The sequence below is a fragment of the Enterobacter cloacae complex sp. P14RS genome (assembly GCF_014895895.1).
GTDB classification, from domain to species: domain Bacteria; phylum Pseudomonadota; class Gammaproteobacteria; order Enterobacterales; family Enterobacteriaceae; genus Enterobacter; species Enterobacter bugandensis.
This window is the reverse complement of the sequence record NZ_JADBQM010000024.1, coordinates 1-115343: the sequence shown is the minus strand read 5'-3', so window position 1 is coordinate 115343 and position 115343 is coordinate 1. Positions and strand designations below refer to the sequence as shown.

Below are 115343 nucleotides of genomic sequence, written 5' to 3'. Positions count from 1 at the left end.
GTGAAGACCAACCAGCCTGCCGTGCTCGTCCCACGCCGTCAGCAGCGCGTTGCCGTATTCGTCGCTGAGGGAGGCCAGACGCAGGATAGAAGGATTCGCGCGGGTCGGTTTGTACAGACGCCACACCGCGCCGTCGTCGTCGGCAATCGCCACGTCGCCGTTCTCATTGCGGCGGATAATGATGCCTTCGCTGATGCTGTAAAACGCGCGGTCGACCGGCGGCAGTTCAAAGCTCAGCTCGCGACCGGTTTCATCGAACCAGGTCGCATTGTTATCTTCCAGCGAGAGATAGCTGTCAAAGGTCGTTGCCCAGCCCAGGCCGAACAGCCCTTCGCGGGTGGTCAGGCTGTTATAGCTGCGCTGCCAGCGCAGCGGGAAGCGCCCCGGCAGCGAGAAATCGAGCTCGTCGTCGTCATTCAGCACCTTCACGCCGGTGGCGGCGTGAACCGGGTGCGAGGAGCCGAACACGGCGTTGACCGCCATATCCGCCAGCATCCCGCCGCCAGCCGCCGCCAGCGCGCAGGGCATGTTTTTCAGGATCTTGCCCGGACGCCCGCGCAGCAGGGAGAGCGCAATCATCCCCAGCGCCAGGCCCGGCGTTTTACCGCTTTTGATATCGCGGACCGTAAGCGTGTCCCCGCCGATGATCACGTTAGGAGAGACATCGTCGGAAACGGTGCCTTCGCAGGTGGTGCGATCTTTCGCGCGCACCGCAGGCTGGCCGTTGATGAAGACGCTTTTGGAGCCTTCCGCCAGATACTGCGGCCCGGAGTGTTTTTCACACGCCACCTTGTCTTCTTCCAGCGGCGAGGTTCCCGCAGCGGCGGAGGCCACACTCGGCTGCCACATTTCGCTGCCAAACTGTCCGGCGGCGGAAAGCAGCATGCCCGCGTAATCGGCAAAGCTGCCCGGCGACTGCGGCTCAGGGGGCGGGGTATCGGCGGGCGTGAGCGTGCCTGCCGCGCGCGCGGCAGGGATTGCGTTGGTCAGAACGTTGTTCGAACCGGTGGTGATTTTGCCCGCAGGCGACGGCGGGAAAAGCGCATTACCTAACCCTTCCGCGGCGTTACTGATATCGTCTGTGATACCCGCCACGTTCGCCAGCACGCCGCCAATGATGCCGCTTAACAGACAACTGGATCCAATTGCTGCCACGCCTGCAGCTGCTGCCCCCGCACCCAGCAATGGCGCCGCTACGGTTGCTGCTGCGCCTACCGCCGCACCGATCACCGCATAGGCGGCACCTTCCGCCACAATGCTGGTGATGTCAGCAAAAATGCTGGAGTGAATAATCTCGTCGCCCTTACGGGCCGCGTTGTTATCGCTCATGCCTTACACATTCCGGTTGTCGTTTAGCGTCAGACTCTGCTTAAGCGCGCTCCAGCGCACCTCGTCCTCTTCAGTGAATGCTCTGAGTGCCGAGAGGGTAAAAATCATCATTACGGGTTTGCCCGGCGTCTTCACGGCCAGCTGTTTTTGCCACAGACGCTGCCCGTTGCGGTCAAAGGTGGTCTCAACTTCCAGCCCGTTAATTTTTCCATCAGGCCCGGCTTTTACGCTCCGGAATTCGCTCTGGGCGATCTCACCCATCTGAGGACGCAGCACATCCCACTGGCGGTGAAACTCTTGTTCGTAGTCGCTGCCATCGGGAATCACGCCGCGGCTGACCACCACGGACAGCCCGCTTTCGTCATCGCGAATGATGTTAATGCTGTTATCCTGCCAGGCAGCAGGAAAAAGGGAAAATGAACCTTCCTGGAGGGTGTATTTCATAAGTGAACTCGGGATGATTAATATTGAGAGAAACAAAAGAGGCCAATCCATGCTGACCTTTTGGCTGGCTGTTTTATTTAAGCCACTGACCTGACTGTTCGACTAAAACATGACTGCCTTTGCTGACAACCAATTTCACAGGTGCATACGTCACGGTATAAGCGATCTCGCCATTCTTGTACGTTGAGCCGATTATTTTACCTGCGGAGTCGTGTAACGTTTTACCCCTTAAGGAGATCGTACTGTTATCGCTTTTGCGCACGCCGAGATAAACCATCTCGTCACATTTGCTCTCAAAATGGCCGCATTTGTTTATCAGCGAAATAGCAAATTTATCGGTGTCCAGTTTTCTGGTTTCCGCGTTTTGAACCGAAGCGGCTTTACGTAACGTATATCGCAGCGGAGCATAGTAATTTCCTTTTTGAGGAGGAGTAACTAAACGCCATTCCATTTCACGCCCCTTTATTTCCAGAACAGCCCGTCCACCTACGCCGCCAAACGATGAGTTGAACTCAACGTTGGCACGATTGCCAGCGATCGTACCGCTAAGATTTTGCTCATCATCTTCCGGGCAATCTATGCGGTTTCCTCTCTGGGAGATATAGCAATAAGAGCCGATGATCCGGTTGTCTGATTCAGCTAATCGCAGGGTTAACGTCGAGTCGTTCTTGAATTCGCCAGCCCACTCCCCTTCAAATACGAGTTTTGATTGGCCGAACGTTGCAAAATGCATCGCATTAAATCTGGCGGCCCACTGCTGAATATCGGCATGAATAACCGGGCTATTGTCAGATGACTGGTAATGAATAACGTCCGACGTCGGAACCCCCCAGGCTGCAAAGATTTTGCCGTCAGGATTGATGACCAGCGCGGATGCATTCTCCTGATAGAGATCTTTTAACCAGCCTTCAACAAACAACCCACCACCTGTGGTGGTATGCGGTTCACCGAAGACATCAAAGTTATCAATAAAGGTCTGGTAATGATTTCCCAGCGTTTTCCTGAGATTGTCAGTCACTTCGCTGTCGTTAACGATGTGACTGACCGTATCGAGCTTGTTGTATTGAGATAATTCAAGCGCCGTTGTGGTTTCAACGACGCCTGTCAATAACGCCGTGAACAAAACGACTGCCAGATACTTTTTGGTCATAAATCACTCTGAAGTACCATTTTCGTAATTCATTGTTATTTTTACAACCTTACTATCTTTAAGCTCAAAAGAGAGCAATTTCTTACCCAATTCATAGGAAACCCACTGCTCCCCGGAATCATTTTCGACCTGACCACTGCCGTAAGCTTTATTAAGTTCATTTATTGTTGAACCAATATGGATCCCGCGAACTGTTTTGCCATCCGGAGCAGTTAACGTAATCTGCGCCACAATATAATCGTCAACACTTCGCTCGGTTTTATCCCACCAGAGATTGGAACTGAATATTTTTAACCCAGTCTTCTGATGCTGGTAGAATTTATAGTTCGTTCCGTCAAAAGGAACTTCACCGAAAAAACTACCTTCCACAGAAACTGCAATTTTACGCGCAACCTCAGGAGTCCATGTCTCACCCAGTGCCACAATCTGGTCGTTTAACTGCAGAGAAAAATCATCTTTAGCCAGAATGAGCGGCATAGTCTGAGCCATTACTTCATAACTGCTCAGAAAGGTAGACATGAGGGTAAAAAAAAGAGAGACAGAAAGGCGTTTTTTCACGTTAATCGTCATTTGCTGGATAAATATTATGCTACTCACTACTTTAAAAAGCAGTGAGTAATGAAATAAACATTTTTAGTCAGCGCTAATAGCGACCCCACCCAAGCAGTCAGGTTTTTTTACCATGAAACTGAAGCTTATTTTTTGCCCATTCATATCCTTTAGCGCTGTATAACTGGTCACTTCGTTCTCCGAACGGCCTCGTGGATAATCAGTTAACGTCAGTTGCGGATAATGTTTTTTAACAGTGTCGAGAGTGATGCACTGGCCGGACGGTGAAAAATTCAGTAACGGTGCCATCCCGTCACTTTCTTTACTTAAACGTAAATCAATTGCAGTAATGTTCGTTCCATCCGCCAGTTTGATATCGTCGGCATTGTAGAAATTGATATATTCATTTTGTTTCGTTAGCTTGAATGACAACGGAGCGTTATCCAGACTGTTAACGGACAATGTTTTGAGTGATGCGCTCATTTCTTCAATGAACTGCCAAAGATCCTGTTTCTGCATGTTACCTCCTGCCATTCCCGTCGTTAATAAAGCCGCAAGCACCGCACCCGTTTTTAGACTATGGATAATTTTTATCATACCAACCGCCATAATAATCTTCGTAATATTGCCCTGTGGTAGACGTTTGTTCGCCTTTGCCAAAGATACGGCCTATCTGCGTACGCGCTTCACTTTCCTTTATAGCCCCACGTTCGAGAGAATCATAGATACGATTATATTGTGTCTGATTTGCCGGATTGCCTGCAATACCTATATCCCCACCCTTGTTGGCTATGATTTCGCGTTGGACCCGGATATTGTTCAAGGTTGCAGCGCCTTCATCACTGAGTGTGCTGTTGAGATAGGCGTCGCGCGAAGAAAAATCAATGTTGGGTTCATATAAAGCGTGACCACTTTCATGTGACAGAGACTGAACGACTGCATTCGGGTTACCGAGCTCATTTTTATCAACGGTAATAACGCGCTTTTGACGATTGGCAAACGTCCCCTTGCCTGCTTCACCTTCTTCAAATGTCCAGCCTCGTTTCTTTAACGTCGCTATGTCATTTTTCATCGTCGGTGATTTATCGACAAGACTATCTACATCCTTTCCATATCCGCTTGAAGGAACATTGGATGCTGGAGGCGTAGCGTTTTTAGAGGTTTCGGCTGGTGCGCTGGCAGCCACACCAGCCTTACTCTCCTTTCCCGGCGTAAATTTCGCCTGCACCGCCGCATCAATATCCCCTTTATGCCCAGAACCCGGCGCCGTTGTGCCCGGCTTGGTGCCAGAAGTATTCAGATGCAGCTTACCGCCCGTGGTGATATAACCATCCCCTTCCACGAAGAAGTTAAACTCTTTGCCGATCAGGTTAATCTTGCCGTTAGCGTTCAGCTCAATAGCGCTCTCACCTGAGACCAGCCGCAGCTTCGTCCCGGATGCAATAACATACTGCTCGACCGCCGCATCCAGCTTGCCTTTCCCCGTCAGGATCTCGGTTCCACCTTTCACCGCTTGAGTCTGGTTTGCTTCCACACGATGCAGCTCATTTTTCTTCACGTAATGGCTGCGCGCCCCGCCGACGCTGTGCGTTTCATCATTTTTAACGCTGGTATCCATATTGCGCTCGGCCTGGATCCATACCTGTTCTGCGCCCGCTTTATCCTCAAAGCGCAGGGCGTTGGCGTTGTCCACGGAGCCCCCTTTCGTGCGGCTCATAAAGCCCATCTGCGTCGCTGCGGCCGGAAGCGCCCACGGCGGCATGCTCGCGTCGTTATACACGCGGCCGGTAATAATCGGACGGTCCGGGTCGCCGTTGATAAAGTCCACCACCACCTCGTCGCCGACGCGCGGGATCTGCACCCCGCCGTAGCCCTGGCCTGCCCACGCGCTCGACACGCGAACCCAGCAGGAGCTGGTGTCATCGCCCTTCGCCAGCCGGTCCCAGTGGAACTTCACCTTCACCCGGCCATATTTATCCGTCCAGATACTCTCCCCCTTCGGCCCCACCACCTTCGCCGTCTGCGGGCCGTAGGTGCGCGGCCAAGCCGTGCTCTGCGCCGGACGGTAAACCACCGCCGACGGAATGACCGTGAAATCGGTACGGTGTATGGTCTCCCCCTCGCCGCTGGCGTAGCGGTTCTCCTCGAAGTGGTAGCCCGCTGCCGTCACCAGATACTCCCCGTTGTCGCTGAAGAACGGCGCGTTGGTTAACGTGAAGGTGTGCCCTGGCGCTATCCCCGCCGCCGTGGCGGTGGCCTGAATCTGCTGGTGCTCCACCTGCCAGCGCTCCTGACGGATACGGGCATAGAACTCCCCGTGACCTTTGTCCACAAAGCGCCCCGGCCAGTCGTACACGTCGATGCTGCCCGGCTTCGGCGACGCCGGGTTCTGCTGGGCCTGGAACAGCCACGCGTTCGGCTTGCGGAAGTCATAGTCGTCGAGGCTGTAAATCCCCGGCGTCACGCTGTCCTCCAGCGCCCACTGGCTGATGCCCTCTTCGTCCGTACTGCCGCCGGACGGCGTCTGGTGGTAAGGAATGACATCATAGCCACTGAACGGCTGATGCTGCGTGGCGGCGTCAGTCAGCACCAGGGTGTGCTTGTCCGCCTCATGGCGGAAGTGATACGCAATTCCCTCCAGCTCCATCAGGCGGCTGATGAAATCCAGGCTCGACTCCTGATACTGCACGCAGTAGTCCCATACCCGGTAGCTGCCGGTGAGCTTATCCTCAACGTTGACCTGATGCTCGCCCAGAAGGGTTTTCACAATCTGCGGCACCGTCTGGCCCTGGAAGATACGCAGGTTACGGTCGCGCTTCATCGGCCACAGGTCCGGCTCCACCGTCAGCTGGTACACCGCATAGCGGGTGCCCGTCAGCTCAACGGCGCTGACCGCCACGCGGGTAATTTTTCCGTTAATATAGCGGGACGTCAGCAGATTCTGCGTCGGGATGGTCACCGTGACCGGCTGGCCCAGCAGCTTACTGCGGTCAATGCGCGCGTCCGTGCCGAGTACGGTCAGCGTCAGCGCGAACGACTCGGACATCGCCTCGCGGCCTGAGAGTTTCCAGAAAAGCAACCCCTCCACCGGGAGCTGAACGGTAATTCGGTTGAGCATAATCATTATTCCACTATGGACTAATCTCAGTGCCAGAAGTTAACTCATTTCAATACGCAAAGCGTAAACGCTGCTGGTTTGATAATGAGTAGCTGTAAGATTGACTTCTCATGCCACAAAAAAACCACTTTTCCTGAATTTTCATCGAGATAAACAGTTACAAGAAAGTGTCTTCAGGGGCTCTATCGAACAATTCACCAGCCATTTTGGCGATACGTTCATGTTGTACGAGTTTGTTTTTCCAAGCCTGCGGAATACCGGAATAACCATATAATGCTCCCGCTAATTGTCCTGCCGTCGCCGCAACGCTGTCAGCGTCATCGGCAAGATTGGCGGCCAGCAGAATTGCATCCCGGAAGTTGTCAGTATTCCATACGGACCACATCGCGGCCTCAAGCGTATCGATAACATAACCACTTGAACGAATCTGATCGCGAGTTTTTTGCTTATACTCACCCGCATTTATGATCATTACGCGCGCGCACAGTGGGAAAACATGAGGGGAAAAAGCTTCTTCTTTTTGATAACCGTTAATTAAATAGTGCAATACCAATCCGAGAAATTGGCATGCGTTAATTGACTCTACCGCGCCATGCGTTGCTCGACTCTGAGCCTGGGATTCGAAGTAAATCGCACGCAGCGATTTTCGACGAAAGATAGACACCGGTGCTTGACGAATAACCCCAGCATTACCAGCAGTGTGTTTCTCTGTATTACCATACCAGGAAGGTCCGACACGCTTATACTGTTCAAGTGCGAATCGCGTCGTATTCCCGATATCGAAGCACCGACCATTACTACTATTCTCTCCGTCAAGATACCATTTCAGGAGTTATTTCCTAAGCACATCGGTGTGCATTCTGTTTTCTGAAAGATAAGTCTCTGCCAGACATAATGCCATGGACGTATCATCTGTCCATTCACCAGGTTTTAATTGAAAAGGTCCCTCACCAATCATATCCGCTACATGTTCACTGTCTCTGCGTTTAAATTCAAGAGTAGTGCCAACTGCATCTCCAACAGCCAAACCCACTAACGCCCCAAGTGCTTTATCGCGTGAAACATCTTCATTTGTGATTAAAGGTTATATTTCATCCCATACATGAGAGGAATTTGAATCATCAATGCTGCTTCTTATTACCTTACGAACATTAACTGGCATGTAGTTACGATAACGATCGGCATAATGATTAATTACTGAGTCTTCGCTGTAAAGATTTATCATCCCGCACCCTTTAATTAAACGTTCTTTACCACTTGCGATATCGTTTTTGCCTTTTCAAATACTCAACGTCTTGCTCATGAGGGAGAATAAACTTCAATCCTTTTCCCATTTGCGAAGCTATATAATTAACATTGGACAAATGCTGAGCAAGTTCTGCATCGGTTGTATCAAACTCTTTTGATGCAAGCACTCCAAGATTTAATTTGTGCAATTTACTTTTATCTTTCTCAGACCCCGTTAGAATAGACTTAATATAGTCCAACTGATTCTTCGCCATAACATATAAAGAAAATGTAGGATTTTCTTCTAATCGATGATTAATTGCATCAATAGCATCATTGATATAATCCAGCGCGGTGTAATTTTCTTTACTCATGAGTCACCTCAAATACTGCCCTGGCGGTGGCCTGAACCTGTGGATGCTCCACTTCTACCTGTTACACAGCATAGTGCGTGCCCGTTCTCTCAACGGCACCGTTCGCCACGTGGATAATCTTGCCGTTAACATAGCGGGATGCCAGTTTTCAGAACAGAATATCCACTCCCGCGAGCTGAACGATAATTCAGCTGAGCATGATTTTTTATTCCACGATGATCTGATCTCAATGCCTGAAGTTAACTAATCCTCAGAACGAGGGCGGTTATGATATTATTTCTGTGAAACAAAAAATAAAACCACATTTCTATGGTTTTATTTAGATGGCCATGAATTAACTTTGTCAGCTCATCGTTTTTCTATGCGAAACGTAGAAAGAATGATTTCCATGCATCGTTTATTGGCTTCGTAATAATAATCCTGATGATTACGATGAGGCCCAACCACCTCAACGTAACACCACAAATCATTCATTTTAAAGATACGCATATCGTAATAAGCCCTGATATTCTCCGCAGCGCTGACTACCTCTCCCGTACAGCTATAAAGATCGCCTGTAAACGAGGGATTGATATCATTTGGGATGCTGGCAATGTCCGATGTCGTAAGAGAGACCGCACTATCGTGGCGGTTAAAGCGCGCAGTTGCTTCATCGAAAATAGCCTGCGCAGCGGGATAATCAGCCTGACGGAAAAGACAGAAATTAATCACTCCATGGTTGACGTTACCTATTGTGTGTTCAATTACCAGACGATTATCATCCAGCGTATTCACCAGCCATGAATCCGGAATTTTAAATCCACTGTCATTTTTGTTGCTAAGGCTGACTGTTTTCAACAGTTCTGAAAGCATCAAATTGCTGCGATGCAGTAAATCCCAGTTGATAGCAATCAGGAAAATAGTATCGGCAATCGTGTTGTAATCTTTCGACGCACAAGCCGTTTTCAAAAGGAAGTAATTTCCCCCACCATTTACAGGATTATAATCCTTCTGCACCGTATATCGTGAAACGACCTCATCACCCGATGGCATCGTTTTAATGGACAGGATATCCGCAAACTTCCCGCTTCCTGAAGGATGCGTAATTATTCTTTGGCTCAGTACTTTCTCACCCATTAAATCGAGCTTATTTATAAGCCAGTCTGACGCATTCATCTCCCACTGACAGTGTTCATATGCAGCCCAGACTTCAATATAGGGGCCGGTGTCATCGGCGATGTATCGTCCGATATTCGTCAGCCCAACCTCCTGAAATGTGATCGGCTTTAACTCTGCTGGCTTAACATTCTGGGGTAACAATAGCCAGTAATGAAGCATCTCTTTTTCTGCAGAGGTATAGAGACATTTCCAGAAGTTTTCCCGAATCTCTTTTTCCTGATCCTTCATCTCAAGAGGGAAAAAATATTGTTTTTCAGCAACCATAATGCAACCTCACTCGTCGCGCTTACTTAAGCCATAAACCCGAAAACATAAGGAAGCTTCCGAGGGTAATTAAGCTTTTAGCAAAGATAAGTAAGCCAGGCGCCACGGCACGTGTCATAGACGATAATTTTTCATAATTTTCCGCGTTGTATCTTTTGTGCCCCCCCATAATCCCGGAAAATAACGTGCAGAGCAGCACTACTGTGATCTTTAATCCCCAAACACACAAGAAAGACATGGATAAGATGATCGAATAATGCTTGGCCGTTGCGACGGAAAATAATGACATTGACTGAGCAAGCCATTTCAACGTAAAGCCAATGACGACCGTAGCCACTAACACTAGAACGAACATTAACCCCGCAAGGAGCCACTGCTTTTTGTTAAATAAATCTTTTCCATTCCAGATAAGCGCTAGCGTCCAAATCATAAAGACTATAAAGAAAAACCAATGCATCACAACGTTCCCCATTTACACATTTTAATCTCCTATCAGGACTGTAACACAGCCAGTCTTAATCACACCATCGCCACTGCCCGCCGCTGGGGACGGCTTACTTTCATCATCGTCATAAATCCAGTCAAGGATCGGTTTGAGAGCAAATTTGATACTGGCATCCCCTCCCAGACCGAGCGCCGCTGCAAGCTCACCGGACACCTTAAGGTTAAATGAATAATCAGTGCTATCAATCCAGGTTCCCACGCCTGCAGAAGCGCCAGCGCTCCCTGCACTCCCTGAAAGTTTGCCATCGGCAACGACTACGCCATAAAAATCGGCTTTAGCCGTCGCCTCTCCTTTGACCGCCGCGGCTTCTGCGCCAAGTTCAACATTAAAACCATAACGCCCTTTATTTCCGTCATATAGTTCACTGACGGCCTTCGCTTCAGCGGTTGCCATGTATACATCCCCACCGACGCCGCCGTACTGTTGCCCTTCTTTTCCAATGCTTCCCGAGGCGCCATATTGTATTGCGGTGGCGTTTGCATTGAGATTAATCGCCCCGTAATCAGCTCGATCGGTCACTAACGTGCCGCTGGCAGTCGCCACCCCTACTTTAGTACGTACCTCGCCTTTATATTTATCCTGACTTTTTGTATTCCCGACCGTGATATCGGCAAGTGCGAATCCGGCTGAAGCCGTATCGGGTTTTCCAAAGCCGGATTTATCTTCAAGGCTTGCATAGGCGCCAAGCACACGGGCGTCGTAAACATCACCATGTATAGCACCATCTTTACCCGCATCCTTCGCCGCCGTTCCGCCCCAGTATTGCGGAGGTGCGGGTTGAGTGGATGCGACCGCAGGGGTCGCTGAGGTATTGCAACCCGTCTTGTCACCTTCCCTGGCGAGAGGCAAACCATTCACAAATACCGTTGTTGAACCACTGAGAATACTTCCCTGACCATGTTGGGAGCATGAAAGCGGGTCGCCTTTTCGTGCTGCCGGAAATCCGCCAATAATTACGTTGGGACTTCCGCTTTGAATTGGGCCAGTATGTGCGCTGGAATCGATGCGCGCTCTGGCGGCTGGTTTTCCCATAATAGCGTTCTCTGTACGCAGATTAACTGTTAACTTTTACAATCGCGCCCTTAATATCGGTAAGGTTAGTTCCCGTTATACTCACCGTATCATTTGCTTTGAGCTCGGTATTGATCCCATCACCTAGTCTTGTAAGCTCATCACCTTTGAAGATGGCTTGTTCCACAGCCTCTGCTTTGAGGTTGCCTTGGCCTACGTGAATCTCAATGGTATCCGGGGCGATCAGAATATAGTTGTCTTTAACTTTGAGTTTAATCGTGGTCACAGATTCCAGCAGCGCGTTACCTTCTTTATCCATGGTCAAGACGGTTTGATCTTTCCCAACGTTTATAACGTGCTTGTTACCAATATTATGCGTTTCATTATTACCTACATCTGATTTCAGGTTCCGCTTAATCGTAATATTCTCATCCTGTCCGATGGTTTTTCTACGATCGACACCGACATCATGAGTTTCAGAATTTTCAATATCCGTATCCATATTTTTTTCTGCATGGATCCAGATCTGCTCGTGCCCGGCTTTATCTTCAAAACGGAGAATATTGGCATTGTCTTTATGGCCATCTTTGCTGCGGCTATAAAAGCCCATCTGCGTCGCCGCAGCCGGCAGCGCCCACGGTGGCATGCTCGCGTCGTTATACACGCGGCCGGTAATAATCGGACGGTCCGGGTCGCCGTTGATAAAGTCCACCACCACCTCGTCGCCGACGCGCGGGATCTGCACCCCGCCGTAGCCCTGGCCCGCCCACGCGCTCGACACGCGCACCCAGCAGGAGCTGGTGTCATCGCCCTTCGCCAGCCGGTCCCAGTGGAACTTCACCTTCACCCGGCCATATTTATCCGTCCAGATACTCTCCCCCTTCGGCCCCACCACCTTCGCGGTCTGCGGGCCGTAGGTGCGTGGCCACGTCGTGCTCTGCGCCGGACGGTAAACCACCGCCGACGGAATGACCGTGAAATCGGTACGGTGTATGGTCTCCCCCTCGCCGCTGGCGTAGCGGTTCTCCTCGAAGTGGTAGCCCGCCGCCGTCACCAGATACTCCCCGTTGTCGCTGAAGAACGGCGCGTTGGTTAACGTGAAGGTGTGCCCTGGCGCTATCCCCGCCGCCGTGGCGGTGGCCTGAATCTGCTGATGCTCCACCTGCCAGCGCTCCTGACGGATACGGGCATAGAACTCCCCGTGACCTTTGTCCACAAAGCGCCCCGGCCAGTCGTACACGTCAATGCTGCCCGGCTTCGGCGACGCCGGGTTCTGCTGGGCCTGGAACAGCCACGCGTTCGGCTTGCGGAAGTCATAGTCGTCGAGGCTGTAAATCCCCGGCGTCACGCTGTCCTCCAGCGCCCACTGGCTGATACCCTCTTCATCCGTGCTGCCGCCGGACGGCGTCTGGTGGTAAGGAATGACCTCATAGCCGCTGAACGGCTGATGCTGCGTGGCGGCGTCAGTCAGCACCAGGGTGTGCTTGTCCGCCTCATGGCTGAAGTGATACGCAATCCCCTCCAGCTCCATCAGGCGGCTGATAAAGTCCAGGCTCGACTCCTGATACTGCACGCAGTAGTCCCAGACCCGGTAGCTGCCGGTGAGTTTATCCTCAACGTTGACCTGATGCTCGCCCAGCAGGGTTTTGACAATCTGCGGCACCGTCTGGCCCTGGAAAATACGCAGGTTACGATCGCGCTTCATCGGCCACAGGTCCGGCTCCACCGTCAGCTGGTACACCGCATAGCGCGTGCCCGTCAGCTCAACGGCGCTCACCGCCACGCGGGTAATCTTGCCGTTAATATAGCGGGAGGTCAGCAGGCTCTGCGTCGGGATGGTCACCGTGACCGGCTGGCCCAGCAGCTTACTGCGGTCAATGCGCGCGTCCGTGCCGAGTACGGTCAGCGTCAGCGCAAACGACTCGGACATCGCCTCGCGGCCTGAGAGTTTCCAGAACAGAAGCCCCTCCACCGGGAGCTGAACGGTAATTCGGTTGAGCATAATCTTTATTCCATTTAGCTTATGCGATGCAAAAAAGCGGGTCGCATCTCTGATAAAGCATCATTCAAGAAAGGGGCTTTTCCCGCTCGTTCATCCAAAAAACAAGAGAGTAGATTTTCAGTGACTCTGATGTGACAAATAACCCTACATTCAACCAGACGTTTGAAATTCCAAACACGCTTACTAAAAGAGGGAAAAATGAGACTGAACATCTGAATGAAATCAAACGAAATAATTCCTGAGCAAGAGCAAATTTGACTGCACCGTTCTTTCGTTTGAAGAATAACCAGGCCGAAGCAAACAAAGAGAGTAGTAAAAGTAAGTCAAGCACAAAAAAAAGCATGACCAAAATGCTGAAACCATCACCTGCAAAATAATTCAACGAAGCACTAAATGCTTTTGCGTCAGAAAGAAATGGGATTCTGTTGTGGCGTACTGAATTCGCGCAATAAATTAAAATTGCGAGAAGATCCATACTTCCCCAGAAATACCCTGATTTACTCTTTAAATGAGCGACATTTTGTTTATACACGTAATTAACACTGACAAAAATGGAATTCCGCATCTTCGCTTCAGCTAACTCTCCGGGGTCGGAGACAAAAGGGCCTGTCGTTTTTCACTGACGGTGGTCAATTAAGACCACCGCTACTAAGCCAACTGAGCTTTCAATCCTAAAGCGATTTTGTACATAAAGAGGAGAGACGATCTTCGAACACCTTTGGAATAAGTCTCTGGTCTTGAAGATCGTGCATTACTAAGGATTCACCAGCCAGGTGCCCGGCTTGCTGATATCCAGCGTCTGGCTGCGCGTTCTCCCGTTGCCCTGCAGCTCAATCTTCGTCTCACCGGCTGGCAGCTTGAGCGAGGCATAGCCGTTGGTCGCCGGACGCAGCGCTTTTGGTTCGCCGTTCACTTTCAGCGTTTCACCGTCCTGGATACGGATATAAACCAGCGCGACCGGGCTGGCGTCGGCAGGTGGTGGCGTCTGTTGCGCCGTCGCTGGCTCGCTCACCGTCGCCGTTTCTGGCTTCACCTCTGGCGCGTTCGCGGCAGTTTCTGTCGGACGCGTCTCTGACGGAGCCTGGGCAGCCTGCTCAGGCGCATCATTCCCACCGCTGAACAGCATCGCCCCGGCGACAACGCCCACCAGCACGCCCGCGGCAACCATGCCCGGGATCTTATAGCGACGCCAGTCGAGCACCGAAGCTGGCTTCTCTTCCTCAACCGGAACCAGCATGGTGCCGGTCTTTTTGGCGGTGAGCACGTCGTTGATCCCGGCGACCGGCATCTCAATCAGCGCCGCGAATTCGTCGATAGACTGCGGACGGTCCTCCATGTGCAGCGCCAGCGCGCGGTCGATGGCCTGCAGCAGCGGGATGGAGTAGCCCTGCGGCATGATTTCCACCAGCGGCTTACAGGTATCCTGGATGGAGCGCACCACGCTGACCGGCGGCGGAGAACCCACAATCAGGGTACGCAGCACCGCGCCGAGGGCGTAAATATCCGTCCACGGCCCCTGCTCGCTCTCGTTATCGTCGGTGTACTGCTCAATCGGCGCAAAGCCGGGGCGCAGCATGGTTTCCGTTTCGTCGGAAAGGTTACCGATGGTGCGGCGCGCGGAGCCGAAATCGAGCAGCACCGGCAGGCCGTTATCCTGGATCTGAATGTTATCCAGAGAGATATCACGGTGCAGATAGCCTTCGTCGTGGATGGTCTTGATCGCGCCGAACAGCATCGGCAGCGTGCGGCGGATCCAGGCCTCGTTGATCAGCTCCGGTTTTTCTTCGCGCAGGCGTGAAAGCGTGGTGCCGCTATAAAACAGCGTCCCCATGTAGGCCGTGTCGTTTTGCACCCAGAAACGCAGGACGTGCAGCAGGTTCGGGTGGTTAAACCGCGCCAGCAGACGCGCTTCCTGAATAAAGCTGTTCAGGCCCGCGGAAAATGCTTTGCCAAAGCGCTCGCTGCGCAGCACCAGGGTCATGTCGTCGCCGCGCACGGCGAGCGAGGAAGGCATAAATTCTTTGATAGCGATAGTGCGTTCGAGCTGGTGATCCCACGCGCGATAGACAATGCCAAAACCGCCGCCGCCGATCACCTCTTTGATTTCAAACTCGTTGAAGCGGTACCCGACCGGGAGCGCGTTTGGGACAGTCCGATTGTTATCATTATCCGTCATCTTTTACAGTTCTCTTGATGATTATTACGCGGCAAACTGACAGTGAAACTCGCCCTGCTCGCAGGTGACATGCAGGCGTCGGAACTGCTCGTCGCTGCGGCTGGCGGTAAGTAAGATCTGGCTCATCTGAGGCAGCAGGGTGTTAGTCAGAATAGCATCCACCATGCGGCCCCCGGACTCCACCTCGGTGCAGCGCTGAACAATCTGTTCCACCACGCTGTCGTCAAACTCAGAAATAATGCTGTGATTCTCTTCCAGACGACGCTGTATGCGCTTGAGCTGCAGGCGCACAATCTGCCCGAGCATCTCGTCGCTGAGCGGGTAGTACGGCACCACCAGCAGGCGGCCCAGCAGCGCCGGCGGGAATACCTCCAGCAGCGGCTGGCGCAGCGCGCCACTTAACGCGTCAGGCTCCGGCATCAGCTCCGGATCGGCGCACATGGCGCTTATCAGCTCGGTGCCCACGTTGGACGTCAGAATGATAATGGTGTTACGGAAATCAATGTGGCGCCCCTCGCCGTCCTCCATCCAGCCTTTGTCGAAGACCTGGAAGAAGATCTCATGGACGTCCGGGTGCGCTTTTTCAATTTCGTCCAGCAGCACCACGCTGTAGGGGCGACGGCGCACGGCCTCGGTTAACACGCCGCCTTCACCATACCCTACGTATCCCGGAGGCGCACCTTTTAAGGTGGAAACGGTGTGCGCTTCCTGGAACTCGCTCATGTTGATGGTGATGACGTTCTGCTCGCCGCCGTACAGGGATTCCGCCAGCGCCAGCGCGGTTTCGGTTTTCCCGACGCCGGACGGGCCGCACAGCATAAAGACGCCCACCGGTTTGTTCGGATCGTCGAGCTTCGCCCGCGAGGTTTTCACGCGGCGGGCAATGAGATCCAGCCCGTGACGCTGGCCGATAACGCGCTGGTTCAGCGTATCGGCAAGGTTCAGCACCGCGTCGATCTCGTTTTTCACCATCCGGCCCAGCGGGATCCCGGTCCAGTCAGAGACGACTGCGGCGACCACGTTTTCATCTACCGCCGCAAACAGCAGCGGCTCGTCACCCTGTAAGGCGTTCAGCGCCTGCTGCTGCTCCGCCAGCCGGCTGCGCAGCTCGGCGGTCTCTTCCTCGCCCGCCGCAAACAGCGCGGCGCGCAGGCGGATGATCTCCTGCACCAGACCGCGCTCGTCTTCCCAGCGCCGGGCCAGGGCTTCGCGTTTTGTTTCATACGCGTCGCGCTCTGTGATTAACGTCGCTACGCGCTCTGCGTCACCGGCGCCGACGCGCGCTTCGCGTTCAGCAATTTCAATTTCCACGTCCAGCGCGGCAAGATGGCGCAGGCAGTCTTCCAGCTGCGCCGGCGGCGCGCTCTGGCTGACGGCCACGCGGGCGCAGGCGGTGTCGAGCAGCGCAACGGCTTTGTCCGGCAGCTGACGCGCCGGGATATAGCGATGGGACAGCTTCACCGCCGCGCTGACCGCTTCGTCGAGCAGCAGGACCTGGTGGTGCGTCTCCAGCGGCGACACGGTGCAGCGCAGCATCAGAATGGCTTTCGCTTCGTCCGGCTCGTGAACCTGTACGGTCTGGAAACGACGGGTCAGCGCCGGGTCTTTCTCAATGTACTTTTTGTATTCCGCCCAGGTGGTGGCGCCGATGGTGCGCAGCTGACCACGCGCCAGGGCCGGCTTTAGCAGGTTCGCCGCATCGCCGGTCCCCTGCTGGCCGCCTGCACCAATCAGGGTGTGGATCTCATCGATAAACAGAATAATCGGCGTGGCGCTGGACTGGACTTCATTAATGAGCGCCTGCAGACGGGCTTCAAACTCGCCTTTCATGCCCGCGCCTGCCTGCAGCATGCCGATATCCAGCAGCCACAGCTGAATATTTTGCAGCGGCTCCGGCACGTCGCCGTCGGCGATACGCAGCGCCAGCCCTTCAACGACTGCGGTTTTGCCGACCCCGGCCTCCCCGGTCAGCAGCGGGTTGTTCTGGCGGCGACGCATCAGGATATCGACCATCTGGCGGATCTCCTCGTCGCGCCCGACAACCGGGTCAATCTTCCCGTCGCGGGCGCGGGCGGTCAGGTCCTGGCCATACTGGGCCAGCGTCCCCTGCGCAGCCGGTACCATACCCGCCGGTGCATCGACGGCGGCAGCGGCCTGCTGCGTCTCTTTGCTGTTGGCGCAAATAGCGTCGAACTGCTCGATCAGCACTTCGACGTTAAGGCGGGTGAACTGCGACGAGATGCTTTTCAGCACGTTGGCCAGATTCCAGGTCTTGAGGATGCCGATCAGCAAATGGCCGCCGCGAATGCGGCTGACGCCAAACTTCAGCGAGCCGAAGACCCAGGCGCGCTCCACGGCGCTGTCGATATGTTCGGAGAGATCGGAAACGGAACTTGCGCCGCGCGGCAGAGCGTCCAGCGCCGCCACGATATCGCGCGTTAGCTGCTGTTCGTCGAGGGCAAAGTGGCGGATGACCTGCTGCAGATCGCCATCCTGCTGCTGCATCAGCTGATGCAGCCAGTGCACCAGCTCAACGTAGGGGTTGCCGCGCAGCTTGCAGAAGGCAGTCGCGCTTTCCAGAGAGGTAAATAACAGCGTATCCAGTTTGCCGAAAAGCACGGCACGGCTAATTTCTGACATGTTCGGTTCCGTTGATAACAATGCGTTAGAAAAATTTATCGCTCTGCGCGATACACCAGATCGCCACGCGGGACAGGCTGCGGCTGATGCCCCAGCCAGGTGTTGTAGCCTAATCGCCCATCGCTGCCGAGCGTGGTGCCCTGCACCGCGTCTTCACGCAGGATCACCCGTGTTTCCCATTCAAACTCAATTCCCGCATACTGGCGCACCCAGTCGCGCAGCTCGGTGACCCACGCTTCTCCCGGCAGAAAGCGGTTGTACTCCTCCGCGCTCAGCGGGCCAATCTCGATACGAAACTTATGCTGCACGTCGCGGACGGCGACGCCGAGAAAAGCGGATTCCCCCATGCGCGGCATGCGGCGTCCTGCTCCCAGCTGCGCCTGCTCGCGGGTGGAGAGCGGCATCCACTGCGGCACGTTGCTCACCAGCTTAACCGGCGCTTTAAAATAGCTGCGCAGGATCTTCTCCAGCCCTTCCGGATCCCGCCCGTGGCGGGTCAGGTGCCCGGCGTGGGCAAAGCGGGCATGGGCGCTCAGGCTGCCCTTGTTCATCTGACCCGGCTGTCCCATGCCGATCAGCGACGCCAGGTAGCCCTCAAAGCGCTTATTGTCGGCGCGATCGAGGGAAACGGCAGGCTGCGCATCCGCCCAGGCGCGGTAAAACAGCAGCGCCAGACGATGATGGAACAGATCGGCAAACGCGCTGAGGCTGGTGTCCTGGTGATGATGAATCCGCTCGCGGGCGTACTCGGTCATATGCACCGGCAGCGGGCCGTTCGGGCCAAACAGGCCAAAGCTGAGGATCGACACCTCATGCAGCCCGCTTTCTTCACGCTGTCGCACCTGGGCCAGCGTCGACGGCGCAAAGCTCATTGAGGGCTGCTGGCTAATGCGCAGCGGCTCAAATTTCGGCAGCGGCGCGCGTCCCAGCGGGTAGCGCTCGCCGCCCTGGGCATCAATGCGCCTTAACAGCTGAAACAGATCGTAGCGCCAGGGCGTCTCGCGGACCCCGAGCCAGAACGTATCCGGCAGCTTCGTCAGGCGATGCACGCGCAGCGGTGCGGTGGCAGCGTCACTCATACCAGCGCCCTTTTACCCATGCGCGGCGCCCAGTAGCCTATCTCGCCGCGCTGCTGACTCTTCAGGGTGAACTCGGTGAAGCTGTTGATGGAGACCAGACGGGCAAAAAGGCGCTCCATCACGCTGCCGAAAAGCCACGGGCTGGCGCCGGAAAACGCCCGCTCGTCCACCGTCAGGGTGATGCCAATTCCGCGGGCGAAAACGACCGGGCCGGGTTCAGGCACGCGGCGGTGTACCGGCTCCAGCACGCAGTGGCGAACCCCCTCCACCTGACGTGCAACCGGCGTTTCGGCCAGGTTGGCGTACAGACCTAACAGCTGGCGCAGCGCCGCTGCCCCCTCTTCATTTTCGCTGTCCATCAGGCTGAGGTAGTTCATCTGCAGCTGGCTGATGAGCCGCCAGGTGCTGAACCCTTCCGCCAGCGCCGGACGCGGCGGCGTCGGGCCTTTGCGCAGGGTTAACCCCTTCACCGGCATGGAGTCGGCCATAATGAACTGCCCGAGCTCCTGCTGGAGCATCAGCGGCAGGTCGCGGCTGGTACAGAGCACCTCGGCAGAGATGTAGCGCAGGTTTTCCTGCCACGGGGCATGCTGTTCATCCACCAGCGAGACAAAGACCTCCGAGCCGATATAGCCGGTACGGGTGCCGTAACGCAGGGCGTGTTCGGAGAGCACGCGCTGTTCCCGGCGCAGGGAAAAATAGGCCCCGTAGTTGCCCGCGTCGCCGCTCCAGGTACTCCAGAATGGACGAAACGTCTGGTCGTCGCGCTGGCCGTCGGCGCTGCCAAAAATTTTATTTACCGCATAAATTTCGTAGTCCAGCGGGCGGATGTTATCGACCACCAGATGGTATTCATGCTGGCCTTCATTCAGCTTCTGCCGGGCCGCCACTTTCGGGAACAGGTTGATGACCGGCGTGCAGTGCAGCGCCAGATGGCTGGCGTCGACCACGCGCTCCAGCTGTTCATCCGACTTATCCAGCAGAATGAAGATATCGAAGGCTTTTTCGTTTTCGCAGCGCTGGATAAGCGTGCTCAGACCGCTCAGGCTGATAAAGCGGAAGCGGGCCGGAAACGCAAAATACTCCTGCAGCAGACGGTAGCCGTCAAAGTTGCGCAGATCGTCCGGGAGGAGCGCCTGGTCCGGCGCAAAGCCCTCCTGACGCAGCGCATCCGTTGCCAGCAGCTGTCGCTGCGGCTGAGGGCTGACCGTCTGGCAGACGATCCCGGCGTGGTGCTCCATCACCAGCTCCAGCAGCTTCAGCGCCTCAATGTCCGGGCCGCTAAGGAAAAACTCCAGCCGGTCAAAATTCAGGTGCCCAAGGTTTTGCGGGCCGTCGCAGGCAATGCGGATCCGCAAGGCGCTGTTGATCCCCCGCTGGCTTAAGCCGAGCTGCGCCAGCGGCAGGTCAGCGGGCACGCCGCCGAGCTCCACTTTGTCGATTTTCAGCGGCAGCAGATTGACCTCGTGCGCGGTGGTATAGCTGCAGGTTACGCCGGTCTTTTTCAGCGCCAGGCTGTCCATCATGGTGCCGCGCGGCACAATAAAGCCGTTGCTCAGATCGCCGCGGCTGCTGTCGGGCTCAATTTGCGCAATCGCCATGGAAGGGGTGGGCGCGAGGTAGTTCGGCGCGATCATCTCCAGCAGACGCTGGGAGAAACGCGGAAACTCCGCGTCCATTTTCATCTGCACGCGGGAGGTCAGAAACGCGAAACCTTCCATCAGGCGTTCGGTGTACGGGTCCGCCACTTCGATGCCGCGCATGCCCAGCCGCCCGGCGACCTTCGGATATCGTTCGGCAAACTCGGCCCCCATTTCGCGCAGGTAGGCCAGCTCACGGTTGTAATATTCGAGCAGTTTACTTTCCATGATTACCCCGCATCTTTCAGTTCAAAATGGCCGTTTTCCAGATCGACATCGGTGCGAAACAGAAACTCCAGCGGGTACGGCACACACCATAAGCGCCCTTTAATCTCAATGGAGAGCACGTTGTGCAGATCCAGCGAGGAGGTATCCGACACGCAGCGGACCTGCAGCCCCTGCGGCAAAATGCGCGGTTCAAAATTGATGATGGCCTCGGTGAGCTTGCGCTGAATGTCGTGCCATTCGATGTCCGACATTCTCTTCCCGGCCAGCGGCGCGACGCCGAAGTTAACCACCGAGCGGCTCACGTGCGGCAAGGCGCTCAAATCCCCGGAGGCATCGTGGTTGATGGTGTTAAACAGCCACTGCAGATCCCGCAGCACGTTACGACGCAGCGCGGCGTGGGTGATCAGGTTGCTGTTAGCCGGCTCGCGTTTTTTTTCCGGATCGTTATCGGTGAGGCGATCGAGCAGCGAAGGCTGCATTTTGTCGCGCGCCCCCACCTTCTCCTGCCTGCTGCGGGCTTGCCAGCCGCTGCGCAGCAGATCGCCTTCGCCAGCGGGATTACTCATCGGCTCCATCCGTCGCAAACGACACGAGGCTTAACGACAGCAACGGGCTTTCGCTTTGCTCGCTGAGCCAGGCTTTCTGGCCCATCCCTTCGTACAGGGTGCCGTCCTCATCGAGCGGCTGCCACTCGGTAGTGCGGCCCAGTTTGATCGCATCCGACGCATCGGCAGCAAACGGGTAACGCGCCGGGATCTGACATACCTGCTCCGTACCGTCGGTCAGGCGCACCAGCGCGTGACGCCAGACCAGATCGGTCACGCTGGCAGGCGCCTGGAAACGGATCTCGGCGATTGCGTTAAACGGCAGCCAGAAATAGCGGCCGTTCACGATGGTTTCGCACACCGGGCCGAGACGGGCATCGCCGTCCATCAGCCAGTCAAACGGCTGAGCCTCATCGTTTTCGAGGGTGATGTGGCCGGGAGTGGCCTGCGCCTGGTCAAGCGCTTCAAGGCGCAGCGACCGGGCACGCTCGCCCTCCTCGCGGAGCGCCGCGGCCAGGGTGGTCAGCCACGGCCACTGAGTTTCAGGCATGGCCGGACGCGCCTGCCCCGCCATCACCTGTGCGCGCTGCAGCTCGCCCTGAATGGACTGCTCCAGCAGCGTGACGGTGGGTTTCGCCTGCGGCTTCAGCGCCAGCCAGCTTTTCAGCTGGGTCAGCGCGCGCGTCCCGTTGCCGCTGAGGATTAAAAACTGCACGAACGCGGCGCGGAGGTCTGCATCTGCCGGACGGGCTTTGATCTCCGCTTCAAGACGCGCCAGCGCGTCGTTGAGCGTTTCACCCGCCAGGTGTTGATAGAGCGTATTCATAGCCATTCCTTAATTCGCCGCGCGCCAGGCGCCCACTGCCGGATCGCGCAGCTGAGGACGCAGGGTATCAATCAGAACGATATTCAGCGGGGTGCCTGGGGCAACCCAGGCGCTCCAGGTTTTCTTCACCGCCGCAATACGCGCCTGCAGTTTTGCATCGTCGCTGGCGGTCTCGCGGGAAATTTCTACCGCTACCGTGCCGTTGCTCTTCCAGCTGTTCAGGGTGCTGTCGTAAGGCAGGATCATCCAGCTCTGATCGCTGTCTGGCGTGCTGAATACCATGCGCTCTTTATTGACGGAGGTGATCAGCGCGTTTTCCGGATCGGCGCTCTGATTCAGCCCCATCACCGGGAAGCCGTGAATGTACGTCACCGCCATCTCTTTCTGCCCGCCGTTGCGGGACTGAGAGATAACGGTGTGACCGCTCAGCCAGCTGCCGTTACCGCAGCGGGTAGTATCAGAATCCGGAATAAAGAGCGCCGGAGCGGACGCGCCGCCCTCCCAGAAGGTGCGCAGGTGGCAGCCATCCTGCAGGGTAAACTCCTGCCACGGCGTGCGGTCGGCGGCAACGGTGCGGGAAGCCACGTTCTGATCGGGTGGCAGTAACGCGCCGCTGGCTGGGGTTGCGGTGACGGTCTCGGCAGGCGCGGCCTGCTGCTGTTTCACCACCAGCGCCCAGTCCTGCGCTTTAGCTGCCGTGCCCTGCGCCAGCGTCGTTCCCTCGGGATCGTTGAGCGTCCAGCTGAGTTTATTCACTTTGCTGCACTGGTGTTCCAGCAGCGAGCCAAGACGCGGCACAAAGTTTTCCAGCACGGAGACGTCTTTCTTGCCGTTCGCCACAATGCGCAGCGCCAATTCTGGCTTACACCAGCTCTGCGGGGTGTTGTCTTTGATGTTGTCGATCCAGATATCCAGCTTCTGCGCAGGAGACTGCACGATGCGGAAATTTTCAGCCTGCGCGGTGGAGGTCGCCGCCAGAAGTGCCAAACCCGATAGCCAAAGTTTCATATCGTTCCTTGTGTGTCTAATCAGTTCCGCAGGGAAGAAATTGTGCTGCGTCAGAGAGGGTGTGCAGCAAAGTGGTGTCCTGAGGGTTGCCCATCCATACCGCCAGGGCGGTATAGTTATCCTGCGCATTCCCCTCCTGCTCGCCATTCTTTTGAATGATTTGGTTCATTAAGGTCAGCCACTCCTGTGGCGTATTGACCATGTGCAGCGACTGCTTCATTTGCTCTTCGCTGACGCCGTGCCAGAACCCGTCGGTGCAGAGTAAAAAGGCATCGCCGTCTTCAACCTGCACCACGTCGCTGTAGCTCGCTTCCGGTCCGCCGTTTTCAATTCCCAGCGCCAGATAAAGCAGGTTGCTGTTGAGATCGTCCGTCTGATGCCCGGCATCCTTCATCTGCTGCACCAGACTGTGGTCCGTGGTGACGTGCCACAGCCACCCCCGGCGAAACAGGTACAGGCGGCTGTCGCCGGCATGCGCCCAGTACGCCAGCCCGTAGTCCCGGTCAATGAACAGGCTAACCAGCGTCGTGCCCATCCGGCGATAGTCCTGAACGGCCTGCTGTTCGCTCAGAATGGTGCGATTCGCCGTCTGCACGTAGTCGCGGATATGCTGCGCGTTGAGGTGCTTGTCGCCATCGAAGCGGGAGATAATGCTGTTACGGGCCAGTTCCGCGGCGACTTCACCACCGGGCAGACCCGCGATGCCGTCGCAGACGACAAAGCAGGCCGAGCGTTCCCCTATGGTTTCTCCCGTCTGATCCTGGTTGCTGGCGCGCGTCCCCTGGCGGGAGAGAGAAGCGGTTGCGATATTCATTTGTCTTCCGATCCGCTCTGTGAGTCTTTGTACTGATTCACCTCCATGTCATATGCATGAAGGAAGGCTTCGCCGAACAGGGTGTGGAAGTCATCCTCAATCTCGCCCGCCGTCTCGCCATAGCTACGAACAAAATAGTCCCACAGGGCGGCTTTGCGGCTGCCCGGCAGCGCCAGACGCGAGGTCATGCCGTTCTGCTTCGCCTGCTCCTCCAGCTGTTCCGGGTTAAAGGACTGCAGCATCGCGGCGATGATGGCGCGGATACCGGAGATCATCCCCAGCTGGTGCGCCTGCAGGTCGATCAGCGCGTCGCGCACCGATTTGGTCGGCGGCATAAAGCCCGGCATCGGGGTGCCGAACATCTGAATTAAGACGGTTTTCCCGGTCGGCAACAGCTTGAACGGGTTGTTGGCATCGTCCAGCACCATGGTCATATCGGCTTTTACGCCGCGTTTCAGGATGGAGCGCGACGAGAGCAGCGCCACGGTGCCCTGCGAGAACATGCCGAGAATCTGCCCCAACTGACGCATATTTTCCCGGTCAAACTGCGGAACAGGCTGCATTTCGCTCAGGCCCATACCTTCAAGCAACGCCTGCAGCAGCTCGCCCTGCAGCACTTCACCCTTCTCGCCATTATTCGGGCTGGCGGTTGGGGATGCCGCGTTATTGACCGGGTCGATGCGCAGGCGCCCCTTCGGTGCCTGAGCGCTGCTGCGCGCAACGGCCTGCGGCGTAGGCATGGTGAAACCTGCGTAATCCGGCCGCGCCGGCTCTTCTTCACGCGGCGTTTCCTGCGGTTCTGGGGCGAACAGCGGAGAATCGGCAAGCACGTCCTCTTCCTGCTCCGGTTCAGGCGTTGGTGCTGGCTTTTCGTCTGCAATATCATCCGGGTGGGTTAACGGTGCTCCGCCCATCAGCCCGAGCGGGTCATCATTGCGCGCGGCTGGCGCGCTGGCCTTTCCACCGAACAGCGCCAGCGGGTCAAGCTCGTCCGCCGCGTCTTCTTTAGGGGCGGGTTGCCCCTCAACCGGCGGCACCAGCGTAGAAGGCGTCACGTCGTCAAAAATGCTCTCTTTTTTGAACAGCGCTTCGTCGCTGAACAGCGTGTCCGGGTCGACGTTCTTGCGCTCAAGCGTTGGATCGCTGTCGTTGAACATCGCCAACGGATCTTCGGCATTACGCTCCGGCGCGGCGGGCTGGGAGAAGGGATCCTGTGAGGCCGCAGGCTGCGATTTTGCGCGGTTGCTGGAGATGCTGTCGGAGATGGAGAACTCCTGCATCAGGCTGTCCCAGATTTCGGAAGGCACGGCGGTCGGTTCCGCCTTCCCGCGTGGCGCGGGGTTAGCAGGCTTCGCTTGCGCTGCAGGCGCAGCGGGTGCGGCTGTCGGACGTGACTGCTGCTGCATGCTGGCCGCCATGCGGCTCACCGGCTGCGTGTCGTGGATCAGTTCAGTCACTTCAATACGGTAGTCATCAATACCGAGAATGTCGCCATCCTGCAGTTCAACCTGACGTCCGCGCTCCAACGGAATATCGTTTAATACCACGCGGGTGACGCTGCCACGGTTGGTGACACGGCACTCGCCCTGAGCGTCAACGTGGACAATGGCCTGCAGACGCGAGATGGTGCGGTCATTGTCCGGCAATACCAGATTGTTATCCGTACCGCGCCCAATGGTGCCGCCCGGGGCGTAAAAATCACAGCTGCTTTGCGGCGGCTGATGACCGGGTTTCGTAGAAATAATCGTGAATCGCATGGCGTATTCCTGCTGGTATGATTAGCGCTCAAACGCTGCCGCTCTCGGGACGAGAACGGCGGCGTTTGGGGCCGCTTCCACTGCTTCTATTTTGCGGTTTTGAGCGGACGAATCGCGTCGCTGTTGGCGATTAAGCTGCACTTTAAAACCTGATATTGACCCGGTTCAGTACCGCCTATCTTCTCTTTCAGAGAAGAAACAATGATCTGGTCAGCTTTTTCAAAATTTTCAGCAGGGAGATTGCTTGCTTCCAGCCAGGCGGCCGCGCTGGCCTCTGCATCATCTTTCAGACTTTTACTGTCCGCGATCTTACTGATGCAACGGTTTTGCACCCAATTTTCAAAGATTTGTTGCTGAGTAAAAGCGCTGACGGCAGGCAGATTTTGGGCATAAACAGCAGAGGCATTGATAGCCAATACCAGCAGTAATAAACGTTTCATTTCAGGCTCCAGAAGGTGGCGTTGGTCGGAATAAACGAACCATTACCCGGTGAGCCGAGGAAATGGCAATCATCAGAGCAAATATTTCCATTCCAGAGTGTGACATGACCGGTTGCGTCGCTCCAGCCGTGCCCGGTAAAGATGATAATGCCTTGCTTGCCTGCAAATTGCGCAGGCGTTGGGGAAGAGACCGACATATCTGCATTGCCCAGTACCGTGGGTAGAAATGCAATCATATCTTTAACGCGGAACATATAGCGCTTTTTGTCGTTCCCGGTCACTGTCGCATATTTACTGTTAGAGGGGATCGGAATGCCACAGTAATTTAAAACGTAACTCATACGAATTGGGCAGGCATTTTTAAAAATACCGGCGTCGATATTATGCTGAACTTTTCCACCCAATAATTTGCCAACCTGTTCTACGTTTACGTTCACTTCTCTGAATCTGTTCCAGGCGGCACCAAAAGCAGGACGCATATGAGACATCTCGTTTCTCCTTGATAAGAAGCTCAGGGTAAAGTGAGCCCTTTCGGGCCCACTATTATTATGCTTCTTTGTTTTCTTTGATATTCCAGCCAGCGCTGCTTTCAGCACCTTTACCACCCGACGTGGTCTGCTCCCAGTACTGCTGTTTCACTTTCGCAGCCTGGAATGCATAGGTCACACCCACGGTGTCGCCGTTGTCTGCACCGGTGTACTGAACGGAAGTCACCAGCACATCCTCCAGCGTAATGCGGGAGTATTCCACCTGCTGACCGCCCGCTTTACAGACGGACAGCTCAACCTTAGTCAGGTGTTTACCGCTGGCGCAGTGTTTCAGGATAGCGGTGGTGGATTTGTCGATCAGCGCGTTAACGTGCAGGTCGTTAAAGTTAACTTTACCGGCACCGCCGCCACCGCCAACGCTCATATTACCTGGCTGGGAAGCGCCCCAGGAGAAGGAGGTAATATCAGTCCAGCCGGTGTGGTTAGAATCTTTAGATTCGCCCGTAACACCCTCGACCTTCAGAAACATATCAATAGCCATAATATCTACTCTTCGTGGATGAACAATATTGCTTTCGAAAAAGCACTTATATGGCAAACAGGAAAGCATGGGGCTGAATAAAACCGTCCATATTTTACCTCTGCCTCATATCAAATGACCCGTGTCATTTGACAGTCTTACATTCCTCCGAAATAACGGAATGAATGTGAAGTCATTATTACCGTTCCAGCCGTCTTTCTTGCCGGGTGGCGCTGTGCTTACCCGGCCTACATCGAGCGACAATATCAATAGATTGCACGTTTCATTGCAGACCCGTGCATGCGTAGCGCCGCCGGGCAAAACTCACAAAACGCACGTTGCTCTTACGCGTCTTTCGTCTTCAGCGACGGCAGCTTAGATACCAGACGCAGGGAAACGGTCAGACCTTCCAGCTGGTAGTGCGGGCGCAGGAAGAACTTCGCGGCGTAGTAGCCCGGGTTGTCTTCGATTTCCTGCACCTGCACTTCCGCAGCCGCCAGCGGTTTGCGGGACTTGGTTTCCTGGGAGGAGTTAGCCGGGTCACCGTCGACGTAGTTCATCACCCAGTCGTTCAGCCAGCGCTCCATCTCTTCGCGCTCGCGGAAGGAGCCGATTTTGTCGCGCACGATGCACTTCAGGTAGTGGGCAAAGCGGCAGCAGGCGAACAGGTACGGCAGACGAGACGCCAGGCGCGCGTTGGCGGTGGCATCCGGATCGTGATACTCCGCCGGTTTTTGCAGAGACTGCGCGCCGATGAAGGCGGCAAAGTCGGAGTTTTTACGGTGTACCAGCGGCATAAAGCCGTTTTTTGCCAGCTCGGCTTCGCGACGATCGCTGATGGCGATCTCGGTCGGGCACTTCATGTCCACGCCGCCGTCATCGCTCGGGAAGGTGTGGCACGGCAGGTTTTCCACCGCCCCGCCGGACTCCACGCCGCGAATCGAGGTGCACCAGCCGTACTCTTTGAAGGAACGGTTGATGTTGGCGGCCATCGCATAGGCCGCGTTCGCCCACGAGTAGCTGTTGTGGTTTGCGCCGTCGGTCTGCTCTTCAAAGTCAAAGCTGTCCACCGGGTTAGTGCGAATGCCGTACGGCAGGCGCGACAGGAAGCGCGGCATCACCAGCCCCAGATAGCGGGCGTCTTCGGATTCACGCAGTGAACGCCAGGCGGCGTATTCGGTGTTCTGGAAGATCTTGGTCAGATCGCGCGGGTTAGCCAGCTCCTGCCAGGACTCCATCTGCATCACGCCCGGCGCGGTACCGGTAATGAACGGACAGTGCGCCGCAGAGCCGATGCGCGCCATTTCCCCCAGCAGCTCAACGTCCTGCGGGCTGTGGTCGAAGTAATAGTCGCCGACGATGCAGCCAAACGGCTCGCCGCCGAACTGACCGTACTCCTGCTCGTAGATTTTCTTGAAGATCGGGCTCTGGTCCCAGCCCACGCCCTTGTAGCGCTTCAGGGTGCGGCCCAGCTCCTGCTTGGAGATGCTCATAAAGCGGATCTTCAGCATCTCGTCAGTTTCGGTATTGTTGACCAGGTAGCTCAGACCGCGCCAGGCGCTCTCCAGCTTCTGAAACTCTTCGTGGTGAATGATCTGGTTCACCTGCTGCGAGAGCTGCTCGTCGATACCGGCAATCAGGTTCTGAATGGTGCGGTAGGTGTCGTTCGAGAAGGTAACGGTATTTTCCAGCGCCTGCTGCGCCAGAGTCTTGACCGCACTCTCCACGGCGGAGCGGGCCTGATCGGTTTTCGGGCGGAACTCTTTGTTCAGCAGCGCGCTGAACTCATCCTGGCTGAACGCCTGACCCGCCTGCTGATCGTGTTGTTGAGTCTGGTTGCTCATCGATTATTCCTCGCTACCTTTCGCGCTTTCGTCATTTTTCGGCAACTGGCTCAGGGATTTGAGCAGCGTCGGATCCTGGAGAATTTTTGCGATCAGCTCTTCCGCACCGTTTTTGCCGTCCATGTAGGTCAGCAGGTTAGAGAGCTGCGTGCGCGCCTCCAGCAGCTTGTTCAGCGGCTCAACCTTGCGGGCCACCGCGTCCGGCAGGAAGTCGTCCATGCTGTCGAAGGTCAGATCGACATTGAGCTTACCTTCGCCGGTCAGGGTGTTATCTACCTGGAACGCCACGCGCGGCTTCAGCGCCTTCATGCGTTCATCGAAGTTATCGATGTCGATTTCCAGGAATTTACGCTCGTCGACGGCTGGCAGGTTTTCCACCGGCTTGCCAACCAGATCGGCCATAACGCCCATCACAAACGGCAGCTGAATTTTGCGTTCTGCACCGTAGATCTCTACGTCGTATTCGATCTGCACGCGGGGAGCACGGTTGCGTGCGATGAATTTCTGTCCACTGTTACTCATTGCCATGATGTTCTCCATCAAAGATGCGCGGTGAAGGTGAAACGGCAGACTCCATGCCTGTCGTCATAATGCCAGGACGCGTCATTCGCGGCGTCCAAAGATGTTTTCCAGTTGGTTAACGCCGTCTGGCGCCAGGTCGCGAATAATGTCCATAAAGTTAAGTTCTGACAGCCGCTGCACCCGTTCAATCATCAGCGGCGCGGGGTGGCTCGGTTCGTACTGCGCGAAATACTGCTTCGCTTTTTCCAGCATTAGCTGCGCGTCGGCGCGGCTGGTAACCTGCACGCTGCGCCAGTCGGTGACCGGCTGAACGGGCTGCGCTGCCGCAGGCTGCGGCTCAGCGTGCTGTTCAGCCTGCGCTTCACGGTTCGGCAGCAGCTTGCTGATGTCGGTCACCTGACACGCGCTGGCGACCAGCCCCACGGTTTTCAACAGCTGTTCCATTTCCGGTACGCCGCTTTCACCGAGATGCCCGGTGAGCAGCTCGCGGATGGCCAGCAGTCGTTCGTTAATCACAATGACCGCTGCGGTCCCCGGCTGGTCGCCGCGGGCCAGTTCGTCAATCAGTCTTGGACGGCCGCCGGGATAGTCCGGACATTCGGTTTTACTGCCGTCCAGCAGCGCCTGGGCGTCACGCAGCGAAATTTCATCGCCGTTTGAACGCAGCAGCGAGGCGTTACGTACCGCGACGGTGAGCTCGGATTTATCGCTCAGCCCTGCCAGAGCGTTAATGCGATAGAACGGGTCGGTTTCGCCATACTCTTCCAGCAGCGGATAGAGCGGCTCCCAGTAGCGCGCGATAGCCTCCTGCACCAGCAACAGCCCGTCCGCGTAGCCCACAAGACCGCGACGGCGGGTCCAGGCGTGGGTTAACGCTAGCATCACGCGAAGATCTTTGGTGCGGCTCAGCAGGCTGGTAGCGAATTTTTCTACCGTGTTCCAGTCCGCAGGCTCTGCCGGGATGATGGTGTCGCCAAACTGCTGTTCCGCTTTGCCCTGACTGGCCTGGTTCATCGCCTGGAAGTCAGCGTCATATTCCAGATTGTCGCCACAGGGCTTATCGGGACTTATTGGCGCGAGAAATTCTTCGATATTCATGAGATCCCTGCTTATTCAAACATAGGCGGATAGAGACCGTGACGCCCCGGGCGGGCGCCCCCTGCCGGGTCGAACAGCAGGGTAAAAAGCTGGCCGGTGAAGTTGCCGCTGTGAACGTGGGTGTATAGCGGGTAACCGTCGCAGCGGTTGGTCCACCAGTAGCTGGTCTGACGCAGCGGGTCAAAGCACTCTGCCGCCTGCGGCCAGCCCAGCGTGCTTTGGCCGTCCTCGTCGTAACCAATGACGTCGAGGATGTCAGAGCGCTTCTGCGGCTCGACGGGCTGCGGCGCCGGAATGGACATCAGCATCTCATCCAGCTGCGAGGCGGAAAAGCTGTTACGCACCGCGTGCAGCCCCAGACGACCAATTTGCTGATACCAGCTCTCCGCCTGGCTGAGCAGGCTGGTCGACCACTCTGACGGGGCGAAGCTCAACTGAATGCAGACCGGGTACTGTCGGCCAACGCTGTCGCGGCCGGGCAGCAGGCAGCCCATCTGGATCATCTGGCTGCCCAGCATCGGCGGGACGACGAAATTCCAGACCGGAGCTTTGGTGAACTGGCGCTCGCCGCTGCGCTGCTCTTCCTGCTGCCAGGCCAGCAGGCCAACCTGAAACCAGTGCGACCACTGGCGCTGTAAGGTGTCAGGAAAGCGACGCTGCAGGAAATCTCCGGCGCTGGGTAATTTGCCATACCAGCTGTAGCGGTTCATCGCAGGGGTATTCGTCATACGGCTGTCCTTGCGGTTATGGGCATGAAAAACGGGGAAGCTGGAACGGGTTGCGGATGCTGTTCGGCGCAAACTCCAGCGTGACCTGATGTCCGTCGACGTTGAAGGTGGCCTGACGGCTCAGGCTACCCGCGCCCGGACTGGTGCTCGCTTTGTCAAAAAAGCGGTTGAGCGCCCAGGAGCCGTTGGTCACAAGCGTCGCGGTGCTGCCGTTAGCCAGACCCAGCTGCATACGGACCTGGTTGGTGCCGCCCGGCCCCGGCCAGTTCATGATCTGCACCGCCTGCGGACCGTGGCTGTAACGCAGCAGCTGGCCGTCGACATCCAGCGTCAGGTTCAGAATGGTGTTATCCATTCGCACGGTGCGAACCGTCACCTTGAAAGACGGCGTGGTTGCGCCGTTAGCAAAGAAGGCGTCGCGAATCGACTGGGCCTGCTGGAACGGTCTCAGCAGCCCTTCGCTGCCCGGCAGGGTTTTACCGTCGATACCCGGCATAAAGCGCCAGTTTGCCTGCGTCGTATCCACTTTGCTGGTCAGGTTGTCGCGAAAGAAGGTATCCATCAGCCCGGTGCCCGGCGCGAACATGCGGGCGAGATCGTCCGGAGTGACCTCAGTGCTGGCGCTGCGCACCAGCGGGTAGCGACCGGCGATCGCCTGACGGCAGAAACCGCCGACTTCAACGTTGATCCGCTTACGCACGTTTTCCAGATCGCGGCGCTGGGTATCGCTACTGGCCCCCACCGCCATGTTGCTGAACATGGTTTGCAATCCGCCCGGCAGTCGACCGGCGCTGGCCTGCAGACGGCTGATCGCCTCGCCGCCCGGTGCCGGCATACCGCTGTTGGCGGCGTCCTGCACGGCGGTCAGGTAACGATAAAGCTCATCCACCTGCTTAAGAAAATCATCAAAGACGATGGTCTTGCCACCCTTTTCCAGCGGCTGGGCCAGCTCAATCATCGGCGCGTAGTGGTCCGTCACCAGTTGCTCCGGCGCCTGAGTAATCGCGGCGGCCTGCGTCGGGGCATTGTCATTATTGCTGAACAGCGCTTCCAGCGTGCGGGTGGCGCGGTTGCTCTGCGCCTGCGCTTTATCGGCATCTTCCGGTGCCGGGGTATCTCGGGAGAGCGTCAGCACCTGGCTCAGGTTCTGCACCAGACGGCGCAGGGGCGAGTTTGCGCCAGAGAGCAGGCGCGCAGTGTTGATGCGCTGGGAGAGATCGGCGCTGTTGTTAAGCTGAATGTCGGCGAGAAAGCGATCCCAGTTCGCGATAAAGTCGCGCATGTAGAGCTGGCGTACGGCGTTATCGATCTGCTGTTTATCTTCCTGCGCGGTCGCGGCGCCCAGCACCCAGGCGTCGTCTTCATGCAGGGCGGTCGTTACGCTGTCAATCTGGCTGTTAAAGCTTTTCCAGTAACCGTCCGGCGTATAAAGACCCGGCACCCCTTCGCTCACCGGCTTACCGCTTTTGCGGGAAAACACCAGCTCGCTCTGTGGCCCGCCCAGGTCGGAAAGGGAGACCGGTTTGAGGTTGTCGTCATGTTCCAGCAGGCGCTTCAGGCGACCGTAGACGCGGGTTGAAAGCGGCTGCTGGCCGATCAGCGCTCTTTCACGCGCCACCAGGGATTCGTCCTGCGCGTACGGCGAGGCCTGAATTTTCGGCTCCAGCAGCTGGGTGAGATGCCATTCGAGCTGCTGCAGCTGCGCCTTCGTGACGTTTTGCGGCAGGTTGCGCTGCAGGTTGAGCATCACCCAGGAGTGCAGGAATTTGCCGTCGTAGTGCTTCGGCTGATAGAGCATCTGATAGGCTTTCAGCGCCTCGTAGCTGTACTCCACGTCGCTGCCGTTATCGTTGCGCAGCCAGGTGGTGATGTGCATAGCAACGGCGGGCAACAGCAGCTGATCCAGCGCCTTCTGGTACAGGGACTGCGAAGCATCGCTGACGTCATCCCCACGGTAAAGCCCCATGCGGCGGGAGACTGGCGGATCGTTGACATCAAACGCGTCGCTTTTCGGCAGGTCCACCAGGCCATTCAGCAATGGCAGCAGATCGAACAGGTCACGCTGCGGCTGGTTCTGCAACGCTTTGCTCTGCTGGTCCAGCAGCGGCACCTTCGCATCCACCTCTTCCAGATAGGCCTTGTTTTTAGCATAGCTGGTCAGCCACAGCCCGCCGAGGATCGCCAGCAGGGCCAGCAGCGCCACGTAGCCGGACCAGATCACCGCCCGGTTGCGCAGCTCCCACCAGCGGTTTTCCCCGGCGATCCCGGCTTCCTGGAAAATAACGTTTTGCAGCAGGTTCTTGATGAAGAAACTCTGGCCCTTCGCGCCCGGGATTGGGGCTTCTTTACTGACCGAATCCCAGTTATCGCGCTCTGCCCCTTCCGGCAGGGAGAGCGCGCGGTTCAGTTCGCCCATTACGCGGTCAAACGGCATGCCTTCCTGCGTCCCGCTGGCGAAGTAGATCCCGCGCGGGGAGAACTCAGTTTCGAAGTTGGAGCGCGCAAAGACCGTGCTCAGGTAGTCCGCCAGCAGCGGACGCAGCGCGGCGAACTCCTGCGGGAAGAGATACGCTTCGGCGCGGGTTTTCGCGTCATGCTCTTTGAGCATGGTTTCCGGCAGCCCGGCATCAAGACGCTGCTGTAACAGAGAAAATTCCTGCTGGAAGTTGCCCATCAGGTCGTAATCGGCGTGTTTGGTCTGCTCCCACGGCAGCGTGAAGCCCCAGATCTGGTCGCGCTGCGCTTTATCGTAGTCGGCAAACCAGGCGCGGAAGCCTTTGAGAAGGTCGGCCTTAGTCACCATCACGTACACCGGGAAGCGGATACCCAGCTGTTCATGCAGCTCAGACAGGCGCTGGCGCAGGTTCACCGCCTGCTGGCGGGACGCCTCGGCAGACTGGGTCAGCAGGTCCGAAATGCTGATCGTGACGATGACGCCGTTGATCGGCTGGCGGCGACGGTACTTGCGCAGTAGCCCCATGAACTGCAGCCACTCACCGGCATCCTGCGCCTGCTCGCTCTCCTGGGTGGTATAGCGACCCGCGGTGTCCAGCAGCACGGCCTCGTTGGTGAACCACCAGTCGCAGTTGCGCGTGCCGCCAATACCGCGCAGCGCGGTCTTACCAAAACGGTCGGCCAGTGGGAACTGCAGCCCGGAGTTCACCAGCGCCGTGGTTTTACCGGAGCCCGGCGCGCCGATAATGACGTACCACGGCAGTTGATAGAGATATTGCGTGCTGAAGCGCTGGGTCCACTGAGCGCCCTGGCCCGCTTTGCTGAAGTGCGCTTTTTTAAGCATCTGCGCGGCTTCATCAAAACGGCTGGCGAGGATCTGCTCCTCACTGTTCAGGCGCTGCTGCGGATCCGCCGCCTCCGGGCTGGTGGTGTTCTCGTTGAGCTTGTCCATCAGCTTGCGGTTCAGCCAGGCGTTATAAAGGCGCGGCAGAATATGGCCCTGCGCCCACAGCAGGTAGACCACGGCGATACTGATGATGCGGTTCTGTTCGGATTCAAGCGGTCGGGTGTCCACGATGGACAACAGCGGGCCAATCATCCAGATCACCGCCGCCAGCGCCGTTACGCCGAGGAAGCTCCACAGAATGCGGTTGGTCAGAATGGAAAGAAGTGTAGTCAGCATCCTTAGTTTCCTTGCGGCAATCCGTTCAGCTCGGCCTGGGTGTTTTCAGGCGACACCAGCAGAGTAATTTCCACACGGCGGTTACGGGCGCGGTTTTCCGGCGTCGTGTTCGGCGCCACCGGGTTAATCTCGCCCCGCCCTTCCGCCTTCACGCGGCCAGGCTGAGAGAGGCTTCCCTGCAGCATTTTCTGTACGGAGCGCGCGCGTTCCAGTGAGAGCTCGTAGTTAGAGGCAAAGCGCGCACTGCGGATCGGCACGTTATCGCTGTAGCCCACCACCAGAATTTTGCCGCTGACGTTGTTCATCGCCTGCGCAATGCGGTTGATGACCGGTTCATAGCGGTCACGCACGACGGTCGAGGCGGAGGCAAACAGCCCGTCGCCCTTCAGGATCACGACGCTGCGATCTGCCTGGTCTTTTACCGCCACCAGGCCCGCCTCAATTTCAGGCTTCAGGAAGCCGCGCAGGTTAAGCACCGCGGGCAGCTGACGCGCCGGCTGCTGGATGGTGGTTTCCGGCAGTTGGGACTGATAAATCTTCGCCAGCACCGGGTTGGTGTTGTCGCCAAGGCGCCAGTTAAGCACGATATAAAACAGGCAGGCGATAAACCCGGCCAGCGCCACGCAGGCCCACAGGGGAACCATCGGCCGCCAGAGCTTGCGCAGCACCGGACGATCTTCCGGATGGGGAGAAAGCGGCGGCGGATAGCTGCCGCGCACGCCGCGGATCATCTGCCACAGCCGCTGCTTGATGGTTTCAAGCTGGGTGCGGCCATTGTCCAGCACCCGATAGCGCCCCTCGAAGCCGAGCAGCAGGCAGTAGTTGATCATCTCCAGCAGCAGGATATGCTCGCGCGGGTTCTGCGACAGGCGCGCCAGCAGCTGGAAGAACTTTTCGCCGCCCCAGGTTTCGTTATGGAACGTCACCAGCAGGCCATTGCTGGACCAAACGCCGCTGCTGCCCCAGGGAGTCAGCGCGGCGGCCTCGTCCAGCGCCGTGCACAGGCAGTAGCGCGCCCCGACGATCACTTCGTAGGGCAGCCCCGCCTGCTGACAGCGGACTTCAAAACGGCGAATCTCATCGATCAGGCGCTGGCGTAACGCCACCTGATCGTCATGTGATACCGAATGACGGATCTGCGGAATCGCGTTGAGCAGCGGATTGGCGGCCGCCACCAGCTGATTGTTGCTACTGGCTCCGGTAAACGCGGCATCACTGCCGCTATCCTGTCGTTCCTGCATATTAAGCGCTCGCTTTATTATTCTGTCGGGCTACGGATGGCCCAAAACTCCATATCCAGCCCCGGGAACTCCCCTGCAAGGTGCAGGGCGAATGCGCCGGACTTATCCATCTCGTGCCACAGCTCGCTGCCCTTCTCCAGCTCGAAGTAGCTGTAGCCGGCATGCCACGGGATCTGCGGCGGCGCGACCGGCATGGCGCGCAGCATAATGCCCGGCAGCTGCAGCTGAACCAGATCGCGAATTTTCGAGACCGGGGCAATTTTCATCTGCGCCGGGAAATGGGTTTGCAGGTGTTCGCCCGGCACGTTGGCTTTCACCGCCAGCACGAAGCCAAATTCGCGCACCATGCTGGTTTCAGGAACGGTGGCGATGTTCAGGCCATGCGAGCGCTCGTTAAGCGGCAGCTGAATGGCGTGGTCTTCCATCACCAGCGACAGCCCCTGGCGCAGCATCAGCATCAGCTTGCTGAAGCAGTTCGCCAGATCGTCGTGATCGTAGATCGGCAGCACGCTCTCGGTGGTGCGCTGCGACGTCCAGGTCGTGAGCTCGGTGGCAAACGGCAGCCAGCTGCGCCAGAGCGTTTCCGGGTGCAGCAGCGGCAGCGTTTTTAAATGTGAAACCTCACCCAGATGACGGTTCACGAGCGAAAGCAGCGTAAATTCAATCAGTTCAGAGGTGTTAAAGCGGCCAGGCTGACGCAGGCGGCCGCCAATCTGCTGGCTACGCTGCACCAGCAAACCGTGCAGATCGTTGATCATGCTGTAGATCTGCGGGCTGTTATTGGCGTTCAGCATCGGCGGGATGTAGCTGTTATCCAGCCGCACGTGGTTGTCGTTGCGTTTTTCAGTCACAAACGCCACGCCGATGGATGTCCATTCTGCCGTGAGGTCTTTTTCCAGCATCAGCGTCAGGCGCAGGCGGCCAAACTGGACGGTGGCATCCCCTACCGACATGGCGTTATCGTCCTCCACCTCCTGCTCAAACGCGACGAAGCGGGCCAGTGAGGCAGGCTCTTCGCTGAAAATCACCTCTTCCCGCTCGCCACGACGAACCGGCAGCGCGAGCACCACCTTTTCGTTGGTGAGATTGTCAGGAATTTTTAGCGGCGCGGGACCATTGCGTCCGTTGCGGACCTGGAAAAAGGTGCCGTCCGGCAGTAACCCGCTGCAGTAGCTCAGGGCAATGCAGCCCTGGCGAAGCATCGCTTCGTCCAGTTCTACGTCGAGAAAGCCCCAGAGATAGGAACGCTGCAGCGCACCCCACTCACGAACATGGTTGAGCAGATAACTTTCAGTCCGCTGAAAATGGTGTGGACGCAGGAACATGCCTTCGGTCCAGACGACCTTTTCTGCTTTGGTCATGATGATGTGTTTCCTGTTGTGAAGCGCGTTACTGGCTGATGACCCGAATGCCGTTTACGTCGAGAAAAACGTTGGCCTGGAGTTCATCCGCGGACCATTTCCAGAACTGGTAGATATGATTTTCGCCTGGCACAGGCAGCGGGAGTGAAACGCGCCATTTTTTACCGTCCAGCTTCTGATATTCCGCCATCACGCCGATATAACGCGCCTCAGGATCGCTCTGACCGCTGAGGGTTTTGGACAGCTGTCCCGGCATCAGGAAGAAAACGTCGCTGTTCAGCAGATTCGCGCCAAGCGTTGCTGACGCGTTGTTCTGCAGGGAATAGAAGTCGCTGGACATGAAATCCGCATCGGATTTCAACAACAGCACCCGGACTTTAAGTGGCGCAGAATCATTGATTTGTGGATGAGCCTGAAACTGCAGATTGTAGCGGGAAGGGTCGCTGTGTGAAGACGACGTACAACCACTGACAAGGGCGAAAATCGCCGCGTAAAAGACTAACCACAGCCGATGAAACTTTTTATTATTCATAAAAATACGCCCACGAAAGCCGTTTAGTTCAGGATCCAGGTACCGTTAGCGCTGTCTTTGCAGGCTTTGCTGTTGCCATCCACATCGACGCAGGTCGCTTTTTTACGCACCTTAGGACGAATGGCCTGTTTGCGGACGGTGGCTTCGTACTGGTCGGCTTTGATAACGGCACGCATCGGGACGTAGCCAATCAGCTGGTCGTTCCCCTCATCGGCGAGCGCCATCCAGTAGTGTTCAACCTGCCCCAGCACTACATAGGTTTTTCCGGTTTCCAGCGTACGGATAACCTTTCCGCCAAAATCAGGACGGCTCATCAGGGAGGCCGGGTACATGGCACGATAAGGCTCGTTGAGCTGGGCGAATTCCGTTGGCGGCACCACGGCGTGACGGTGGGTCAGGGTGACACCGTTGACCTGGCTGGTCACGATCGTGTCGTCAGTGATTGCCGGTTTCTGTGGCGCTTTACAGCCCGCCACCGCCATTACAAACAGAAGTGAAAACAGTACGCGCATTTTCATATGCTTTTCCGTAGCGATATTTTGATGATGGAGATAAGGGGATGAAATTTGACTTAGGTGCTATTGTTAAAATAGTCAGGATAATTTCGGGGTGTTACTAATTTAAAGGCATAGCTACCGCACGAGCCCTTCAGAATAAGGCCCAGCGTCTTCCTGACATATTTTGACAAACGGTAAACAAGTTTACATGAGCTTTGCTTCAATTCAATATTTACCGCAGCGTAAGTGGTGGTAATTGAAGCAGCCAAAACATTATAGGATTAATCTGATAAAAAAACCCGACATAGCCTGGATCTACTTATTTCAACACCTTCTAATGATATAACACACTGTTATTAAAGCCTAAAATTCAAAAGAGAACGGATTTCATTAACGCAATAATGCTATTATCGCCACTACCATAATTAGTAGAAATGTCGTTTTGGTGATATCAGAAGAAGATATCGACGATGAATTATTTGTTGCACTAACTGGGTATGTTTAATATTGCAGCATCACCTGACGACACCATCGCTATTTAACTTATTGACTGCGCCTTTAATTTCACGACTCAAAATAACTTATATTTCATGTTGTAATAATAACCCTGTAAGTGATTATACATTTCCATTAATCATTAAGCCTGAGTAAACCTTCTCGTCACTATTTCGAATACCGACGTTGCTACAGCGCCTGTCAGCCGCCACGTTTCCACTTTAGAGCGACCGTCTCTTTCATTCGAAATTTTACCTGCGCTACATGCTTTCTCTCTCGACGCTATCTATCCTGCCTACCGGATGATAGATACAATTTATTATTAAAATGATAAAATTTCGTTATAATTTCTTTAAATAGTTGCATGCCAACATTCTTAACTCATTGTTATAAAGATAATTACAGGCAAGAGCCGTAACTCGACCGCGTGGATTTCCATCTCCGCCAGTCATTGCTTTTGCTTATTACCCAGCCGTTGCGCGACCAAACACGTCAGGAGTCAGTATGAACACGAAAAGACGCTCAGTTCCCGGTATCAGACACTACGATGGTCCTGCCGGCGGCTGGGGCGCGTTGAAGGCGACGGCCATTGCAGTACGTACCCAAATGGATACCCTGGACGCTCCCGCGACGCTGCTGCGTACCAACCAGCCGGACGGTTTTGACTGCCCCGGCTGCGCGTGGCCCGATAAAGAGCACAAGTCGACATTCCAGTTCTGCGAGAACGGCGCGAAAGCGGTAACCTGGGAAGCGACCAGTAAGCGCGTGACGCCCGATTTTCTGGCGGAAAACAGCGTCTCCTCGCTGCTGGCTAAATCGGACTTTGAGCTGGAAGGTTACGGTCGTCTGACGCATCCCCTGCGCTATGACCGGGCCAGCGATACCTTCCGGCCCGTCGACTGGGACGAGGCGTTTCAACGCATCGGGGAAATATTGCGCGGGCTCGAACCGGACCAGGTCGAGTTCTATACTTCCGGGCGCGCCTCCAACGAAGCGGCGTATCTGTTCCAGCTGTTCGCCCGCGAGTACGGCACCAATAATTTCCCGGACTGCTCGAATATGTGTCACGAGGCCACCAGCGTCGGCTTGCCGCGCTCCATCGGAATTGGGAAAGGCACCGTCTCGCTGGACGATTTCGACAAGACTGAGCTGGTGATCTCCATCGGTCACAACCCCGGCACCAACCATCCGCGAATGATGGGTACCCTGCACGAGCTGGCGCGTCGCAATGTGCCGATTATCGTTTTCAACCCGCTGCGCGAGCGCGCCCTCGAACGTTTTGCCGACCCGCAAAGCGTGATTGAAATGGCCACCTATGGCTCTACGGACATCGCCTCGACCTACTTCCAGGTGAAGGCCGGGGGCGATGCCGCCGCGCTGAAAGGCATTGCTAAACACCTTCTGGAGATGGAGGCCGAACGCGGTGACGTTCTCGACCGCGCGTTTATTGCAGAACACACCCGGGGTATTGAAGATTTTGCCGCCGATATCGCGCAGACCCGCTGGGACGACATTGAGCGCGAGTCGGGGCTCAGCCAGGCGGCGCTCAAAAAGGTGGCCGAGGCCTATGCCAAATCAAACGCCACCATCATTACTTACGGTATGGGGATTACCCAGCACAATAAAGGCACGGCGAACGTCCGCCTGATTGCTGACCTGCTGCTTCTGCGCGGGAATATCGGCAAGCCCGGCGCGGGGATCTGCCCCCTGCGCGGCCACTCTAACGTTCAGGGGAACCGGACCGTCGGGATTAGCGAGAAGCCTGCCCCGGCCTTCCTGAACCGCCTGAAAGAGGTGTTTGGCTTTGAGCCCCCTTCCCGTCACGGACACGATGCGGTGCAGGCGACGCGGGCCATGATCGACGGTCGCGCAAAAGCGCTCATTTGCCTTGGCGGTAACTTTGCCGTCGCGATGCCCGACCACGAGAACGGTTTCCCGGCGATGGGTAACCTGGATCTGAGCGTGCACGTCGGGACCAAGCTGAACCGTACCCATCTGCTGGTGGGTAAAGAGACCTTTATTTTCCCGTGCCTCGGCCGCACGGAGCTGGATATGCAGGCCACCGGCCGTCAGTCCATCACCGTCGAAGACTCTATGTCGATGGTGCATGCTTCCTCCGGCAAGCTGAAACCCGCCTCGCCGTTGCTCCGTTCGGAGCCTGCCATAGTCGCTGGCCTCGCAAAGGCTACCCTGCCGGAAACACGCGTGGACTGGCTGACGCTGGTCGAGGATTACGACCGCATCCGCGATTTGATCGAGCAGACCATTCCGGGCTTTGAGAACTACAATGCGCGGATCCGTGTTCCCGGCGGCTTCCGCATGCCGCTGCCTCCGAGACAGCGTATCTGGCCGACCGCAACGGGCAAAGCGATGTTCTCGGTATTCGACGGCGTACAGGAAAACGCCAGCGGTGAAGGCGAGCATGTGCTGCGCCTGATCACGCTGCGCAGCCACGATCAGTACAACACCACCATTTACGCCCTGGACGATCGCTACCGTGGCGTATTTGGCCGCCGCGACGTGCTGTTTATGAACGAAGAAGATATGGCGCAGTCAGGGCTGGAACACGGCGATCGCGTGGATATCGAAACCGCCCTCCCCGGCAGCGCGCAGCGTCTGGAAGATATTACAGTGGTGGCGTACAACATCGCCCTGGGCTCCGTCGGCGCGTATTACCCGGAGGCCAACGTGCTGGTGCCGCTCGATTATCTCGACAAGGACAGCGGTACGCCGTCGTATAAATCGGTTCCGGTTCGCATTACCCTGCGCTCGAAAGAGATCCGCATGCTGTAAGGCTTTACGCGCAGAGAAGAGTGATGGACATAAAACAGTTAAAATATTTACTCGCGCTCGACGAGACCCGCCACTTTGGTAAAGCGGCATTGCGGTGCAACATCACCCAGCCGACCCTCTCCATGCGCATCCGCAGCCTGGAAGAGGAGCTGGGGCTGGTGCTGATCGTGCGCGGGCAGCGCTTTGAAGGGTTTACGCCGGAGGGAGAGCGCATCCTCGCATGGGCGCGCGCGCTTCTTGCCGCGCACGACGGATTGCAGGCGGAAGCCGCGCTGTGTAAAGGCCAGGTGGTGGGAGAATTACGTCTGGGGATGGTGCCGCTGGCGAGCGTGGATCCGATGATCTTTATCCGCCTGCTGACGCAAAAGTACCCGGAGCTGACCTACAGCCTCTATTCTATGTCTTCGGCGCAGATTGCCGACGGCGTCAGCCGCAATCAGCTTGAGCTGGGGATTTGCTACCTGAACAGCATCGACACCAGCCTGTTTGACATTATCCGTTTGCCAGAAACGAAAATGGGCCTGCTGCACGACACCCGTCATTTCCAGCTTACCCCGGAGACGCTGACCTGGCACGACCTGACTGATTTTCCGCTGGGGTTCCTGACCAAAGGGATGCACTACCGGGCGCATATGGAGGCCAGCTTTAAAGCTGCTGGCATCGAACCAACGGCCGTTTTTGAGAGCGACTCCACGTTCCAGATCATTCAGGCGGTTCAGAGCGGCGTATGCTGCGCCGTGATGCCGCTGAATAACGGGCTGGAAGCCCTGAACGGCAATTTCAGGATTGTCCCCATCGCCGATGCGAACATTGAGGCTCCCATCGGCCTGATTATGCGCAGGCAGAAACCCGTCTCTTCGCTGGCGCTGCGCTGTTTTACCGACGCGCAGGCGATTTATCACGCGGGCAAGGAGGCGTAAGCCTGGCGCGTCACCACGCTGAAACCGCCGATCAGCACTGCGGCGCAGACCTCCCGGTAGTCCGGCGCACTCACCAGCTCGCGCAGCGCATCGCGAATGGCGCTGAGCGTTTCGGGGGACGCGCGTCGCGACGTGATTAATGGCAGCCCTGGCGTCAGCGGCGTTCGATCGAACGCCGCCAGCCCCGCAAGCCGTTCCGGCTCATGACGCTCCAGCAGCGCCCAGGTCACGCAGTCGATGGCGGCGATATCGCTCTTCCCGCGCTGCACGTCAATCAGCGACTGACGGTGGCTGCCGCTGAAGGACGTTTGTGAGAAAAATGGCCCGTCGACAATCAGGGGTGCCACCTTTTTTCGCAGCGCGTTATAGCCGGACTGCGAGTCTTCCGAATTACAAACCGCCCGACGTCCGCGAAAATCCGCCAGCGTGAGATGCCTTTCCTCCGCGCGCACTACCAGAAAACTGCGGTACTGGCTCCCTTCGCAGCCCGCGGCGGTGTAGTGAAAACAGCCCACCACCTGTACCTCCGGGAGCTGCGTCACCAGCGGGTAGCCGCATGTCTGGCTGAGGATAAGCTCAGGCTGCTGCCAGTGGGCCAGCAGGTCAGACTCCGGCCAGCCGGGAGCACCACCGACGGGCACGCCACGCGCGGCCAGCAGATGCTGCACCGCCAGCCAGAGCGCGCGGGTATCGCCGCGATCCACGGCGTACATGGGAAACGCCAGCAGGTTACTCATACCTCTCCTCCTGTTGTTTTCCGGGATGGACGGTGACCTCCACTGGCCGGGTCCAGAACTGGCGTAGCCATTCACCGTAGCCCTGGACCACAAAGCCGTGGTTACGCTGCCGGTACGCCTCCCGGTTTTGCCGGTAGATCGTCGGCAACCCGTACCAGGGAACGCCCGGTAAATCGTGGTGAATAGAATGGTAGTTGAGATTCAAAAACAGCACCCGCCAGACTAGCCCGGCCTCGTTAATGACCGAGCGCGCGAGCGGATCGTCCGCCGCCCGATGTTCGTAGAACGAGCGGACCTTGGTCAGCGCCAGCGCCGGATAGCTCACCGCCAGCACAAACCAGACGGGTGAAAAGCCGTGATGCACCATCCACGCGAAAAGTGCCGCCAGCAGCAGAGCATGAACCAGCCACATCGCCATCGCCCGCAGGTGAAAATCACGAAACGCCGCCGCGGCGCTGCCCAGCGCCTGAAGGATATCCAGCAGCGGCGCCAGCACCAGCCGCCCGACGAAAGTATTCCGGGCCCGGATCGCGCGCTTCTGCCACGGGGAAAAGCGCGCCCAGCTCGCCTCGGTGAAATAATACGACTCCGGGTCATCCACCGGATCGGTCAGGCTATCGTGACGGTGATGGGCCAGATGGGAATCCCGGTACAGGCCATACGGATACCAGACCGCCAGAGGGAGCGTGCCGAACAGCTGGTTAAGCCAGGCAAAACGGGTGGGATGCCCGTGGATCAGCTCGTGCTGCAGGGACATGTACCAGGCGGTAAACCAGATAAGCAGCAGCGTGGCGGGAAGCAGGCCGAGCGTTTGCCAGAATGTTAGGGTGGAAAACCAGCCGGTATAGATAATGACGATCAGCAGCCACGTAGGGAGTTCACTTCGCCACAGAATCCCAGATGCAAGTCGGTGGATGTGATTGCGCTGCTGCGGATGTAAATAGAGGGTGCTTCGTTTACTCATTCCTTCAGACGCCGTTTCGCCAGAGACAATGCTCTGACGATCGGGGATAACGCCTGAAATGACAAAGAACTTAAATCGCTTTGCTTTGCCGGAAACGCAGGGTCACGCCCGGCTTGACTTATTCTGTGGTAAAGGTACTTTTCAGGACATGAAGAAAATATTAATTATCGTACCTGACGGCGGCATGCTGTTTGAGGCCGCCGGTATCGCCGACATTCTGATGCAGGCCAACCGGCTGCATCCGGAAGGGCTTACCCAGCCCCGCTACCGTATCATCATTGCCACCACGCAGCCCCACCAGGTGATCCACGGCCAGTCTGGCCTGAACCTGCTGGCGGACTATCGCCTGCCGGAGCTGGATCCGCGCGAACCGCTGGACACCATTATCATCACCGGACGCGGGATCAACGAGCAGGAGAGCACGGCGGTGGTGGACTGGCTGCATCTCGCTGCGCCGCACGCCCGGCGGGTCGCCTCCATTTGCGGGGGCGCGATGCTGCTTGCCCAGACCGGCTTGCTGGACGGCCGCCGCGCAACCACCCACTGGCGGCTGCTGGAGACGATGCAAGCCCAGTACCCGGCTATCCACGTCGAAGGCGGCCCGCTGTATATTCAGGATGGCCCCATCTGGACCTCCGGCGGCGTGAGTTCCGGGTTCGATCTGACCCTGGCGCTGGTGGAAGACGACTATGGATTTACCCTCGCCCGCGACGTGGCGCAGGATATGGTGATGTATCTGCGTCGCCCCGGCGGACAGCTGCAGTTCAGCCGCTATAGCCTGCAGCAGCCTGGCGCATCGGGGCCTATCAGCGAACTGCAAACCTGGATCCTGCAGAACCTCACCGCCGACCTTTGCGTGGAAAATTTGGCCGAAAAGGTGGCGATGAGCCCGCGCAATTTCACCCGGGTTTTTACCCGCGACGCGGGCGTCTCGCCTGCCCGTTACGTGATGGAAGCGCGCCTGGCCGCCGCCCGACAGTTGCTTGAGCAGACCCATGATCCCCTTGAGCGGGTTGCCGAGCAAAGCGGGTTTGGCACCAGCATTAACCTGCGCCGCGTGTTTGAGAAACAGCTCCACCTCACGCCAGGCGAGTACCGCCAGCGCTTCCACTGCCGCAAGATGGCGTAATCTGATCCTTTTTTGTCGTTTACGCCAACCGGCCCCGCGCCTACAGTGACTCCAGACAACAGAGATAAGGAGTGCACCATGGTTAAGGTCGGTATTAACGGTTTCGGCCGTATCGGACGTAATTTCCTGCGCGCGGCGCTGGGTAACCCGGATCTTCAGATTGTGGCCATTAACGATCTGACGGACAGCAAAACCCTCGCCCACCTGCTGAAACATGATTCCCTTCTGGGCAAACTGCCCGCGCCCGTTGAAGCGGCTGACGGCGCACTGCAGGTGGACGGTCAGCGGATTGTGGTATTTAGCGAACGCGACCCGGCAAATATTCCGTGGCGCGATGTTGGTGTTGACGTGGTAATTGAGGCCACCGGCTTCTTTACCGATCGGGAAAAAGCGGCGGTGCACGTCACGCAGGGTGGCGCAAAGCGCGTCATCATCTCCGCGCCCGGCAAGAATGACGATCTGACGGTTGTGATGGGAGTGAACCACGATCGCTACGACCCGGCTCAGCACGTGGTCGTCAGTAACGGGAGCTGTACCACGAACGGTCTGGCGCCGGCGGCTCAGGTGCTGCATCAGCAGTTCGGGATCGAGCATGGTCTGATGAACACGACGCACGCCTACACCAACAGCCAGGCGCTGCACGACCAGCCGGAAAAAGATCTGCGCGGCGCGCGCGCGGCGGCGCTGTCGATTGTGCCTTACTCCAGCGGCGCGGCGAAAGCGCTGGGCAAAGTGATCCCCTCCCTGGACGGCAAGCTGACCGGGTACTCCCTGCGCGTGCCGGTGCCGGTGGTGTCGATTGTAGATTTAACGGTAACACTCAGCCGTAGCGTAACCGCCGAAGAGGTGAATGAGGCGTTCCGCAACGCGGCCGCCAGCGGGCGTCTGAAAGGGATCCTGGGCTATAGCGATGAACCGCTGGTCTCCAGCGACTACCAGGGCGACCCGCGCTCCTCTATTATCGACGGGCTTTCCACGCTGGTAATTGGCGGGAACATGGTGAAGATCCTGGCGTGGTATGACAACGAGTGGGGCTTCTCTAACCGCCTGGTGGATCTGGCGGTGCTCATGGATAAGAAAGGGCTGTAAGCCTGGAGCCGGGTGGCGCGAACGCTCACCCGGCAAAAAATCATTCCGCTTTCACTTTCACGCCCATCAACACAATCACCATCGCCGTCACCAGCAGGAACCCGCTTCCGGCGAATACGCCGCTGGCACCGTTAAGGTCAAATACCGCCCCGCCCCCGGCCGCACCGGCGCTTATCGCCAGCTGGATTGAGGCCACCAGCAGCCCCCCTGCACTTTCGGCTTCATCCGGAACGGTGGTGGCAAGCCAGGTTGACCAGCCCACCGGAACCAGACCAAACGCAAAGCCCCACAGCGCCACCAGGAACCCGTCCAGCATTGCCAGATGGCCAAACGCCACCATCGTCAGCGCCAGTATGCCCATGGCGAACGGCACCAGCGCCAGCGTCAGGTGTAGATTACGTGCCAGCAGATGTCCGGCAACGGAAGTACCGACAAAGTTCGCCAGCCCAAAGCCCAGCAGGATCAGTGAAATGGTCTCAACGTTCGCCTGCCCCACCGTTTCCAGGAACGGGCGCAGGTAGGTAAAGAAGGCGAAATGGCCGCTGAAGATCAGAATAGTGGCCAGCATGCCGCCGATCATGCCCGGTCGACGCAGCACGCGGAACAGCGTGCTGAGGCTACCGCTGCTCTCGGGTTTCATGGACGGCAGCACCCAGATCTGCCACAGCAACGCCAGTACGCTCGGCAGAATGCAGAGCACAAAGACGTTGCGCCAGCCGATCAGGCTACCCAGATAACTCCCCAGCGGGGCAGCAACCACGGTGGCAATCGACACGCTGGAGAAGATCACCGCCAGCGCCTTCGGTACTTTATCCGTTGGAACCAGGCGCATCGTGGTGGCCGTCGACATCGCCCAGAAGCCACCGATGGCGACCCCTAACAGCAGGCGCCCCATCAGCAGGACGTGCAGCGTAGGCGCAAAGGCCACCAGCAGGCTGGAGATGATTTGCAGCACGGAGAAAAACATCAGTACCCAGCGACGGTCGATACTTTTGGTCGCCGGCGTAATCAGAAGCCCGGTGACCAGCGCCACCAGCGCGGTGGCGGTGACGGCCTGCCCGGCCATGCCCTCGCTGACGCCCAGGCTCGCGGCCATCGGCGTCAGCAAACTGGCTGGCAGGAACTCAGCCGTTATCAACCCAAACACGCCCAGCCCCAGTGAATAGACGGCCCGCCAGGCGGGTCTGGCTGGCGCCACGGCCTCTCTCGCCACGACACATGAATTCATCTGTTGTTCTCCCGTTATAAAAATGTGACAACTGTCGCAAAAGCATAGAGGGTTCACCGTGGACGATCTATGACATATAATCTCCACTTATTGATTATTCGTCCGGAGTTGCGCCATGACCGTTCAGTCCCCCGATTTGATCAGCGAACTCTTACGCGGCATGCGCCTGTCGGGTGTGAAATACCGACGGATTGAAGCCAGCGCGCCGTTTGGCGTGGCGTTCCACCAGGCGCCCGGTAAGGCGCAGTTCCATTTTGTGAGCCACGGTAGCGCCCTGCTGCGTATGGAGAGCGGTGCGACCTTCGAACTGAGCGGCGGCGACGCGCTGTTTATTCCTGGCGGGAATGCCCACGCCCTGCTCTCTGACGCGCAGGCAGCCATTACTCCGGTGAACGCTTTTCCGAGCGAACCTATCTGCGGCTCGGTGTGCGCCATTACTTGCGAGCCCTGTCCGGAGAGCGAGAACACCATCATCTTTAGCGGGTGTATGGATTTTGAACTCGGCGGGATGCAGCCGCTGATCAAAGCAATGCCGGAAGTGATGATGGTCAGCCGGCTGATGTCCACCTGGCCGGAAATTCATCCGCTACTGGCGGCGATGGAGCGAGAATCCATGACCCGTCAGGCCGGGTTCGCCGGGATCCTTGCCCGGCTGGCTGACGTGGTGGCGGCGTTAATTGTGCGCGGCTGGGTTGAGGGCGGCTGCGGTAAAGCCACCGGCTGGGTGCAGGTTTTACGCGACCCGCGCCTGAGCCGGGCCATTTACGCCATGCACCAGCAGCCTGGCCTGAACTGGAGCGTGGCGGACCTGGCGAAAGAAGCGGGCACCTCACGCTCCGTGTTTGCCGAACGGTTTCTGGCCGCGACGGGGACGACCCCGGCAAAGTATCTCAGCGAACTGAGAATGCGGCTGGCGATTCAGTACATTCGTCACGAAAATCAGCCGATTGAAACGGTCGCCCTGCGGCTGGGTTACGGATCGCTGGCGGCGTTTAGCCGGGCCTTTAAGCGCATCATTGGCCATGCGCCGGGCACGCTGCGGGAAGCCGGCCAGGCCCCGGAAGAGGTCTGACCGGCAGGCTGGCATCAGAAAGAGTATTTAAAGCGCACGCGGCCACCGTAGCGATCGTCGTTTTTCTTATCGCCCGCTTTCGGGGAAGCGTTGACCCAGGACGCATACGCGCCCAGATAGATGTTGAAGTTTTTCATCTTCATGACGTTCGGGATCAGGTACGTCGTATGGATGGTATGAATATCATACTCGCCCGTCGCGTCCAGGTAAGCGGTGTTGAGGTTCATGACCACGCCGTTCTCCGGATCGGTTTTAAGCCCGTCCCAGGTCATAGTAAACCCGTAGCCGTCGCTGTAGAGATCTTCCGACTTTAATTTCCCCGTCGTTCACAGAACCGAAGAAGAATACCGCATCATCGAGATACATTTTCCCGCCGAGAGGCTGAACGGAAAATCCGGCAAAATTGCCGTTATCCATTTTCCGATAACCATCAAAACCTCATAAATTATGCCCGTTAATATCCCAGCGTTCTTTATATCCCGGCGCCCGGTCGCTATTAGTGCTTTGCTTAATGGAGGTCAGACTGCCTGTTTTACTGGCGGCATCTATATTAAACTCCACGTCACCATAAAATTTAATATCACCAAACCCTGAAAGCGTCAGCTTTGGCGGTTCGGCTTTGCTCACCGGCTCTTCGGACTGCACAACAACGGCGGGTGCTGCCTGCGCGGCGGCCGCCTGCTGCTGTCTAAGCGCCGGAATAAAATGCACTTATCAGTTTTACCGTTTTTTTTTAATTTCATAAAATCCATCCTGATTATAAAAGTGAATACGCAAATAGAGAGCATCGCCATTTCGACTACATAGCCTTTTGGGTTCTATTATTTTTTTTGTTGCACAACAAATCCTTCCGGACAGGGCGTGCGAAGCGGTAAATTGTCTGGTTCTGCGCAAAATGGGATATTCAACACGCGAAGCGGGCAATATTCGTCTAAGGTTTTCAGGTGATTGATAACAGCGGTCACGCTGTTCAGGAATACAGGAGACGAACCGATGATAAGACCTCGTACTTTACGCCCTGCTCTTTTGCACCTCGCGCTGGGAGGCGCGCTGCTCGGTGTGGCAACGATGGGTTATGCTGAAGAACAGCCAGCCTACCAGAAAAATTCACCCGATATTTTGCTTGGCCCTCTGTTTAACGACGTGCAGAGTGCCAAACTGTTTCCCGATCAGAAAACCTTTGCCGATGCCGTTCCCAAAAGCGACCCGCTGATGATACTGGCGGATTACCGGATGCAGCACACCCAGACAAGCTTTGACCTGCGCCACTTTGTGGAGATGAACTTCATACTGCCTGCGGAAGGTGAAAAATATGTGCCGCCTGCGGGACAAAGCTTACGTGAGCACATTGACGACCTCTGGCCTGTGCTGACGCGCACCACGGATAAAGCCAGTAACAAATGGGATTCCCTGCTGCCGTTACCGAAACCTTACGTTGTGCCCGGCGGGCGCTTCCGCGAGGTCTACTACTGGGATAGCTATTTCACCATGCTGGGCCTGGCGGAGAGCGGCCACTGGGACAAAATCAGCGATATGGTGGATAACTTTGCGTATGAGATTGATACCTTCGGCCATATCCCCAACGGCAACCGCAGCTACTACCTGAGCCGCTCCCAGCCGCCGTTCTTCTCACTGATGGTTGAGCTGCTGGCGACGCATGACAAAGACGCGCTGAAAAAATACCGTCCACAAATGGAAAAAGAGTACACCTACTGGATGGAGGGTGTAGAAAGCCTTCAGCCTGGGCAGGCTAACCAGCGCGTGGTGAAGCTCGATGACGGTTCCGTACTCAACCGCTACTGGGACGATCGCGATACCCCGCGCCCGGAGTCCTGGCTTGACGATATCACCACGGCGAAGAGCAACCCTAACCGGCCTGCGACGGAAATCTACCGCGATTTGCGCTCCGCAGCGGCCTCGGGCTGGGACTTTAGCTCCCGCTGGATGGACGACCCGCAAAAGCTCGGCACCATCCGCACCACCAGCATTGTGCCCGTCGATCTGAACGCCCTGATGTTTAAAATGGAAAAACTGCTCGCGCGAGCAGGCCAGGAGGCGGGCGACAGCGCGGCGGCGAGTAAATACGAGGCATTAGCAACCGCGCGTCAAAAAGCCATTGAGCGCCACCTGTGGAACGATAAAGAGGGCTGGTACGCCGATTACGATCTCAAGAGTAAGAAGGTGCGCAACCAGCTCACGGCGGCGGCCCTCTTCCCGCTCTACGTGAAGGCGGCGGCACAGGATCGCGCCGATAAAGTGGCCGCGGCCACCTCCGCGCGCCTGTTGAAGCCGGGCGGTATTACCACCACCACCATCAACAGCGGCCAGCAGTGGGATGCGCCAAACGGCTGGGCACCGCTGCAGTGGGTGGCAACGGAAGGGTTGCAGAACTATGGGCAGGATAAGGTTGCATTGGACGTGACCTGGCGCTTCCTGAAGAACGTTCAGCACACTTATGACCGCGAGAAGAAGCTGGTGGAGAAATATGATGTCTCTTCTACCGGTACCGGCGGTGGCGGCGGTGAATATCCGCTCCAGGATGGGTTCGGCTGGAGTAACGGCGTGACGCTGAAAATGCTGGATCTGGTTTGTCCGAAAGAGAAACCGTGCGACAGCGTGCCGGAAAATCAGCCTGCGGCGAACGATGAGGCTGCGCCGGTGAAAGCTTCGGCGCAGTAAGGGAGTATTGCCGGGTGATGGCTACGCCTTACCCGGCCTACATTTTGAACTCACAGGGATTTAGAAGCTGTAACTCGCCCCTAGCTGATACGTCCTGTCACGCCCAATCCAGCAGTTAGTCGCATCGTAGCAGGTCAGCGTCTCTTTATTGGTGATGTTCTGCATACTTGCCTTAAGCGTCAGCCCCGCCAGCGAAGGCAGAATTTCGCCCATCCGGTACGACGCCGCCAGATCGTACTGCGTAGTGCCCCCCAGCTTACCCGCATCGTTAGACGGTGAAATCTCCATCGGCCCGGTATAGCGCGCCCCGGCGCCCAGCATCAGCCCCTTCAGCGGCGTGCTCTCGAAGGTGTAGTCCCCCCACAGGTTGAACGCATTTTCCGGCACCTGAGTGGGACGCTTGCCCTGGTATTTATCATCTTCGGTATTAATTACGTGGGTGTATGCATAGTTGGCAATCAGCGTCAGGTTGTCCGTCGGGCGGCTGATGGCGGAGAACTCCGCGCCTTTGGATTCCACTTCACCAGTCTGACGGTAGTTCAGGAAGCCCGGGTCGGAGGTGACGACGTTTTTCTGCCGGATGTTAAACACCGAGGCGGTAAACGTCGTGGCGTACTCGGCCAGCAGATATTTAACCCCTCCTTCCACTTGCTTGCTGGTGGTTGGCTTGACGTCTTTCGCCGTGAGCGTCCCCTGCGGCGAGACCGGTGCAAAACCTTCTGAATAGCTGATAAACGGCGAAATACCGTTATCGAAGGCGTAAAGCGCCCCCAGGCGTTTGGTAACGCGATCCTGCGATGCCCAGGCCTTATCGCCGTTTTGCAGGTAATCGGTGGTGACGGAGCGGTAATCGTCGTAGCGCAGGCTGCCCAACAGACTTAAGCCGCCAAATTCCACCTGATCCTGCAGGTAGTACCCGTTCTGCTGGTAGCTGAGGCGGTTTTTCTGGGCGGTGTAGAGCCCCAGCGCGCTTTCGTGGATTTGCGAATAGTCCGGATTACGCATATCCATGCCCGGCGTAGTCGACGCGTAGCGGTAGTGGAAATGGGAGTTCAGCCTCTGATAGTCAAACCCGGCCAGCAGATGGTGTTTCCAGTCGCCCAGCGCAACGGTTTTAGTCACCTGGTTGTCGATGTTGAAGCTCTTAAGATCTTCATCGGTGGTATAGGCAAAGCGGTTAAGCTGATAGACCTCACTTCCCGTTCCCGTCGCATAGACGCTGTTCTGGTGGGTATCGACGTCGAAATAGCGCGCTTTCTGATTAAAGCCCCAGCCGCTGTCAAACTCGTGTTCGAAGCTGTAGCCCAGCATCCACTGCCGCTGCTTAAACCCGCTCCACTCATCTCCGGCGTAATCCCGGCGATCGGCATATTTGGACCGCAGATAAGCGAGCGGCAGCGGGTTAGACGGCGTCAGGCTCGGGGAGTTTTGCGCCAGCGCATCCAGGGTGAGGCGGGTTTTACCGTCGGGTTGCCATGTAACGGATGGGGCGACCAGATAATTTTCATAGCGGCTGGTGTGCGGCTGATCGTCATTCTCCGTCGCTTTACCCAGCAGGCGGTAATTCCAGTCGCTGTCGGCAATTTGTCCGGTCGAATCGAGATAGCCTTCTTTCAGATTACGGTTCCCGGTATTAAAACCGACCTCGGTACGGGCTTCCCGCTGCGGCTTTTTACTTTGAATATTTACCAGCCCGCCCGGCGAACCGCCGCCGTAAAGCACCGATGAAGGCCCTTTCAGGATATCGACGCTCTCTATTAACAGCGGATCGATGCGCGCCTTGGTGTTGCCGGTGACGTTATAGGGTAGCTGCAGTCCGTTGTAAAACTCCTGATCAACGGTAAAGCCACGAATTTTGTATTCGCTCATATAGGAGGTATTCCCCCGCACCTCGGTTGAGACGCCTGGGGCATAGCGCAGGATTTCATTCACGGAGTTCGCGTGACGCTTTTCGATCTCCGGCGCAGAGAGCGTGTTGATAACCTGCGGCGTTTTACTTTCGGCAACGGCCGATTTGGTGGCGCTGTTGGTCCAGGCCGGCAGCGCGCTGCCCTGCTCTGAGCCCGTGACGACAATGGTTGATTCTTCGGCGATAGCCTGGACCTGCAATGCCAGCGTGACGGCACCCGCCAGGGTGCATAACGTAAAACGTGAGGAGTTCATAATGTCGTCTTGTTATTACATGCAATACGGAACGACAATTATTATCATTTAGATTAGCAAATCAATATGGCGGCAAAAAAAACGGCCCTCCGCAGAGAGCCGTTCTGTCATTTTATGCTCGTCGCAGTAATCTGAATATGCCCAGCACGACAATGGCTCCCACGACAGCGACCAGGAAACTGTGCATGTCGAAACCACTGATGTCACCACCAAAACCAAACATCGTCGCCAGCCAGCCGCCTACAACCGCACCAACGACCCCGAGTACGCAGGTCAAAATAAAGCCGCCGCCATCGTTTCCCGGCATGATCAGTTTTGCGATAGCGCCGGCAATAAGGCCAAAGATAATCCAGGCGATGATACCCATAGCAATGCCCTCTTGCAGATTAAACGCATGTGCAGAAAATCTTCTGCACAGCTAACTTAAGTATAGGTCATCACCGGAAAACCAGTTTCGTCTCACCGACTTATCCTGCGGACAACGGTAAAAAAATCTCACCGGTTTGTATTAAGTTTGAGGGTGGATTGCCGATAACACTAAGACAGTCTGTCATCAATCAAGGAGCCATCCGGCGTGAGTCATTACAGTGAGCAGTTCCTCAAGCAAAATCCGCTGGCTGTATTAGGGGTATTACGCGACCTGCAAAAAGGCGAAGTGCCGCTGCGCATCAGCTGGTCGAATAATCAGTTTATCAGCAAGATCCTTGACGTCTCGCAGGAGAGGCTGGTTATTGACCTGGGCAGCCTTGAGTATGAAAACCGCGCGGCGCTGAAAGCAGAGAATATCGTGGTCATGGCCGAAACCCATGGGGCCAAAGTGGAATTTGTCCTGCCGCGACTGGAACTGAGCGAATACCAGGGACTTCCGGCTTTTGTTACCCTCCTTCCTGGCAATCTCTGGTTTGTCCAGCGCCGTGAATATTTCCGCATCAGCGCCCCCCTTCATCCTGCCTATTTTTGTAAGGCCAAAATGCCGGACAAAAAAGAGATCCGCTTCCGTCTCTTTGACCTGTCGCTGGGCGGAATGGGCGCGCTGATGGATACCCCGAAGCCGGAGGGTCTGGTAGAAGGCATGCGGTTTACGCAAATAGAACTGGATATGGCGGGCTGGGGCCGTTTTTATTTCGATGCACAGCTGATTGCCATCAGCGAGCGCACGGTGGTGGACAGCAAAAATGAAACGATTACCACGCCGCGTCTGAGCTTCCGTTTTCTGAACGTCGGGCCCGGCGCGGAGCGCGAGCTGCAGCGCATTATCTATTCGCTGGAACGGGAAGCACGGGAACGTGCGAATAAGGTTCTGTAGGAAAAGTCGGGCAGCGAGCGCCGCCCGTTTGCGGCATTACATGGCATCCATCGCTTTCTGTACTTTCCAGATATAGCGAGGCGCCTGCGGTGCCGGATGATTTTTCGCCACATGCTCGACGAACTCATCTTTGTCCATGTCGTTGATCTCCTCAATCGCCTCTTTGCGGTCAGAGGAGAAAGTTCTGAGCAGCGCCCCGGCGCCGTTCACGTACGAGACCACCAGCGCGTATTGCATCACTTCCGGATCCTCAATGCCCTTCAGCACGCCGTGTTCCAGAATGCTCAGGTAAGCGGTCCCCATAGAAATATTGCGTTCCGGGTTCTTCAGCTCGCTGGTCGACGGCTGGCCGCTCCAGCCCATATAGCGGTAGACCTCTCTCCCCGCCGTAGAGGCTTTCAGCTGCATCAGCCCCACCGCGTTGGATTTGCTGACAAGCGTAGGATTGCCGCCGGACTCCACCGCAATAATGGCGGTGATCAGCCGCGGGCTGACGCCCCATGCCTTCCCGGCTTTTTCACTGATCGGCATCCACTGCATGGCCCGTTTCACCGGTACTTCCGGATTCCAGGGCGGGTTTTGATAATCATGTTTTGAACTACAGCCAGCCAGCAAAACAATCAAAAAAGCAAACCATCTCAATTTCACGTCATCTATCCTTATAGCCGGTCATCGCGGTGCGCCGCCCTTGAAGCAGGCGGCGTATACGCGGCATGATATAGACAATTAGTTTCTCATTCAGCAAGGAATTGCCATGTCTCAGTTTCATCTCATCGCGCCATCGGGCTACTGTATTAACCAGGACGCGGCGCAGCGGGGCGTTCAGCGCTTACTGGAATCCGGCCATCAGGTAGAAAATCAGACAATTATCCCCCGCCGCCAGCAGCGTTTTGCCGGAACAGAAGCGCAGAGGCTAAATGATATCAATAGCCTGGTGAACCTGAAGGGCGAAAACCGAATAGTCCTTGCGGTGCGCGGCGGCTATGGTGCGAGCAGGCTGCTTGAGAGCATTGACTGGCAGGGCCTGGCACAACGCCAGCAGCAGGATCCGCTGTTGATATGCGGCCACAGCGATTTCACCGCCATCCAGCTTGGTCTTCTGGCGCTGCATAACGTCATCACGTTTAGCGGCCCGATGCTGGCCGGTAACTTCGGCGCGCCGGAACTGGACGCGTTCACCGTGGAGCATTTCTGGCGCGCGCTGCGCAATCCCACCTACAGCGTGGAATGGCAAGGCAATGGACCGCACTGGGAATGTGAGGGCCAGCTCTGGGGCGGTAACCTGGCGATGCTGGTCTCGCTCATCGGCACGCCGTGGATGCCGCAAATCAAGGACGGCATTCTGGTGCTGGAGGATATTAACGAACATCCGTTCCGCGTCGAGCGCATGTTATTGCAGCTTTATCATGCCGGTATTCTCGATCGCCAGTCCGCGATCGTGCTGGGCAGCTTCAGCGGCTCTGCCCCGAATGACTATGATGCGGGCTACTCCCTGGAAACCATGGTCGATTTCATCCGCTCGCGGCTGGATATTCCGGTTATCACCGGTCTGGATTTCGGTCATGAGCAGCAGACCGTTACCCTTGCGCTGGGCGCGCAGGCGACGCTTACACATGATGTTTCGGGCAGTCGGTTAACGATCGGTGGTCATCCGGTCATAAAAGCATAAAAAACCCCCTTAATAAAACGCTGTTGCCGTTGTTAATATGTTAGGGTTTTAGTAACAGCGTTAACATTGAGGTGGGAGAAAGAGAACATTGGATGCCGCAGCGATAATCAGCCTTTTCATTCTGGGTTCTGTACTTGTAACCAGCAGTATTTTATTAAGTTCATTTTCATCGCGTCTTGGCATACCCATTCTTGTTATTTTCCTGGCCATCGGCATGCTGGCCGGTGTTGACGGCATCGGCGGTATCCCCTTCGATAACTATCCCTTCGCCTACATGGTGAGTAACCTCGCGCTGGCGGTGATCCTGCTCGACGGCGGGATGCGCACTCAGGCGAGCTCCTTCCGCGTGGCCTTAGGGCCTGCGCTGTCGCTGGCGACCGTCGGCGTGTTGATCACCTCCGGCCTCACCGGGATGATGGCCGCCTGGCTTTTCAATCTCAATCTCATGGAAGGCTTGCTGATTGGCGCAATCGTTGGCTCTACCGATGCGGCGGCGGTCTTTTCCCTGCTTGGGGGTAAAGGGCTTAACGAACGCGTTGGCTCAACGCTTGAGATTGAATCCGGCAGTAACGATCCGATGGCGGTGTTCCTGACCATCACGCTGATAGAGATGATCCAGCAGCACGAGACGGGCCTGAGCTGGATGTTTGCCCTGCATATTCTGCAGCAGTTCGGGCTGGGGATTGTCATCGGCCTGGCGGGGGGATACCTGTTACAGCAGACGATCAACCGCATTTCTCTGCCCTCGGGGCTTTACCCTCTGCTGGCGCTGAGCGGCGGCATTCTCATTTTTGCCGTTACCACCGCGCTGGACGGCAGCGGTATTCTCGCCGTCTACCTCTGCGGGTTCCTGATGGGCAACCGCCCTATTCGCAACCGTCATGCTATTTTGCAGAACTTTGACGGCCTGGCGTGGCTGGCGCAAATCGGCATGTTCCTGGTGCTGGGCCTGCTGGTGACCCCGTCGGACCTGCTGCCAATCGCCGTTCCGGCGCTGCTGCTGTCGGCGTGGATGATCTTCTTCGCCCGTCCGCTCTCCGTATTTGCAGGCCTGCTGCCGTTTCGGGGTTTTAACCTGCGCGAGCGCGTCTTTATCAGCTGGGTCGGCCTGCGCGGCGCGGTGCCGATTATCCTTGCGGTGTTCCCGATGATGGCTGGTCTCGACAACGCGCGGCTGTTCTTCAACGTGGCGTTCTTCGTAGTGCTGATTTCCCTGCTGTTCCAGGGCACGTCGCTCGGGTGGGCGGCGAAAAAGGCCAAAGTGGTGGTGCCGCCCGTAGGCTGGCCGGTCTCCCGCGTTGGGCTGGATATTCACCCGGAAAACCCGTGGGAGCAGTTCGTCTATCAGCTGAGCGCCGATAAATGGTGCGTGGGGGCCTCGCTGCGCGATTTGCACATGCCGACTGAAACGCGCATTGCCGCCCTGTTCCGCGATAATGTCCTCCTGCACCCGACCGGCAGCACCCGCCTGCGCGAAGGGGATATTCTGTGCGTCATTGGCCGCGAGCGCGACCTGCCCGCGCTGGGCAAGCTGTTCAGCCAGTCGCCTCCCGTGGCGCTGGACCAGCGTTTCTTCGGCGATTTTATTCTGGAAGCCAGCGCCAAGTTTGCGGATGTGGCGCTCATTTATGGCCTGGATGAAGGTGCAGAAGACGGTGATAACCCGCAAACGCTGGGCGAAATTATTCAGCAGCGGCTTGGCGCTGCGCCGGTTGTGGGTGACCAGGTGGAGTTTGCCGGGATGATCTGGACGGTGGCAGAAAAAGAAGATAACGCGGTGCGGAAGGTCGGTTTGAGGCCGATGGAAGAGGACGAGGAGTAGTTTTTTTACCGAGTGGCGGCTTCGCGTCACCCGGTAAAGATATAAGTTACACCGTCACAACCGGCACTCTTGGTGCCAGGGCACACATCAGTTCATACCCTACCGTTCCCGCCGCGGCCGCCACGTCATCAATTTTGATTTCATTGCCCCACAGCTCGACCGGTGAACCGATGCCCGCCTGCGGGCATGGCGTCAGGTCAACGGCCAGCATATCCATTGAGACGGTCCCCACCGTGCCCGTGCGCACCCCATCCACCCAAACCGGCGTGCCGGTCGGCGCGATACGCGGATAGCCGTCGGCATAACCGCCCGCGACGATGCCAATCCGCTGCTCGCCCTTCGCCCGGAAGCGGCTGCCGTAGCCTACCGTGTCGCCCGCCTTCAGCGTCTGCACGCCGATGATCTCGCTGCGCAGGGTCATGACCGGCCTCAGGCCGCTGTTGGCGATATCCTGCCACTGGCCTGAGGGTGATGCACCGTACAGAACGATCCCCGGACGCACCCAGTTATAGTGGGCTTCAGGATGCCAAAGCGTCGCCGCCGAGTTCGACAGGGAGCGCGGACAATCGAGCCCTTCAGCCGCCTGCTCAATGCGGACCATAGCATCAGCAATGCCGTCCGGTTTTTCCGCATCGGCAAAGTGCGCCATCAGCGTCATTTCGCCGACGTTTTTCAGGCCACGCAGCTGCTGCCAGACCGTATGCACCCGCTCGGGCTGGAAGCCCAGGCGGTTCATGCCGCTGTTCACCTTGAGATAAATATCCAGCGGAGCGTGGAGCTTCGCATCCTGAATGGCTTTAATCTGCCAGTTGCTGTGAACGCTGGTGGTCAGGCGATACTTATCCAGCAGCGGCAGATCGTCCGCGTGGAAGAACCCCTCCAGCAGCAGAATAGGCCCTTTCCAGCCGCGCTCGCGCAGCAGGATGGCCTCTTCCAGATTGAGTAACGCAAAACCGTCGGTCGCGCCGAGCGCGCTCCATATACGGTCAATACCGTGGCCGTAGGCGTTTGCCTTGACGACTGACCAGACGCGCGAACCAGGTGCTGCCCGGCGAACAATTTGCAGGTTTTCCTTCAGGGCCTGCAGATCCAGCTGAGCCAGAACAGGACGGGACATGACAACTCCTTAATTATGCGCGCCGTGCAGGTGCTGAGGACGCGATGGCGTAAATCCTGATTGATAGCGCGCAGCACTTAAATCGTCAAACGGAATTGCCGGCGTGCGCCCGGAAATCAGGTCGCTCAGCAGCTGGCCCGAGCCGCAGGCCATCGTCCAGCCGAGCGTGCCGTGTCCGGTATTGGTCCACAGATTTTTGTATGGCGTGCGGCCCACAATCGGCGTGCCGTCCGGGGTCATCGGACGCAGGCCGGTCCAGAACGTCGCCTGTTCCACAAACCCGCCGCGCGGGAAGAGATCGCCCACCACCATCTCCAGCGTTTCACGACGCGGCTGCAGCAGCTCGGTGTTGAAGCCGACAATCTCCGCCATGCCGCCGACGCGAATACGGTTATCGAAGCGGGTAATGGCGATTTTGTAGGTTTCATCCAGGATGGTTGACACGGGCGCCCCGCTCTCCTCTTTCACCGGGATAGTCAATGAGTAGCCCTTGAGCGGGTAGACCGGAATATCGAGGATGCCTTTCAGCATGGCGGTGGAGTAGGAACCAAACGCCATCACGTAGGCATCCGCCTTTATCACCTCGTCGCCGCACTTCACGCCGTAAATTTTTTCGCCTTCCGACAGCAGCTTGTCGACGGAGGTATTAAAGCGGAATTTCACCCCAGCCTGCTCGCACATCTGTGCCAGACGCTGGGTAAAGAGCTGACAGTCGCCGGTTTCGTCATTCGGCAGACGCAGACCGCCGGTCAGCTTGTGGGCCACTTCGGCCAGCGCGGGTTCCACCTGCCCCAGTTGGCTGGCTTCCAGCAGCTGATACGGTACACCGGCATCTTCCAGCACGGCGATATCGCGGGTGGCGTTTTCATACTGTTGCTCGGTGCGGAACAGCTGCAGCGTGCCGCCCTGACGGCCTTCGTACTCAATCCCCGTCGACGCGCGCAGGGCTTTGAGGCAGTCACGGCTGTATTCCGCCAGACGCACCATGCGGCCTTTGTTTTCCATATAGTGCCGGGTGTCACAGTTGCGCAGCATCTGCCACATCCACTTCAGCTGGAACTGCGTGCCGTCAAGGCTGATGGCCAGCGGCGCGTGGCGCTGGAACATCCATTTGATTGCCTTCAGCGGCACGCCGGGCGCCGCCCACGGGGCCGCATAGCCAGGAGAGATTTGACCGGCATTTGCCGCACTGGTTTCAAGCGCCGGGCCGGATTCACGATCGATAACGGTAACCTCATGTCCCGCCTGACTTAAATACCAGGCGCTGGTTACGCCAACGACACCACTTCCCAGTATGACAACACGCATAGCCACTCCATTATGAGCAAAAGAACAATCATCTAATTACAGATTGATAACCTAGTTGAAAATATTATTCAACATACGACTTTTTTATGGTGACTTACCTCACACATCCCCCAGCATCAGGGGACAGGGGTAATTTGGGATCTCCTGCTGAGCTTTATTTTTAACCAGCATAAAATTCTGATGAGTGCGCTTTTTTTGCCGTATCAAAAACGGGAAATCGCAAAGAAAAAATTTCTGCGCCAGCACGCTTTTTAACACGTTGATCTATGCTTGAAAGGAGGCTCTCCAGACAGAGAGAGCACCCACAACGAGGGCGCGCTAATGGCTACTATTGATTCCCTGAACAAGGACAACACACGTCTGAGCGATGGACCCGACTGGACCTTCGAGCTGCTGGATGTCTACCTCGCCGAAATCGACCGGGTGGCAAAACTGTATCGCCTGGATACCTATCCCCATCAGATTGAGGTGATTACCTCCGAACAGATGATGGATGCATACTCCAGCGTCGGGATGCCGATCAACTATCCGCACTGGTCGTTTGGTAAAAAATTCATTGAAACGGAGCGGCTGTACAAGCACGGCCAGCAGGGGCTGGCGTATGAGATCGTCATTAACTCCAACCCGTGTATCGCCTATCTGATGGAAGAGAACACCATTACCATGCAGGCGCTGGTGATGGCGCACGCCTGCTACGGCCATAACTCTTTCTTTAAAAATAACTATCTGTTCCGCAGCTGGACGGACGCCAGCTCCATCGTCGATTACCTGATCTTCGCGCGTAAATACATTACCGACTGTGAAGAGCGCTACGGCGTGGACGAGGTAGAGAAGCTGCTCGACTCCTGCCACACGCTGATGAACTACGGCGTGGACCGCTATAAACGCCCGCAGAAAATCTCACTGCAGGAGGAGAAAGCCCGGCAGAAAAGCCGCGAGGAGTATCTGCAGAGCCAGGTAAACATGCTGTGGCGCACCCTGCCGAAGCGTGAGGAGGAAAAAACGATTGCCGAAGCGCGTCGTTACCCGTCCGAGCCGCAGGAAAACTTGCTCTATTTTATGGAGAAGAACGCCCCGCTGCTGGAGCCGTGGCAGCGCGAGATTTTGCGTATCGTGCGTAAGGTGAGCCAGTATTTCTATCCGCAGAAACAGACCCAGGTGATGAACGAAGGCTGGGCAACATTCTGGCACTACACCATTCTCAACCATCTGTATGACGAGGGGAAAGTCACCGAGCGGTTCATGATGGAATTCCTCCACAGCCATACTAACGTGGTGTTCCAGCCGCCCTACAACAGCCCGTGGTACAGCGGGATTAACCCGTATGCGCTGGGCTTTGCGATGTTCCAGGATATTAAGCGCATCTGCCAGTCGCCAACGGAAGAGGACAAGTACTGGTTCCCGGATATCGCCGGTTCTGACTGGCTGGAAACGCTGCATTTTGCGATGCGCGACTTTAAGGATGAGAGCTTTATCAGCCAGTTCATGTCGCCGAAGATCATGCGCGATTTCCGCTTCTTCACCGTGCTGGACGATGACCGCAACAACTATCTGGAGATCTCCGCGATCCACAACGAGGAAGGGTACCGGGAGATCCGCTCGCGCCTCTCCTCCCAGTACAACCTGAGCAACCTTGAACCCAATATTCAGGTGTGGAACGTGGACCTGCGCGGCGACCGCTCCCTGACGCTGCGCTATATTCCGCACAACCGCGCGCCGCTGGATAAAGGACGTAAAGAGGTGCTGAAGCACGTGCACCGCCTGTGGGGCTTTGACGTGCAGCTGGAGCAGCAAAATGAGGACGGCAGCGTGGAGCTGCTGGATCGGTGCCCGGCGCGGTTGAATACGCTGTAGCGCCACCGGGCGAAAAAAAACCTCTCGATTGAGAGGTTTTTTATTTTAGCGACTCTGAATCGCCAAATCGCCCGGCAGCGTTTTCTGCATACGGTGCCAGATTTCACCGGAGTCGTGGCCGTAGCGGCGTACGGTTTCATAAACCTGATCGTGCAGGCCTTCGGTGCAGAGCTTGCTCAGCTTATGGTAGAAGCCCAGCGCCAGACTGCGGGCTTCAGGGTTAGCGAAGTAGTGACGACCAATGCGGGTATAGAGCCCTTTCATACCGTTGAGGATCAGGCCGTAAACCGGGTTGCCGGAGGCAAACGCCAGGCCGCGAAACACGTTGTAATCGAGGGTGGCAAAGGCGTCGGCGTGATCTTCAACTTCATTCGCGCTGGCCAGCACCGCAAGCGCATCTTCAGGATGCTGACGGAAAGCGGTACGAATAAAAATAGTCGCGATGTTGGTGCGCACGGAGAGCAGATTATCAATCAGCTGCGGCACGCTTTCGTGGTCGAGGCGCGCCAGCGTTTCAAGAATGTTCAGCCCCGAGGTTTCCCAGAAGTTGTTTACCTTTGTTGGCTTGCCGTGCTGGATCGTCAACCATCCATCACGCGCCAGTCGCTGAAGCACTTCACGCAGCGTGGTGCGAGTGACGCCAATCAGTTCAGAGAGTTCGCGTTCAGCCGGAAGAATGGACCCCGCAGGGAAACGATTATTCCAGATGCTTTCAATGATGTACTCTTCCGCGAAACCCGCCGGGCTCTGCGCCTTAATGACCATAGTGAGATTTCCATTACACAGCTTTTTGCAAATTGGACTCATCATACCAGAGGCGTGCAACGGCAGGTAGCGCGGCAAAGTGAGAAAAGAGGGATCGCCGTTTCATTTTTGTGAAATTTACAATGCGGTCTTATCCGCCTCCGGGCCGCGATTTTTGCGTATACTGATGTTTTGTATTACTTAACGGGAAGGACGTCTGTTGTGGAAATTTCTTTTGGGCGCGCGCTGTGGCGCAATTTTTTAGGTCATTCTCCTGACTGGTACAAACTGATACTGCTGGTTTTCCTGGTCGTTAATCCCATCATTTTTAGCGTGGATCCGTTTATCGCAGGGTGGCTGCTGGTGGCGGAATTTATCTTCACCCTGGCCATGGCGCTGAAGTGTTATCCCCTGCTGCCCGGCGGTTTGCTGGCGTTTGAAGCCGTTGTCATCGGCATGACGTCCGCAGAGCATGTAAAAGCAGAGCTGGCCTCCAATCTGGAAGTGCTCCTGCTACTCATTTTTATGGTGGCCGGTATCTACTTTATGAAACAGCTGCTGCTGTTTATCTTTACCCGCCTGCTGCTGAGCATTACGTCAAAAACGATCCTCTCGCTGGCGTTTTGCCTTGCCGCCGCCTTTCTGTCGGCCTTCCTGGATGCGCTCACCGTTGTCGCGGTGGTGATCAGCGTCGCCGTCGGATTTTACGGCATTTATCACCGCGTGGCCTCCTCTCGCCCAAGTGAGGATTTACAGGACGATAGCCACGTCGAGGCGCATAACCGCGACGTGCTGGAACAGTTCCGCGCGTTTCTGCGCAGCCTGATGATGCACGCAGGGGTCGGTACGGCGTTGGGCGGCGTGATGACCATGGTGGGCGAGCCGCAAAACCTGATCATCGCGAAAGCGGCTGAATGGCATTTTGGCGAGTTTTTCCTGCGCATGGCCCCCGTCAGCGTGCCTGTGCTGGTCTGCGGGTTAGCGACCTGCATTCTGGTCGAAAAATTCAGGCTGTTCGGCTACGGCGCACAGCTGCCTGAACCGGTCCGCAAAGAACTGCATAAATTTGACGAGCAGAGCCGCAAACAGCGTACGCGCCAGGAGACGCTGCGTCTGATTGCGCAGGGGATCATTGGCATCTGGCTTATCGCCGCGCTGGCGTTGCATCTTGCCGAAGTCGGGTTGATTGGCCTCTCCGTCATTATTCTTGCCACCACCTTTAGCGGGGTAACGGACGAACATGCTATTGGTAAAGCCTTTACCGAAGCCCTGCCGTTTACCGCGCTGCTGGCGGTCTTTTTTGCGGTCGTGGCGGTGATTATTGACCAACACCTTTTCGCACCGATTATCGCGTTTGTGCTTCAGGCCTCGCCGGACTCGCAGCTTACGCTGTTCTATCTCTTTAACGGTCTGTTGTCCTCTATTTCCGATAACGTCTTTGTCGGGACGGTGTATATCAATGAGGCCAAAGCGGCGATGGAGCAAGGGATCGTCAGCACCGGGCAGTTCGACCTGCTGGCGGTAGCCATCAACACCGGAACAAACCTGCCCTCCGTTGCAACACCTAACGGCCAGGCGGCATTTCTCTTCCTGCTGACCTCAGCGCTGGCACCGCTCATACGACTTTCTTATGGAAGAATGGTCTGGATGGCGCTGCCGTACACGCTGGTGCTCACCGTTGTTGGTTTGCTGTGCATCAAAATTACTCTCGTTCCCTGTACGCAATGGCTGCTTCAAGCGGGTATACTTGCGGCGCATTAAAATTCGTTTACACTGCGCTTTCTAAGCATGTTCCAGGGAAATGATTATGTTGAGATTTTTAAACCAGTGCTCCCGCGGTCGCGGAGCGTGGTTGTTGATGGCCCTGACCGCCTTTGCGCTGGAAATGGTTGCGCTGTGGTTCCAGCACGTGATGGGACTCAAGCCCTGCGTGCTGTGCATCTACGAGCGCTGCGCGCTGTTCGGCATTATGGGTGCAGGCCTGGTGGGCGCAATTGCCCCAAAAACGCCGTTGCGCTACGTCGGTATTGCCATCTGGCTGTACAGCGCCTGGAAAGGGATTGAGCTTTCCTGGCAGCACACCATGATGCAGCTGCATCCGTCACCGTTTATGACCTGTGATTTCGCCGCCCGCTTCCCGAGCTGGCTGCCGCTGGATAAGTGGCTTCCGCAGGTGTTTGTCGCATCCGGTGACTGCTCCGTACGTCAGTGGGAATTCCTGACGCTGGAGATGCCGCAGTGGCTGGTGGGCATTTTTGTGGCCTACTTCGTCGTGGCGCTGCTGGTGCTGATCGCTCAGCCGTTCAAACCGAAGAAACGCGATTTGTTTGGAAGGTAAAAGCAAAAACCCGCCACGGCGGGTTTTTTATTATCACCGATTAGGGTGATTCATGATGTGATCTTCCCAGTCCCGTACCTCGGACTCCTTCACCGCAATGTGGCGTACCGAGATACGCTCGCCGTGCATCGCCGCTTTTGAACCGGTCAGCAGAGGATGCCAGGCCGGTAGATCTTTCCCTTCCGCCAGCAGGCGATACGCGCAGGTGTGCGGCAGCCACTCAAAAGTCGGCAGATTTTCACGGGTGAGCTTGATGCAGTCCGGCTCGAACTCAAAGCGGCGTTCGTAGTTGCGGCACTGGCAGGTTTTAATGTTCAGCTGCCTGCAGGCGACGTTGGTGAAATAGATCTCATCGGAGTCTTCATCCATCAGCTTGTGCAGGCAGCACTGCCCGCAGCCGTCGCACAACGATTCCCACTCCGCGTCGGTCATTTGGTCAAGAGTTTTGCTTTGCCAGAAAGGAATGTCGTTCATCAGGATGTCCACACGTCAAAAGAAAGCGCACCTTATAACGAGTCTGGCACGTGGTTGCAAGTTTTGCCGCCCTTTGCAGGCGGCAAGATGCGGTTACAGCACGCGGGTTTTTAGCGACAGACCGTTAAAACCGACCTCAAGCTCATCGCCGCTGGCGAGCGGGCCCACGCCTTCCGGCGTGCCGGTGAGGATCACATCGCCCGGCTTCAGGGTGAAGAAACGGCTCATGTAGGCGATCAGCGGCACGATCTTGTGGATCATATCTGCCGTGGTGCCCTGCTGGCGGATCTCGCCGTTAACCTTCAGGCTGAGCGGAGTGTCCTGCGGATCGTTGGTAAATTCATTCACCGGAACAAACCCTGAAATCGGACATGCGTTATCAAAGCCTTTGGCTTTTTCCCACGGCTGCCCTGCCTTCTTCATTTTGCCCTGCACGTCGCGCAGGGTCAGATCCAGCGCCACGCCGTAGCCGGCAATCGCTTTCTCGACATGCTCTTCGGAAGCCTGGCGCAGCGTGGCGCCGATCAGCACGGCAAGCTCTACTTCGTGATGTACCGACCCCAGCCCCTGCGGCAGCGCCAGCGGCTGGCGGATGTCGCAGAGCGCCGTCTCGGGCTTAATAAACAGGACCGGCTCTTCTGGGGTTGCGCTGCCCATCTCCTGAATATGCTTCGCATAGTTGCTGCCCACGCAGACCACTTTGCTGACGGGATAATCCAGTAATGCACCTTGCCAGTTATGATGTTGATACATGCTCGACCCCTAATCGGTTGATGTGTTATGCCCGAAAACAGCTGAGGCTATTTTTTCCCGGACGCCTCGAGGTGCTGTTTTAATAAATTCTCAGGCGGCGGTGGAAGCTGTAAATAATAGCCCTGCTCGGCTAATGCCGTTTTCACTTTTTCCAGATCGGCATTCACCAGTTTCTTACGGCCGTCCAGCGGCAGCAGCATCGCCAGCTGTGGTCGGCCAAAGTTCTTCATTAATTCTTCCGGCACGCGTGAAAAATCGTCTTTCTTTTCGACATAAAGATAGGTCTGGTCACGGCTTGTACTTCTGTAGATCACACAAAACATGTTTTTACTCTGAATTAATCGGTGGTTGCTTGCCTCAATATACTCCTGACTATAACATGCCTGATACTCTTCGGAATATCGCAGCGAATGGTTGCGGTTAATAGCAAATTGAGTAAGGCCAGGATGTCAAACACGCCCATCGAGCTTAAAGGCAGTAGCTTCACCTTATCAGTGGTTCATTTGCATGATGCAAAACCCGAGGTTATTCGTCAGGCGTTAGAAGACAAAATCGCCCAGGCTCCCGCCTTTCTGAAGCACGCCCCCGTCGTCATCAACGTCAGCGGTCTTGAGGCGCCGGTTAACTGGACACGTCTCCAGCAGGCGGTCTCCTCTACCGGGCTGCGTATTGTCGGCATCAGCGGCTGCAAAGATCCCGAGCTGAAAGCGGAAATCGACCGTGCGGGGCTGCCTCTTCTTAATGAAGGCAAAGAAAAAACCCCGCGTGCAGCACCCGCTGCCGTACAAACGCCCCCTCCTGCGGCGCAAAACGTTACCGCTCTCACAAAAACGCGAATGATTGATGTGCCGGTTCGTTCCGGTCAGCGCATTTATGCGCCAAACTGTGATCTAATTGTTACAAGCCACGTCAGCGCTGGCGCAGAGCTTATTGCAGATGGCAATATTCACGTTTACGGTATGATGCGTGGACGTGCGCTCGCGGGCGCAAGTGGCGATCGGGACGCGCAAATATTTTGTACTCACCTGACGGCGGAACTGGTGTCCATCGCAGGTGAATATTGGCTGAGCGACAAGATCCCAGCCGAATTTTATGGCAAAGCGGCTCGCCTGCTTCTGGCAGACGACGCGTTGACCGTTCAACCGTTGAATTAATCCCTTTTTAACAAGGAATTTCTATGGCACGCATTATTGTTGTTACTTCGGGTAAAGGAGGCGTTGGCAAGACCACCTCCAGCGCGGCCATCGCTACTGGTTTGGCCCAGAAGGGAAAGAAAACCGTCGTTATCGACTTCGATATCGGTCTGCGTAACCTCGACCTCATCATGGGATGTGAGCGTCGCGTCGTATATGACTTCGTGAACGTCATTCAGGGCGATGCCACGCTGAACCAGGCGCTGATTAAAGACAAGCGCACCGAGAACCTCTTCATTCTTCCGGCTTCTCAGACGCGTGATAAAGATGCCCTGACCCGTGAAGGCGTGGAAAAGGTGCTCGACGAGCTGAAAAAAATGGAGTTCGACTTCATCGTCTGTGACTCCCCTGCCGGCATTGAAACCGGTGCCCTGATGGCGCTCTACTTTGCTGATGAAGCGATCATCACCACCAACCCGGAAGTCTCCTCCGTGCGTGACTCCGACCGTATTCTCGGTATTCTGGCCTCCAAATCCCGCCGTGCGGAAAATGGCCAGGATCCGATCAAAGAGCACCTGCTGCTGACCCGCTATAACCCGGGTCGCGTAAACAAAGGTGACATGCTGAGCATGGAAGACGTGCTGGAGATCCTGCGCATTAAACTGGTTGGCGTTATCCCGGAAGACCAGTCCGTGTTACGCGCCTCTAACCAGGGCGAGCCCGTGATCCTTGATACAACGGCAGATGCAGGTAAAGCTTACGCCGATACCGTTGACCGTCTGCTGGGAGAAGAACGTCCTTTCCGCTTCATTGAAGAAGAGAAGAAAGGTTTCCTCAAACGCCTGTTCGGAGGATAAGTTATGGCATTACTGGACTTTTTTCTCTCGCGGAAAAAAAGCACCGCCAACATCGCAAAAGAACGCCTGCAAATTATCGTTGCGGAGCGTCGTCGTAGCGACGCCGAGCCTCACTACCTGCCGCAGCTGCGCAAGGACATCCTGGAAGTGATCTGTAAGTATGTGCAGATTGACCCGGAGATGGTCACCGTACAGCTGGAGCAAAAAGACGGGGATATTTCGATTCTGGAGCTGAACGTAACGCTTCCGGAAGCGGAAGAGTCGCGTCCGTAGGTTCCTGGTGTCGTAGCCCCGGTAAGCGCAGCGCCACCGGGGAGAATATGCCGGGTATATCGCCCGGCATATTTTTATCGCGGATAACCTTCCAGCAAGGTATTCAGGCGATCGGCCATCAATACCCCGCGCCAGCCAGCCATCAGTTCCGGCACGCCATTCTGCGGTTTCAGCTTCCAGTGCCAGTTCAGCAGCTGGTTAATTTGTCTGCGTGACGCCAGCAGTTCAGCGCTCAGCTTGCTTTCCGTTGCGACATCCTGCACCAGCGCTTTGATATCCTTAAATGCTTTACGATAGCCCGGCATATCCATGAGATTCAGCAGCGTCTCAGGCAGTGCATCCTCCGGCAGCGCCTGCGCTTTGGCGACCAGCGCCAGCAGGGTTTTACCATGGAAACGGATCTCGCTGCCGGAAAGGCCAATGCTGTCCAGCTCGCCCAGGCTGCCCGGCATATAGCGCGCGACCGCCCAGAGATGCTCTTCACGCACCACAAAATTCACGGCCAGATCGCGCTCGCGCGCTTTACGCAAACGCCAGTCCGCTAACAGCTGCAGGCAGGCCAGCTGACGCGTGCGAAGCTGCCAGGCGTTGGTGATATCACGCCAGGCCTCTTTCGGGTCAACCACTTCCTGGCGACGCTGCTGCGTCATACGGCACTCGTCCAGCGCGGCAGAGAGCCAGCCGGAGGCTTCCGCCTCTTTCATCAGCTGTCCGGCAATCGGCAGCAGGTAAAACACGTCTGCCGCCGCATATTCCAGCTGACGCTCGGTAAGCGGACGCGCCAGCCAGTCGGTACGGGATTCACTTTTATCCAGCGTCAGGCCCGTGTACTCCTCCACCATGGAGGCAAAGCCCCACGATAGCGGACGACCGCTGAACGCCGCGAGGATCTGCGTATCAATCAGCGGCTGAGGCATGATGCCAAAGGTGTTAAGAAAGACTTCCAGATCTTCACTGCCCGCGTGCAGATATTTCGTTACCGCAGTATCCAGCAGCAGGTCACGCATCGGCGCCCAGTCGGTAATGCCGAGCGGGTCGATCAGCGAGACGTGCTTACCGTCGTACATCTGTATCAAACCCAGCTGTGGATAATAGGTGCGAGTACGGACAAACTCGGTATCCAGAGCGATGGCAGGAAAGTCGCGCGTCACTTCGCACAGCGAAGCCAGCTCGTCGTTGGTCGTGATCATCTGGTAATTCAAATCGGATTCTCTTTTGTTTGCGCCCATAAAAAACGCCGGCTTAACCGGCGTCTGGGCGATTAACGTGAAGCTCAGGCCTTATTGTCTACTTTGGCACGGGCTTCGTCACGTAATTCTCGTCGTAATATCTTCCCGACGTTGGATTTCGGCAGCTCATCGCGGAATTCCACCAGCTTCGGCACCTTATAGCCCGTCAGCTGACGGCGACAAAACGTTATCAGCGCTTCCTCGGTAAGAGAAGGATCTTTCTTGACCACAAATATCTTCACCGCTTCACCGCTGCTGCCGGAAGGAACGCCCACCGCCGCCACTTCCAGCACGCCGCTGTGCTGCATCACCACGTCTTCGATTTCGTTCGGATAGACGTTGAAGCCGGAGACCAGGATCATATCTTTTTTGCGATCGACGATGCGCAGGAAGCCTTCGTCATCCATCACCGCAATATCGCCGGTGTGAAGCCAGCCGTCTTTAATGATTTCGTCGGTCGCATCAGGACGCTGCCAGTAACCCAGCATCACCTGCGGCCCTCTGACGCACAGCTCGCCCGGCTCGCCGTGAGGCACTTCGTTATCCTCATCATCCACCAGCTTTGCTTCCGTCGACGGGACCGGCAGGCCGATACTGCCGCTGTGGTAGTCGATATCGTGCGGGTTGACGCTCACCAGCGGGGCACACTCCGTCAGGCCGTAGCCTTCCAGCAGATATTGCCCGGTTAGCTTTACCCAGCGCTCGGCCACCGCCTGCTGAACCGGCATGCCGCCGCCCGCGGAGAGATGCAGCGTGGAGAAATCAAGCTGCTGGAACTCTTTGTTGTTGAGCAGCGCGTTAAACAGGGTGTTCACCCCGGTCATGGCGGTAAACGGGTATTTTGCCAGCTCTTTCACCAGACCCGGGATATCGCGCGGGTTGGTGATCAATACGTTTTGCCCGCCCAGCTCGATAAACAACAGGCAGTTCATGGTCAGCGCGAAGATGTGATACAGCGGCAGCGCGGTAATTACCAGCTCTTTACCCGGATGCAGCAGCGGCCCGTAGGTGGCATTAACCTGCTCAAGGTTCGCCAGCATGTTGCGGTGGGTCAGCATCGCCCCTTTGGCCACGCCGGTGGTGCCGCCTGTGTATTGCAGGAAGGCCAGGTCTTCGGAGACGACTTCAGGCTTGACGTACTGCATGCGATAGCCCGCATGCAGCGCGCGGCGGAAAGAGATAGCATCCGGCAGATGGTATTTTGGTACCAGACGTTTGACGTATTTAACGACAAAGTTGACCAGCGTCCCTTTGGCGGTGGAAAGCTGATCGCCCATGCGCGTCAGGATGACGTGCTTCACCTGGGTTTTGTCGACCACTTTTTCCAGGGTATGGGCAAAGTTAGAAACAATGACAATCGCCACCGCCCCGCTGTCGTTCAGCTGATGTTCAAGCTCGCGCGGCGTGTAAAGCGGGTTAACGTTGACCACAATCATCCCGGCACGCAGGATGCCAAACAGCGCCACCGGGTATTGCAGCAGGTTCGGCATCATCAGCGCGACGCGATCCCCTTTTTGCAGCCCAAGTCCTTCCTGCAGATAAGCCGCAAACGCCCGGCTACGCTCCTCAAGCTTACGGAACGTCATCACCTCGCCCATATTCACAAACGCGGGCTGGTCTGCGTAACGTCTTACCGAGTGCTCAAATAATTCCACCAGGGATTGATAACGGTCAGGATTGATCTCCGCAGGCACATCTGCGGGATAACGGTTAAGCCAAACCTTTTGCAATGCATCACCTCTGAAATGAGTGTTCGTCGTCATCACAGCCCCGATAATAAACAGTTTGTTAACATTATATTAACTCAGCGTACCAGTTTATTAATTGTTCAGATTGCAGGTTGCGAAGCGCGTCACTCTTTTTTTTCGTTTTATCCGTAAAAAAACAGAGACAGCGGCTGAGCCGCTGTCTCTTTCTTAACAATAACAGTAAGTTACTCAGTTACGATCGTTTGCACCTGTGCAGGGCCTGGGTTATACCAGCCCCATCCCGGATAACCGTAACGGTAAGGATGTGGGCCCCACATCCACGGGTCGATTGGCTGAGGCGGCATCACCACCTGCTGGGCGATACGCCAGCGCTTATAGCCGTTCACCTGCATGGTCATAAATTTGTACGGCGTGTTGCCGATTTTGCCCTGCACCGAACCGGTAATCGGCCCGACAACGGTTACCAGCTGTCCGCGAAAATCGACCGGGTCGAGGAAACCACTAACGTCGGCATAGATACGCCCGCGAGAGGCTTCACCGAGTACGGGACGCGCGCCGCTGTCGAGCGGTACCGTGGCAATTTCCAGACGGGTTTTCCCCTGCTGGTTCTGCACGTCGATCACTTTCCCACCGAAGCGGGCTTCCTGGCCGACGTAAAGCTCGGGCGCATTCATTACCCGAACCAGATCCTGCTGTGGCGTCGGGCTGCTGCCCTTGATCGCATCAGGTACGGTTACGCAACCGCTCAGTGCTATGGCAACCGCGCCTGCCATAAAAAGGCGTACTACTTTAGTCTGAACCGCCATGATGCGACTCCTTTTTCTCAGTTCCTGTTACTGAGATTCATTCGCGGCCCGGAAGTTTCTTCCACGCGACGGTGTTTCGCAAATAAACCGGCTCCGCATGTTCAACGGCAACGGTTTTTCCTGCTGCAAGCAGTTGACGGGCAATCGGGAGCATATCTTCCGCCGCAGGCAGGAGCATGTTGCCGTCCACCAGCGTCACGCCGGTGCCGCTCGCCATCTCTGGCCACGCCGGCCAGCCCGTGCCGACCGTCGCCCACTCGCCGGACAGCTGCTTCAGGCGTTCAGTAACGGCTTCAGGCTTAAGCACTGCTTCCGTCTCTTCGCCGTGCCACACGCCGTTTTCATCGCGGGTATATTCCGCCCAGTAAACTTCACCCATGCGAGCGTCAATAGCGGCGAGCACGCGGGTCGCGCCCGTCATGCGCCAGGCTCCCTCCGCCATCGTCGCAAGCGTAGAGACGCCGATCATCGGCAGGTCAGCGCCCAGCGCCAGCCCCTGCGCGATGCCAATCCCAATGCGCACGCCCGTAAAGCTGCCGGGGCCGCGGCCAAAGGCCAGCGCGTCGAGGTCGGTTAAGGTGGTGTTGCCCTGGGTTAAAATGGCTTTTACCAGGGGCAGAATACGCTGGGTGTGTTCCCGTGGGCACTCTTCGAAATGAGCAGAAACAGCACCGTCGTTTAACAGAGCAACAGAGCAAGCCTCTGTCGCGGTATCAATAGCCAGAATTCGCATCAGTCGTCGCGCTCTCGCAAGGGTCAGTCACAAAATGGCGCGCATCTTAGCACACTCCGGAGCGAATTACTCCGCCGTTGGGTTTGCCAGGAAACGCACCGCGCGTTTAATGTCCCGCGTACGCGGGGCGGGCGGCAGGCTGGCGAGGAACGTTGCGCCGTAAGGACGCATCACCAGGCGGTTATCGCAGATCACCAGCACGCCGCGGTCGGTGACGTCACGGATCAGTCGCCCTACCCCCTGCTTAAGCGTGATGACCGCGTCCGGTAGTTGAACGTCGTCGAACGGATCGCCGCCGCGCAGGCGGCAGTCTTCCATCCGCGCCTTGAGCAGCGGATCGTCCGGCGACGTGAACGGCAGCTTATCGATGATCACCAGCGAGAGCGTGTCGCCGCGCACGTCCACCCCTTCCCAGAAGCTGCTGGTTGCCACCAGCAGGGCATTACCGGCGCTGACGAACTGCTGGAGCAGCTGGCCTTTACTGGTTTCCCCCTGCAGCAGCACCGGGAGGGTCATGGTGGCGCGAAACTGCTCGGCGAGATCGCGCATCATGGCGTGTGAGGTGCAGAGCATAAAGCAGCGCCCGTTGTTGGCCTCAATCATCGGCTTGAGCATCGCTGCGAGATGCCGCGCCGCCCCCGGCTGGTTCGGCAGCGGGAGATTGCGTGGCACGCAGAGCAGCGCCTGCTTTTCGTAATCAAACGGGCTGGGCAGCAGCAGTGATTCCGCCTGCTCAATACCGAGGCGCTCGGTGAAGTGGTGCAGATCGTCATTTACAGACAGGGTTGCGGAAGTGAAGATCCAGCTTCCCGGCTTCTGCGCCATCACCTCTTTGAATTTATCGGCCACCGTCAGCGGCGTGAGCGCGAGGGTAAAGTGGCGCGAGGTGCATTCATACCAGTAGCTGTATCCCGGCTGGTTGATCTCTTTTAGCCGTTTGAGCCGCCCGCGATAGAGCGTGGCGCGCTCGAAGGCGGCGTCAAGCAGCGCGGAGCGTCCGAGGGACAGCTTCGCCACGTCGTAGCAGAGCTCAAGTGCATCATCGAGCAGCAGCAGCGCGCGCTGGATATTTTTGTCCGCCAGCAGTTCGCGCAGGTTGCCGCGATAGCCCGGCTCGCCAAGCTGTAAGCGGAAATCCTGCGCGCTTTGCGCCAGACGGTCGGCACACTTCTGCAGCTGCTGGGTATCTTTGAGTTCGGTCCGGTAGGCAATGGTAAAATCTTTCGCCAGATCCTGTAGCTGGCGGCTGGAGAGCGACTGGCCGAAATACTGGCTGGCGATATCCGGCAACTGATGGGCTTCATCGAAGATCATCACGTCCGCCTCCGGGATCAGCTCGCCGAAACCGCTGTCCTTAACCACCATGTCCGCGAGGAACAGGTGGTGGTTCACCACCACCACGTCTGCGTCCATCGCGGTTTTGCGCGCTTTCACCACAAAACAGTCTTTATACAGCGGGCAGTCGCTACCGAGGCAGTTGTCGTTGGTGCTGGTCACCAGCGGCCAGGCCGGGGAGTCTTCCGGCACGCTTGCGCAGGTGCTGATATCGCCCTCTTCGGTCTGGTTCGCCCAGGCGCGCAGGATAATGACGTCGCTCAGGGTTTGTACCGGCAGATCGCCGCCCGCCAGCGCCTGCTGTTCAAGACGTTCCAGGCAGAGATAGTTGGAGCGCCCCTTCAGCAGGGCCAGACGGCCTTTATATTTCAGCGCCTTTGCCACCGTGGGCAAGTCGCGGCTGTAGAGCTGATCCTGCAGCGCTTTCGATCCGGTGGAAATTATCACCTTCTTTTTCGCCCGCAGCGCCGGCGCAAGGTAAGCATAGGTCTTACCCGTGCCGGTTCCGGCTTCAACCACCAGCGGCTGGGCCTTATCAATGGCGCGGGCAACGGCGTGCGCCATCTGTCGCTGAGGCTCACGGGGCTTGAAGCCGGGGATCGCCTGCGCTAATTGACCTTCAGGGGAAAAATCGTCTGCCACGTTGCTCTCTCACTGTATTTTTGCACAGGGATTATGTCAGCCCATCTTCTCCTGTGCCACCCCAAATAGTGACGACGGCAGAACAATATGGCAGTCTTGCCGCCTGACGACGAAAAATAACGAGGAAACGTTTATGACAATTGTGCGCATTGATGCCGAAGCCCGCTGGTCTGATGTGGTGATCCATAACCAGACGCTGTATTACACCGGTGTACCGTCAAATCTGGACGCGGATGCGTTCGAACAGACGGCGAATACCCTGGCGCAGATTGATGCCGTGCTGGAAAAACAGGGCAGCGATAAATCCCGCATTCTGGATGCGACCATTTTCCTGGCAAATAAAGACGATTTCGCGGCGATGAATAAAGCCTGGGATGCGTGGGTGGTGGCGGGTCACGCGCCTGTACGCTGCACCGTACAGGCCACGCTGATGAAACCGGAATACAAGGTTGAGATCAAGATTATCGCGGCGGTTTAAGCCCGATTACTCTTCATCTTCATCCTCAAAACGCGCCACGATTCGCTCGCCGGTATGGGTGGCGCGCAGCTCCTCCGCCACCTGGGAAATCGCCTGTCCGCTGCTCATCCCCTGGGACATCAGTTCCTGAATTCGCTCAACCGCTTTCTGCTGCTGTTCATGGCTCAGAGAAGGTAAACCTGCAAACATCGTCAACTCCTGCTAAATTATTCGCGCTAATTATTTCACGCTGCCCGGTAGTATGCCATACATGAACATGCGCTTCCCCACTGTTGTTACCTTACCCTGGCGCGCTGACGCCGCTGAGTTCTGGTTTGCCCGTCTGAGCCATCTTCCTTTTGCTATGCTGCTGCACTCCGGCCATGCGGATCACCCGTACAGCCGCTTCGATATTCTGGTGGCCGATCCCCTGAAAACGCTGACGACCGACGATCTGTCGACGACGGACGATCCGCTGATGCAGCTTCAGCAGGAAATCAACGCGCTGGGCTTATCCGCTACCCCTAACCTGGACCTGCCCTTCCAGGGCGGCGCGCTGGGCCTGTTTGGCTACGATTTGGGTCGCCGCTTCGAAATGCTGCCCGAGCATGCGCAGGCGGATATTGCCCTGCCGGACATGGCCGTGGGGCTGTATGACTGGGCGTTGATTGTGGACCACCAGAAAAAAAGGGTCTCCCTGCTGAGCCATGATGACGTGCAGGCGCGTCTGGCCTGGCTTGAGGCACAGAAGCCTGCTCCAGCTGAAGCGTTCACCCTGACCTCCGGCTGGCGCTCGAACATGACCGCGCCGGAATACGCGGAAAAATTCTCCCGCGTGCAGGCCTATCTGCAAAGCGGCGACTGCTATCAGGTTAACCTTGCCCAGCGTTTCCAGGCAGCATACCAGGGGGACGAGTGGCAGGCGTTTACCCGTCTCAATGCCAGCAACAGGGCTCCGTTCAGCGCGTTTGTACGTCTGGAACAGGGGGCCATCCTCAGCCTGTCGCCGGAGCGTTTTATCCATCTGGCGGAAGGGACGATTCAAACCCGCCCGATTAAAGGCACGCTGCCGCGCCTTGCCGATCCGGACGCCGATCGCCAGCAGGCGGAGAAACTCGCCGGGTCACCGAAGGATCGCGCCGAAAACCTGATGATTGTCGACCTGATGCGTAACGATATTGGCCGGGTCGCCGAACCAGGCAGCGTGCGCGTGCCGGAGCTGTTCGTCGTCGAGCCTTTCCCGGCAGTGCATCATCTGGTCAGTACCATCACCGCGCGTCTGCCCGCCTCCCGCACCGCCTGCGATCTGCTCCGGGCCGCGTTCCCGGGCGGCTCCATCACCGGTGCGCCAAAAATTCGCGCCATGGAAATCATCGACGAACTGGAACCGCACCGCCGCAACGCCTGGTGCGGCAGCATCGGCTATATCAGCCTGTGCGGCACCATGGATACCAGCATTACCATTCGCACGCTGACGGCCTGCGACGGCAATCTGTACTGTTCTGCGGGCGGCGGCATTGTGGCGGACAGCCAGGTCGAGGCGGAATATCAGGAAACCTTTGATAAGGTGAACCGCATCCTGAAGCAACTGGAGAACTAACGGTGGAGAAAGAGAACCTGACGCTGGATGATTTTCTGTCGCGCTTTCAGCTGCTACGGCCGCAGGTCAACCGCGCCACGCTGAATCAGCGTCAGGCGGCGGTGCTGATCCCGGTGGTGCGCCGGGAACAGCCGGGCCTGCTGCTTACGCAGCGTTCGCCGCATATGCGCAAACACGCCGGTCAGGTGGCCTTCCCGGGAGGCGCAGTGGACAGCACCGATGCGTCGCTGATTGCCGCCGCGCTGCGGGAAGCGCAGGAGGAGGTGGCGATCCCGCCTGACGCGGTGGAAGTCATCGGCGTGCTGCCGCCCGTCGACAGCGTGACCGGCTTTCAGGTCACGCCGGTCGTCGGCATTATCCCCCCCAATCTTCAGTATCACGCCAGCGTCGACGAAGTCTCTGCGGTGTTTGAGATGCCGCTTGAAGAGGCGCTCCGGCTAAGCCGCTATCATCCGCTGGATATCCATCGCCGGGGGCATGACCATCGGGTCTGGTTGTCCTGGTATCAGCATTATTTTGTCTGGGGCATGACGGCGGGCATCATTCGTGAACTGGCGCTACAAATCGGCCTGAAGCCTTGACTATACTTTACATTCCAGCCTTTTTTGCAGGTTTGCGATCCGCGTCGCGCTATTAGCAAAACCCATCGCTAACCATTAGTTTAATTCATGTGAATAGTTAAGCCGAGGTTGGTGTTCCCTCTTACACTATGCGCAGTTATAACATCGTTACTGGAACCCCGGTAACCCTGTCAGGAGTGTGAAAGTGATTAGTATATTCGACATGTTCAAAGTGGGGATTGGTCCTTCTTCTTCCCACACTGTAGGGCCGATGAAGGCCGGTAAACAGTTCGTCGATGATCTGGTCGAAAAAGGATTACTGGAAAGCGTTACCCGTGTCGCCGTAGACGTTTACGGTTCACTGTCATTAACGGGTAAAGGCCACCACACCGATATCGCCATTATTATGGGTCTGGCGGGCAATATGCCGGACACTGTTGATATTGATGCCATCCCGGCATTCATCCGCGACGTGGAAGCGCGCGGTCGCCTGCTGCTGGCTAACGGTCAGCACGAAGTGGATTTTCCGCAGGATGACGGCATGCGTTTTCGCAGCGACAACCTGCCGCTGCATGAAAACGGCATGACTATCCACGCCTGGAGCGGCGAAAAAGAGATCTACAGCAAAACCTACTACTCCATCGGCGGTGGCTTCATCGTTGACGAAGAGCATTTCGGTAAAGAGAGCGCGGGCGACGTGAACGTGCCCTATCCGTTCAAATCGGCCACCGAGATGCTGGGCTACTGCAAAGAGACCGGTTTGTCGCTGTCCGGCATGGTGATGCAGAACGAGCTGGCGCTGCACAGCAAAAAAGAGATCGAAGACTATTTTGCCAACGTGTGGCAAACCATGCGCGCCTGTATCGATCGCGGGATGAACACCGAAGGCGTACTGCCAGGGCCACTGCGCGTGCCGCGTCGTGCCTCTGCCCTGCGCCGTATGCTGGTGACCACGGACAAATTCTCTAACGACCCGATGAACGTGGTTGACTGGGTGAACATGTTTGCTCTGGCGGTGAACGAAGAGAACGCCGCAGGGGGGCGCGTCGTGACTGCGCCAACCAACGGTGCGTGCGGGATCGTTCCGGCTGTGCTGGCCTACTACGATCACTTTATCGAGCCTGTGACGCCGGATATTTATATCCGTTATTTCCTCGCGGCAGGCGCTATCGGCGCGCTGTACAAGATGAACGCGTCCATTTCAGGCGCTGAAGTGGGCTGTCAGGGTGAAGTAGGCGTGGCCTGCTCCATGGCGGCGGCCGGTCTGGCAGAGCTGCTGGGCGCAAGCCCTGAACAGGTTTGCGTGGCTGCGGAAATTGGCATGGAGCATAACCTCGGTCTGACCTGTGATCCGGTCGCAGGCCAGGTGCAGGTGCCGTGCATTGAGCGTAACGCGATTGCCTCCGTCAAAGCGATTAACGCCTCACGCATGGCGATGCGCCGTACCAGCGAACCACGCGTGTCGCTGGATAAGGTTATCGAAACCATGTACGAAACCGGCAAAGACATGAACGCGAAGTACCGTGAAACGTCGCGCGGCGGTCTGGCCATTAAGGTGCAGTGCGACTAATCCTCTCTTTCGCCCATCCGCAACGGATGGGCGAATTTCTCCCTTCATTCTCGTCTCCTTCTTCTTTCCCCACTACACTTTTACGGTCGCGGCTGCTCGCGCTCGGCCTGACATCAGGCAGCGGCTAAATAGCGAACGGGTTGAGAGAGAAGCAGGCGCGGTAGTAGCCACAATGGCTGGCGGGAAAATCTTCCCCGCCAGAAGATCGTAACGGGCACATCGTACCCGTTAAGCAGACTTATTCGTCTTCGTCGTGTGCAGACTGTTCTTTAACAATGCGGACCAGATCGACGCGGTAGTCGTTAGCTTCAACGATAGTGATGTGCAATGGAGGAAGCTCGATCACATCCCCGACGCGGGGGATCTGACCGTTTACGGCGATAACCAGCCCCGCCACGGTTGCGATGTCTTCTTCATCGTTAACCACGTTTTCCAGCCCCAGCGTATGCGAGAGCGCGTGCAGGTCGGTCGCACCTTTGACCAGCCAGCCTTCGCCGTCGGCCACAATCTCAGGCGTTTCGTCTTCATCCGGGAATTCACCGGCAATCGCTTCAAGCACGTCCAGCGGCGTCACCAGCCCCTGTACCACACCAAACTCGTTGGTGACGATAACAAAGCTACCGCGCGCGCGACGCAATACGCCCAGCAGGTTGATCGGATCCAGCGTTTCCGGTACGACAATCGCCGGCGACGAAGCTGCAATGGCCTCCACGTTGACGCCCTCTTCCAGCGCCACCAGCATCTCTTTCGCCCGAACCACGCCGATGATTTCATCCAGCTCACCGCGGCATACCGGGAACAGGCTGTGCGGAGATGAGAGCAATTGCTGACGAATTTCATCCACGCTCAGGTTTGCATCGACCCAGCTAATTTCCCCGCGCGGCGTCATGATGCCGCGCAGCGAGCGGGAAGCCAGGGAGAGCACGCCGTTAATCATGTAGCGTTCTTCTTCCACAAACGCCCCTTCCGGAACCGGCACCGGGTTACGGTTTTCAGGGTCAGACTGGACGTTCACCTGACGGCGTCCGCCCATCAGGCGCAGAATGGCGTCCGCCGTACGGGCGCGCAGCGGCTGATTTGACTGCTGCTTAATAAAGTTACGGCGCGCAATCTGGTTGAACAGTTCGATCAGGATCGAGAAGCCAATCGCGGCGTACAGGTAGCCTTTCGGAATATGGAAGCCGAAACCTTCCGCCACCAGGCTCAAACCAATCATCAGCAGGAAGCTCAGACAGAGCACGACCACCGTCGGATGCTGGTTGACGAAGCGCGTCAGCGGTTTCGAGGCCAGCAGCATCACCGCCATCGCAATCACGACAGCCGCCATCATCACCGGCAGGTGGTTCACCATACCGACCGCGGTAATCACCGCATCCAGCGAGAAGACTGCATCCAGCACCACAATTTGCAGCACCACGACCCAGAAGCTGGCGTAGCCCTTACCGTGACCATCATCATGCTGCCGGTTCTCCAGCCGTTCATGCAGCTCTGTTGTCGCTTTGAAGAGCAGGAATATCCCCCCGATTAGCATGATCAAATCACGGCCGGAGAAGGTGTAATCCATGACGGAGAACAGCGGTTTGGTCAGCGTGACCATCCACGAGATCACGGAGAGCAGCCCCAGTCGCATGACCAGCGCCAGCGAGAGTCCAATCAGACGCGCTTTATCACGCTGTTTTGGCGGCAGCTTGTCCGCAAGGATGGCGATAAACACCAGGTTATCGATGCCGAGAACGATCTCCAGTACGACCAGCGTGAGCAGTCCCACCCAGATTGACGGGTCCATTAAGAATTCCATGACAAGCTCCTGCTAAAGGAATGACAAAACGGTGCCCCACTCAACGTGGGCAAATAAGAGGCAGACAGAGTTGATACGTGGCGTGGTTCGCCGGTGAAAAAGGCGCGGAATGGCCTGGTAGATGACTGACGTCGGTGACGGTCCATATAGTGGGCTGTAGCCCTATACTCCTGAACAAGTAAACGGAGGCTAAACATATCAGAGAGACTGTGTTTTTAGCAAAGATTTACGTTCCTTTGCAAAGTTCTGTAACACAGCGGCTATACGCTACAGATAATTCTGTAACGCGTGGCTAAATTACGGATCTTCATCACATAAATTATTTTTTCACTATCTAAAATAATTCGCGGAAGTCTTAGTTTTTTGAACTCTAACCCTTATCTGAATCGATTCGGTTCGCCAATACGATTCTCAGTACGTCTGCCCGGCAGGCGTATTAATGATAATAAAAGGAGGTAGCAAGTGACCATTGCTATTGTCATAGGCACACATGGTTGGGCTGCTGAGCAGCTACTCAAAACGGCAGAGATGCTGTTGGGCGAGCAGGAAAACGTCGGCTGGATCGATTTCGTTCCCGGTGAAAATGCCGAGACGCTGATTGAGAAGTACAACGCTCAACTCGCGAAGCTGGATACCAGCAAAGGCGTGCTGTTTCTCGTCGATACATGGGGCGGCAGTCCGTTTAATGCTGCCAGCCGCATTGTCGTCGATAAAGAGCATTATGAAGTCGTCGCCGGGGTAAACATTCCCATGCTGGTGGAAACCTTTATGGCGCGCGACGACAACCCAGGCTTCGATGAGCTGGTCGCGCTGGCCGTTGAAACCGGCCGCGAAGGGGTGAAAGCCCTGAAGGCTCAGCCGGTTGAAAAACCCGCCCCTGCCCCGGCTGCGGCGGCACCGAAAGCAGCGGCACCGGCAAAACCGATGGGACCGAACGATTACATGGTTATCGGCCTGGCGCGTATTGATGACCGTCTGATTCACGGACAGGTTGCGACTCGCTGGACCAAAGAGACCAACGTACAGCGTATCATCGTGGTCAGTGACGAAGTGGCCGCCGACACTGTCCGTAAAACCCTTCTGACTCAGGTTGCACCACCGGGCGTTACCGCGCACGTGGTGGATGTCGCCAAGATGATCCGCGTTTACAACAACCCGAAATATGCGGGTGAACGCGTGATGCTCCTGTTTACTAACCCGACAGACGTCGAGCGCATTGTTGAAGGCGGCGTGAAAATCACCTCCGTGAACATCGGCGGTATGGCTTTCCGTCAGGGCAAAACGCAGGTCAACAACGCGATTTCAGTTGATGCGAAAGATATCGAGGCGTTCAACAAGCTGAATGCCCGCGGTATTGAGCTGGAAGCCCGTAAGGTTTCCACTGACCAGAAACTGAAAATGATGGATTTGATCGGTAAAGTCGGGAAATAAGCCCGCGCCGGTTTTTCACATAAAGCTTATGTTATAGGAGAAGTACAATGGAGATTACCACTCTTCAGATTGTGCTGGTGTTCATCGTCGCGTGTATTGCGGGTATGGAATCCGTACTTGATGAATTTCAGTTCCACCGCCCTCTGGTGGCCTGTACGCTGATCGGTGCCGTTCTGGGTGATATGAAAACCGGTATCATCATCGGTGGTACGCTGGAAATGATCGCCCTGGGCTGGATGAACATCGGTGCCGCCGTTGCGCCTGATGCCGCACTGGCCTCTATCATCTCAACCGTTCTGGTTATTGCCGGTCATCAGAGTATTGGTGCAGGTATTGCCCTTGCCATTCCTCTGGCCGCAGCAGGCCAGGTGCTGACCATCATCGTTCGTACCATCACCGTGGCCTTCCAGCACGCGGCGGATAAGGCGGCCGAGAACGGCAACCTCACGGCACTCTCCTGGATCCACGTGTCGTCCCTGTTCCTGCAGGCGATGCGTATCGCAATCCCGGCGGTTATCGTTGCGATCTCTGTCGGCACCAGTGAAGTTCAGGGCATGCTGAACGCGATTCCTGAAGTGGTCACCAGCGGTCTGAACATCGCGGGCGGTATGATCGTCGTGGTAGGTTACGCGATGGTCATCAACATGATGCGCGCGGGCTACCTGATGCCGTTCTTCTACCTCGGCTTCGTCACCGCAGCATTCACCAACTTCAACCTGGTTGCGCTGGGCGTGATTGGTGCCGTGATGGCGATTCTCTACATCCAGCTCAGCCCGAAATACAACCGTGTTGCGGGTGCCCCAGCGCAGGCTGCTGGTAACAACGATCTCGATAACGAACTGGACTAACAGGTGAGCGAAATGGTTGATATGACAAAAACTACCACCGAGAAAAAACTCACTCCGGGTGATATTCGTGGCGTGTTCATCCGTTCTAACCTGTTTCAGGGTTCATGGAACTTCGAACGTATGCAGGCGCTGGGCTTCTGCTTCTCAATGGTGCCGGCGATAAAACGCCTCTACCCTGAGAACAACGAAGCACGCCGTCAGGCGATTAAGCGTCATCTGGAATTCTTCAACACCCATCCTTACGTCGCGGCTCCGGTTCTGGGCGTGACGCTGGCGATGGAAGAGCAGCGTGCGAACGGCGCGGAGATTGACGATGGTGCCATCAACGGTATCAAAGTCGGTCTGATGGGTCCGCTGGCCGGCGTGGGCGACCCTATCTTCTGGGGTACTGTTCGTCCGGTCTTCGCGGCGCTGGGTGCCGGGATCGCGATGAGCGGCAGCCTGCTCGGTCCTCTGCTGTTCTTTATCCTGTTCAACGCGGTACGTCTGCTGACCCGTTACTACGGCGTGGCCTACGGCTACCGTAAGGGCGTGGACATCGTTAAGGATATGGGCGGCGGCTTCCTGCAGAAACTGACCGAGGGGGCGTCTATTCTCGGCCTATTTGTGATGGGGGCGCTGGTTAACAAGTGGACGCACGTGAACATCCCGCTGGTGGTTTCGACCATCACCGGTCAGGATGGTCAAACCCGCGTCACCACCGTGCAGACGATTCTGGACCAGCTGATGCCTGGCCTGGTGCCGCTGCTGTTGACCTTCGCCTGTATGTGGCTGCTGCGTAAGAAAGTGAACCCGCTGTGGATCATCGTTGGCTTCTTCGTCATCGGTATCGCGGGCTACGCTGTCGGCCTGCTGGGCCTGTAAAACATTGCGTTATCGACCGGGGGCTTGCCCCCGGTCTTTTTATCTGGAGGATGAATGACTGTTACGGACATCGTACTGGTGTTGTTTATTGTTGCCCTTCTGGCTTACGCGATCTATGACGAGTTCATTATGCCTCGCCGTAACGGCGAGACGCTGCTAACCCTTCCCCTCTTACGCCGTGGACGCATTGATGCATTTATCTTCGCCGGCCTGGTGGTCATTCTGATTTACAATAACGTGACCAGCCACGGTGCAATATTAACCACATGGTTATTATGTGCGCTGGCATTAATGGCGATTTACCTGTTCTGGATCCGCTCGCCGAAACTCATTTTTAAAAAACAGGGATTCTTCTTCGCCAACGTATGGATAGAATATAACCGCATTAAAGAGATGAATATATCCGAAGACGGCGTGTTAGTGATGCAATTAGAACAGCGCCGCCTGCTCATTCGGGTCAAAAATATTGATGACCTTGAGAAAATCTACACATTACTTGTTAAAACTCAATAAGTTAACATTATAACCTCGGCTATATATTGTGATATTCTTTCGCAAAGAATATAGCCGTTGCTATATCTTCTCTCCTCTTTGACTTATATTTATTAACGATATTTTCACGCATAAACCTAAATGAAAATCGTTATCAAAGACGCAGATAAATTAAGCCTTGCTCGTTGTTGTTTTATATTCTCAAAATATGTTAAGGTTGCGCCCGTCGTTGGGGAGTAGCCGATTTCCTGCACGCAGGAAATGTACGCGTCAACATACTCGTTGAAAAACGTGGCGCGTACGGATCGCTTTCAGCACGATTACCGTGCAAAAGAGATCAGGCGAGACCATAGATACATCAACTGCTGTTTACTGGGGGCAGTGATGTGTCATATGGATATCCCCGGTCTGGACGCTCTTATGAACATCTCCGCTACGATCCTTCTCGCTTTTGGCATGTCCATGGATGCATTTGCCGCCTCCATCGGCAAAGGCGCCACGCTCCACAAACCTAAATTCACAGAAGCTCTGCGCACCGGTCTGATCTTTGGTGCCATCGAAACGCTGACGCCGCTCATCGGCTGGGGTTTGGGCATGCTCGCCAGCCAGTTCGTGCTGGAGTGGAACCACTGGATTGCGTTCGTCCTGCTGGTGTTTCTCGGAAGCCGAATGATGATTGAAGGTTTTCGCGGGAATGATGATGAAGATGAAGCACCGCTGCACCGCCACGGTTTCTGGCTGCTGGTCACCACGGCAATTGCCACCAGCCTGGACGCCATGGCCGTCGGGGTGGGTCTGGCATTCCTGCAGGTCAATATTATCGCCACCGCGCTGGCCATTGGCTGTGCAACGCTGATTATGTCCACGCTGGGCATGATGGTCGGGCGGTTTATCGGCCCGCTGCTGGGTAAACGCGCCGAGATCTTAGGCGGAATTGTGCTGATCGGCATTGGTGCCCAGATCCTCTGGGCACACTTCGCGCCTTAAGCGTCGCGCTGCCAGACGTGGATACTGAAATCCGTCTGGCAGCCAAACGTCGTCCGAGCCGCTAACGCATCCCATACTTCCGGCTTTGCCCGCCACGCGAACGGCGTCATCTGCAGCAGGGCTACCGCTTCTTCCCCGTTCAAATTCATTTCATACGCCACTGAATGCTCCTGCTTCAGCGTAAAGCCTGTCAGCTGTTCAGAGTGTGGGGCATGCAGACGCACCTCGTCGTAAATGAGTCCCTTCAGCTCCATCAGGTGACGCGGACCCGGCGTGACGGTTATCACCCAGCCTCCGGGCTTCACGACGCGCGCCAGCTCGTCTGCCTTACACGGCGCGTAGATGCGGATAATGGCATCCATACTGGCATTATCAAACGGCAGCCGGTGGCTGGATGCCACGCAAAACGTCACGCCAGCGTAACGTTTAGCCGCCGCGCGGATCGCCACTTTCGACACGTCGAGACCGAATGTCACGGCCCCCTTCTCCCGCACCACATCCGCAAATCGTGCGGTGTAGTACCCTTCCCCGCAGCCGATATCAAGCATGGCGGACGCCGAATCAGGCAGTAAGTCACCCAGCATCTGCGCCACCGTCTCCCGCAGCGGCAGATAGTGCCCGGCATCGAGAAACGCCCTGCGCGCCTGCATCATCTCTGCGCTATCGCCCGGATCGCGGGAGCGCTTGTGCTGCACCGGAAGAAGATTCACATACCCTTCTTTCGCCATATCAAACTGATGTCCCTGCGGACAGGCATAACTTTTATCTGAGCGCGTCAGTGACGCGTGGCAAAGGGGACAGCTGAAGGACATGGAAACTCCGGGAGATAAACCAAAGGGCGAAGTGTACCGCTATTCGCCCTGCTATAAAACGGCTGGATTACCGCATGACGATAAGGTGGTCTGAACCGGCCGGCAGGCCATCGGGTTTGATATTCTCCAGGCGCAGCACGTTGCCCATGATTTCACTGAAGACCGGCGCGGAAACCGCCCCGCCATAGTAGGCCCCGTTTTGTGGATCGTTAATCACCACCACCAGGGCGAAACGCGGGTCGCTGGCAGGCGCAACGCCTGCGGTATAGGCGACGTATTTATCGACATATTTGCCGCTATCATCAATTTTCTTCGCCGTCCCGGTCTTAACCGCCACGCGATAATCGCGAACGGCGGCCTTAACGCCCCCGCCGCCGGGCAGCGCGACGCTTTCCATCATGTGCTCCACTTCATGCGCGATCTCCTCCGGCATGACGCGGTGGCCGATAACCGGGGGATCGATGCGGGTGATGGAGAGTGGACGCTCAAGCCCGAAGCCGCCAATCGTCGCGTAGACGTGGGCAAGCTGGAGCGGTGTGACCATCAGGCCGTAGCCAAAGGCAAAAGTCGCACGGTCTAGCTGACTCCAGTATTTACGCTGTGGCAACAGCCCGGCGCTTTCGCCCGTTAAGCCCAGCCCCGTGTTGGTGCCAAACCCAAAGTTTCGATAGGTATCAATAAGATGCTTGACAGGCATCGCCAGCGAGAGCCGGGATACGCCGGTGTCGCTCGATTTTTGCAGGATCCCGGTCATGGTCAGCTCAGGATAATAACCCACGTCGCGGATACGATGCCCGTCAAGGGTATACGGGTGGGTATCAATGACGCTGTCCGGCTGGACCAGCCCCTGCTGCAGAGCCGTCATCAACACCAGCGGCTTGACGGTCGAACCGGGCTCGAACGTATCGCTGATTGCCCGGTTGCGAAAATCGTTTATCGTCGCGCCTTCCCGGTTATTGGGATTGAAATCCGGATAGCTCGCCATGGCGAGTATTTCCCCGGTGGGGATATTAATGAGCACCGATGCCCCTGACTCGGCCTTATTCCAGGCGACGGCATTGTCCAGCGCGTCTTCGGTAATGGTTTGCAGCCGCTCGTCAATACTCAACTGGATGTTATGTGCCGGCGTGGGCGCCACTTCCGTCAGGTTTTCAACCACGCGCCCGTAGCGATCCTCCCGGACCTGTCGGACACCCGCTTTACCGGTCAGCTGAGTATTGAAGCTTTTCTCCACCCCTTCAATGCCCTGCCCGTCAATATTGGTGAAGCCAATCAGGTTTGCCGCCACGTGGCCTGCCGGGTAAAAGCGGCGGGATTCATCGCGCAAATTAATGCCGGGTAAATTGAGCTTATCAATCCACTTCGCCTGAGCAGGATCGACCTGACGCGCCAGGTAGATGAAGCGTCCCTGGGGGTTGGCGTTAATTCGTGATGAAAGGGTGCTCAACGAGAGGTGCAGCGCGCTCGCCAGCGCCTGCCAGCGTTCATCAAACCCAACGCCCCCTTTTGCCAGCACCGTTTTAGGATCGGCCCATACGGCCCGGACGGGCACGCTGACCGCCAGCGGTCGCCCTTCACGATCCATAATCATCCCACGCGGCGCATCAATCGCCAGCTGACGGAGGGATCGCATATCTTCTTGCTTCACCAGATTGTCAGGTTTGATGATTTGTAGCCAGGCAACGCGGCCAAGTAAAAAGGCCAGACTGCAGAAAATAGCGAAACAGAGCAGCGCAAAACGCGCCGGCGTGAAATTGCCAGCGGTTAATATCATTTTTTTCTTCACCTGAACCCCAGAGCTGTTAAACAACGCTCTGATTTAACGAGAAAAGATGCGCTTAGGGAGGCGAAACTGTGATACTAACCTCGCAGCTTTGCAACAAGTTGCTAACAAGACCGTAGATAGTAATATTTTGAAAGATAGGGAATAAAAAAGCCCCGCATGATGCGAGGCTTTATGTCTGAGAGTGAAGCGCTATGCGCCCCAGTCAGCAGCGGTTCGATCAGATAGCAGTTACGTTAACTGCAGCTGGGCCTTTCTGGCCGTCCTGAATTTCGAACTCAACGTTCTGGCCTTCGGCCAGAGTTTTGAAGCCGTTACCCTGGATTGCAGAGAAGTGTACGAACACGTCTTTGCTGCCATCAGCAGGAGTAATGAAACCAAAACCTTTAGACTCGTTGAACCACTTAACTTGACCTTTAATCTTTGCCATTTTGCAAAATTCCTTAGAGTGTTTTCTTAGCCCGCAGGCATTAACTGAGATAAAACTGAGACATTACTGCATGAGGCACTAATATAAGGTTCGGCAGAGAAGCGGTATTCAACGACAACGTGTTTACTCAGGACTTCTTTACTGAAAATGCCACACATAAACAGAACTGTACCTCGTTTGACCCAAAACGTGTTATCACACACTATGTTTAATATGGCAAGCCATTTTTAAACATGTCTCGATCCGCCGCACAAATTCGAACACTGTCTGTAAGGAATTGCACAATTATGCGCTTCTCAAACAGACGGCTATACTCCCTTACACAGACTCAACGCTGCTTGCACAACCGCTGTAATCTAAGACTTTTTTAACATAGCTCAATCATTACAATGCGTCCAGCAGTCGGGAAAAGAAATCTTTGGCGTTGATTGAGTTAGAACAAATTGTGAAAACTTATGCTTAAATCATTGTAACGTGACCGTATTGTTTCAGCCAAAAACGATGTTAATAATCCGCACCCTTCTGTATTAAAATCCATCAGGTAATTAGCAGTGTTATGCACCAAAATAATGAAATTTTTATGACTCTGCATCAAAACAAGGCAAGCAAAACGTTTCGATAAAATTAAAATTTTCCTGACGACGAATACATACACAATATACGCAACAATTTATCGCTTCGTTTATAAGGGTAAATACTCGCCAACTTTCAGTATCCTGAAAGTATTATTAACTGGTGCTACATTATCCAGCGCATCAGTTAATTCTTTTTTGGGGTCATCCAGCGCTTCATCCGCCAGCTCAAACACGCCCCAGTGAACAGGGAACGCCAGCGGGCAACCTAACTGTTGCCACAGCGCAACGGCAGACTGGGGATCCATATGGTGTACGGCCATAAACCATCGCGGAGCATAGGCGCCAACGGGCAATGCTGCAGCATCAATTTTCCCCAAACGTTCCGGTATCAACAGCAGCTCAGGCGAATAGCCGGTATCGCCACTAAACCAGAACCGGTGATGCCGCCCTTCAAAGACCCAGCCGCACCACAATGAGCGATTGCGGTTCCAGAGCGTGCGCATACTCCAGTGCTGCGCCGGTACGGCGGATAATGTTATCCCCTGCCAGGTAAAACTCTGCCACCAGTCGAGCTCAACCAACTGTTTTGCGCCCCGGCGGCGAAACCAGCCGCCCAGGCCTAAAGGAACAAACACACTGACGTCGGGAAAGCGTTTGAGAATGTGGCGAACAGTGAGTTCATCAAGATGATCGTAATGGTTATGCGAGATAACGACCGCGTCAAGCTGGTGCAGTTGAGCGACAGAGAGTGCCGGAGGCGTTCTACGCTGCGGCCCTAAGAAAGGAAGTGGAGAAGCGCGCCTTGAAAAAACGGGATCGGTAAGAAGGATATTGCCGTCCAGCTGCAGCAGTATGCTCGCATGTCCGAGCCACCACGCCCCATCCTGCTGCGGCTGCTGAAGATCGGCCGGTTGCCACCACCGCCGGATAAAGTCATCGTAGCCGAGCGCGGGCGGCTTCGGTAAGCCAGCGGCTTTGCGTTCTTTGCGCCAGCGGTCAAGGTCGCCAGGCTGGTGTCCTGCAGAAGTGGTATTACGAAAACCGTTTGGGGTGTGATGTTTCAGGGAGGGGTCATACCAGGGATTTTTCCAGACCACTGCCACCTCCCGGAATAATACGATTAACGCTCAGCCACCAGGCGGATAAAATCGTCTTGATCGTTGTTCTCGTCAGCGACCGCTTCTTTTTGTGCTTCTTTCTCTTCCGGCTCGTTAGCCTCGCACAGACGACGCAACAGTGCATTCTGCCGTTTTTGCTGCTCAAGCAGCGCTTCCAGCAGTTCGATCTGCTCATTGGTACGTGAACTGGCACGGTTTACGAAAAACCAAATGACCAGCCCCACCAGCAGAACAACCAAAGAGATCGTCAGGGATGCCATATTTAGCAGCCCTGAATTCAGTAACTCACCCATTTCACCACCTCAATAAAAACGTCTATTTTACCACTGGCGCGAAGGAAGGAAATCACCTGAAGAAAAAATGCGTGCTACCACGGAATAAACTTATTGATTGCGCAAACGCCGCTAAAAAACTGTACATCCTGATCGCACATCACGTTGATAGTCTGCGTCCACAACACCACGCACGCTATCAGCACGATAATCAGAATCACCCAGCGTATTTTTTTCACTCCACACTCCGTTTACAGACCTGATATGACCAGGTTATCACGGTTATCTTAAACAAGGACTAACTGTAGCGCCATCAGGCTCTTTTCAGAATCCTGCACTTGTTTCATTACGTAAACCGGTTAGGCTAGCGTCATGATAACAATGATAAAGAGGTAATAATGCGCTTAATTATTCGTACAATTGTTGCACTGGCGATACTCTGGATTGGCCTTCTTTTAACGGGTTATGGCGTGCTGGTGGGAAGCACCGAAAACGCCGCAGGGTTAGGCATTCAATGTAAGTATTTAACAGCACAGGGAGTCAGCACGGCGCAGTATCTCCATTCAGATAGCGGGATCATTGGGTTAACCAACTGCCCGGTACTGCGTAAGACCTCCGTCGTGATTGATAATGGCTGAGCCACAGCGTTAACGACGAATAAAAAACGCCGCAAAAATGCGGCGTTTTTTTATGCTAACCGGGGTTAGAACGGATAGTCGTGGTAACCCATCTGTTCAGAAATTTTACGCGCGGCGGTATGCAGAATAGCCACGTACTCGTGCAGGCGCTCTTCCGAGAAGCGAAGCGTTGGGAAAGAGATGCTCAACCCTGCGATCACGACGCCAAAACGGTCAAACACCGGAACGCCAATACAGCGCAGCCCTTCTTCCTGCTCTTCGTTATCTTCGCCGTACCCTTGCTCACGCACCTTGTCGAGCACCGTTAATAACTCATCGGTGTTAGTAATGGTGCGTTCAGTGCTGCGTTTGTACTCCACGCCATCGAGGATCTGTTTAACTTCTTCACGATCGCGCCACGCCAGCAGAACCTTACCGATTGCCGTGCTGTAAAGCGGGTTGCGACGACCAATGCGCGAATACATACGCAGGTTATACATGGAGTCAATTTTATGGATGTAAACAATACTGTCTTCATCCAGCGCGCCCAGGTGGATAGTCTCTTTGGTCAGGCGGGAGATCTCGCGCATCTGAATATCCGCGCTACGGATCAGATCCACGTTTTGCAATGCCCGGGCACCCAGTTCAAACAGTTTCAGCGTCAGAGAATATTTTTCAGATTCGCCTTCCTGTGCAACGTAACCCAGTGATTTCATGGTTTGCAAAAAGCGGTAAACGGTGCTTTTCGACATCATCACGCGCTGTGACAACTCTGTGATACCAATTTCACGCTCTTCCCCGAGCGCCTGTAAGATGCCAAACACCTTCAGCACGGAAGAAACTGAATCTGGCTGTTTATCCAAATCCGCAATTGCCATTTACCACCTCATAGAGAGTGTTTTATAAAAATCAGAACCGGTTTTTATTATAAATTCCCGTCATGTTACCTGCAATCAATCTGCGTTTACTTCGTTACAAATCTGCGACATAAAACGGTGTTAACGATGCTAAAATAGTTACCCTGAGAATAATTTCACTCTGAGCTATTTATCCCCGATGGAAAAGAACCTTTCCGATGGCCTGCCTTTGCCCCAGCGGTATGGCGCTATCGCTACGATTATTATTGGTATCTCAATGGCCGTTCTTGACGGCGCGATTGCGAACGTTGCCCTTCCCACCATTGCCACCGATCTGCATGCTTCCCCGGCCAGTTCGATATGGATTGTTAACGCCTATCAGATTGCGATTGTGGTTTCCCTGCTCTCCTTTTCTTTTCTGGGCGATATGTTCGGCTACCGTCGGGTATATCAGTGCGGGCTGGTGGTATTTACCTTTACATCACTGCTGTGCGCCCTTTCGGACTCTCTGCATACGCTGACGCTGGCGCGCATCGCGCAAGGTTTTGGCGGCGCGGCGCTGATGAGCGTCAATACGGCGCTAATCCGCCTAATCTATCCGCACCGCCATCTGGGCCGCGGCATGGGGATAAATTCGTTTATTGTCGCGGTCTCTTCTGCCGCCGGGCCAACGATTGCAGCGGCCATTCTTTCTGTCGCCTCGTGGCAGTGGCTGTTCGCCATAAACGTGCCGCTGGGTATCGTGGCCATCTTCTTTGCCCTGCGATTTCTCCCCGCTAACGGCCCGAAAAGCACCATGCCGCGCTTTGACGTAGCAAGCGCGGTGATGAATGCGCTCACCTTTGGTCTGCTGATTACCGCCCTGAGCGGTTTTGCGCAGGGTCAATCCCTGATGCTAACCGCCGTGGAGCTTGTTGCCCTGCTGGTGACGGGCTTCTTCTTTGTTCGCCGCCAGCTTGCCCTGCCGGTGCCCTTACTGCCAGTCGATCTGCTGCGTATTCCCCTCTTTTCGCTTTCCATCTGCACCTCCGTCTGCTCATTCTGCGCCCAGATGCTGGCTCTGGTTTCTCTGCCCTTCTTCCTGCAAAGCGTGATAGGACGTTCCGAAGTGGAGACCGGGCTGCTGTTAACCCCCTGGCCGCTGGCGACGATGGTGATGGCACCGCTGGCAGGTTACTTAATAGAACGTGTACATGCCGGTTTGTTGGGCGCGGTGGGGCTGGCCGTGATGGCAACAGGTCTCTTCGCGCTGGCGCTGCTGCCATCATCGCCAGGGGATCTGGACATCATCTGGCGCATGATCCTGTGCGGAGCCGGATTTGGCCTGTTTCAGTCTCCCAACAACCACACCATTATTACCTCTGCGCCGCGCCACCGCAGCGGAGGTGCCAGCGGCATGCTGGGGACCGCGCGTCTGCTGGGGCAAAGCACCGGTGCGGCGCTGGTTGCCCTGATGTTTAACCTTGCCGGGCAAAACGGCAACCACGTTGCGCTTATCACCGCAGGTGCGCTTGCCACCCTTGCAGCCATCGTCAGCGGGTTGCGCGTGACCCAACCCGGCGCTCAGGCATAAAAAAAGCCGGGCGGAGTCTTCTCCTGCCCGGCTTATTTAAGCGCTTAGCGTTACTTCAGGTATTCTCCACTGCGCAGCGCTTCAATACGTTTATCCAGCGGCGGGTGAGACATAAACAGCTCGCTCAGCGACTTTGATTTGCCGTTGATGCAGAAGGCCATCATGCTGTTCGCTTCCTGCGGCTCGTAGCTGGTTTTCAGACGCTGCAGGGCGGCAATCATCTTTTCACGCCCTACCAGCTTCGCTGAACCGGCATCCGCATGGAACTCACGGTGACGGGAGAACCACATGGTGATAATGCTGGCCAGAATACCGAACACCAGTTCCAGCACCATCGATACGGCGAAGTAGATCAGCGGATTACCGTTGCTCTCTTCACCTTCATCACGGTTGCCGCCCATGAAGCCAGCCGCAATCTGCGCCAGGATACGGGAGATGAAGATAACGAAGGTGTTCACCACACCCTGAATCAGGGTCATGGTCACCATGTCACCGTTGGCGATATGGCTGATTTCGTGCGCGATAACCGCTTCGGCTTCATCACGGCTCATGTTCTGCAACAACCCGGTGCTCACGGCAACCAGCGACGCATCACGACGGGCACCCGTAGCAAACGCGTTAATATCCGGGGCATGGTAAATAGCAACCTGCGGCATCGCAATGCCTGCCTGCTTAGACTGCTGTGCCACCGTATTCATCAGCCACTGTTCCATATCGTTACGCGGCTGTTCAATCACCTCACCGCCTACGGATTTCAGCGCCATCCACTTTGACATCAGCAGGGAAATGAAAGAGCCACCAAAACCAAACAGCAGCGCCATAATCAACAGACCCTGAACGCTGCTCGACTGAATTCCCGTCAGGCTTAGCACTAGCCCGAAAACCACCATCACCGCCAGGTTGGTGAGCAGGAAGAGCGCGATTCGCATCATAATTTTCTTTTAACCTCAGTTTAACAAAACGCACTATGCGATTACCCACATCGTATGGGTATTACGGCTATTTTCAAGCATCCGGTGGGCGTAAGTCACCAGAAAGACACAACTTTACACAATTGGAAATCAGCCTGACGGAAGGATGCAGAACAAAAAGAAACAGGCACAATTTCTTGTGCCTGTTGGGAGATTATTTTGCCGGAGCGGGCTGTACGGCAGGCTTCTCTTTTTCCAGATTCGCCAGGTCGAGCGCGATATGCACCGTCTCGTCCAGGTACGGATCCGGCTCCTGGTAATCTTTTGGCAGATCGTCCAGTTTCTTGAGCAGAGGCTTACCTTCTCGCTTGAAGCGATCGTTGATACGCGCCAGACGCGTTGCGTCGTCCTCGTTGTTCTCTTTTTCACGCTGAGCGTAGTTCAGAGAAACAATATTCCGCTTATCTTTCAGGGCATTGAAACGCGCAATGTCCTTCATGATGTACTGGAATTCCGGGTCTTTCGCGATGCGTTCATTATGCGCTTTCAGCAGCTCAGGGCCAAACTGCGTCATATCACCCGCCTTCACGAATGTCGCAGCATTGATGCTGTCCCACGGCAACGCGTTATCTTCAAACTTCTCGCCGGTTTCGGTCTCTTCCGTGCCGGTCGGCATCATGATATCCGGCGTTACGCCTTTACGCTGCGTACTGCCGCCGTTAACGCGGTAGAACTTCTGAATGGTGTACTGAACGGAGCCCAGCGCAGGCCATTCCGGACGCAGCATCTGATCGTAAATACGGTTCAGCGAGCGATACTGCTGAACAGTACCTTTGCCGAAGGTGGGCTCACCCACGATTAGCGCGCGGCCATAGTCCTGCATTGCAGCGGCAAAGATTTCAGATGCGGACGCGCTGAAGCGGTCAACCAGGACCACCAGCGGGCCTTTGTAATAGACCACACCGTCGTTATCAGCATCTTCACGAACTTTGCCGTTGTTATCACGCACCTGTACAACCGGGCCAGACGGGATAAACAGGCCTGAGAGCGACACCGCTTCGGTCAGCGCACCGCCACCGTTCGTGCGCAGGTCGATGATGACGCTGCTCACGTTCTGCTTCTCAAGTTTCTGCAGCTGAACTTTTACATCGTCGGTCAGCCCCACGTAGAAGCCAGGGATATCCAGGACACCCACCTTCTCTTTACCCACGGTTTTCACCGACATTTTCACCGCGCGGTCTTCCAGACGGATACGCTCGCGGGTAAGGGTCACGATACGGGTTTTGGTGCCTTTACCGGCAGGCAGAATTTCCAGACGAACTTTGCTGCCTTTCGGACCTTTGATCAGCGCAACCACATCGTCCAGACGCCAGCCAATGACATCAACCATGCTCTGACCGGTTTGTCCTACTCCCACAATGCGATCGCCTACGCTTATCGCTTTGCTTTTGGATGCCGGGCCGCCCGCGACCATGGAGTTGATCACCGTGTAGTCATCATCCATTTGCAGTACCGCGCCAATACCTTCCAGAGACAGGCTCATCTCAGTATTGAACTGTTCGGTATTGCGTGGAGAGAGATAGTTGGTGTGCGGATCGATTTCGTGCGCAAAGGCGGTCATCGCCAGCGAGAAAACATCTTCACTGTTGGTCTGCGCCAGACGGCGAATGGCAAATTTGTAACGACGCGTCAGCGTGTCGCGGATCTCTTTTTCATCTTTGCCGGTCAGCTTGAGGCTTAGCTCATCGTATTTGACCTTTCCATCCCACAGCGCGTTCAGCTCGGCTTCGTCTTTCGGCCAGGGCGCTTTGCTGCGATCGAGATTAAAGGTGTCGTTGCCGGTGAAGTCCATTGGACGTTCCAGCACTTTCAGCGCGTACTGATAGCGTTCAAAGCGGCGCTTTTGCGACAGGTTGTAGAGATCGTAGAACAGCTCCAGCTTGCCTGACCGCAGCTCATCACCCACCTCGGATTTGCGCTTAGCGAACTGCTCGACATCGCTGGCGAGCAAAACGTTATGGCTGTAATCCAGCAAGTTCAGATAGCGGTCAAAGATTTTGGCCGAAAAGGCCTGATCGAGATCGAACTGACGATAGTGCGAGCGGGTAAAGCGAGAGGTTACACGCTCGCTTACCGTCGCGTGCTGCGTCTCTTCCTTGAGTACCGGAATTTGATCAACACGCGTGATATCGTCCACTGCGAAAGCGTGACCTGTTATGGCAAACAGGCCCGCCAGCGCGGTGAGCTTAAAAAAAGTGTTCATGCCAGGCTTGGCCTCCGTTTCAGAACAACAAGTGTTCTGCGCGTACAATCATTGACATACCAGAAGTCAGCTGTACACGAACGCCATCTTTGGTGATTTCCAGTACGGTGGCGTCCATTGCGTTGTTGCCCGCTTTTACCTTCAGAGCCTGACCCACGCTCAGGGCGTTAATGTCAGAAACCGGAGTATGGCGCTGCTCTTCACGAGGCGCACGAGGGGCTTTCGCTGCTGGTTTGTCTGCACGCGGTTTGCGATCGTTATTGTCGTGACGACGCGGCGCAGGACGTGGTTTACGCTCACGACGAGGCGCTTCTTCCTGGCCGTTTGCCGCTGCGGCTTCGCGTTTTTTCGCCTGCTGTTCTGCACGTTGTGCCTGAACGCGTGCTTTGGCTTCTTCCAGCTGCTTGCGCGCGTGTTCTACGTGCTGCTCGTCCAGCTCGCCGCAAGGGTTGCCGTCGAGATCCACGCGGGTCGCGCCCGGTTTGATACCGTACAGGTAACGCCAGCTCGAAGTATAAAGACGTAAGGCAGAACGCAGCTGAGTTTTGCTGAGGTTCATTTCCCCTTCAACACGCGCTACCAGATCCTGAAAAATACCGACTTTCAGGGGACGTGCTTCACCTTCCGCGCTGAAGCACTGCGGGAAACGCTCGGCCAGAAATGCGATAACTTCTTTACTGCTATTCAACTTAGGTTGATTTTCCATGAAATTTCCTGATTACAACGGACGTTGCCAACAAGCGCAGGCATGAACAGGCGTCATTATAATGACGCTATCAGTAAATGCTACGTTATCCGTTGATTATCCTGCGACGCTCGCAAAGAATTTTTGATAATCGGTTGCAGCGAGGACGTTTTCCAGATTCGCCACCAGCTCGCGCAGCCCCTGTTCGTCCTCGGTTGTAAAGCGACTGAAGACCGTACTGTCGATATCCAGAACGCCAATAATCTGATTTTTTACCACCAGCGGCAGAACGATCTCTGAATTGCTGGCAGCATCACAGGCGATATGCCCGTCAAACGCATGAACATCTTCCACGCGCTGAACCTGATTCTCGGCCACCGCGGTACCGCATACGCCGCGTCCTACCGGAATACGCACGCAGGCCAGTTTGCCCTGAAACGGACCCAGCACCAGCGTTTCACCTTCCAGGAGGTAAAAGCCAGCCCAGTTCACATCGGATAGCCGTTCGAACAGCAATGCGCTAGTATTTGCCAGAGTGGCTAAGAAGCTGGTTTCACCTGCCATCAATGCCTTAAAATCGCGGTTCAGATCCGCGTAGAATTCTGTTTTGTTCATTATTCAATCACTTAGTTGTCTTACAAAATTACCGCATAGCCTATTAAAATAAGCAATAAATGCGCTCATGCTCAAGATGAATCCGTTCATGAGTTAATATAACGTTCAACAATACTTATTTGCGCGCAGCTGATGGCCTTAAAAACAACCAAAATTACGCCGACAAAAAAGATAACTGTCCATACGGTAAGCGACGCTTTGCCTCGTGCACATTATCAGCGTTGCCCCCAGTGCGATACGCTTTTTATGTTGCCGAAGATGAAATCGCACCAAAGCGCCTTTTGTCCCCGCTGCGACGCTAAAATTCGTGACGGCCGCGACTGGTCGTTAACCCGCCTTGCCGCTATGGCCGTTACCATGCTGCTGCTGATGCCTTTCGCCTGGACCGAGCCGCTTCTGAAGCTTTACCTGCTTGGTGTGCGCATTGACGCCAACGTGCTGCAGGGTATCTGGCAGATGACGAGCCAGGGCGATCCTCTCACCGCCGCCATGGTACTGTTCTGCGTGGTCGGCGCGCCGCTGGTGCTGGTTGCAGCCATTGCCTACCTGTGGTTTGGTAACATCCTGGGAATGAACCTGCGTCCGGTATTGCTGATGCTGGAAAAGCTTAAAGAGTGGGTCATGCTGGATATCTATCTGGTGGGCGTGGGCGTGGCATCAATCAAGGTGCAGGACTATGCCTTTCTGCAGCCGGGCGTCGGGCTTTTTGCCTTTATCTGCCTGGTATTGCTCAGCATCCTGACACTGATCCACCTGAACGTTGAGCAGCTTTGGGAGCGTTTTTACCCGCAGCGCCCTGCCACCCGCCCGGATGAAAACCTCCGCGTCTGTCTGGGATGCCATTACACCGGGTTGCCCGACAAGCGTGGACGCTGCCCGCGCTGCCACATACCGTTGAGGTTACGACGCAACAACAGCCTGCAAAAATGCTGGGCGGCGCTGATTGCCTCCCTGGTGTTTCTGTTCCCAGCCAATATGCTGCCGATATCCATTATTTACGTGAACGGTGGCCGTCAGGAAGATACTATCCTCTCCGGTATTATCTCTCTTGCACACAGTAACGTTGGGGTGGCGGCCATCGTCTTTATTGCCAGTATCCTGGTTCCCTTTACCAAAGTGGTGGTGATGTTTACCCTGCTCGTCAGCATTCACTTTAAGTGTGAACAAGGTTTACGTACCCGTATTCTGCTTCTGCGATTCGTCACCTGGATTGGCCGCTGGTCAATGCTGGATCTGTTTGTGATTTCGCTGATGATGTCGCTGATTAATCGCGACCAGCTTCTTGCTTTTACTATGGGACCCGCGGCTTTTTATTTCGGCTCTGCGGTGATATTGACTATTCTTGCTGTGGAATGGCTGGATAGCCGCTTACTTTGGGATGCACATGAGTCAGGAAACCCCCGCTTCGCCGACTGAAGCGAGAATTAAAACTAAACGCCGCATTTCGCCATTCTGGTTGCTGCCCGTCATCGCCCTGATGATTGCAGGCTGGCTTATCTGGACGAGCTATGAAGATCGCGGCAGTACCGTCACCATTGATTTTCAGACCGCCGACGGCATCGTCGCCGGACGAACCCCCGTTCGTTTTCAGGGGGTCGAAGTCGGTACGGTTCAGGACATCTCCCTTGGAAAAGGGCTTAACAAGATTCAGGTGCGGGTCAGTATAAAATCTGACATGCAGGATGCTCTTCGCAGCGAAACGCAGTTCTGGCTGGTGACGCCGAAAGCCTCCCTGGCCGGCGTGTCCGGGCTGGATGCGCTGGTTGGCGGCAACTACATCGGCATGATGCCGGGCAAGGGTGAACCGCAGGATCACTTTGTCGCGCTGGATACGCAGCCGAAATACCGCCTCAATAACGGCGATCTGATGATCCATCTTCAGGCACCGGATTTGGGCTCGCTGAACAGCGGCTCGCTGGTCTACTTCCGCAAGATTCCGGTTGGCCGCGTGTATGATTACAGCATCAACCCGAATAAACAGGGCGTCACCATTGATGTGCTGATCGAGCGTCGCTTCACCAATCTGGTGAAAAAAGGCAGCCGCTTCTGGAATGTCTCCGGCGTGGATGCCGACCTCAGCCTGAGCGGTGCAAAAGTGAAGCTTGAGAGTCTGGCCGCCCTGGTTAACGGTGCCATTGCCTTTGATTCCCCGGAAAACTCAAGCCCTGCCACGGCCGATGACACGTTCGGTTTATACCCGGATCTGGCGCACAGCCAGCGTGGCGTGATCGTTAAGCTCGTTCTGCCTGATGCCAAAGGGCTGAAAGCGGGGTCAACGCCGCTGATGTACCAGGGACTGCAGGTCGGCCAGCTCACCAAAATGACGCTCAATCCGGGCGGCTCGGTCACAGGCGAAATGACGGTCGATCCGAGCGTGGTCGATCTCCTGCGCGAGAAAACGCGCATCGAGATGCGCAGCCCTAAACTCTCTCTGAACGATGCCAGCCTCAGCACGTTGCTGACCGGAAATACCTTTGAACTGATCCCCGGTGAAGGTCAGCCCAGCAATAGCTTCGTCATTGCCCCGGCGGATAAAGCGCTGCTGCAAAAACCGGGCGTCGTGACGGTTACGCTCAATGCGCCTGAAAGTTACGGTATTGAGGCCGGTCAGCCGCTGATTCTGCACGGCGTACAGGTGGGTCAGGTGCTGGAGCGAACGCTCTCCGAAAATGGCGTGAGCTTCTCGGTAGCTATCGATCCGCAATACAGCAACCTCGTCCATGGCGACAGTAAGTTCGTGGTGAACAGCCGCGTCGACGTGAAGGTGGGTCTGGACGGCGTGGAGTTTCTCGGCGCCAGCGCCAGCGAATGGGTTAACGGCGGCATTCGCATTTTGCCGGGCAATAAAGGCCCCGTTCGCGACAGCTACCCGCTGTACGCCAACCTGGACAAAGCGATTGAAAACAGCCTGAGCGATATGCCAACCACGACCCTGACCTTAAGCGCCGAGACGCTGCCTGACGTTCAGGCGGGCTCCGTGGTGCTCTACCGCAAATTTGAGGTTGGAGAGGTGATCGCCGTTCGCCCGCGTGCGGACGCGTTTGATATCGAACTGCATATCAAGCCTGAGTACCGCAAGCTGCTGACCCCAAACAGCGTCTTCTGGGCCGAGGGCGGCGCGAAGGTGCAGCTTAACGGCAACGGCCTGACCGTGCAGGCCTCCCCGCTCTCGCGCGCGCTGCGCGGGGCGATCAGCTTTGATAACCTCAGCGGCGCGGGCGCGAACCTGCGTAAAGGCGATAAGCGAATTCTCTTCCCATCCGAAACCGCCGCGCGTGCCGTGGGTGGGCAGATTACCCTGCATGCGTTCGATGCCGGCAAGCTGGCGGAAGGCATGCCAATTCGCTACCTGGGCATTGATATCGGGCAGATCCAGAAGCTGACGCTCATCACCTCGCGCAACGAGGTGCAGGCCACCGCCGTGCTTTATCCGGAATATGTGCAGACCTTCGCCCGCTCGGGTTCCCGCTTCTCGGTGGTGACCCCACAGATTTCAGCCGCGGGCGTTGAGCATCTCGACACCATTCTGCAGCCTTACATCAACGTCGAGCCCGGTCAGGGCAAAGCCCGTCGTGATTTCGAGCTGCAGGAAGCTACCATTACCGACTCGCGCTACCTTGGCGGCCTAAGCATTGTGGTGGAAGTGCCGGAAGCGGGCTCGCTTGGCATCGGTACGCCGGTGCTGTTCCGCGGCATTGAGGTGGGTACGGTAACGGGCCTCACGCTCGGCACACTCTCCGACCGCGTGATGGTGGCGCTACGCATCAGCGAGCGTTACCAGCATCTGGTGCGTAATAACTCGGTGTTCTGGCTGGCATCCGGCTATTCGCTGGACTTCGGCCTGACGGGTGGCGTAGTGAAAACCGGTACCTTCAACCAGTTCATCCGCGGCGGTATTGCCTTTGCCACCCCGCCGGGAACGCCGCTGGCGCCGAAAGCGCAGCCGGGTAAACACTTCCTGCTGCTGGAAAGCGAACCGAAAGAGTGGCGCGAATGGGGAACGGCCCTGCCGCGTTAATCTGACAGGCTCCGGTGTCAACGCGCCGGAGCCTTTATGTTACACTGCGCACCTGAACTTTTCCCTGTGGTGTGCTCGTGGCTCAAAACTCCGTATTTCTTCCCGATCAATTCCTGGCGCAGATGCGCGAGGCGCTTCCCTCTCATCTCTCGCTGGACGATTTTATCGCCGCCTGTCAGCGTCCGTTACGCCGCAGCATTCGCGTCAACACCCTGAAAATCAGCGTCGAGGATTTTCTGACGCTGGTTTCTCCGTACGGCTGGCAGCTTACGCCGGTTCCGTGGTGTGAAGAGGGATTCTGGATCGACCGCGATGACGAAGACGCGGTGCCGCTGGGAAGTACCGCAGAACATCTGAGCGGTCTGTTTTATATTCAGGAAGCGAGCTCGATGTTACCGGTTGCCGCCCTGTTCGCCGACGGCAACGCGCCTGAACGCGTGATGGATGTCGCCGCCGCGCCCGGCTCGAAAACCACGCAGATTGCCGCGCGCATGGGCAACCGCGGAGCAATCCTCGCCAACGAATTTTCCGCCAGCCGCGTGAAGGTGTTGCATGCCAATATCAGCCGCTGCGGTATTCATAATGTCGCTCTTACGCACTTCGACGGTCGCGTCTTTGGCGCCGCCCTGCCGGAAATGTTTGATGCCATCCTGCTGGACGCCCCCTGCTCCGGTGAAGGGGTAGTGCGTAAAGATCCCGATGCGTTAAAGAACTGGTCCGTGGAGAGCAATCTTGAGATCGCCGCCACGCAGCGCGAGCTGATCGACAGCGCGTTCCACGCCCTGCGCCCCGGCGGCACGCTGGTCTATTCAACGTGCACCTTAAACCGCGATGAAAACGAAGACGTCTGCCTGTGGCTGAAAGCGCAATACCCGGATGCCGTCGAGTTCATGCCGCTTAACGATCTGTTTTCCTCGGCACAGGAGGCGGTCACGCCGGAAGGTTTCCTCCACGTGTTCCCGCAGATTTACGACTGCGAAGGGTTCTTTGTGGCGCGCCTGCGTAAAACGCAGGCGGTTGCTCCCCTGCCCGCCCCCAAATTCAAGGTCGGCAACTTCCCGTTTGCCCCCCTCAAAGGGCGCGATGCAGCACAGCTTGTCGCCGCCGCCGAAAAGGTTGGTCTGGTCTGGGATGAGAGCCTGCAACTCTGGGTGCGTGATAAAGAGGTATGGTTGTTCCCGGCAGAGATCGCTCCGCTCATCGGAAAGGTCCGTTTTTCCCGAATCGGGATCCGCCTTGCGGAGGTGCATAATAAGGGCTATCGCTGGCAGCACGAGGCGGTCATCGCGCTTGCCGGACACGAGAATACGTTCGCCCTGACGCACCAGGAAGCTGAAGAGTGGTACCGTGGCCGCGATGTTTATCCTGACAGCTCGCCTTCCGCAGATGAAGTGGTAGTGACCTATCAGGGATTCCCGCTGGGGCTGGCCAAAAAGGTCGGTTCAAGGCTTAAAAACAGCTATCCACGCGAACTGGTCCGGGATGGCCGACTGTTTACCGGTAACGATCGCACCGCCTGAAAAAAGCGCATTTTTTTACTGGCGATTTTGCTCTCCTTGTCTACGATCAAAAATGGATGCCCATACTGGTCATACCAGATTTTGACAACCGACCCGGAGAGCACTATGACGAAAACCAGCGTGCGTATTGGCGCTTTTGAGATCGACGACGCAGAACTGCGCGGCGAAGCACAAGGCGATCGAACGTTAAGTATTCCCTGCAAATCCGACCCGGATTTGTGCATGCAGCTCGATGCATGGGATGCAGACACCAGCGTCCCGGCAATACTTGATGGCGAACACTCTGTCCTTTACCGTGAGCATTACGATAGTAAAACCGATGCCTGGGTCATGCGTCTTGCCTGACCTAAAGAGAACCCGCCCGAAGGCGGGTTATTTATTACTGCAGCTGCGCCAGCGTAAAGTAACCGTCAAATACGGCCCCCGTATCAATGTAGTGCAGATTGTCAAAATCATACCTTCTGTCGACGGGCGTATGTCCGAACCAGAAGTGATCCGCCCCGCTAATTCCCTGCCCTTTGCCCACCATAAACCCCATCAGGCGGTCGCGATCCCATAACACGCGCTGGGCGCTTACCGGTTTTTCCCAGCGGTATTCCTCCGCCGGGTAATCAGCATGAGCAATAACGTTCACCCCGTTCGCGCAGGTAATTTCGATAATATGCGGTAACGCACGGCAGGCGTTAAGTAACGAGCGCGCCCGCTGCTGCTCTTCATGCTCAAGCCGCGAAAACCACATTCCGCCATTCATTGTCCAGAGCGCAAAATCATTATTATCCAGGCTATCTATTGCCATTTGCTCATGATTGCCCCGCACTGCTCGAAACCATTTCTCATTGATGAGCTGCAATGATTTCACGCTGTCCGGACCACGATCGATCAGATCGCCAACGGAAATAAGTAAATCCTCATAAGGATTGAAATGACGGCGTTTCAGTTCCTCCATGAGCCTCTGGTAACAGCCGTGTATGTCGCTGACAACCCATACGTGACGCCACTCTCCACCTTCTATTCGCTGATACATAAGGCCTCCCTTTAACAGTATAGCCGCCGTCAAAAGCGCAAGAAGATCAGCGCAGCCCTTACAAAGTAAAACAAACGGTAAACCAAAGAGAAATAAAGATCCGCGCGCTCTTAATCCCTTTTTACTGGCTCCTTAGAATAAGGGGAGATAAAAACGAGAGGTCTTCACGTGTCTAATACACAGCTACATAACGATGTTTTCTATCCGCATCGCACGAATATTATTTCCGAGCTGGTGAACGGCAAACGCGTCCCGGGGCCAATCTGGCGGAAACGCGACTACCGACTGAAGTTCCTTTTACGTTCCCTACTCTTTTGGTCTTCCACCCACCGTATGCTGGAAGCCCTCTCTGGCCGTGACGATTTCGACAAACTGCTGACATCGCAAATTACGTTGCCCAGCAAGACCCATCGGCAGTACCTGATGCGCGGTCTGACGGCTAACGATCGCGCCGACGCTATCGTTAACCATTACTACTGGATCGATCGCCTGAAGGAGAGCCGTCTTGCCCAGGCTATGACCGGCGCGCAGGAACAACCTATCGCGCAGTTCCATGTCAAAGACGGCATGACCTACACGATTAATGCGTCCTCAGCTGGCAAAGCCGAGCGTGAAGGTGAGAGTACGCTCTGGCTGCGCGACAACGAGGATACGCTTCTTGCCAGCCTGACCTTTAGCGTCGCCCGCAGCAATGGCCAGCCCGTTGTGGTCATTGGCGGACTTCAGGGCCCCCGTCGCTGCGTGTCACGAGATGCCATTAAACTGGCAACTCGCGCCTGCCATGGCCTGTTTCCCAAGCGCGTGCTGATGGAGGTACTTTTCCAGCTGGCAGCGCAGTCATCTGTTCGGGCCATTTTTGCCGTCAGCGATGAGGGACACGTTTTCCGCGCGCTGCGCTATCGCCTCAGCAAAGGCCGTCATTTCCACGCCAGCTATGACGAATTCTGGGATTCTTTGGGTGGAAAAAAACTTTCCGCCTTCTGCTGGCAGCTGCCGCTGCAGATGGAGCGCAAATCCCTCGACGAGATAGCCAGTAAAAAACGCGCTGAATACCGTCGTCGCTTTGAACTGCTTGATGAAATTGAGGCGTCCGTTAAGTCCCATTTCTAATCGCTACAAACGTTTTCGCTCTCAGCACAGAGAATGCACTCGGTTTGAGAAAGGAATGATAAAGCAGAGCACTCTTGCATATGCCAGGGGTGCTCAGTTAGCATTGCGCGAAATGAAAATAGCGAATGCGTTGGAAAAGCGCAGTGTAGACGCAAATTTAAGGACTTTAATGATGATTTACGACTGCTTCTTGTATTACGATGAAGATATGCTTCTTGATATCAGGCTGAATACGCTAGCAGGCGTTGTTGATCGCTTCGTTATTGTTGAGTCAACGCATACCTTTACCGGCAAAAAGCGGCAGCTTCACTTTGACATAAATAAATACGGTCCTTTTAAAGATAAAATTATTTATGTTGTGCATGATGAAACACCTCTCATGAAAGCCTCTGACGGCGGCGATCAGCGTCAGGACGGTCTGGTGGTGGATGCATGGGCGAATGAAGCCGCGCAGAGAAATGCCATCATGCAGGGCCTCAAAAGTGCTAAAGATGATGATTTGATTTTAATTTCCGATGTGGACGAGATTTTTTCACCACAGGTTATCGGCTCTATCAACGCGAATAAACTCTGCACAACGCTTTATCAAAACTTTTATAATTATCAGTTTAATCTGCAGGTTTTTAATACAGATAACACCCCAAGAAAATGTAAACTGCCGAGAGCCACAAAATATAAAAACCTCGTTCATTTTTTTGGCGGCGAGCCTGAGTCATTCAGAAATCTTAAACGCACCAGAAGCGTCAAAAACTGGTCCTGGCTTAAATGGAACTGGTTCAAACTTAACAATCGCATCATTGAAAATAGTGGCTGGCATTTCTCATGGGTTATGACCCCTGAACGCATCTCTGAAAAAATGTCCACCATCTCCCACACAGAATACGATCTGCCTGAGTTCAACAACCCGGAACATATCATGAAGGTGATAAAAAACGCCGAAGATATCTGGGGACGAGACAGGAAGTTAATCAGGCAAGAGCTGTCGGCAGACAGTTTCCCCGAGTATATCGTTAACAACAAAGATAAATTCAGGGAATTCATTATTTAACTATCAGGCCGGGCCTTTACTTCACCGACGAAGATTCCACAGCGATCGCCAGGACACAATTTTTTAACAAAGATGCCAAAAAACCCTGGACGTACGCGGTCCTGAGTATGTTATGGTTTAGTCAGGATAGGGAACTGTCCAGCCATTCTCGGGGTTTTCGGTCCATAACCGAAGAAACCTTTTGAGAAACATAGAGATAAAAAGAGACCGAATACGATTCCTGTTTCTGCCAGCCTTTATCTGTTTTTTTTATTTATCAAGTAGTTAAAAACAAAAGCGAGCAAAAACCGAACTGAAATAGCTGCAAATACGTGCACTAAATTTCAAATACTTGTCACTTTTTTCGTGTGCATTCGTGTTTTTATCGTGGATGCGCACACAAAATCATAGTGTTATTAGCTCATTAAATTAGCATGTTGCTGTCTGCATGGCATGAACATTTCCGGTAAGAAATCTATCCCATATGAGTATTATTATCTTTCTACATTAAGCTAATGGTTAGGCTCGTTGTTACCAATCATCGTCAACACAAAACTCAGGTCCCCAAAGTTCTGCATCTCTTGGCATAGGCTGAGAACTTTGTATCTCGTGTATTCGGCCACACTCAACAATTAGTTTGTCCATTTGAGCGTCTAAGTCAGCCGTCTTGTGGGCAGGGGGATACCAGAAGTCAAGTAAAACGGCATTGCGCTCTGACGTCACTAAATAGATAAGATAAGCATCGCTGGTTGGGGTTATTTTTCTTTTACCGGTTTTAGGATCTTTCTTCCCAGTCTTCCAGTCATTCCAACATTGCTCTGTTCCGCTGTAGCCATGATTATCTGAATACAGCCCGACATCTACATGAACTTTTCTGAGATGATAAGCGAGGATTTCAGGCGGTCGCGCAAAAGCAGTATCTTTGCCAAATTGATGGTGATGAGCATATCGCCAATGCTGGATGAACGCATCTTTGAACGGAACTAACTCTGGTACTTTCCCAAACTTTCCGGTAAACACCTTTCCCTGGTATTCATTCTGCATCGTCGTAAAGCTCTTCCTGCATTTCATCCAGTGAACGGGAAATCATCCGCATAGACAATTCCGAAGCCTCTGCATGTGATAGCTTTGGAACATTGATAGTCACGCGCTGATTTGCAGGGAAAGCAAATTTTACATCCTTGCAGTCAAACTTCTTGGCTTTATACGCATGCACGCAAGCATCAACTTCTAGCAAATGCTTTGCCAAAACTTCACCATTTAGGGCCATATAGACTAGGTGATAATTCCCTTTAGCATCCACAGTGACTACTGACCTTTCCTTGAACCGCTCAACCCGGACTCTTTTTGCAGCACTTCCTTCCATCTTCCTCTGAGCAACCACACGCGCCACTGCTTCAAGCAGTTGCTGCTTGCCGAGTTTGGGATGAGGTTTTTTAGTGTGCATGGTATATCCAAGTATGTTTCGTCCAATATTGACAATAGTACTTTAGTCATCTCAAAACATCAAAGACAGTGATTGAAAAAACAGCACATGAGTTAGGGCGTGGTACTGTTTAAGTGCTACATAACAGGACAGTCATCAAACTCTTGTGTGCGCATATCATTTACCGCGTGCAAAATCACGCCGAAAATCCCGTCATCATCTTCCGTGTTTATCCTGTACTTGCGACCGTCACCGCCCAGGCGTTCCAGATGCTTATATGGGAGAGTCCTGAATCGCCGTATATGAAACTCCCCCGCCAGCTTGCAGACGACCACCGAACCGTCGCAAGGTGTAGCCGAGCAATCCACGATAAGAAGCGCTCCCTGAGTTATACCTGCACGCCAGTATGTGTTTGCCGCCTTCATGAAATATGTGGCGCTCGGGTGAGAAATGAATAACTTATCCAGCGAGATCCGCTCTTCAATGTAGTCAGTAGCTGGTGAAGGAAAACCCATCTCAAAGCCCCCCATTAGGATTGAACAGTATAAAGGTGCGTGCTTCCCCTTCATCGGAAGAGATATCCTTGAAGGTCGTAACGTAACACTCGATCCAGTTGTTAGCCTGCTTCAGCGTCCAGTTCCAGTTGACCGCCTCCAGCTGTTTAACAAAATCTTTCGTGGTGACGGTGCGCCGCCCAGATTGCTCGATTTTTACAGCGGCGCGGAAAGCGCCCTCTATTTCGTATTGTCTCGGCATGATCCGCCCTCTCGAAATACTGTTTATTCATACAGTATATTTTATCGTTAAGGCAGATCAAGCGAGATTTTTTACTGGTGAGTTACGTAGCTGAATTCAGATAGAAATTAGTATTCATCCCACTCACCAAACACTAAAGGCTCTCCATAACCGCAGCGGCGATACTCTTTGGTTGAGTTGTAAGGCCAGTAAAACTGACGGCATGCGCCTTCACTAACGCCAGTTGCGACCACGCGCACCGCCCCCGCGGTTTCCACCGGATAGTGGTTGTCTGCAGTGGCGTTACTGCTCAGGCTCTGGAAGTAATCGCCTGGTGCGGTCAGTTCATCCAGGTCCTGATCCTTCGGTAATGAATCAGTGGCCATAGGCGCGGCACCGACATCCTCCGCGCTCAGGCTGTCTCTGGTTGCCAGCTCACCCAGCCCAATATGATCGCGCGCTTCCGCCTGAGACTCTTCACCCGCTGCAGCGATTTCAGATAGGTTATTTTCAATCCGTAAATACTCTTCAATGACCTCTGCTGCGATCACCCTGATGGTTCTCGATGCGGAAACGCCAGAATTTACCCCCGTCACCGCGACCGTTGCCGTTCCGCCGCTGCGCGCTTCAATTTCACCATCAATGAACGTTAACACCGATGAATCTGAAGAGCTGTACTGTACGGGTTCGGTAAAATTGAGAGGTGTAAAAACAATGCCGGTAGTGAAAGTTTCACCTTCTAACATCTCATCAGGCGATACCAGTTCGATTTTCGTTAGCCAGATTTGCTGCGCTACCGTCGCCGTGCCCGTCACCGTCCCAGCTTCAGTCTGAACAGTAGCTATCACGGTTTGCTCGCCAGCCTTACCAGCTGACGAACTGTACAAGCCACTTCCGTTTATACTCCCCAGCGAAGCATCTGCAACATTCCACGAAATGACATATCCAGCAGCCACACTTGCAGGAAGAATGGTGCCTGTGAACTGGCGGTTTTCCCCTGCCTTAATTGTTCCTGTTGCTGGTGCGACAACAATAGATGTCGGATATTCAACACCTTCCTGTTCTTCCGCCTGATCTGTTTTGATGATGTACATGGCTGCAATATTTCTCGGCCTTGTTTCATTCCCGCCTTCCTCAGACGTACCGGCATTAGTAGTGATGCGGGTATATTTTCCAGGCCAGTAAACACCACGTATAGCTCTTGGACCTACAAGTCCATCACTGGCTCGTTCTACAGGCGCGGAATGGGAATGTTTTTCCAAAGCGCTTAGTTGTTCGCTGCCAACATCTCTTCCAACATCAGGATCGACGCCTGCGCCATTATCCCAGGCACGAATAAAACGGCCCCTCCAGTCTGGTACTCTGCCAGACGGGTATTGCTTGAACAGCTCTGGATTTTCAGAGGTATTAAACGCCTGTCCGTTTAATTCGATCCATCCATCTGGCGGAACCCTGCCCCCCCAAAGCACAATTGCTCCGACAGGAAGAATGAAAGGAGTAACCGTTGTATTTATAGACTCTTCAATCTTGTCTTCGAGTTTATCGGTTACCCTTTTCAGGCGGCGCGGAGAAATGATAAGGGTGCCACTGACACCCGCATCTGTTTCTTGATCACTTGCTTCAGCAAAAATAAACTCCTGCCACTTAGCCGCATCGGATCCAGGCGTAGAAGTGTTGTTATCGACCAATGACACGTAATTTTTAAAAGCCGCAGCATTCGTTGATCGATAACGAATGACGGTGCCAACTGAATAGGGGAAGGCTGAACCGTTGTTATCGGCGGGGGTAATAAACTCAGGGAACGCGGCTGTCTGGTACTGGCGCAGAGCAACAGTAACGGCGTTGAACATGAAGTTCATCACGTCACGCTCGACGGCCTTTGCGTTGGCATCCGCATCCATATCTTTTTCATAATCCAGCGGCCAGCCCTGAGGCCAGTTTACGGAACCATCGGAGGTAACAGTTTCGGGAATGTTTGAAGTATCGCCGTTAGACGCGAACGGCACGCGAAAGAATACCTGATCCATATTTACCTCTTAGCTCATTCCATTCTGGGAAGGGGTTGTTCCTGCCAGCAGACGCATACCAACCTTGCACTGAAGGATTGCTCCCCCTTCAATGCTTGCGACCTCTTCAAGCGTGGACAGGCTCCATGATTTATATGGCTTGTCGGCCATAATCACCGAAATAGTCACTTTTACAGAGGATGCGGTTACGTCAGAACCCGTGATGAAATATTGGGCTGGGATGTATTCACCATTTTCATTCGTGAAAAAATACTGCGGTTCGGCTGCAATATAGCGATGTATACCTACCCCCCCAAGCTGGGTTATCCCTAGCGGGTTGGCCAGATCTACCTGCATGGTATAAACCCGCGTACCGTCAGCAAGACTTTTGAACGTGTCCAGTAAGCCATTGAGTGTGGAGGTAGAGAATTTTGGAATAATGGGGTGAACGCCATTTACAAACAATCCGTCAGCATTCAACTTCACCAGATTGGTTTTTAGGGGATCAACCTCTACCGAAGCGTTTACCTGAAGCCATTCAAGAAAATCATCTTCGGTCCCCTCATTTCCAGCATCCAGCCATATTTGATATGAAGAACGGCCGTCATCGCCTTTCTTACCTTCCATCGATTCAAGATATGCCTCTTCGCTCGTATCTTTCCCATCAGGCTGAGCGGCGGCCCATATGTCATAGGCAGATGCACCAGCTGAACCATTAGCAATGGGGCCAACCTGATTAACACGCAGATGACTGCCATACGGGTCTTGTGTTATTTGAAAAATACGAGTATCACGTTTAACAGTGATTATTTCTGGAACACCATAACTTCCATCAAGCCGATACATGGTTTCAAGTGGAGTAATGAATGTAACGTATCCAGTTCCATTAGCAAATGCAGAAAACCTTATATTCTGAAGTTCATGAAATTGCACATCCCATTCGGATAAATCAAAGGTAACAGTGCAATTGTTTGCAACGATGTAATAATTTAAATTAATGAACTTATTTAAATCCGGTTTAATTACCTCATCATTACTAACAATTACAACTTTACTTTTTTGTGTGAGAATCACCCCTCCGCCTTTAATCGGTTCAATACCATCCACTGAAATATTGGCTTTCTGCCACTCCAGATAATCAGCCTCGCTCCCTTCATTTCCTTCATCAAGCCATAGCTGATAAGCCGATTTGCCTGGTTCTCCTTCCTTATCTTCCATGAATTTCAGAAACGCCTCGTCGCTGATGTCAGCGCCTTCCGGCTGCTTACTGGTCCAAAAGCTGTAAGCAGACTCACCATCCTTGCCAGGCTCATAAGGAGTTAAACGCCTTAATATAAGCTTGCTATCGTGAGAGGACTGGGTAATTTCAATAATTGTTACTTTGGTATCAATTCTGAAAACCTCAGGCTCACCAACAGTACCATCGTTATTAATTACAAGACCATTGCCAGGGGCGACAATTGAAAACTCACCTGAACTGTTATTTGTAAGTATGATTTTATAATTCTGACTTTCGTTAAAATCAAAATCCCACTTAGAGAAATCAAGCCTGAGATAGCCGTTAGTTCCAAAATAGATTCTGTAAGTAATGCTAATCGCCTCATTTAAATATTCGGCTTTAAATGTAGTTGGGGAACCCTGCGAGTTTGCCAAGCGATAGGCTACTGGTGAGAGACAAAAATTGCCCCCTTGTGCATTAATCCCATCAACGGAAATTAATGTTGATAGTTCTTCCAGCGGTACTTTTCGGGTTTCATTATCCTGAACAACTGGAAAAAATTCTTTTCCTGTTAACTTCTCTGTATCGGGAAGTTCAGAGATTGCCACGCCAGCACTGCCAGATTTTAACGCTACCAACTTTTTAGCAGACGTGGAAATTCGCCCCGCAGACTTGCGCCCGCCAGGTAATCTTTTATTTGCCATTTTTGGCTCCTGATTAATTTATTTTAAGAGGCTCGGATTCGAGTTCCAGCGCCTCACAGTCCAGAGTGACCAGAAGTGCGCGAGCAACAACCGTTGCTGGTGGGGTGATGGTTGAAAGGGAGAATTTACCCTCAGAATCAGTGACGGCACGCTGGACGCGCTGCACGCCGTCAGAACCGGTAATAACTATCGTCACGTCCTGATCGGAAACGTCGAGTTCGTTAACGATGATTTGACCTGATAGCACGCCTTCAGCCCAGCTTAATTTGATCGAGCCGTAGTAATAAATTGGCGGCCGACCATCACCGTACCAGAACGGTGCATGACCGAAATTATTGTTGTGTCTCCCAAAGCCGAAGGGTTTACGTTTAATGATGCGGAACTTTCGCATTCCCACACCCTGAGGACGGGGGATCAAATCGTAGTCTTCCACCAGCTGTTGCACAGCAACGCTTACGGTGACGGACCTTTACTCCGGCCGGTACCTCGATCAGCCCATCGCCTTCGAATTCCACAACATCCGTTGAGAAACTTTCTGGCTGGCGCTGCAAACCTGCAAACGCGGCGATGCGGTCAAGTTGCTGGCGCTTCGCCGCGTTAGGGTCTGTCGCGTGATAAGCGTTAATAACCTCTTCATCAAGGTTTGCGAAAAGTTCGGCCCAGATAGCGATCGCCATGCCGTCAGGCGTTTCAGGCGAGAGGTTCCAGCCGCTGTCTATTGTGAGATACTTCTCTGTGATCTCGTCTTTGTATTCCTGGAGAGTCGTTCCCGTCACTCCGTCTTTCGTGATTTCAGCCATCAGAGATCCTTGTCGTACAGGAATTCAAACTGCTCGTTATTGATGTCGGTCAGCGTGGCCCTAATCGTGAACGTGCGCTTTCTGGTGTCGCTATCCATATCAAACGTGTTGATCGCCAGCACTCCCTTTGTGGAGAGAATGCGCTGTTTTATGTTGGCTTCAGCGATATCGCGCGAGGATTTACCGAGGATGCTCTGAAACCACGGCGTTCCATCAGTGGCATCAAGGAAATACTCCCCCAAAAAAAGACGAAGCCTGCAAATGCAGGCTTGTCTGGTTTCTTCCTTTCCAGTAACAAAGTGATCACCACTTGTGACAATATCACCTCTAAAGAAATTTCTTATCAATTGCCCCCTCCTAAATCTAAGGACTATTTTTTAAGAGCGATAGCCAAACGCTTTTCTTACCCCCCTTAGAATAGGCATAACTGTGTAGATATAATTGCTATCTTTAGGTATGGCTTCTAAGAAGAACTCAAACGCATAGCGTTTCGAAACAAAATAATTTTTAATC

At 55.5% G+C, this 115343-nt stretch carries 106 protein-coding genes, 3 pseudogenes and 1 riboswitch (1 of these 110 running past the window's edge); of the genes and pseudogenes, 33 read left to right on the top strand and 76 right to left on the bottom strand.

The window, feature by feature from the left end:
* The 8 genes and pseudogenes from IM295_RS19690 to IM295_RS19655 all read right to left on the bottom strand — a co-directional run.
* Positions 1-1329 carry part of the coding region annotated (locus IM295_RS19690) for a DUF6531 domain-containing protein (protein WP_193067218.1) on the bottom strand (this coding region is incomplete at its 3' end). Its footprint begins 2587 nt before the window's first position, so 1329 of the 3916 annotated nt are shown.
* Positions 1330-1332: 3 nt separating this feature from the next.
* Positions 1333-1773: a DcrB-related protein gene (locus IM295_RS19685; protein WP_193067217.1), complete on the bottom strand. Its 441-nt coding sequence runs from the start codon at positions 1771-1773 to the stop codon at positions 1333-1335.
* Positions 1774-1846: 73 nt separating this feature from the next.
* Complete coding sequence (locus IM295_RS19680) at positions 1847-2923, bottom strand: hypothetical protein (RefSeq protein WP_193067216.1); 1077 nt, start codon at positions 2921-2923, stop codon at positions 1847-1849.
* A gap of 3 nt (positions 2924-2926) precedes the next feature.
* Complete coding sequence (locus IM295_RS19675) at positions 2927-3481, bottom strand: hypothetical protein (RefSeq protein WP_232948375.1); 555 nt, start codon at positions 3479-3481, stop codon at positions 2927-2929.
* Positions 3482-3556: 75 nt separating this feature from the next.
* Positions 3557-4069, bottom strand: a complete 513-nt coding sequence (locus IM295_RS19670) for a hypothetical protein (protein WP_226859521.1) — start codon at positions 4067-4069, stop codon at positions 3557-3559.
* Positions 4050-6590 (bottom strand): type VI secretion system Vgr family protein, encoded by a 2541-nt coding sequence (locus tag IM295_RS19665; RefSeq protein WP_193067214.1) that lies wholly within the window; start codon positions 6588-6590, stop codon positions 4050-4052. Before IM295_RS19665 ends, IM295_RS19670 begins: the two co-directional genes overlap by 20 nt.
* Before the next feature lie 157 nt (positions 6591-6747).
* A pseudogene (gene tri1, locus IM295_RS19660) lies at positions 6748-7815 on the bottom strand (ADP-ribosylarginine hydrolase Tri1).
* 25 nt (positions 7816-7840) lie between these two features.
* On the bottom strand, positions 7841-8191 hold the full coding sequence (locus tag IM295_RS19655; RefSeq protein WP_059358123.1) for an immunity protein Tsi6 family protein: 351 nt from the start codon (positions 8189-8191) through the stop codon (positions 7841-7843).
* Between IM295_RS19655 and IM295_RS19650 the strand changes: the two genes are divergently transcribed.
* Positions 8190-8438 carry a hypothetical protein gene (locus tag IM295_RS19650; protein ID WP_193067213.1) on the top strand — a complete coding sequence of 83 codons (249 nt, stop codon included), beginning with the start codon at positions 8190-8192 and terminating at the stop codon, positions 8436-8438. The genes IM295_RS19655 and IM295_RS19650 overlap by 2 nt on opposite strands.
* Positions 8439-8539: 101 nt before the next feature.
* Here the strand turns inward: IM295_RS19650 and IM295_RS19645 are convergent, their stop codons facing one another.
* The 26 genes from IM295_RS19645 to IM295_RS19520 form a co-directional block, all read right to left on the bottom strand.
* Complete coding sequence (locus IM295_RS19645) at positions 8540-9613, bottom strand: hypothetical protein (RefSeq protein WP_047366826.1); 1074 nt, start codon at positions 9611-9613, stop codon at positions 8540-8542.
* 22 nt (positions 9614-9635) lie between these two features.
* Complete coding sequence (locus IM295_RS19640) at positions 9636-10070, bottom strand: hypothetical protein (protein ID WP_028013479.1); 435 nt, start codon at positions 10068-10070, stop codon at positions 9636-9638.
* Between the two features lie 24 nt (positions 10071-10094).
* A complete protein-coding gene (locus IM295_RS19635) occupies positions 10095-11150 on the bottom strand; it encodes a PAAR domain-containing protein (protein WP_193067212.1) in 1056 nt (351 codons plus the stop codon).
* Between the two features lie 22 nt (positions 11151-11172).
* Entirely contained in the window at positions 11173-13131 is a 1959-nt protein-coding gene (locus IM295_RS19630; RefSeq protein WP_193067211.1) for a type VI secretion system Vgr family protein, read from the bottom strand.
* 64 nt (positions 13132-13195) lie between these two features.
* Positions 13196-13606, bottom strand: coding sequence for a hypothetical protein (locus IM295_RS19625; protein ID WP_223824753.1), 411 nt, complete (start codon positions 13604-13606; stop codon positions 13196-13198).
* A gap of 279 nt (positions 13607-13885) precedes the next feature.
* Positions 13886-15307: a serine/threonine-protein kinase gene (locus tag IM295_RS19620; protein ID WP_047367778.1), complete on the bottom strand. Its 1422-nt coding sequence runs from the start codon at positions 15305-15307 to the stop codon at positions 13886-13888.
* Between the two features lie 24 nt (positions 15308-15331).
* A complete protein-coding gene (gene tssH / locus IM295_RS19615) occupies positions 15332-17947 on the bottom strand; it encodes a type VI secretion system ATPase TssH (RefSeq protein WP_193067210.1) in 2616 nt (871 codons plus the stop codon).
* Positions 17948-17982: 35 nt separating this feature from the next.
* Positions 17983-19026 carry a type VI secretion system baseplate subunit TssG gene (tssG, locus tag IM295_RS19610; protein ID WP_193067209.1) on the bottom strand — a complete coding sequence of 348 codons (1044 nt, stop codon included), beginning with the start codon at positions 19024-19026 and terminating at the stop codon, positions 17983-17985.
* Complete coding sequence (gene tssF / locus IM295_RS19605) at positions 19023-20894, bottom strand: type VI secretion system baseplate subunit TssF (protein WP_049138794.1); 1872 nt, start codon at positions 20892-20894, stop codon at positions 19023-19025. Before tssF ends, tssG begins: the two co-directional genes overlap by 4 nt.
* Positions 20895-20896: 2 nt before the next feature.
* Positions 20897-21460, bottom strand: coding sequence for a type VI secretion system baseplate subunit TssE (gene tssE / locus IM295_RS19600; RefSeq protein WP_028013485.1), 564 nt, complete (start codon positions 21458-21460; stop codon positions 20897-20899).
* Positions 21453-22265, bottom strand: a complete 813-nt coding sequence (locus IM295_RS19595) for a type VI secretion system accessory protein TagJ (RefSeq protein WP_047367782.1) — start codon at positions 22263-22265, stop codon at positions 21453-21455. The genes tssE and IM295_RS19595 overlap by 8 nt, the downstream gene beginning before the upstream one ends.
* A 9-nt stretch (positions 22266-22274) precedes the next feature.
* Positions 22275-23273 carry a hypothetical protein gene (locus IM295_RS19590; RefSeq protein WP_193067208.1) on the bottom strand — a complete coding sequence of 333 codons (999 nt, stop codon included), beginning with the start codon at positions 23271-23273 and terminating at the stop codon, positions 22275-22277.
* 16 nt (positions 23274-23289) lie between these two features.
* On the bottom strand, positions 23290-24087 hold the full coding sequence (locus IM295_RS19585; RefSeq protein WP_023336024.1) for a PP2C family serine/threonine-protein phosphatase: 798 nt from the start codon (positions 24085-24087) through the stop codon (positions 23290-23292).
* Positions 24084-25844: a type VI secretion system-associated FHA domain protein TagH gene (gene tagH, locus IM295_RS19580; RefSeq protein ID WP_063154432.1), complete on the bottom strand. Its 1761-nt coding sequence runs from the start codon at positions 25842-25844 to the stop codon at positions 24084-24086. Before tagH ends, IM295_RS19585 begins: the two co-directional genes overlap by 4 nt.
* 86 nt (positions 25845-25930) lie before the next feature.
* Positions 25931-26284, bottom strand: coding sequence for a T6SS amidase immunity protein Tai4 family protein (locus tag IM295_RS19575; RefSeq protein ID WP_047364888.1), 354 nt, complete (start codon positions 26282-26284; stop codon positions 25931-25933).
* Positions 26281-26772 carry a type VI secretion system amidase effector protein Tae4 gene (locus IM295_RS19570; RefSeq protein ID WP_023330611.1) on the bottom strand — a complete coding sequence of 164 codons (492 nt, stop codon included), beginning with the start codon at positions 26770-26772 and terminating at the stop codon, positions 26281-26283. Before IM295_RS19570 ends, IM295_RS19575 begins: the two co-directional genes overlap by 4 nt.
* Before the next feature lie 58 nt (positions 26773-26830).
* Complete coding sequence (locus IM295_RS19565; protein WP_008502640.1) at positions 26831-27313, bottom strand: type VI secretion system tube protein Hcp; 483 nt, start codon at positions 27311-27313, stop codon at positions 26831-26833.
* A 323-nt stretch (positions 27314-27636) separates the two neighbouring features.
* Entirely contained in the window at positions 27637-29136 is a 1500-nt protein-coding gene (gene tssC / locus IM295_RS19560) for a type VI secretion system contractile sheath large subunit (protein WP_006810956.1), read from the bottom strand.
* 3 nt (positions 29137-29139) lie between these two features.
* Positions 29140-29664 (bottom strand): type VI secretion system contractile sheath small subunit, encoded by a 525-nt coding sequence (gene tssB, locus IM295_RS19555; protein ID WP_008502644.1) that lies wholly within the window; start codon positions 29662-29664, stop codon positions 29140-29142.
* Positions 29665-29739: 75 nt separating this feature from the next.
* On the bottom strand, positions 29740-30756 hold the full coding sequence (gene tssA, locus IM295_RS19550; protein WP_059358143.1) for a type VI secretion system protein TssA: 1017 nt from the start codon (positions 30754-30756) through the stop codon (positions 29740-29742).
* An 11-nt stretch (positions 30757-30767) separates the two neighbouring features.
* Positions 30768-31484, bottom strand: coding sequence for a type VI secretion system-associated protein TagF (tagF, locus tag IM295_RS19545; RefSeq protein WP_028013492.1), 717 nt, complete (start codon positions 31482-31484; stop codon positions 30768-30770).
* 16 nt (positions 31485-31500) lie between these two features.
* A complete protein-coding gene (tssM, locus tag IM295_RS19540; RefSeq protein WP_063437359.1) occupies positions 31501-35121 on the bottom strand; it encodes a type VI secretion system membrane subunit TssM in 3621 nt (1206 codons plus the stop codon).
* A 2-nt stretch (positions 35122-35123) separates the two neighbouring features.
* The gene (locus tag IM295_RS19535; protein ID WP_028013493.1) at positions 35124-36362 is read right to left on the bottom strand and encodes a DotU family type VI secretion system protein; all 1239 of its coding nucleotides are present in this window, start codon (positions 36360-36362) and stop codon (positions 35124-35126) included.
* 17 nt (positions 36363-36379) lie between these two features.
* Positions 36380-37723 (bottom strand): type VI secretion system baseplate subunit TssK, encoded by a 1344-nt coding sequence (tssK, locus tag IM295_RS19530; RefSeq protein ID WP_041909533.1) that lies wholly within the window; start codon positions 37721-37723, stop codon positions 36380-36382.
* Positions 37724-37751: 28 nt separating this feature from the next.
* On the bottom strand, positions 37752-38255 hold the full coding sequence (gene tssJ / locus IM295_RS19525) for a type VI secretion system lipoprotein TssJ (protein ID WP_028013495.1): 504 nt from the start codon (positions 38253-38255) through the stop codon (positions 37752-37754).
* 23 nt (positions 38256-38278) lie between these two features.
* Positions 38279-38773 (bottom strand): hypothetical protein, encoded by a 495-nt coding sequence (locus IM295_RS19520; RefSeq protein WP_048960692.1) that lies wholly within the window; start codon positions 38771-38773, stop codon positions 38279-38281.
* 978 nt (positions 38774-39751) lie between these two features.
* Here IM295_RS19520 and IM295_RS19515 point away from each other — a divergent pair.
* Both IM295_RS19515 and IM295_RS19510 read left to right on the top strand, forming a co-directional pair.
* Positions 39752-42040 carry an FdhF/YdeP family oxidoreductase gene (locus tag IM295_RS19515; RefSeq protein WP_193067207.1) on the top strand — a complete coding sequence of 763 codons (2289 nt, stop codon included), beginning with the start codon at positions 39752-39754 and terminating at the stop codon, positions 42038-42040.
* A 23-nt stretch (positions 42041-42063) separates the two neighbouring features.
* Complete coding sequence (locus IM295_RS19510) at positions 42064-42960, top strand: LysR family transcriptional regulator (RefSeq protein WP_193067206.1); 897 nt, start codon at positions 42064-42066, stop codon at positions 42958-42960.
* Here the strand turns inward: IM295_RS19510 and IM295_RS19505 are convergent.
* Both IM295_RS19505 and IM295_RS19500 read right to left on the bottom strand, forming a co-directional pair.
* On the bottom strand, positions 42939-43697 hold the full coding sequence (locus IM295_RS19505) for a phosphate/phosphite/phosphonate ABC transporter substrate-binding protein (protein ID WP_193067205.1): 759 nt from the start codon (positions 43695-43697) through the stop codon (positions 42939-42941). The genes IM295_RS19510 and IM295_RS19505 overlap by 22 nt on opposite strands.
* The gene (locus tag IM295_RS19500) at positions 43690-44661 is read right to left on the bottom strand and encodes a fatty acid desaturase (RefSeq protein ID WP_193067204.1); all 972 of its coding nucleotides are present in this window, start codon (positions 44659-44661) and stop codon (positions 43690-43692) included. The genes IM295_RS19505 and IM295_RS19500 overlap by 8 nt, the downstream gene beginning before the upstream one ends.
* A 148-nt stretch (positions 44662-44809) precedes the next feature.
* On the opposite strand from IM295_RS19500, the gene IM295_RS19495 reads away from it, so the two are divergent.
* A complete protein-coding gene (locus tag IM295_RS19495) occupies positions 44810-45790 on the top strand; it encodes a GlxA family transcriptional regulator (RefSeq protein ID WP_028013500.1) in 981 nt (326 codons plus the stop codon).
* Between the two features lie 78 nt (positions 45791-45868).
* Positions 45869-46879: a type I glyceraldehyde-3-phosphate dehydrogenase gene (gene gap / locus IM295_RS19490; RefSeq protein ID WP_193067203.1), complete on the top strand. Its 1011-nt coding sequence runs from the start codon at positions 45869-45871 to the stop codon at positions 46877-46879.
* A gap of 40 nt (positions 46880-46919) precedes the next feature.
* Here the strand turns inward: gap and IM295_RS19485 are convergent, their stop codons facing one another.
* On the bottom strand, positions 46920-48107 hold the full coding sequence (locus tag IM295_RS19485) for an MFS transporter (protein WP_193067202.1): 1188 nt from the start codon (positions 48105-48107) through the stop codon (positions 46920-46922).
* Between the two features lie 115 nt (positions 48108-48222).
* Between IM295_RS19485 and IM295_RS19480 the strand changes: the two genes are divergently transcribed.
* Positions 48223-49179, top strand: a complete 957-nt coding sequence (locus tag IM295_RS19480) for an AraC family transcriptional regulator (RefSeq protein WP_028013503.1) — start codon at positions 48223-48225, stop codon at positions 49177-49179.
* Between the two features lie 14 nt (positions 49180-49193).
* Here the strand turns inward: IM295_RS19480 and IM295_RS19475 are convergent.
* A pseudogene (locus IM295_RS19475) lies at positions 49194-49890 on the bottom strand (carbohydrate porin).
* Positions 49891-50172: 282 nt separating this feature from the next.
* Here IM295_RS19475 and IM295_RS19470 point away from each other — a divergent pair.
* Complete coding sequence (locus IM295_RS19470) at positions 50173-51858, top strand: alpha,alpha-trehalase (RefSeq protein WP_193067201.1); 1686 nt, start codon at positions 50173-50175, stop codon at positions 51856-51858.
* Positions 51859-51918: 60 nt separating this feature from the next.
* Here the strand turns inward: IM295_RS19470 and IM295_RS19465 are convergent, their stop codons facing one another.
* Positions 51919-54021, bottom strand: a complete 2103-nt coding sequence (locus IM295_RS19465) for a TonB-dependent siderophore receptor (protein WP_193067200.1) — start codon at positions 54019-54021, stop codon at positions 51919-51921.
* Between the two features lie 112 nt (positions 54022-54133).
* The gene (locus IM295_RS19460; RefSeq protein ID WP_028013508.1) at positions 54134-54388 is read right to left on the bottom strand and encodes a GlsB/YeaQ/YmgE family stress response membrane protein; all 255 of its coding nucleotides are present in this window, start codon (positions 54386-54388) and stop codon (positions 54134-54136) included.
* A 207-nt stretch (positions 54389-54595) separates the two neighbouring features.
* On the opposite strand from IM295_RS19460, the gene IM295_RS19455 reads away from it, so the two are divergent.
* Positions 54596-55327: a flagellar brake protein gene (locus tag IM295_RS19455; protein WP_028013509.1), complete on the top strand. Its 732-nt coding sequence runs from the start codon at positions 54596-54598 to the stop codon at positions 55325-55327.
* 36 nt (positions 55328-55363) lie between these two features.
* Here IM295_RS19455 and emtA read toward each other — a convergent pair whose 3' ends face one another.
* Complete coding sequence (emtA, locus tag IM295_RS19450; RefSeq protein WP_028013510.1) at positions 55364-55975, bottom strand: membrane-bound lytic murein transglycosylase EmtA; 612 nt, start codon at positions 55973-55975, stop codon at positions 55364-55366.
* 106 nt (positions 55976-56081) lie between these two features.
* Here emtA and ldcA point away from each other — a divergent pair, with 106 nt between their 5' ends.
* Positions 56082-56996, top strand: a complete 915-nt coding sequence (gene ldcA, locus IM295_RS19445; RefSeq protein WP_028013511.1) for a muramoyltetrapeptide carboxypeptidase — start codon at positions 56082-56084, stop codon at positions 56994-56996.
* A gap of 88 nt (positions 56997-57084) precedes the next feature.
* Positions 57085-58818: a potassium/proton antiporter gene (locus IM295_RS19440; protein ID WP_193067199.1), complete on the top strand. Its 1734-nt coding sequence runs from the start codon at positions 57085-57087 to the stop codon at positions 58816-58818.
* A gap of 46 nt (positions 58819-58864) precedes the next feature.
* On the opposite strand, the gene dadX is transcribed toward IM295_RS19440, so the two are convergent.
* Together dadX and IM295_RS19430 are read right to left on the bottom strand one after the other, a co-directional pair.
* On the bottom strand, positions 58865-59935 hold the full coding sequence (dadX, locus tag IM295_RS19435) for a catabolic alanine racemase DadX (protein ID WP_028013513.1): 1071 nt from the start codon (positions 59933-59935) through the stop codon (positions 58865-58867).
* A gap of 9 nt (positions 59936-59944) precedes the next feature.
* The gene (locus IM295_RS19430; RefSeq protein ID WP_041909503.1) at positions 59945-61243 is read right to left on the bottom strand and encodes a D-amino acid dehydrogenase; all 1299 of its coding nucleotides are present in this window, start codon (positions 61241-61243) and stop codon (positions 59945-59947) included.
* Between the two features lie 321 nt (positions 61244-61564).
* Here IM295_RS19430 and IM295_RS19425 point away from each other — a divergent pair, with 321 nt between their 5' ends.
* Positions 61565-63097 carry a SpoVR family protein gene (locus IM295_RS19425; RefSeq protein ID WP_193067198.1) on the top strand — a complete coding sequence of 511 codons (1533 nt, stop codon included), beginning with the start codon at positions 61565-61567 and terminating at the stop codon, positions 63095-63097.
* Between the two features lie 45 nt (positions 63098-63142).
* On the opposite strand, the gene fadR is transcribed toward IM295_RS19425, so the two are convergent.
* Positions 63143-63862 (bottom strand): fatty acid metabolism transcriptional regulator FadR, encoded by a 720-nt coding sequence (fadR, locus tag IM295_RS19420; RefSeq protein ID WP_028013515.1) that lies wholly within the window; start codon positions 63860-63862, stop codon positions 63143-63145.
* A 201-nt stretch (positions 63863-64063) separates the two neighbouring features.
* Here fadR and nhaB point away from each other — a divergent pair, with 201 nt between their 5' ends.
* The gene (gene nhaB, locus IM295_RS19415) at positions 64064-65602 is read left to right on the top strand and encodes a sodium/proton antiporter NhaB (RefSeq protein ID WP_028013516.1); all 1539 of its coding nucleotides are present in this window, start codon (positions 64064-64066) and stop codon (positions 65600-65602) included.
* 46 nt (positions 65603-65648) lie between these two features.
* Positions 65649-66179: a disulfide bond formation protein DsbB gene (gene dsbB, locus IM295_RS19410; protein ID WP_028013517.1), complete on the top strand. Its 531-nt coding sequence runs from the start codon at positions 65649-65651 to the stop codon at positions 66177-66179.
* A gap of 33 nt (positions 66180-66212) precedes the next feature.
* Here dsbB and IM295_RS19405 read toward each other — a convergent pair whose 3' ends face one another.
* The 3 genes from IM295_RS19405 to IM295_RS19395 all read right to left on the bottom strand — a co-directional run bounded on the left by IM295_RS19405 (position 66213) and on the right by IM295_RS19395 (position 67729).
* The gene (locus IM295_RS19405; protein ID WP_028013518.1) at positions 66213-66653 is read right to left on the bottom strand and encodes a YcgN family cysteine cluster protein; all 441 of its coding nucleotides are present in this window, start codon (positions 66651-66653) and stop codon (positions 66213-66215) included.
* Positions 66654-66746: 93 nt separating this feature from the next.
* On the bottom strand, positions 66747-67406 hold the full coding sequence (locus IM295_RS19400) for a fumarylacetoacetate hydrolase family protein (protein ID WP_028013519.1): 660 nt from the start codon (positions 67404-67406) through the stop codon (positions 66747-66749).
* A 47-nt stretch (positions 67407-67453) separates the two neighbouring features.
* Positions 67454-67729 carry a YcgL domain-containing protein gene (locus IM295_RS19395; protein WP_041909499.1) on the bottom strand — a complete coding sequence of 92 codons (276 nt, stop codon included), beginning with the start codon at positions 67727-67729 and terminating at the stop codon, positions 67454-67456.
* A gap of 123 nt (positions 67730-67852) precedes the next feature.
* Here IM295_RS19395 and minC point away from each other — a divergent pair, with 123 nt between their 5' ends.
* From minC to minE, 3 genes are read left to right on the top strand one after another with little or no spacing between them, the layout of a single operon-like run.
* Complete coding sequence (minC, locus tag IM295_RS19390; protein WP_028013521.1) at positions 67853-68560, top strand: septum site-determining protein MinC; 708 nt, start codon at positions 67853-67855, stop codon at positions 68558-68560.
* A gap of 23 nt (positions 68561-68583) precedes the next feature.
* Positions 68584-69396 (top strand): septum site-determining protein MinD, encoded by an 813-nt coding sequence (gene minD, locus IM295_RS19385; protein WP_028013522.1) that lies wholly within the window; start codon positions 68584-68586, stop codon positions 69394-69396.
* A gap of 3 nt (positions 69397-69399) precedes the next feature.
* Positions 69400-69669 (top strand): cell division topological specificity factor MinE, encoded by a 270-nt coding sequence (gene minE / locus IM295_RS19380; RefSeq protein WP_010432714.1) that lies wholly within the window; start codon positions 69400-69402, stop codon positions 69667-69669.
* A 74-nt stretch (positions 69670-69743) separates the two neighbouring features.
* Here minE and rnd read toward each other — a convergent pair whose 3' ends face one another.
* The 5 genes from rnd to IM295_RS19355 form a co-directional block, all read right to left on the bottom strand.
* Positions 69744-70871 carry a ribonuclease D gene (gene rnd / locus IM295_RS19375; protein ID WP_136343658.1) on the bottom strand — a complete coding sequence of 376 codons (1128 nt, stop codon included), beginning with the start codon at positions 70869-70871 and terminating at the stop codon, positions 69744-69746.
* A 71-nt stretch (positions 70872-70942) separates the two neighbouring features.
* On the bottom strand, positions 70943-72628 hold the full coding sequence (gene fadD, locus IM295_RS19370; RefSeq protein ID WP_072252102.1) for a long-chain-fatty-acid--CoA ligase FadD: 1686 nt from the start codon (positions 72626-72628) through the stop codon (positions 70943-70945).
* A gap of 203 nt (positions 72629-72831) precedes the next feature.
* A complete protein-coding gene (locus tag IM295_RS19365) occupies positions 72832-73413 on the bottom strand; it encodes a Slp family lipoprotein (RefSeq protein WP_041909497.1) in 582 nt (193 codons plus the stop codon).
* A gap of 37 nt (positions 73414-73450) precedes the next feature.
* Positions 73451-74146, bottom strand: a complete 696-nt coding sequence (gene tsaB, locus IM295_RS19360; protein ID WP_047367799.1) for a tRNA (adenosine(37)-N6)-threonylcarbamoyltransferase complex dimerization subunit type 1 TsaB — start codon at positions 74144-74146, stop codon at positions 73451-73453.
* Between the two features lie 66 nt (positions 74147-74212).
* Positions 74213-76123, bottom strand: a complete 1911-nt coding sequence (locus IM295_RS19355; RefSeq protein WP_045630788.1) for an ATP-dependent DNA helicase — start codon at positions 76121-76123, stop codon at positions 74213-74215.
* Positions 76124-76256: 133 nt separating this feature from the next.
* Between IM295_RS19355 and IM295_RS19350 the strand changes: the two genes are divergently transcribed.
* Positions 76257-76601 carry a RidA family protein gene (locus tag IM295_RS19350; protein WP_028013528.1) on the top strand — a complete coding sequence of 115 codons (345 nt, stop codon included), beginning with the start codon at positions 76257-76259 and terminating at the stop codon, positions 76599-76601.
* Between the two features lie 6 nt (positions 76602-76607).
* On the opposite strand, the gene IM295_RS19345 is transcribed toward IM295_RS19350, so the two are convergent.
* Entirely contained in the window at positions 76608-76790 is a 183-nt protein-coding gene (locus tag IM295_RS19345; protein ID WP_008500497.1) for a YoaH family protein, read from the bottom strand.
* 61 nt (positions 76791-76851) lie between these two features.
* Here IM295_RS19345 and pabB point away from each other — a divergent pair, with 61 nt between their 5' ends.
* From pabB to sdaA, 3 genes are all read left to right on the top strand, one after another.
* Positions 76852-78180: an aminodeoxychorismate synthase component 1 gene (gene pabB / locus IM295_RS19340; RefSeq protein ID WP_193067221.1), complete on the top strand. Its 1329-nt coding sequence runs from the start codon at positions 76852-76854 to the stop codon at positions 78178-78180.
* 2 nt (positions 78181-78182) lie between these two features.
* A complete protein-coding gene (locus IM295_RS19335; protein WP_028013530.1) occupies positions 78183-78761 on the top strand; it encodes a CoA pyrophosphatase in 579 nt (192 codons plus the stop codon).
* A 184-nt stretch (positions 78762-78945) separates the two neighbouring features.
* Positions 78946-80310, top strand: a complete 1365-nt coding sequence (gene sdaA, locus IM295_RS19330; RefSeq protein WP_028013531.1) for an L-serine ammonia-lyase — start codon at positions 78946-78948, stop codon at positions 80308-80310.
* 238 nt (positions 80311-80548) lie between these two features.
* Here sdaA and yoaE read toward each other — a convergent pair whose 3' ends face one another.
* Positions 80549-82108, bottom strand: coding sequence for a CNNM family cation transport protein YoaE (yoaE, locus tag IM295_RS19325; RefSeq protein ID WP_028013532.1), 1560 nt, complete (start codon positions 82106-82108; stop codon positions 80549-80551).
* Positions 82109-82570: 462 nt separating this feature from the next.
* On the opposite strand from yoaE, the gene manX reads away from it, so the two are divergent.
* The 5 genes from manX (at position 82571) to mntP (ending at position 86730) form a co-directional block, all read left to right on the top strand.
* Positions 82571-83539, top strand: coding sequence for a PTS mannose transporter subunit IIAB (gene manX, locus IM295_RS19320; protein WP_028013533.1), 969 nt, complete (start codon positions 82571-82573; stop codon positions 83537-83539).
* Between the two features lie 47 nt (positions 83540-83586).
* Positions 83587-84387 (top strand): PTS mannose transporter subunit IIC, encoded by an 801-nt coding sequence (gene manY / locus IM295_RS19315; protein WP_003859914.1) that lies wholly within the window; start codon positions 83587-83589, stop codon positions 84385-84387.
* Positions 84388-84399: 12 nt separating this feature from the next.
* Positions 84400-85251: a PTS mannose transporter subunit IID gene (locus tag IM295_RS19310; protein WP_006810994.1), complete on the top strand. Its 852-nt coding sequence runs from the start codon at positions 84400-84402 to the stop codon at positions 85249-85251.
* 54 nt (positions 85252-85305) lie between these two features.
* Positions 85306-85764, top strand: coding sequence for a DUF986 family protein (locus IM295_RS19305; protein WP_193067197.1), 459 nt, complete (start codon positions 85306-85308; stop codon positions 85762-85764).
* 198 nt (positions 85765-85962) lie between these two features.
* Positions 85963-86153, top strand: a riboswitch (yybP-ykoY riboswitch).
* 10 nt (positions 86154-86163) lie between these two features.
* A complete protein-coding gene (gene mntP / locus IM295_RS19300) occupies positions 86164-86730 on the top strand; it encodes a manganese efflux pump MntP (protein ID WP_155026508.1) in 567 nt (188 codons plus the stop codon).
* On the opposite strand, the gene rlmA is transcribed toward mntP, so the two are convergent.
* The 7 genes and pseudogenes from rlmA to mgrB all read right to left on the bottom strand — a co-directional run bounded on the left by rlmA (position 86727) and on the right by mgrB (position 91959).
* Positions 86727-87542 carry a 23S rRNA (guanine(745)-N(1))-methyltransferase gene (gene rlmA, locus IM295_RS19295; RefSeq protein ID WP_049138827.1) on the bottom strand — a complete coding sequence of 272 codons (816 nt, stop codon included), beginning with the start codon at positions 87540-87542 and terminating at the stop codon, positions 86727-86729. The two genes, mntP and rlmA, sit on opposite strands and share 4 nt — an antisense overlap.
* A 67-nt stretch (positions 87543-87609) precedes the next feature.
* Positions 87610-89316, bottom strand: a complete 1707-nt coding sequence (gene ftsI, locus IM295_RS19290; protein WP_193067196.1) for a peptidoglycan glycosyltransferase FtsI — start codon at positions 89314-89316, stop codon at positions 87610-87612.
* A 229-nt stretch (positions 89317-89545) separates the two neighbouring features.
* The gene (gene cspE, locus IM295_RS19285; protein WP_001062678.1) at positions 89546-89755 is read right to left on the bottom strand and encodes a transcription antiterminator/RNA stability regulator CspE; all 210 of its coding nucleotides are present in this window, start codon (positions 89753-89755) and stop codon (positions 89546-89548) included.
* Between the two features lie 13 nt (positions 89756-89768).
* Positions 89769-89913: pseudogene (locus tag IM295_RS19280) on the bottom strand (DUF2627 domain-containing protein).
* A gap of 524 nt (positions 89914-90437) precedes the next feature.
* Positions 90438-91427, bottom strand: coding sequence for an MBL fold metallo-hydrolase (locus IM295_RS19275; protein WP_193067195.1), 990 nt, complete (start codon positions 91425-91427; stop codon positions 90438-90440).
* Between the two features lie 23 nt (positions 91428-91450).
* Complete coding sequence (locus IM295_RS19270; protein ID WP_047364849.1) at positions 91451-91741, bottom strand: YebO family protein; 291 nt, start codon at positions 91739-91741, stop codon at positions 91451-91453.
* 74 nt (positions 91742-91815) lie between these two features.
* On the bottom strand, positions 91816-91959 hold the full coding sequence (gene mgrB / locus IM295_RS19265) for a PhoP/PhoQ regulator MgrB (protein ID WP_006175995.1): 144 nt from the start codon (positions 91957-91959) through the stop codon (positions 91816-91818).
* 159 nt (positions 91960-92118) lie between these two features.
* Here mgrB and IM295_RS19260 point away from each other — a divergent pair, with 159 nt between their 5' ends.
* A complete protein-coding gene (locus IM295_RS19260) occupies positions 92119-92358 on the top strand; it encodes a YobH family protein (protein WP_041909477.1) in 240 nt (79 codons plus the stop codon).
* 65 nt (positions 92359-92423) lie between these two features.
* Here IM295_RS19260 and kdgR read toward each other — a convergent pair whose 3' ends face one another.
* The gene (gene kdgR, locus IM295_RS19255; RefSeq protein ID WP_014884288.1) at positions 92424-93215 is read right to left on the bottom strand and encodes a DNA-binding transcriptional regulator KdgR; all 792 of its coding nucleotides are present in this window, start codon (positions 93213-93215) and stop codon (positions 92424-92426) included.
* Between the two features lie 178 nt (positions 93216-93393).
* Here kdgR and IM295_RS19250 point away from each other — a divergent pair, with 178 nt between their 5' ends.
* Positions 93394-94767, top strand: a complete 1374-nt coding sequence (locus IM295_RS19250; protein WP_193067194.1) for an MFS transporter — start codon at positions 93394-93396, stop codon at positions 94765-94767.
* Positions 94768-94817: 50 nt separating this feature from the next.
* Here the strand turns inward: IM295_RS19250 and htpX are convergent, their stop codons facing one another.
* The 4 genes from htpX to IM295_RS19230 form a co-directional block, all read right to left on the bottom strand.
* A complete protein-coding gene (gene htpX, locus IM295_RS19245) occupies positions 94818-95699 on the bottom strand; it encodes a protease HtpX (RefSeq protein ID WP_010432647.1) in 882 nt (293 codons plus the stop codon).
* Between the two features lie 193 nt (positions 95700-95892).
* Entirely contained in the window at positions 95893-97941 is a 2049-nt protein-coding gene (gene prc, locus IM295_RS19240; protein ID WP_193067193.1) for a carboxy terminal-processing peptidase, read from the bottom strand.
* Between the two features lie 19 nt (positions 97942-97960).
* Positions 97961-98647, bottom strand: coding sequence for an RNA chaperone ProQ (gene proQ / locus IM295_RS19235; protein ID WP_028013543.1), 687 nt, complete (start codon positions 98645-98647; stop codon positions 97961-97963).
* Between the two features lie 96 nt (positions 98648-98743).
* Entirely contained in the window at positions 98744-99241 is a 498-nt protein-coding gene (locus IM295_RS19230) for a GAF domain-containing protein (protein WP_008500476.1), read from the bottom strand.
* A 132-nt stretch (positions 99242-99373) separates the two neighbouring features.
* Here IM295_RS19230 and yebS point away from each other — a divergent pair, with 132 nt between their 5' ends.
* The 4 genes from yebS (at position 99374) to IM295_RS19210 (ending at position 105124) form a co-directional block, all read left to right on the top strand.
* Entirely contained in the window at positions 99374-100657 is a 1284-nt protein-coding gene (yebS, locus tag IM295_RS19225; RefSeq protein ID WP_041909475.1) for a membrane integrity lipid transport subunit YebS, read from the top strand.
* Positions 100626-103259 carry a PqiB family protein gene (locus IM295_RS19220; protein ID WP_045630782.1) on the top strand — a complete coding sequence of 878 codons (2634 nt, stop codon included), beginning with the start codon at positions 100626-100628 and terminating at the stop codon, positions 103257-103259. Before yebS ends, IM295_RS19220 begins: the two co-directional genes overlap by 32 nt.
* A gap of 71 nt (positions 103260-103330) precedes the next feature.
* Positions 103331-104779 (top strand): 16S rRNA (cytosine(1407)-C(5))-methyltransferase RsmF, encoded by a 1449-nt coding sequence (gene rsmF / locus IM295_RS19215; protein WP_216779945.1) that lies wholly within the window; start codon positions 103331-103333, stop codon positions 104777-104779.
* Between the two features lie 105 nt (positions 104780-104884).
* Positions 104885-105124 carry a YebV family protein gene (locus tag IM295_RS19210; RefSeq protein WP_008500472.1) on the top strand — a complete coding sequence of 80 codons (240 nt, stop codon included), beginning with the start codon at positions 104885-104887 and terminating at the stop codon, positions 105122-105124.
* A 34-nt stretch (positions 105125-105158) separates the two neighbouring features.
* Here IM295_RS19210 and pphA read toward each other — a convergent pair whose 3' ends face one another.
* Complete coding sequence (gene pphA / locus IM295_RS19205) at positions 105159-105803, bottom strand: protein-serine/threonine phosphatase (RefSeq protein ID WP_048998654.1); 645 nt, start codon at positions 105801-105803, stop codon at positions 105159-105161.
* 168 nt (positions 105804-105971) lie between these two features.
* Here pphA and IM295_RS19200 point away from each other — a divergent pair, with 168 nt between their 5' ends.
* Positions 105972-106913, top strand: a complete 942-nt coding sequence (locus tag IM295_RS19200) for a VirK/YbjX family protein (protein ID WP_193067191.1) — start codon at positions 105972-105974, stop codon at positions 106911-106913.
* Positions 106914-107085: 172 nt separating this feature from the next.
* Entirely contained in the window at positions 107086-107961 is an 876-nt protein-coding gene (locus IM295_RS19195) for a benzoate transporter (protein ID WP_193067220.1), read from the top strand.
* Between the two features lie 510 nt (positions 107962-108471).
* On the opposite strand, the gene IM295_RS19190 is transcribed toward IM295_RS19195, so the two are convergent.
* The 9 genes from IM295_RS19190 to IM295_RS19150 form a co-directional block, all read right to left on the bottom strand.
* Entirely contained in the window at positions 108472-108984 is a 513-nt protein-coding gene (locus IM295_RS19190) for a type II toxin-antitoxin system YafO family toxin (protein WP_193067190.1), read from the bottom strand.
* Positions 108974-109387 (bottom strand): hypothetical protein, encoded by a 414-nt coding sequence (locus tag IM295_RS19185; RefSeq protein ID WP_193067189.1) that lies wholly within the window; start codon positions 109385-109387, stop codon positions 108974-108976. Before IM295_RS19185 ends, IM295_RS19190 begins: the two co-directional genes overlap by 11 nt.
* A 116-nt stretch (positions 109388-109503) precedes the next feature.
* A complete protein-coding gene (locus IM295_RS19180) occupies positions 109504-109881 on the bottom strand; it encodes a S24 family peptidase (RefSeq protein ID WP_193067188.1) in 378 nt (125 codons plus the stop codon).
* 1 nt (position 109882) lies between these two features.
* Complete coding sequence (locus IM295_RS19175) at positions 109883-110122, bottom strand: DNA polymerase V (RefSeq protein WP_193067187.1); 240 nt, start codon at positions 110120-110122, stop codon at positions 109883-109885.
* A gap of 107 nt (positions 110123-110229) precedes the next feature.
* Positions 110230-112128 carry a tail fiber protein gene (locus IM295_RS19170; RefSeq protein ID WP_226859520.1) on the bottom strand — a complete coding sequence of 633 codons (1899 nt, stop codon included), beginning with the start codon at positions 112126-112128 and terminating at the stop codon, positions 110230-110232.
* 9 nt (positions 112129-112137) lie between these two features.
* Positions 112138-114030 (bottom strand): hypothetical protein, encoded by a 1893-nt coding sequence (locus tag IM295_RS19165; RefSeq protein WP_193067186.1) that lies wholly within the window; start codon positions 114028-114030, stop codon positions 112138-112140.
* A gap of 13 nt (positions 114031-114043) precedes the next feature.
* Entirely contained in the window at positions 114044-114421 is a 378-nt protein-coding gene (locus IM295_RS19160; RefSeq protein ID WP_193067185.1) for a hypothetical protein, read from the bottom strand.
* Entirely contained in the window at positions 114399-114830 is a 432-nt protein-coding gene (locus tag IM295_RS19155; RefSeq protein ID WP_193067184.1) for a hypothetical protein, read from the bottom strand. Before IM295_RS19155 ends, IM295_RS19160 begins: the two co-directional genes overlap by 23 nt.
* Entirely contained in the window at positions 114830-115072 is a 243-nt protein-coding gene (locus tag IM295_RS19150) for a hypothetical protein (protein WP_226859519.1), read from the bottom strand. Before IM295_RS19150 ends, IM295_RS19155 begins: the two co-directional genes overlap by 1 nt.
* Positions 115073-115343: the final 271 nt, after the last annotated feature.

Coding starts and splice junctions, on each gene's coding strand:
- IM295_RS19585 (WP_023336024.1), bottom strand. CDS start 24,087: ATGAATATCGCAACCGCTTCTCTCTCCCGCCAGGGGACGCGCGCCAGC.
- tagF (WP_028013492.1), bottom strand. CDS start 31,484: ATGACGAATACCCCTGCGATGAACCGCTACAGCTGGTATGGCAAATTA.
- yebS (WP_041909475.1), top strand. CDS start 99,374: ATGGCCTTAAAAACAACCAAAATTACGCCGACAAAAAAGATAACTGTC.
- fadR (WP_028013515.1), bottom strand. CDS start 63,862: ATGGTCATTAAGGCGCAGAGCCCGGCGGGTTTCGCGGAAGAGTACATC.
- IM295_RS19520 (WP_048960692.1), bottom strand. CDS start 38,773: ATGAAAATGCGCGTACTGTTTTCACTTCTGTTTGTAATGGCGGTGGCG.
- tssA (WP_059358143.1), bottom strand. CDS start 30,756: ATGAATATCGAAGAATTTCTCGCGCCAATAAGTCCCGATAAGCCCTGT.
- IM295_RS19480 (WP_028013503.1), top strand. CDS start 48,223: ATGACCGTTCAGTCCCCCGATTTGATCAGCGAACTCTTACGCGGCATG.
- IM295_RS19630 (WP_193067211.1), bottom strand. CDS start 13,131: ATGCTCAACCGAATTACCGTTCAGCTCCCGGTGGAGGGGCTTCTGTTC.
- tssJ (WP_028013495.1), bottom strand. CDS start 38,255: ATGAATAATAAAAAGTTTCATCGGCTGTGGTTAGTCTTTTACGCGGCG.
- IM295_RS19595 (WP_047367782.1), bottom strand. CDS start 22,265: ATGAATACGCTCTATCAACACCTGGCGGGTGAAACGCTCAACGACGCG.
- tssH (WP_193067210.1), bottom strand. CDS start 17,947: ATGTCAGAAATTAGCCGTGCCGTGCTTTTCGGCAAACTGGATACGCTG.
- IM295_RS19190 (WP_193067190.1), bottom strand. CDS start 108,984: ATGCAGAATGAATACCAGGGAAAGGTGTTTACCGGAAAGTTTGGGAAA.
- IM295_RS19640 (WP_028013479.1), bottom strand. CDS start 10,070: ATGCATTGGTTTTTCTTTATAGTCTTTATGATTTGGACGCTAGCGCTT.
- proQ (WP_028013543.1), bottom strand. CDS start 98,647: ATGGAAAATCAACCTAAGTTGAATAGCAGTAAAGAAGTTATCGCATTT.
- tssM (WP_063437359.1), bottom strand. CDS start 35,121: ATGCTGACTACACTTCTTTCCATTCTGACCAACCGCATTCTGTGGAGC.
- IM295_RS19670 (WP_226859521.1), bottom strand. CDS start 4,069: ATGATAAAAATTATCCATAGTCTAAAAACGGGTGCGGTGCTTGCGGCT.
- IM295_RS19570 (WP_023330611.1), bottom strand. CDS start 26,772: ATGTCTCATATGCGTCCTGCTTTTGGTGCCGCCTGGAACAGATTCAGA.
- IM295_RS19650 (WP_193067213.1), top strand. CDS start 8,190: ATGAGTCACCTCAAATACTGCCCTGGCGGTGGCCTGAACCTGTGGATG.
- IM295_RS19160 (WP_193067185.1), bottom strand. CDS start 114,421: ATGCGAAAGTTCCGCATCATTAAACGTAAACCCTTCGGCTTTGGGAGA.
- cspE (WP_001062678.1), bottom strand. CDS start 89,755: ATGGCAAAGATTAAAGGTCAAGTTAAGTGGTTCAACGAGTCTAAAGGT.
- IM295_RS19405 (WP_028013518.1), bottom strand. CDS start 66,653: ATGAACGACATTCCTTTCTGGCAAAGCAAAACTCTTGACCAAATGACC.
- IM295_RS19395 (WP_041909499.1), bottom strand. CDS start 67,729: ATGTTTTGTGTGATCTACAGAAGTACAAGCCGTGACCAGACCTATCTT.
- IM295_RS19170 (WP_226859520.1), bottom strand. CDS start 112,128: ATGGATCAGGTATTCTTTCGCGTGCCGTTCGCGTCTAACGGCGATACT.
- IM295_RS19270 (WP_047364849.1), bottom strand. CDS start 91,741: ATGGGTGAGTTACTGAATTCAGGGCTGCTAAATATGGCATCCCTGACG.
- tssG (WP_193067209.1), bottom strand. CDS start 19,026: ATGAGTGACGCTGCCACCGCACCGCTGCGCGTGCATCGCCTGACGAAG.
- tssB (WP_008502644.1), bottom strand. CDS start 29,664: ATGGCAATGAGTAACAGTGGACAGAAATTCATCGCACGCAACCGTGCT.
- IM295_RS19165 (WP_193067186.1), bottom strand. CDS start 114,030: ATGGCAAATAAAAGATTACCTGGCGGGCGCAAGTCTGCGGGGCGAATT.
- tssC (WP_006810956.1), bottom strand. CDS start 29,136: ATGAGCAACCAGACTCAACAACACGATCAGCAGGCGGGTCAGGCGTTC.
- IM295_RS19250 (WP_193067194.1), top strand. CDS start 93,394: ATGGAAAAGAACCTTTCCGATGGCCTGCCTTTGCCCCAGCGGTATGGC.
- IM295_RS19485 (WP_193067202.1), bottom strand. CDS start 48,107: ATGAATTCATGTGTCGTGGCGAGAGAGGCCGTGGCGCCAGCCAGACCC.
- tssE (WP_028013485.1), bottom strand. CDS start 21,460: ATGAGTAATCCCGCTGGCGAAGGCGATCTGCTGCGCAGCGGCTGGCAA.
- minC (WP_028013521.1), top strand. CDS start 67,853: ATGTCAAACACGCCCATCGAGCTTAAAGGCAGTAGCTTCACCTTATCA.
- IM295_RS19185 (WP_193067189.1), bottom strand. CDS start 109,387: ATGCACACTAAAAAACCTCATCCCAAACTCGGCAAGCAGCAACTGCTT.
- ftsI (WP_193067196.1), bottom strand. CDS start 89,316: ATGATATTAACCGCTGGCAATTTCACGCCGGCGCGTTTTGCGCTGCTC.
- IM295_RS19310 (WP_006810994.1), top strand. CDS start 84,400: ATGGTTGATATGACAAAAACTACCACCGAGAAAAAACTCACTCCGGGT.
- IM295_RS19365 (WP_041909497.1), bottom strand. CDS start 73,413: ATGGCGGTTCAGACTAAAGTAGTACGCCTTTTTATGGCAGGCGCGGTT.
- IM295_RS19345 (WP_008500497.1), bottom strand. CDS start 76,790: ATGTTTGCAGGTTTACCTTCTCTGAGCCATGAACAGCAGCAGAAAGCG.
- manY (WP_003859914.1), top strand. CDS start 83,587: ATGGAGATTACCACTCTTCAGATTGTGCTGGTGTTCATCGTCGCGTGT.
- prc (WP_193067193.1), bottom strand. CDS start 97,941: ATGAACACTTTTTTTAAGCTCACCGCGCTGGCGGGCCTGTTTGCCATA.
- tsaB (WP_047367799.1), bottom strand. CDS start 74,146: ATGCGAATTCTGGCTATTGATACCGCGACAGAGGCTTGCTCTGTTGCT.
- IM295_RS19220 (WP_045630782.1), top strand. CDS start 100,626: ATGAGTCAGGAAACCCCCGCTTCGCCGACTGAAGCGAGAATTAAAACT.
- IM295_RS19590 (WP_193067208.1), bottom strand. CDS start 23,273: ATGAAACTTTGGCTATCGGGTTTGGCACTTCTGGCGGCGACCTCCACC.
- ldcA (WP_028013511.1), top strand. CDS start 56,082: ATGTCTCAGTTTCATCTCATCGCGCCATCGGGCTACTGTATTAACCAG.
- mntP (WP_155026508.1), top strand. CDS start 86,164: ATGAACATCTCCGCTACGATCCTTCTCGCTTTTGGCATGTCCATGGAT.
- IM295_RS19210 (WP_008500472.1), top strand. CDS start 104,885: ATGACGAAAACCAGCGTGCGTATTGGCGCTTTTGAGATCGACGACGCA.
- IM295_RS19510 (WP_193067206.1), top strand. CDS start 42,064: ATGGACATAAAACAGTTAAAATATTTACTCGCGCTCGACGAGACCCGC.
- IM295_RS19470 (WP_193067201.1), top strand. CDS start 50,173: ATGATAAGACCTCGTACTTTACGCCCTGCTCTTTTGCACCTCGCGCTG.
- IM295_RS19565 (WP_008502640.1), bottom strand. CDS start 27,313: ATGGCTATTGATATGTTTCTGAAGGTCGAGGGTGTTACGGGCGAATCT.
- IM295_RS19625 (WP_223824753.1), bottom strand. CDS start 13,606: ATGGATCTTCTCGCAATTTTAATTTATTGCGCGAATTCAGTACGCCAC.
- tssK (WP_041909533.1), bottom strand. CDS start 37,723: ATGACCAAAGCAGAAAAGGTCGTCTGGACCGAAGGCATGTTCCTGCGT.
- IM295_RS19230 (WP_008500476.1), bottom strand. CDS start 99,241: ATGAACAAAACAGAATTCTACGCGGATCTGAACCGCGATTTTAAGGCA.
- dsbB (WP_028013517.1), top strand. CDS start 65,649: ATGTTGAGATTTTTAAACCAGTGCTCCCGCGGTCGCGGAGCGTGGTTG.
- IM295_RS19260 (WP_041909477.1), top strand. CDS start 92,119: ATGCGCTTAATTATTCGTACAATTGTTGCACTGGCGATACTCTGGATT.
- IM295_RS19350 (WP_028013528.1), top strand. CDS start 76,257: ATGACAATTGTGCGCATTGATGCCGAAGCCCGCTGGTCTGATGTGGTG.
- IM295_RS19505 (WP_193067205.1), bottom strand. CDS start 43,697: ATGAGTAACCTGCTGGCGTTTCCCATGTACGCCGTGGATCGCGGCGAT.
- IM295_RS19175 (WP_193067187.1), bottom strand. CDS start 110,122: ATGCCGAGACAATACGAAATAGAGGGCGCTTTCCGCGCCGCTGTAAAA.
- IM295_RS19460 (WP_028013508.1), bottom strand. CDS start 54,388: ATGGGTATCATCGCCTGGATTATCTTTGGCCTTATTGCCGGCGCTATC.
- gap (WP_193067203.1), top strand. CDS start 45,869: ATGGTTAAGGTCGGTATTAACGGTTTCGGCCGTATCGGACGTAATTTC.
- IM295_RS19425 (WP_193067198.1), top strand. CDS start 61,565: ATGGCTACTATTGATTCCCTGAACAAGGACAACACACGTCTGAGCGAT.
- tagH (WP_063154432.1), bottom strand. CDS start 25,844: ATGCGATTCACGATTATTTCTACGAAACCCGGTCATCAGCCGCCGCAA.
- IM295_RS19465 (WP_193067200.1), bottom strand. CDS start 54,021: ATGAACTCCTCACGTTTTACGTTATGCACCCTGGCGGGTGCCGTCACG.
- kdgR (WP_014884288.1), bottom strand. CDS start 93,215: ATGGCAATTGCGGATTTGGATAAACAGCCAGATTCAGTTTCTTCCGTG.
- IM295_RS19500 (WP_193067204.1), bottom strand. CDS start 44,661: ATGAGTAAACGAAGCACCCTCTATTTACATCCGCAGCAGCGCAATCAC.
- IM295_RS19665 (WP_193067214.1), bottom strand. CDS start 6,590: ATGCTCAACCGAATTACCGTTCAGCTCCCGGTGGAGGGGTTGCTTTTC.
- IM295_RS19155 (WP_193067184.1), bottom strand. CDS start 114,830: ATGGCTGAAATCACGAAAGACGGAGTGACGGGAACGACTCTCCAGGAA.
- IM295_RS19400 (WP_028013519.1), bottom strand. CDS start 67,406: ATGTATCAACATCATAACTGGCAAGGTGCATTACTGGATTATCCCGTC.
- IM295_RS19680 (WP_193067216.1), bottom strand. CDS start 2,923: ATGACCAAAAAGTATCTGGCAGTCGTTTTGTTCACGGCGTTATTGACA.
- IM295_RS19645 (WP_047366826.1), bottom strand. CDS start 9,613: ATGGTTGCTGAAAAACAATATTTTTTCCCTCTTGAGATGAAGGATCAG.
- IM295_RS19655 (WP_059358123.1), bottom strand. CDS start 8,191: ATGAGTAAAGAAAATTACACCGCGCTGGATTATATCAATGATGCTATT.
- IM295_RS19180 (WP_193067188.1), bottom strand. CDS start 109,881: ATGGGTTTTCCTTCACCAGCTACTGACTACATTGAAGAGCGGATCTCG.
- pphA (WP_048998654.1), bottom strand. CDS start 105,803: ATGTATCAGCGAATAGAAGGTGGAGAGTGGCGTCACGTATGGGTTGTC.
- IM295_RS19620 (WP_047367778.1), bottom strand. CDS start 15,307: ATGACGGATAATGATAACAATCGGACTGTCCCAAACGCGCTCCCGGTC.
- IM295_RS19515 (WP_193067207.1), top strand. CDS start 39,752: ATGAACACGAAAAGACGCTCAGTTCCCGGTATCAGACACTACGATGGT.
- IM295_RS19495 (WP_028013500.1), top strand. CDS start 44,810: ATGAAGAAAATATTAATTATCGTACCTGACGGCGGCATGCTGTTTGAG.
- rlmA (WP_049138827.1), bottom strand. CDS start 87,542: ATGTCCTTCAGCTGTCCCCTTTGCCACGCGTCACTGACGCGCTCAGAT.
- IM295_RS19575 (WP_047364888.1), bottom strand. CDS start 26,284: ATGAAACGTTTATTACTGCTGGTATTGGCTATCAATGCCTCTGCTGTT.
- IM295_RS19535 (WP_028013493.1), bottom strand. CDS start 36,362: ATGCAGGAACGACAGGATAGCGGCAGTGATGCCGCGTTTACCGGAGCC.
- yoaE (WP_028013532.1), bottom strand. CDS start 82,108: ATGGAATTCTTAATGGACCCGTCAATCTGGGTGGGACTGCTCACGCTG.
- minD (WP_028013522.1), top strand. CDS start 68,584: ATGGCACGCATTATTGTTGTTACTTCGGGTAAAGGAGGCGTTGGCAAG.
- minE (WP_010432714.1), top strand. CDS start 69,400: ATGGCATTACTGGACTTTTTTCTCTCGCGGAAAAAAAGCACCGCCAAC.
- IM295_RS19635 (WP_193067212.1), bottom strand. CDS start 11,150: ATGGGAAAACCAGCCGCCAGAGCGCGCATCGATTCCAGCGCACATACT.
- dadX (WP_028013513.1), bottom strand. CDS start 59,935: ATGTCCCGTCCTGTTCTGGCTCAGCTGGATCTGCAGGCCCTGAAGGAA.
- IM295_RS19430 (WP_041909503.1), bottom strand. CDS start 61,243: ATGCGTGTTGTCATACTGGGAAGTGGTGTCGTTGGCGTAACCAGCGCC.
- IM295_RS19685 (WP_193067217.1), bottom strand. CDS start 1,773: ATGAAATACACCCTCCAGGAAGGTTCATTTTCCCTTTTTCCTGCTGCC.
- tssF (WP_049138794.1), bottom strand. CDS start 20,894: ATGGAAAGTAAACTGCTCGAATATTACAACCGTGAGCTGGCCTACCTG.
- IM295_RS19305 (WP_193067197.1), top strand. CDS start 85,306: ATGACTGTTACGGACATCGTACTGGTGTTGTTTATTGTTGCCCTTCTG.
- htpX (WP_010432647.1), bottom strand. CDS start 95,699: ATGATGCGAATCGCGCTCTTCCTGCTCACCAACCTGGCGGTGATGGTG.
- IM295_RS19195 (WP_193067220.1), top strand. CDS start 107,086: ATGATTTACGACTGCTTCTTGTATTACGATGAAGATATGCTTCTTGAT.
- pabB (WP_193067221.1), top strand. CDS start 76,852: ATGAACATGCGCTTCCCCACTGTTGTTACCTTACCCTGGCGCGCTGAC.